The sequence below is a fragment of the Ruegeria sp. CDSC054 genome, from assembly GCF_059610645.1.
Genome location: NZ_JBXWOA010000008.1, coordinates 112,361 through 201,317, shown reverse-complemented (window position 1 = coordinate 201,317; position 88,957 = coordinate 112,361). Strand labels below are relative to the sequence as shown.

At 58.0% G+C, this 88,957-nt stretch carries 96 protein-coding genes (1 of these 96 only partly in view); 54 read left to right on the top strand and 42 right to left on the bottom strand.

Annotated elements, in window-relative coordinates; genetic code table 11:
* Positions 1–111: 111 nt before the first annotated feature.
* A complete protein-coding gene (locus AC2FGC_RS16370; RefSeq protein ID WP_496726486.1) occupies positions 112–1,395 on the bottom strand; it encodes a cytochrome-c peroxidase in 1,284 nt (427 codons plus the stop codon).
* A gap of 3 nt (positions 1,396–1,398) precedes the next feature.
* On the opposite strand from AC2FGC_RS16370, the gene AC2FGC_RS16365 reads away from it, so the two are divergent.
* Complete coding sequence (locus tag AC2FGC_RS16365) at positions 1,399–1,869, top strand: tetratricopeptide repeat protein (RefSeq protein ID WP_496726487.1); 471 nt, start codon at positions 1,399–1,401, stop codon at positions 1,867–1,869.
* A 34-nt stretch (positions 1,870–1,903) separates the two neighbouring features.
* Here AC2FGC_RS16365 and AC2FGC_RS16360 read toward each other — a convergent pair whose 3' ends face one another.
* The 6 genes from AC2FGC_RS16360 to AC2FGC_RS16335 are packed head-to-tail and all read right to left on the bottom strand — an operon-like array spanning position 1,904 to position 7,479.
* A complete protein-coding gene (locus tag AC2FGC_RS16360) occupies positions 1,904–2,965 on the bottom strand; it encodes a TRAP transporter substrate-binding protein (RefSeq protein WP_496782897.1) in 1,062 nt (353 codons plus the stop codon).
* Positions 2,966–2,989: 24 nt separating this feature from the next.
* Positions 2,990–4,279, bottom strand: a complete 1,290-nt coding sequence (locus tag AC2FGC_RS16355) for a TRAP transporter large permease (RefSeq protein WP_496726489.1) — start codon at positions 4,277–4,279, stop codon at positions 2,990–2,992.
* The gene (locus AC2FGC_RS16350; RefSeq protein WP_496726491.1) at positions 4,280–4,867 is read right to left on the bottom strand and encodes a TRAP transporter small permease; all 588 of its coding nucleotides are present in this window, start codon (positions 4,865–4,867) and stop codon (positions 4,280–4,282) included.
* A gap of 52 nt (positions 4,868–4,919) precedes the next feature.
* Complete coding sequence (locus tag AC2FGC_RS16345) at positions 4,920–5,435, bottom strand: flavin reductase family protein (RefSeq protein ID WP_058272664.1); 516 nt, start codon at positions 5,433–5,435, stop codon at positions 4,920–4,922.
* Positions 5,435–6,325: an aldo/keto reductase gene (locus tag AC2FGC_RS16340; RefSeq protein WP_496726492.1), complete on the bottom strand. Its 891-nt coding sequence runs from the start codon at positions 6,323–6,325 to the stop codon at positions 5,435–5,437. Before AC2FGC_RS16340 ends, AC2FGC_RS16345 begins: the two co-directional genes overlap by 1 nt.
* Positions 6,325–7,479 (bottom strand): LLM class flavin-dependent oxidoreductase, encoded by a 1,155-nt coding sequence (locus tag AC2FGC_RS16335; RefSeq protein ID WP_496726493.1) that lies wholly within the window; start codon positions 7,477–7,479, stop codon positions 6,325–6,327. The genes AC2FGC_RS16340 and AC2FGC_RS16335 overlap by 1 nt, the downstream gene beginning before the upstream one ends.
* A gap of 106 nt (positions 7,480–7,585) precedes the next feature.
* Here AC2FGC_RS16335 and AC2FGC_RS16330 point away from each other — a divergent pair, with 106 nt between their 5' ends.
* The 5 genes from AC2FGC_RS16330 to AC2FGC_RS16310 all read left to right on the top strand — a co-directional run bounded on the left by AC2FGC_RS16330 (position 7,586) and on the right by AC2FGC_RS16310 (position 13,230).
* Positions 7,586–8,296 carry a GntR family transcriptional regulator gene (locus AC2FGC_RS16330; RefSeq protein ID WP_496726494.1) on the top strand — a complete coding sequence of 237 codons (711 nt, stop codon included), beginning with the start codon at positions 7,586–7,588 and terminating at the stop codon, positions 8,294–8,296.
* A gap of 12 nt (positions 8,297–8,308) precedes the next feature.
* Positions 8,309–9,406 (top strand): Gfo/Idh/MocA family protein, encoded by a 1,098-nt coding sequence (locus AC2FGC_RS16325; protein WP_496782895.1) that lies wholly within the window; start codon positions 8,309–8,311, stop codon positions 9,404–9,406.
* A gap of 159 nt (positions 9,407–9,565) precedes the next feature.
* On the top strand, positions 9,566–10,720 hold the full coding sequence (locus tag AC2FGC_RS16320) for a phosphoserine transaminase (RefSeq protein ID WP_496726496.1): 1,155 nt from the start codon (positions 9,566–9,568) through the stop codon (positions 10,718–10,720).
* 58 nt (positions 10,721–10,778) lie between these two features.
* Complete coding sequence (serA, locus tag AC2FGC_RS16315) at positions 10,779–12,374, top strand: phosphoglycerate dehydrogenase (RefSeq protein WP_496726497.1); 1,596 nt, start codon at positions 10,779–10,781, stop codon at positions 12,372–12,374.
* Positions 12,375–12,492: 118 nt separating this feature from the next.
* Positions 12,493–13,230: a metallophosphoesterase family protein gene (locus tag AC2FGC_RS16310; protein ID WP_496726498.1), complete on the top strand. Its 738-nt coding sequence runs from the start codon at positions 12,493–12,495 to the stop codon at positions 13,228–13,230.
* On the opposite strand, the gene AC2FGC_RS16305 is transcribed toward AC2FGC_RS16310, so the two are convergent.
* The 3 genes from AC2FGC_RS16305 to AC2FGC_RS16295 all read right to left on the bottom strand — a co-directional run bounded on the left by AC2FGC_RS16305 (position 13,217) and on the right by AC2FGC_RS16295 (position 16,907).
* Complete coding sequence (locus AC2FGC_RS16305) at positions 13,217–14,734, bottom strand: malonate--CoA ligase (RefSeq protein WP_496726499.1); 1,518 nt, start codon at positions 14,732–14,734, stop codon at positions 13,217–13,219. The genes AC2FGC_RS16310 and AC2FGC_RS16305 overlap by 14 nt on opposite strands.
* A gap of 83 nt (positions 14,735–14,817) precedes the next feature.
* Positions 14,818–15,522 carry a histidine utilization transcriptional repressor HutC gene (hutC, locus tag AC2FGC_RS16300; RefSeq protein WP_496726500.1) on the bottom strand — a complete coding sequence of 235 codons (705 nt, stop codon included), beginning with the start codon at positions 15,520–15,522 and terminating at the stop codon, positions 14,818–14,820.
* Positions 15,523–15,551: 29 nt separating this feature from the next.
* On the bottom strand, positions 15,552–16,907 hold the full coding sequence (locus AC2FGC_RS16295; RefSeq protein ID WP_496782891.1) for a formimidoylglutamate deiminase: 1,356 nt from the start codon (positions 16,905–16,907) through the stop codon (positions 15,552–15,554).
* An 81-nt stretch (positions 16,908–16,988) separates the two neighbouring features.
* Here AC2FGC_RS16295 and hutI point away from each other — a divergent pair, with 81 nt between their 5' ends.
* The 8 genes from hutI (at position 16,989) to AC2FGC_RS16255 (ending at position 24,303) form a co-directional block, all read left to right on the top strand.
* Positions 16,989–18,194, top strand: coding sequence for an imidazolonepropionase (gene hutI, locus AC2FGC_RS16290; protein ID WP_496782889.1), 1,206 nt, complete (start codon positions 16,989–16,991; stop codon positions 18,192–18,194).
* Positions 18,194–19,729: a histidine ammonia-lyase gene (gene hutH / locus AC2FGC_RS16285; RefSeq protein WP_496726503.1), complete on the top strand. Its 1,536-nt coding sequence runs from the start codon at positions 18,194–18,196 to the stop codon at positions 19,727–19,729. The genes hutI and hutH overlap by 1 nt, the downstream gene beginning before the upstream one ends.
* Positions 19,729–20,547 carry an N-formylglutamate deformylase gene (gene hutG / locus AC2FGC_RS16280; protein ID WP_496782887.1) on the top strand — a complete coding sequence of 273 codons (819 nt, stop codon included), beginning with the start codon at positions 19,729–19,731 and terminating at the stop codon, positions 20,545–20,547. The genes hutH and hutG overlap by 1 nt, the downstream gene beginning before the upstream one ends.
* On the top strand, positions 20,544–22,226 hold the full coding sequence (gene hutU, locus AC2FGC_RS16275; RefSeq protein WP_496782885.1) for a urocanate hydratase: 1,683 nt from the start codon (positions 20,544–20,546) through the stop codon (positions 22,224–22,226). Before hutG ends, hutU begins: the two co-directional genes overlap by 4 nt.
* A 68-nt stretch (positions 22,227–22,294) precedes the next feature.
* On the top strand, positions 22,295–23,173 hold the full coding sequence (gene serB / locus AC2FGC_RS16270; protein ID WP_496726507.1) for a phosphoserine phosphatase SerB: 879 nt from the start codon (positions 22,295–22,297) through the stop codon (positions 23,171–23,173).
* Between the two features lie 40 nt (positions 23,174–23,213).
* Positions 23,214–23,543 (top strand): ArsR/SmtB family transcription factor, encoded by a 330-nt coding sequence (locus AC2FGC_RS16265; protein ID WP_282120371.1) that lies wholly within the window; start codon positions 23,214–23,216, stop codon positions 23,541–23,543.
* Positions 23,531–23,959, top strand: a complete 429-nt coding sequence (locus AC2FGC_RS16260; protein ID WP_496699487.1) for an SRPBCC family protein — start codon at positions 23,531–23,533, stop codon at positions 23,957–23,959. Before AC2FGC_RS16265 ends, AC2FGC_RS16260 begins: the two co-directional genes overlap by 13 nt.
* A gap of 23 nt (positions 23,960–23,982) precedes the next feature.
* Positions 23,983–24,303: a YciI family protein gene (locus AC2FGC_RS16255; RefSeq protein WP_496726508.1), complete on the top strand. Its 321-nt coding sequence runs from the start codon at positions 23,983–23,985 to the stop codon at positions 24,301–24,303.
* A 2-nt stretch (positions 24,304–24,305) separates the two neighbouring features.
* Here AC2FGC_RS16255 and AC2FGC_RS16250 read toward each other — a convergent pair whose 3' ends face one another.
* On the bottom strand, positions 24,306–25,304 hold the full coding sequence (locus AC2FGC_RS16250; RefSeq protein ID WP_496782882.1) for an asparaginase: 999 nt from the start codon (positions 25,302–25,304) through the stop codon (positions 24,306–24,308).
* 178 nt (positions 25,305–25,482) lie between these two features.
* Between AC2FGC_RS16250 and AC2FGC_RS16245 the strand changes: the two genes are divergently transcribed.
* The 5 genes from AC2FGC_RS16245 to AC2FGC_RS16225 all read left to right on the top strand — a co-directional run bounded on the left by AC2FGC_RS16245 (position 25,483) and on the right by AC2FGC_RS16225 (position 29,007).
* Positions 25,483–26,016: an invasion associated locus B family protein gene (locus tag AC2FGC_RS16245; RefSeq protein ID WP_496726510.1), complete on the top strand. Its 534-nt coding sequence runs from the start codon at positions 25,483–25,485 to the stop codon at positions 26,014–26,016.
* Positions 26,017–26,188: 172 nt separating this feature from the next.
* A complete protein-coding gene (locus AC2FGC_RS16240) occupies positions 26,189–26,356 on the top strand; it encodes a hypothetical protein (protein WP_199520039.1) in 168 nt (55 codons plus the stop codon).
* A 147-nt stretch (positions 26,357–26,503) separates the two neighbouring features.
* Positions 26,504–26,881, top strand: a complete 378-nt coding sequence (locus AC2FGC_RS16235; protein ID WP_496726511.1) for a lysozyme inhibitor LprI family protein — start codon at positions 26,504–26,506, stop codon at positions 26,879–26,881.
* Positions 26,882–26,960: 79 nt separating this feature from the next.
* A complete protein-coding gene (gene rlmN / locus AC2FGC_RS16230; protein ID WP_496782880.1) occupies positions 26,961–28,148 on the top strand; it encodes a dual-specificity RNA methyltransferase RlmN in 1,188 nt (395 codons plus the stop codon).
* A 232-nt stretch (positions 28,149–28,380) separates the two neighbouring features.
* Positions 28,381–29,007 carry a cytochrome P460 family protein gene (locus AC2FGC_RS16225; protein WP_496726513.1) on the top strand — a complete coding sequence of 209 codons (627 nt, stop codon included), beginning with the start codon at positions 28,381–28,383 and terminating at the stop codon, positions 29,005–29,007.
* A gap of 7 nt (positions 29,008–29,014) precedes the next feature.
* Here AC2FGC_RS16225 and AC2FGC_RS16220 read toward each other — a convergent pair whose 3' ends face one another.
* Both AC2FGC_RS16220 and AC2FGC_RS16215 read right to left on the bottom strand, forming a co-directional pair.
* Positions 29,015–29,359, bottom strand: a complete 345-nt coding sequence (locus AC2FGC_RS16220) for a hypothetical protein (RefSeq protein WP_496726514.1) — start codon at positions 29,357–29,359, stop codon at positions 29,015–29,017.
* Positions 29,356–30,273 carry a DnaJ C-terminal domain-containing protein gene (locus tag AC2FGC_RS16215; RefSeq protein ID WP_496726515.1) on the bottom strand — a complete coding sequence of 306 codons (918 nt, stop codon included), beginning with the start codon at positions 30,271–30,273 and terminating at the stop codon, positions 29,356–29,358. Before AC2FGC_RS16215 ends, AC2FGC_RS16220 begins: the two co-directional genes overlap by 4 nt.
* Positions 30,274–30,425: 152 nt before the next feature.
* Between AC2FGC_RS16215 and AC2FGC_RS16210 the strand changes: the two genes are divergently transcribed.
* Entirely contained in the window at positions 30,426–30,815 is a 390-nt protein-coding gene (locus AC2FGC_RS16210; protein ID WP_113791816.1) for a hypothetical protein, read from the top strand.
* Here AC2FGC_RS16210 and AC2FGC_RS16205 read toward each other — a convergent pair.
* Together AC2FGC_RS16205 and AC2FGC_RS16200 are read right to left on the bottom strand one after the other, a co-directional pair.
* Positions 30,810–31,910, bottom strand: coding sequence for a cystathionine gamma-lyase (locus tag AC2FGC_RS16205; protein ID WP_496726516.1), 1,101 nt, complete (start codon positions 31,908–31,910; stop codon positions 30,810–30,812). The two genes, AC2FGC_RS16210 and AC2FGC_RS16205, sit on opposite strands and share 6 nt — an antisense overlap.
* Positions 31,911–31,913: 3 nt before the next feature.
* The gene (locus tag AC2FGC_RS16200; RefSeq protein WP_496726517.1) at positions 31,914–32,756 is read right to left on the bottom strand and encodes an LOG family protein; all 843 of its coding nucleotides are present in this window, start codon (positions 32,754–32,756) and stop codon (positions 31,914–31,916) included.
* A 79-nt stretch (positions 32,757–32,835) separates the two neighbouring features.
* Here AC2FGC_RS16200 and AC2FGC_RS16195 point away from each other — a divergent pair, with 79 nt between their 5' ends.
* The 3 genes from AC2FGC_RS16195 to dapD all read left to right on the top strand — a co-directional run bounded on the left by AC2FGC_RS16195 (position 32,836) and on the right by dapD (position 35,334).
* Complete coding sequence (locus AC2FGC_RS16195; RefSeq protein WP_496782878.1) at positions 32,836–33,753, top strand: threonine/serine dehydratase; 918 nt, start codon at positions 32,836–32,838, stop codon at positions 33,751–33,753.
* Positions 33,754–33,797: 44 nt separating this feature from the next.
* A complete protein-coding gene (locus tag AC2FGC_RS16190) occupies positions 33,798–34,397 on the top strand; it encodes a GntR family transcriptional regulator (RefSeq protein WP_496726519.1) in 600 nt (199 codons plus the stop codon).
* A gap of 109 nt (positions 34,398–34,506) precedes the next feature.
* Positions 34,507–35,334, top strand: a complete 828-nt coding sequence (gene dapD, locus AC2FGC_RS16185) for a 2,3,4,5-tetrahydropyridine-2,6-dicarboxylate N-succinyltransferase (RefSeq protein ID WP_496726520.1) — start codon at positions 34,507–34,509, stop codon at positions 35,332–35,334.
* Positions 35,335–35,390: 56 nt separating this feature from the next.
* On the opposite strand, the gene AC2FGC_RS16180 is transcribed toward dapD, so the two are convergent.
* On the bottom strand, positions 35,391–35,726 hold the full coding sequence (locus AC2FGC_RS16180) for a cupin domain-containing protein (protein ID WP_496726521.1): 336 nt from the start codon (positions 35,724–35,726) through the stop codon (positions 35,391–35,393).
* A 114-nt stretch (positions 35,727–35,840) separates the two neighbouring features.
* Between AC2FGC_RS16180 and AC2FGC_RS16175 the strand changes: the two genes are divergently transcribed.
* Positions 35,841–36,185, top strand: coding sequence for a DUF8846 family protein (locus AC2FGC_RS16175; RefSeq protein ID WP_058272663.1), 345 nt, complete (start codon positions 35,841–35,843; stop codon positions 36,183–36,185).
* On the opposite strand, the gene AC2FGC_RS16170 is transcribed toward AC2FGC_RS16175, so the two are convergent.
* On the bottom strand, positions 36,182–37,240 hold the full coding sequence (locus tag AC2FGC_RS16170) for a transporter substrate-binding domain-containing protein (RefSeq protein ID WP_496726522.1): 1,059 nt from the start codon (positions 37,238–37,240) through the stop codon (positions 36,182–36,184). The genes AC2FGC_RS16175 and AC2FGC_RS16170 overlap by 4 nt on opposite strands.
* A gap of 209 nt (positions 37,241–37,449) precedes the next feature.
* On the opposite strand from AC2FGC_RS16170, the gene dapE reads away from it, so the two are divergent.
* Genes dapE through rnr form a run of 3 tightly spaced genes read left to right on the top strand, consistent with a single transcriptional unit; the run spans position 37,450 to position 41,476 of the window.
* Positions 37,450–38,589, top strand: coding sequence for a succinyl-diaminopimelate desuccinylase (gene dapE, locus AC2FGC_RS16165; RefSeq protein WP_496726523.1), 1,140 nt, complete (start codon positions 37,450–37,452; stop codon positions 38,587–38,589).
* Between the two features lie 3 nt (positions 38,590–38,592).
* Positions 38,593–39,168, top strand: a complete 576-nt coding sequence (locus AC2FGC_RS16160; RefSeq protein WP_496782875.1) for a TIGR04282 family arsenosugar biosynthesis glycosyltransferase — start codon at positions 38,593–38,595, stop codon at positions 39,166–39,168.
* A gap of 46 nt (positions 39,169–39,214) precedes the next feature.
* Positions 39,215–41,476: a ribonuclease R gene (gene rnr, locus AC2FGC_RS16155; protein ID WP_496726525.1), complete on the top strand. Its 2,262-nt coding sequence runs from the start codon at positions 39,215–39,217 to the stop codon at positions 41,474–41,476.
* Here the strand turns inward: rnr and AC2FGC_RS16150 are convergent.
* Positions 41,467–41,853 carry a DUF1801 domain-containing protein gene (locus tag AC2FGC_RS16150; protein ID WP_496726526.1) on the bottom strand — a complete coding sequence of 129 codons (387 nt, stop codon included), beginning with the start codon at positions 41,851–41,853 and terminating at the stop codon, positions 41,467–41,469. The genes rnr and AC2FGC_RS16150 overlap by 10 nt on opposite strands.
* Positions 41,840–42,547 (bottom strand): glutathione S-transferase family protein, encoded by a 708-nt coding sequence (locus tag AC2FGC_RS16145; RefSeq protein WP_496726527.1) that lies wholly within the window; start codon positions 42,545–42,547, stop codon positions 41,840–41,842. Before AC2FGC_RS16145 ends, AC2FGC_RS16150 begins: the two co-directional genes overlap by 14 nt.
* An 83-nt stretch (positions 42,548–42,630) precedes the next feature.
* Between AC2FGC_RS16145 and AC2FGC_RS16140 the strand changes: the two genes are divergently transcribed.
* The 3 genes from AC2FGC_RS16140 (at position 42,631) to AC2FGC_RS16130 (ending at position 44,706) form a co-directional block, all read left to right on the top strand.
* The gene (locus tag AC2FGC_RS16140) at positions 42,631–43,344 is read left to right on the top strand and encodes a helix-turn-helix transcriptional regulator (RefSeq protein ID WP_170563635.1); all 714 of its coding nucleotides are present in this window, start codon (positions 42,631–42,633) and stop codon (positions 43,342–43,344) included.
* Positions 43,345–43,415: 71 nt separating this feature from the next.
* Positions 43,416–43,562 (top strand): hypothetical protein, encoded by a 147-nt coding sequence (locus AC2FGC_RS16135; protein ID WP_496768705.1) that lies wholly within the window; start codon positions 43,416–43,418, stop codon positions 43,560–43,562.
* Complete coding sequence (locus tag AC2FGC_RS16130; RefSeq protein WP_496782905.1) at positions 43,522–44,706, top strand: lytic murein transglycosylase; 1,185 nt, start codon at positions 43,522–43,524, stop codon at positions 44,704–44,706. Before AC2FGC_RS16135 ends, AC2FGC_RS16130 begins: the two co-directional genes overlap by 41 nt.
* 389 nt (positions 44,707–45,095) lie before the next feature.
* On the opposite strand, the gene AC2FGC_RS16125 is transcribed toward AC2FGC_RS16130, so the two are convergent.
* Entirely contained in the window at positions 45,096–46,493 is a 1,398-nt protein-coding gene (locus AC2FGC_RS16125) for an aspartate aminotransferase family protein (RefSeq protein WP_496726529.1), read from the bottom strand.
* A 76-nt stretch (positions 46,494–46,569) separates the two neighbouring features.
* On the bottom strand, positions 46,570–47,253 hold the full coding sequence (locus AC2FGC_RS16120) for a GntR family transcriptional regulator (RefSeq protein WP_496726530.1): 684 nt from the start codon (positions 47,251–47,253) through the stop codon (positions 46,570–46,572).
* Positions 47,254–47,393: 140 nt separating this feature from the next.
* Between AC2FGC_RS16120 and AC2FGC_RS16115 the strand changes: the two genes are divergently transcribed.
* The 5 genes from AC2FGC_RS16115 to AC2FGC_RS16095 all read left to right on the top strand — a co-directional run bounded on the left by AC2FGC_RS16115 (position 47,394) and on the right by AC2FGC_RS16095 (position 52,689).
* Positions 47,394–48,479, top strand: coding sequence for a polyamine ABC transporter substrate-binding protein (locus AC2FGC_RS16115; RefSeq protein ID WP_496782873.1), 1,086 nt, complete (start codon positions 47,394–47,396; stop codon positions 48,477–48,479).
* A gap of 70 nt (positions 48,480–48,549) precedes the next feature.
* The gene (locus tag AC2FGC_RS16110; protein WP_109310740.1) at positions 48,550–49,677 is read left to right on the top strand and encodes an ABC transporter ATP-binding protein; all 1,128 of its coding nucleotides are present in this window, start codon (positions 48,550–48,552) and stop codon (positions 49,675–49,677) included.
* On the top strand, positions 49,677–50,567 hold the full coding sequence (locus tag AC2FGC_RS16105; protein ID WP_108861206.1) for an ABC transporter permease subunit: 891 nt from the start codon (positions 49,677–49,679) through the stop codon (positions 50,565–50,567). The genes AC2FGC_RS16110 and AC2FGC_RS16105 overlap by 1 nt, the downstream gene beginning before the upstream one ends.
* Positions 50,564–51,382: an ABC transporter permease gene (locus AC2FGC_RS16100; RefSeq protein ID WP_058272596.1), complete on the top strand. Its 819-nt coding sequence runs from the start codon at positions 50,564–50,566 to the stop codon at positions 51,380–51,382. The genes AC2FGC_RS16105 and AC2FGC_RS16100 overlap by 4 nt, the downstream gene beginning before the upstream one ends.
* Positions 51,379–52,689, top strand: coding sequence for an NAD(P)/FAD-dependent oxidoreductase (locus AC2FGC_RS16095; protein WP_496782871.1), 1,311 nt, complete (start codon positions 51,379–51,381; stop codon positions 52,687–52,689). The genes AC2FGC_RS16100 and AC2FGC_RS16095 overlap by 4 nt, the downstream gene beginning before the upstream one ends.
* Here AC2FGC_RS16095 and AC2FGC_RS16090 read toward each other — a convergent pair.
* The 3 genes from AC2FGC_RS16090 to AC2FGC_RS16080 are packed head-to-tail and all read right to left on the bottom strand — an operon-like array spanning position 52,686 to position 55,486.
* A complete protein-coding gene (locus tag AC2FGC_RS16090; RefSeq protein WP_496782869.1) occupies positions 52,686–53,552 on the bottom strand; it encodes a phosphotransferase family protein in 867 nt (288 codons plus the stop codon). The genes AC2FGC_RS16095 and AC2FGC_RS16090 overlap by 4 nt on opposite strands.
* A 54-nt stretch (positions 53,553–53,606) precedes the next feature.
* On the bottom strand, positions 53,607–54,278 hold the full coding sequence (locus tag AC2FGC_RS16085; RefSeq protein WP_496782867.1) for a flagellar hook capping FlgD N-terminal domain-containing protein: 672 nt from the start codon (positions 54,276–54,278) through the stop codon (positions 53,607–53,609).
* Complete coding sequence (locus AC2FGC_RS16080) at positions 54,275–55,486, bottom strand: flagellar hook-length control protein FliK (protein WP_496782865.1); 1,212 nt, start codon at positions 55,484–55,486, stop codon at positions 54,275–54,277. Before AC2FGC_RS16080 ends, AC2FGC_RS16085 begins: the two co-directional genes overlap by 4 nt.
* A 111-nt stretch (positions 55,487–55,597) precedes the next feature.
* Between AC2FGC_RS16080 and AC2FGC_RS16075 the strand changes: the two genes are divergently transcribed.
* The 6 genes from AC2FGC_RS16075 to AC2FGC_RS16050 all read left to right on the top strand — a co-directional run bounded on the left by AC2FGC_RS16075 (position 55,598) and on the right by AC2FGC_RS16050 (position 59,286).
* Positions 55,598–55,879, top strand: coding sequence for a rod-binding protein (locus tag AC2FGC_RS16075; RefSeq protein ID WP_496726536.1), 282 nt, complete (start codon positions 55,598–55,600; stop codon positions 55,877–55,879).
* Positions 55,863–56,222 carry a flagellar biosynthesis protein FlgN gene (locus AC2FGC_RS16070; protein WP_496739363.1) on the top strand — a complete coding sequence of 120 codons (360 nt, stop codon included), beginning with the start codon at positions 55,863–55,865 and terminating at the stop codon, positions 56,220–56,222. The genes AC2FGC_RS16075 and AC2FGC_RS16070 overlap by 17 nt, the downstream gene beginning before the upstream one ends.
* Before the next feature lie 211 nt (positions 56,223–56,433).
* A complete protein-coding gene (locus AC2FGC_RS16065) occupies positions 56,434–57,645 on the top strand; it encodes a flagellin N-terminal helical domain-containing protein (RefSeq protein ID WP_170417286.1) in 1,212 nt (403 codons plus the stop codon).
* Positions 57,646–57,722: 77 nt separating this feature from the next.
* Positions 57,723–58,097: a flagellar biosynthesis regulator FlaF gene (gene flaF, locus AC2FGC_RS16060; protein WP_496726538.1), complete on the top strand. Its 375-nt coding sequence runs from the start codon at positions 57,723–57,725 to the stop codon at positions 58,095–58,097.
* Complete coding sequence (gene flbT, locus AC2FGC_RS16055; RefSeq protein WP_109310643.1) at positions 58,097–58,495, top strand: flagellar biosynthesis repressor FlbT; 399 nt, start codon at positions 58,097–58,099, stop codon at positions 58,493–58,495. The genes flaF and flbT overlap by 1 nt, the downstream gene beginning before the upstream one ends.
* Positions 58,495–59,286: a DUF1217 domain-containing protein gene (locus tag AC2FGC_RS16050; RefSeq protein WP_496726539.1), complete on the top strand. Its 792-nt coding sequence runs from the start codon at positions 58,495–58,497 to the stop codon at positions 59,284–59,286. The genes flbT and AC2FGC_RS16050 overlap by 1 nt, the downstream gene beginning before the upstream one ends.
* An 86-nt stretch (positions 59,287–59,372) precedes the next feature.
* Here AC2FGC_RS16050 and AC2FGC_RS16045 read toward each other — a convergent pair whose 3' ends face one another.
* The 3 genes from AC2FGC_RS16045 to AC2FGC_RS16035 form a co-directional block, all read right to left on the bottom strand.
* Complete coding sequence (locus AC2FGC_RS16045; protein ID WP_496726540.1) at positions 59,373–60,944, bottom strand: DUF427 domain-containing protein; 1,572 nt, start codon at positions 60,942–60,944, stop codon at positions 59,373–59,375.
* Positions 60,945–61,052: 108 nt separating this feature from the next.
* Positions 61,053–61,754 (bottom strand): winged helix-turn-helix domain-containing protein, encoded by a 702-nt coding sequence (locus tag AC2FGC_RS16040; RefSeq protein WP_058279725.1) that lies wholly within the window; start codon positions 61,752–61,754, stop codon positions 61,053–61,055.
* Entirely contained in the window at positions 61,726–62,010 is a 285-nt protein-coding gene (locus tag AC2FGC_RS16035) for a hypothetical protein (protein ID WP_496726541.1), read from the bottom strand. Before AC2FGC_RS16035 ends, AC2FGC_RS16040 begins: the two co-directional genes overlap by 29 nt.
* 177 nt (positions 62,011–62,187) lie before the next feature.
* On the opposite strand from AC2FGC_RS16035, the gene AC2FGC_RS16030 reads away from it, so the two are divergent.
* The 4 genes from AC2FGC_RS16030 to AC2FGC_RS16015 all read left to right on the top strand — a co-directional run bounded on the left by AC2FGC_RS16030 (position 62,188) and on the right by AC2FGC_RS16015 (position 66,128).
* The gene (locus AC2FGC_RS16030; RefSeq protein WP_496782862.1) at positions 62,188–62,661 is read left to right on the top strand and encodes a hypothetical protein; all 474 of its coding nucleotides are present in this window, start codon (positions 62,188–62,190) and stop codon (positions 62,659–62,661) included.
* Between the two features lie 111 nt (positions 62,662–62,772).
* Entirely contained in the window at positions 62,773–63,405 is a 633-nt protein-coding gene (rnhB, locus tag AC2FGC_RS16025) for a ribonuclease HII (protein ID WP_496782860.1), read from the top strand.
* 92 nt (positions 63,406–63,497) lie between these two features.
* A complete protein-coding gene (locus AC2FGC_RS16020) occupies positions 63,498–64,601 on the top strand; it encodes a site-specific DNA-methyltransferase (protein WP_496726544.1) in 1,104 nt (367 codons plus the stop codon).
* A gap of 144 nt (positions 64,602–64,745) precedes the next feature.
* Complete coding sequence (locus AC2FGC_RS16015; RefSeq protein ID WP_496726545.1) at positions 64,746–66,128, top strand: adenylate/guanylate cyclase domain-containing protein; 1,383 nt, start codon at positions 64,746–64,748, stop codon at positions 66,126–66,128.
* 84 nt (positions 66,129–66,212) lie between these two features.
* Here the strand turns inward: AC2FGC_RS16015 and AC2FGC_RS16010 are convergent, their stop codons facing one another.
* Positions 66,213–67,349 (bottom strand): alkane 1-monooxygenase, encoded by a 1,137-nt coding sequence (locus tag AC2FGC_RS16010; RefSeq protein WP_496726547.1) that lies wholly within the window; start codon positions 67,347–67,349, stop codon positions 66,213–66,215.
* A 59-nt stretch (positions 67,350–67,408) separates the two neighbouring features.
* The gene (gene mutY, locus AC2FGC_RS16005) at positions 67,409–68,464 is read right to left on the bottom strand and encodes an A/G-specific adenine glycosylase (protein ID WP_496726548.1); all 1,056 of its coding nucleotides are present in this window, start codon (positions 68,462–68,464) and stop codon (positions 67,409–67,411) included.
* 81 nt (positions 68,465–68,545) lie between these two features.
* Between mutY and AC2FGC_RS16000 the strand changes: the two genes are divergently transcribed.
* Positions 68,546–69,052 (top strand): DUF721 domain-containing protein, encoded by a 507-nt coding sequence (locus AC2FGC_RS16000; protein WP_496726549.1) that lies wholly within the window; start codon positions 68,546–68,548, stop codon positions 69,050–69,052.
* A gap of 14 nt (positions 69,053–69,066) precedes the next feature.
* Complete coding sequence (locus AC2FGC_RS15995; protein ID WP_108861100.1) at positions 69,067–69,729, top strand: DsbA family protein; 663 nt, start codon at positions 69,067–69,069, stop codon at positions 69,727–69,729.
* 38 nt (positions 69,730–69,767) lie between these two features.
* Here the strand turns inward: AC2FGC_RS15995 and lpxK are convergent, their stop codons facing one another.
* The 5 genes from lpxK to AC2FGC_RS15970 form a co-directional block, all read right to left on the bottom strand.
* Positions 69,768–70,766 carry a tetraacyldisaccharide 4'-kinase gene (gene lpxK, locus AC2FGC_RS15990; RefSeq protein ID WP_496726550.1) on the bottom strand — a complete coding sequence of 333 codons (999 nt, stop codon included), beginning with the start codon at positions 70,764–70,766 and terminating at the stop codon, positions 69,768–69,770.
* Positions 70,753–71,988, bottom strand: a complete 1,236-nt coding sequence (locus AC2FGC_RS15985) for a 3-deoxy-D-manno-octulosonic acid transferase (RefSeq protein WP_496782858.1) — start codon at positions 71,986–71,988, stop codon at positions 70,753–70,755. The genes lpxK and AC2FGC_RS15985 overlap by 14 nt, the downstream gene beginning before the upstream one ends.
* On the bottom strand, positions 71,985–72,785 hold the full coding sequence (locus tag AC2FGC_RS15980; RefSeq protein WP_496782856.1) for an inositol monophosphatase family protein: 801 nt from the start codon (positions 72,783–72,785) through the stop codon (positions 71,985–71,987). The genes AC2FGC_RS15985 and AC2FGC_RS15980 overlap by 4 nt, the downstream gene beginning before the upstream one ends.
* Positions 72,772–74,118 (bottom strand): TldD/PmbA family protein, encoded by a 1,347-nt coding sequence (locus AC2FGC_RS15975; RefSeq protein ID WP_496782854.1) that lies wholly within the window; start codon positions 74,116–74,118, stop codon positions 72,772–72,774. Before AC2FGC_RS15975 ends, AC2FGC_RS15980 begins: the two co-directional genes overlap by 14 nt.
* A 175-nt stretch (positions 74,119–74,293) precedes the next feature.
* Positions 74,294–75,817: a DUF2125 domain-containing protein gene (locus AC2FGC_RS15970; RefSeq protein ID WP_496782852.1), complete on the bottom strand. Its 1,524-nt coding sequence runs from the start codon at positions 75,815–75,817 to the stop codon at positions 74,294–74,296.
* A 132-nt stretch (positions 75,818–75,949) separates the two neighbouring features.
* On the opposite strand from AC2FGC_RS15970, the gene AC2FGC_RS15965 reads away from it, so the two are divergent.
* The 3 genes from AC2FGC_RS15965 to AC2FGC_RS15955 are packed head-to-tail and all read left to right on the top strand — an operon-like array spanning position 75,950 to position 78,038.
* Positions 75,950–76,699 (top strand): SDR family oxidoreductase, encoded by a 750-nt coding sequence (locus AC2FGC_RS15965; protein ID WP_496782903.1) that lies wholly within the window; start codon positions 75,950–75,952, stop codon positions 76,697–76,699.
* Positions 76,696–77,304 carry an enoyl-CoA hydratase/isomerase family protein gene (locus tag AC2FGC_RS15960; RefSeq protein ID WP_496726555.1) on the top strand — a complete coding sequence of 203 codons (609 nt, stop codon included), beginning with the start codon at positions 76,696–76,698 and terminating at the stop codon, positions 77,302–77,304. Before AC2FGC_RS15965 ends, AC2FGC_RS15960 begins: the two co-directional genes overlap by 4 nt.
* The gene (locus tag AC2FGC_RS15955) at positions 77,301–78,038 is read left to right on the top strand and encodes a VOC family protein (RefSeq protein ID WP_496726556.1); all 738 of its coding nucleotides are present in this window, start codon (positions 77,301–77,303) and stop codon (positions 78,036–78,038) included. The genes AC2FGC_RS15960 and AC2FGC_RS15955 overlap by 4 nt, the downstream gene beginning before the upstream one ends.
* Here AC2FGC_RS15955 and AC2FGC_RS15950 read toward each other — a convergent pair whose 3' ends face one another.
* Complete coding sequence (locus AC2FGC_RS15950; RefSeq protein ID WP_058272576.1) at positions 78,039–78,335, bottom strand: hypothetical protein; 297 nt, start codon at positions 78,333–78,335, stop codon at positions 78,039–78,041. It lies immediately after the preceding gene.
* 48 nt (positions 78,336–78,383) lie between these two features.
* Between AC2FGC_RS15950 and AC2FGC_RS15945 the strand changes: the two genes are divergently transcribed.
* Entirely contained in the window at positions 78,384–79,568 is a 1,185-nt protein-coding gene (locus AC2FGC_RS15945; RefSeq protein WP_496782850.1) for a TIGR03862 family flavoprotein, read from the top strand.
* Here AC2FGC_RS15945 and holA read toward each other — a convergent pair.
* The 4 genes from holA to AC2FGC_RS15925 all read right to left on the bottom strand — a co-directional run bounded on the left by holA (position 79,565) and on the right by AC2FGC_RS15925 (position 84,181).
* The gene (gene holA / locus AC2FGC_RS15940) at positions 79,565–80,593 is read right to left on the bottom strand and encodes a DNA polymerase III subunit delta (RefSeq protein ID WP_496726558.1); all 1,029 of its coding nucleotides are present in this window, start codon (positions 80,591–80,593) and stop codon (positions 79,565–79,567) included. The genes AC2FGC_RS15945 and holA overlap by 4 nt on opposite strands.
* Positions 80,590–81,081, bottom strand: coding sequence for an LPS assembly lipoprotein LptE (gene lptE / locus AC2FGC_RS15935; RefSeq protein WP_496726559.1), 492 nt, complete (start codon positions 81,079–81,081; stop codon positions 80,590–80,592). The genes holA and lptE overlap by 4 nt, the downstream gene beginning before the upstream one ends.
* Positions 81,068–83,620, bottom strand: a complete 2,553-nt coding sequence (gene leuS / locus AC2FGC_RS15930; protein ID WP_496726560.1) for a leucine--tRNA ligase — start codon at positions 83,618–83,620, stop codon at positions 81,068–81,070. The genes lptE and leuS overlap by 14 nt, the downstream gene beginning before the upstream one ends.
* 72 nt (positions 83,621–83,692) lie before the next feature.
* The gene (locus AC2FGC_RS15925; RefSeq protein ID WP_496782847.1) at positions 83,693–84,181 is read right to left on the bottom strand and encodes a DUF3576 domain-containing protein; all 489 of its coding nucleotides are present in this window, start codon (positions 84,179–84,181) and stop codon (positions 83,693–83,695) included.
* 283 nt (positions 84,182–84,464) lie between these two features.
* Here AC2FGC_RS15925 and AC2FGC_RS15920 point away from each other — a divergent pair, with 283 nt between their 5' ends.
* Complete coding sequence (locus AC2FGC_RS15920; protein WP_496782845.1) at positions 84,465–85,490, top strand: porin; 1,026 nt, start codon at positions 84,465–84,467, stop codon at positions 85,488–85,490.
* A gap of 101 nt (positions 85,491–85,591) precedes the next feature.
* Positions 85,592–86,251, top strand: a complete 660-nt coding sequence (locus tag AC2FGC_RS15915; RefSeq protein WP_496782843.1) for a YggS family pyridoxal phosphate-dependent enzyme — start codon at positions 85,592–85,594, stop codon at positions 86,249–86,251.
* Here the strand turns inward: AC2FGC_RS15915 and AC2FGC_RS15910 are convergent.
* Both AC2FGC_RS15910 and ribA read right to left on the bottom strand, forming a co-directional pair.
* Complete coding sequence (locus AC2FGC_RS15910; protein WP_496782840.1) at positions 86,235–86,735, bottom strand: L,D-transpeptidase family protein; 501 nt, start codon at positions 86,733–86,735, stop codon at positions 86,235–86,237. The two genes, AC2FGC_RS15915 and AC2FGC_RS15910, sit on opposite strands and share 17 nt — an antisense overlap.
* Positions 86,732–87,826, bottom strand: a complete 1,095-nt coding sequence (gene ribA / locus AC2FGC_RS15905; protein ID WP_058272568.1) for a GTP cyclohydrolase II — start codon at positions 87,824–87,826, stop codon at positions 86,732–86,734. Before ribA ends, AC2FGC_RS15910 begins: the two co-directional genes overlap by 4 nt.
* A gap of 161 nt (positions 87,827–87,987) precedes the next feature.
* On the opposite strand from ribA, the gene AC2FGC_RS15900 reads away from it, so the two are divergent.
* The gene (locus AC2FGC_RS15900) at positions 87,988–88,674 is read left to right on the top strand and encodes a response regulator transcription factor (RefSeq protein WP_058272567.1); all 687 of its coding nucleotides are present in this window, start codon (positions 87,988–87,990) and stop codon (positions 88,672–88,674) included.
* Positions 88,675–88,828: 154 nt separating this feature from the next.
* On the opposite strand, the gene AC2FGC_RS15895 is transcribed toward AC2FGC_RS15900, so the two are convergent.
* A protein-coding gene (locus tag AC2FGC_RS15895) for a hypothetical protein (RefSeq protein ID WP_496782838.1) crosses the window boundary here: on the bottom strand, positions 88,829–88,957 show its final stretch. Its footprint extends 432 nt past the window's final position; only the last 129 of its 561 coding nucleotides appear in the window; its start codon lies off the right edge, out of view; the stop codon is at positions 88,829–88,831.

The following is an 88,957-nucleotide window of genomic DNA, read 5'->3' as shown; positions in this document are numbered from 1 at the left end:
TCGACAACGCATATGGCGACAGAAACCTAATCTGCACATGCCCCCCAATGGACGCTTACGAAGAAGCCGCTGAGTAAATTTGGAGCCCCCGTTTCAAAGCGGGGGTTTATCCTAGGGTGTGAAGCCAACGGGCACGCCAAATGGCGGTGTGTCCACGCTGGTACCGGTAAGGGCATGCAGAAATTCGACGAGGCTGTTGATCTCATCTTCAGACAATTCCAGCGGGGTAATGTCGATTTTGCTGCGTACACGCTGCATTTCAAATCGGTCGTGCCGTACAAGGAAATCTGCCTTTTGTAGCCATGGTACGTTGGGCAGTGCTGCCGTCTCGGGTGTCCAATTTGCGAAACTTGCTACAGGGTCCAAATGATGGCGGATCATGCTTTCGAGATCCGGGAAGGCTCCGTTGTGGCCGTAAGGTGCGGTCAGGGCCACGTTGCGCAGCATCGGAGTGCGGAAGCGATAGGCATCCTCTAGCCGGTCACTTTCGCCCATACGTCCAACGTCCCTGACATAAGGGTCCCACTGCCGGGTTCGGCCGGGACCAAAGGGCGGCAGGGCCAGAGCGTGAAACTCCTGATCGGACATCAGCGGGCCAGAATGGCAGGCCGAACAACGGGCTTTGCCGTAGAATAAATCCATCCCATTCACTTGTTCCGGCGACAGGGCATTGGTGTCCCCGGCTAAATATCGATCAAACGGGCTGTCAGTGCTGCGCCATTCAATGGCCATGAAGGCGGCCAACGCGTTGGCGATCTGTGTGATCGAGATGTCTTCGGTCGTTTCAACATCATCATACGCGGCCATGATGGCCGGGCCGTAACGAGGATCGGTACGGACGCGTTTGGCCAATATTGGCCAGCCTTTGTCGATCCGGTCATGTACGGCCCCAGTTACCTGGTTCTCGGCCACGTTACCCGCCATTTCGAACTGCGAAGTCAGCGGGAAAAGCGCCTGCGCGGCCAGCAGTGAATTCAGCCCCTCGGGCAACCATTCCTGTGCAGGCGAGTTGAAGCCATTGCCATAATCATCCGAAATACTCAGGCGGCCATCGTGGAACAGGGTGTGAATGTCCTTTGCCCCAAGATTCCAAAGGCCCGGAGAATTTCGGGGGATACGTTTTCGAATCTTGTCGGCTCCGGTGCCTGGAGTGCGGTCGGGTCCCAAGCCCTGACCGCCTTCGCCGATGCCCAGCGACAATCCATCGGATGTTCCGAAATCGGGGTGATGGCAATGGGCGCAGGCGATGTTCTGATTGCCGGACAGGATCGGGTCGTAAAACAGTTGATGACCGATGGCGGCCTGTTCCATATCAAAGAACAGGAAATCGTCATCTGTCAGCGGTCGTGGTAGCTCTTGCGCCATTGCCATCCCGGCCCAGAGGAAAGCAGCCATCCCATGCGCCAGTTTGTTTTTGCCTTTTGTCTTTTTACCACCCCGGCGCTGGCCGAGTTGGAACAGGCCCGTGACATGATGGAGGCGGGTGAGTTCGAAGCCGCGCGCGAGGAACTTTGGCCTGCCGCGCGTTCTGGCAACGCCGAGGCCGAGGAACTGATCGGAGTGATGTACGGCCTTGGTTTGGGTGTCGAGCAGGACTATGAAAGAGCGTTTGAGTGGTATCTGCGGGCCTCGATGAAGGGGCATCCCGGGGCGCAATCCGGCGTCGGCTGGTATTATGAACTGGGCCTTGGCATGCCCGCGCCTGATTTGGTGCGGGCTTACATGTGGTACACGCTCAGCGCCATTGGCGGCGATCCCGACGCGGCGATCAGCCTTGAGGAAGTGGTCAAGAAAATGTCGCCGGAGCAGATTGAAAGGGCGCATGTTCTGGTCAACGACTACAAAGGGTGGATGTACCCGTTTCGGTGAAAGGGCCGGGCCACAAGGCCCGACCCACAATTGATTAGTTCAGGTCCGCATCGCGCGACGCATTGATCTCGCCTTCCGCAATCGAAACGGCTTCGGTCAGCGCGGCAAAGATCTCATCACCACGAGCTACGTTGGACTGGAACCACTCGTAAACAGGCGTGGCCGAATCTTTGAACGCGGCTTTCTGATCGGGTGTCGGGACGTAGAGGTCACCGCCGCCCGCAACGAAATCTTCATAAGCCTGGATCGACTTGCGCTTGGGCGAGGCAAAAGTGGCCTGCTGCAGCGCATAGAAACCGTCGACGACCACGCGGCGCAGATCTTCGGGCATCTCCTGGAACTTGGCGTTATTCATCCACCACAGCGCACCCATATAGGCGTGGCCGTCCAGCGTAACATATTGCAGACCCGCATCCGGGAATTTCATGCCCATGATATCTGTGATGCCGTTCTTGGATCCTTCAACAACGCCGGTTTGGAAGCTTGTGAACAGCTCGGGCCACGGGATCGGGGTCGGCGAAGCGCCCAGTGCCTTGACCAGTTCCTGCGGTAGGTCGGCGACCACGGTGCGGATCTTCAGTCCTTCCATGTCGGCGGGCTCGGCAATGCGGCGTTGCGTGTTGGCAAAGTTGCGCCAGCCGCCAGTGTTGCCGATCGTCATCAGGCGGATGGCACCGCCGGAATCCTCCAACGCCATTTCGCGCATTGTGCGCGTGAAATCACCAGACAGAACACGCTCAGCGACACGGTCATCGGCCATCAGGTAGGGCAGGTCGAGGACCTGAACGTAGGGGAAGATCCCCGAGGCACCGCCCGAGGTGGAGATGTAGATGTCGATGGTGCCATCAGCAACGCCCTGCAGGCATTCCGCACCATTTGAACACAGCTGTGTTCCGATAAACAATTCGACCTCGATCGCGCCGTTCGAGGCCGCTTCGACGAAGTTCTTGAAGACGATCAGACCGTCATAATCTTCATCGTTTTCATTAGAGTTTGCAGTCGCGCGCAGCGTGTAGTCAGCTGCAGTTGCCGCGATGGCGGTTGCGGCAACCAGCGATGTCGCTAAGGCTGCTGTTTTGATAAATCTTCCGAGCATGCGTTTCCTCCCTGTGATACTCAGTCAGTTTGCAAATCCCGTTATGCGTGGGATCGTCATGGATAGTGCGGGGATATAGGTGATCAGAAAGATCACTATGATTTCGACGGCCAGGAATGGCAGGATTGCCTTGGCGATGGTTTCAACTTTTTCGCGTGACACGGCGGCGGCCACAAACAGGACCAACCCCATAGGCGGTGTCGCAAGGCCCACGGTCAGGTTGACGCTCATGATGATGGCAAAGTGGATCGGATCGACGCCAAGGCTGGTAAAGATCGGGGCCAGGATCGGGCCAAGGATGATGATCGCGGGGCCTGCGTCCAGGAACATGCCTACGATGAACAGCAACAGGTTGATCAGGAACAGAAGGATCAGTGGGTTTTCCGAAAGGCTGAGGATCAACTCGGCCAGTTGTTCAGGCGCGTGGCTGAGGCTGACCACGGTTTTGAAGGCCATCGCCGCGCCGACCAGCAACAAAACGACGGCCGAGGTCAGACCCGCATTGCTGAGAATTTCAGGCACCTCTTTCAAGGTCAGTGTGCGCAAGACAAAAAAGCCGATGATGAACGCATAGCCCACAGCAACCGCCGCGGCCTCGGTTGGAGTGAAGATACCACCCAGAATACCTCCCAGAATGATGACTGGCGTCAGCAGGGGGAAGAACGCTTTAAGGCTGGCCTGACGTCGCTCGCCCCAGGTGTATTTTCGGCTGGCGACCGGGAAGTCGTATTTGTCGGCCATGACCTTAATCATCAGCATCAGGCCAACACCCACCATGACGCCCGGCACGATCCCTGCAAGGAATAACGCTGCAACGCTTTCGCCCATGACATAGGCGTAGATGATCATGATGCCCGAGGGTGGAATGATCGGTCCGATCACCGAACTGGCCGCTGTGATCGCGGCGGCGAACTTGCGGGTATAGCCCTGTTTCTCCATCGCTGGGATCAGCATTGAACCCAGCGCCGACGTATCGGCCACGGCTGAGCCTGACAGCCCGGCAAACAGGATCGAGCTGAGTACGTTCACATGGGCCAGACCGCCTCGAAAGTGGCCCATCAGCGCCTGACTGAATTCAACCAGCCGCAGCGTGATGCCGCCCCGGTTCATCAGCTCTCCGGCCAGCATGAAGAAGGGGATCGCCATTAGCGGAAAGCTATCCATGCCGTTATAGACATTGCGATACAGCAGCGTGATGTCGGCCGTCTGACCGTTCAGCCAAAGCAGAATGCCGGGCGCGGCCAGCAATGCGAAAAAGACCGGCAGACCGATCAGCAGAAACACCAGAAATGTGGGTAGGAACCATATCAGCATCTATTCGGCCCCTACAGGTGCATCGGCAATATCCGGCAGCAGATGTCCGCCGCCCAACAGGGTTACGACGGCGCGCAGGATCAGCTCGATATTGACTGAGATCAGCAGGACGACCCCCACCAGAAGCGAGGCCATCATCCAGCTGCGCGGGATGCGATACCACTCGTCAAACCCAAAGGACGTTGGCAAATACAGTGCAGCGGTGGCGAACTTGCCGCCAAACCCGGTGACCTCGGACCAGCCGATTTTGACAGCCACCACCAAAACGGCCAGCGAAACCAGCAGCAGCAGGATGTTCAGGGTTTGCCCAATCCCACGCGGCAGCATCAGGGGCACCATGTCGATGGCGACAAACCCGCCGCGCCGAAATGCAGTGGGGGCCATCAGGCCAGTCATCCATAACATGCAGAACCGAGCGGCCTCATCCGGCCAGGGCAGCGCGTTGCCCAAAACGTATCTGAAGAACACCTGTATCAGGATTGCGATCACCATCAGTGCAATCGCAACGACACCAACCGCGCGGCCCAATCGCAGCACGGCTTCATTTACAAACGCGATCGGCGCAAGCACCGACGTCAATCCGCCCATGCGGATCCTCCCTTTTCAGCCGCGGGTTTTCACCGCGACAGTTATTCCGCGCTTACTGGTGCGCGAATTGGCCGAGCTTTCCGGCGTAGAAGGTCAATGCGTCTCCGTCCGCCATACTGGCACGCAGGACCTTTCCAATAACGATAACGTGGTCGCCAGCGTCGTGATAAGCGTGTTGCTCACATTCGAAACGGGCCAGACAATCCGGCAGCAGCGGGGTTCCATTTTCACAGCGCTCGTGGTCGATATCCTGAAGCGCAAACGCGTCTTTCGAACATCCAAAGCAAAGCTCGGCCTGTTCCGCTGAAAGGACGTGAACACTGAAATGCCGTGCTTCTTGGAAATAACGGAACCGGCGCGAGTTGCGATCGCCTGCCCACATGACAAGTGGTGGGTCCAGCGAAAGGGACGAGAAACTGTTGGCGGTGATGCAAACCGGCCCGTCTGTGCTGTCGCAGGTGACAACAGTGACACCGGTGGCAAAACGACCAAAAGCGTCGCGCAAGGTTCGGGTATCGTCCCTGTGGGGAACGAATGTGCGGGTCATGTCCTTTGAGATTGCATTCATCATGGTACCTCATGCCCCAGTGCCGCCTCATACAGGCGGTACCAGCTCTCGCGATCCAGATTGACTTTCAGCGCGTCAGAGATGCGCTTGATCCTGTCCAGATTGTTGGTGCCCAAGACCGGAAGAATGCCTGCAGGGTGGGCCAGAAGAAACGCCACCGCCACGGCAGCGCGATCCACGCCGAATTCCTCGGCGATTTCGTCCGCTACAACCCCGACCGGAGGGTTTCCAGCCATCAGCAACCCGCCACCCAAGGGTGACCATGCCATCACCGGCTGGCTATGCTGCTGATGAAACGCAAGATCCCCGTTGGTGAAGGGGCCGATTTCGCCCAGAGAAATCTCGATCTGGTTGGTCACCAGTTGGGTTTTCATCGCCGATTGCAGCAGGCTCCAGTCCCATGGGCGGAAATTCGACACGCCAACCGCGCCGACCTTGCCGCCGGCGACGACTTCGTCCAGCGCGGCACCTGTTTCGTGATGATCCATGAATGGATCGGGGCGGTGAATCAGCAGCAGGTCGATATGATCGATGGCCATTTCGGACAGCGATGTCTCAACCGATTTCAGTATATGCCCGCGCGACGTGTCATAGTATTTGCACTTGGCGTCCGCATACCGACCCATCGGTGCGACGATGTCACATTTGGTGACGATTTCCATTTGCTGACGCAGGCCCGGATTTGCGCGTAAGGCGTTGCCCAGAACGGCCTCGGCCGCGTAGCCGCCATAGATATCGGCCTGATCGAAGGTGGTGATGCCCTGATCCAGACAGGCCTGAATCTTGGCCTCGACATGACCCGTCGAAGTGTCGTCGTCGTCGCCCAGTCGCCACATGCCATAGACAAGGCGGCTCATATCCAGCGAGTCAGATAGTTTCACACGTTGCATCAGCGACGAACTCCGTTGCCCAGCGGCGTGGCCGGGGTATTTGCAGGGACCCTTCCGTAGGCTTCGGGAAGGGAACAGGTTTTCAGATTAGGCATAACACGGCTGCCAAAATGGCGAGCTTCGTCCATGTGCGGGTATCCCGAGAAGATGAAGGCGCGGATGCCCATCTTCTGATACTCTTCGATCTTGGACATGACCTGATCGGTCGATCCGACCAGAGCGGCGCCGCACCCGGACCGCGCGCGGCCAACGCCGGTCCAAAGGCCGGGTTCGACATAGCCGTATTCATCCGCAAGATCCCGGTTCTTGGCCTGATGCGCGACGCCCAGTGATGTCGAATCCAAAGCACGCTCACGGATGGCGCGACCATATTCGTCGTCGAGTTTTGAGACGATGTAGTCGGCGTATTCCTGCGCTTCGGCCTCGGTATCGCGGACGATCATGTGCACGCGCAGGCCGTAATCGAGTGTGCGGTTGTAGTTCTCGGCAACCGCGTGGACGGCTTTCATCCGTTCGGCCAGTTGATCCTTGGTTTCGGGCCACATCAGGTAGACGTCGCAATGCTCGCCACACAGATCCAGAGCGGATGGGGAATAACCACCAAAATACAGCAGCGGGCCACCTGCCTGATATGGCTTCGCCGGGTCGGTCGTGAGCCCTGAGAAGTTATAGACCTCACCCGCATGGTTGATCTCATCCTGCGTCCACGCCTGTTTCAGGATTTCCACCACTTCGCGCGAGCGCTGGTAGCGATAGGCGCTGTCGGCTTTCTCTCCGGGGAAATCGGACGAGATGATGTTAACCGTCAAGCGCCCCTGCAGCATGTGGTCCAGCGTTGCGATGGTGCGGGCCAGCATGATGGGCTGCATCTCGCCGCAGCGCACAGCGGCCAACATGTTGATCTTGTCGGTGATCGGCGCGCAGCCGGCGACAAAGCTCAACGTGTCTTGCCCCACCTGATAGGACGACGGGCAGAGGATGTTTCGGAACCCTTGCGCCTCGGCCTCTTTCACGATGCCCGAGCAGTGGTCCCAGCTCGATCGTAGATCGCCATCAGGTATTCCAAGAAACTGGTAATCGTCGGAACACAACGCCGCAAACCACGAAACCTCGGCCGCATTCAGATCGGGTGAGGTGATGGGGACGATGGTCATCTGATTCGCTCTCCGCGTGGCTGTGACTTTCCTCTTGCGTAGCAATCACATTGATGTAGATCAATGGTGTATCAATTTTTCCTGCGACTGAGTGAAGCGCCCAAAGATGTCGTCAGCCAACCGAAACCCGAACGCCCTGCCGGTTTATGTTCAGATTGCCGAGCTTTTGATCCGCGACATCGCTGCCGGTCGCCTGATCGATGGCGAACGCTTGCCGCCCGAACGAGACCTTGCCGCGGAACTGAAGGTATCGGTAGGGACCCTGCGAAAATCGCTGGCTGAGCTTGAAAAAAAGGGGATGCTGGAGCGTATTCAGGGTTCGGGAAATTATGTACGCGAGACCGGAACGCAAAACAGCGTCTATGCGATGTTCCGACTAGAGCTGCCTGAAGGCGGTGGGTTGCCGCGGGCGGATATCCTGTCAGTTGACCATCTGAAAAAGCCCGCAGATTTGCCGCGATTTGGTTCGTCGGACATGGGCTCGCGGGTGCGCCGAATGCGCTACCTGAATGATACAATTATCGCGGTTGAAGAAATCTGGCTGGATGAGTCTGCTGGTTTGATTGATCGACAGCTGCTGTCCGACTCGCTTTATCGGTACTACCAGCACCAGTTGGGGTTCTGGATCACGCGTGCTGAAGACAGGGTTTCCCTCGGGATGTTGCCGGATTGGACGCCCCCTGATTTCACCAGGCCAGCCGGAGAAACGGTTGGCTACATCGAACGGTTCAGCTGGTCGGAAAAACCCGAACCGGTTGAGTTTTCAAAAACATGGTTCGACCCGGATCGAGCCACCTATGTCCAACGACTGAAGTAAAAGGAACTGCGCATGACCCGGACCATTCACTACGGGCTGATCGGATGCGGTATGATGGGGCAGGAACACCTGCACAATATTGCCCTGCTGGACGACACGCGCGTTTCAGCGATTTTTGAGCCTGACGCCGAGATGGCGAAGGCAGCGCAGGCGATTGCGCCTGATGCGGTGATGGTGTCTTCAGTCGAAGAATTGCTTGCGGTCGACGATCTGGACTGCGCCGTCATCGTTAGCCCCAACCACCTGCATGTGGATCAAATCGAAGAGATTGCCCGGACGCGCCCGTTGCCGTTGTTGGTAGAGAAACCTCTTTTCACAGATCCGGTGGATGCGTCGCGGCTTGAGGCGCTGCAGCGTGATTATCCGCACCCGATCTGGGTTGCGATGGAATACCGCTATATGCCGCCCATTGCCGCGCTGATTGCCGAGGCTGAGGTCACGGGCGGCGTAAAGATGCTGTCAATTCGCGAGCATCGGTTTCCGTTTCTGGAAAAGGTCGGGAATTGGAACCGGTTCAACCGGAATACAGGCGGAACATTTGTCGAGAAGTGCTGCCATTTCTTCGACCTGATGCGTCTGATCCTGCAATCCGACCCGGTTCGCGTAACAGCCAGCGGCGGGCAGGCGGTCAACCATCTGGATGAGGACTATGAGGGCGAGACGCCCGATATCCTCGACCATGGTTATGTCATCGTGGATTTCGCCTCGGGCGCGCGCGCGATGCTGGAACTTTGCATGTTCGCGGAAGGGTCCCGATATCAGGAGGAAATCTCGGCAGTTGGGCCGGATGCCAAGATTGAAGCCCTTGTGCCGGGGCCGGGACGGTTCTGGCCGGAACATCTGGGCGCACCGCCGGTGCCGCAGATCATTGTCAGCCCACGTGCCCCAAAAGGTCCGGTCACCAAAGAGATCCCCGTCGATCCGCGCCTATTGGCCGCCGGGGACCACAATGGTTCAACTTTCTACCAACATCAGGGGTTCTTAGCTGTTCTACGAGGCGAAAAGGCACAACCTGACGTCACCCTGAACGATGGCCTTTGGGCCGTGCGCATCGGTTTGGCGGCGCAACAGGCATTGGAAACCGGAGAGACTGTGCGCCTCTCGTCTTGATGCCGATAGGAAACCCGCGTTCCAGATACGCACATAATCGGGTGTCGTTTTTGGCACCCGATGCGTCTTTTCCGCTTGCTGGGCGTCGTTCGAGGCAATAGCTCTGTCTGTGGGACACCCCTCCCCAACGAGGGGCGTGTATCTGTAAGGGTAATACACATGAGCACTGAACAACCGGCGACGCGGCCGGCCAATCCGCGTTTTTCCTCGGGCCCCTGCGCCAAACCCCCCACATTTGATCTGACCAAATTGGCCGATGCTGCGCTGGGCCGGTCGCACCGTGCCGCCGTCGGCAAGGACAAGCTGAAGGCGGCCATCGAAGGCACGCGCGAAGTGCTGGGCATTCCGGCAGACTACAAGATCGGTATCGTTCCCGCGTCGGACACTGGTGCGGTTGAGATGGCTCTGTGGTCGTTGCTGGGCGAACGCAAGGTTGAGATGCTGGCCTGGGAAAGCTTTGGCTCTGGCTGGGTGACCGACGTAGTCAAGCAGTTGAAAATTGACGCCGAGGTGAAGACGGCGGATTACGGTCAGCTCGTTGATTTGGCCTCGGTTGATTTTGCCAATGACGTTGTCTTTACATGGAACGGCACCACCTCGGGCGTCCGGGTTCCCAATGGCGACTGGATCGCGGATGATCGTCAGGGCCTGACGATCTGTGACGCAACCTCGGCTGCGTTTGCGATGGACCTACCGTGGGATAAGCTGGATGTGACTACGTTCAGCTGGCAAAAAGTGTTGGGTGGTGAAGCGGCGCACGGGATGTTGATCCTGAGCCCCCGCGCGGTGGAGCGGCTGGAGAGCTACACTCCCGCATGGCCCTTGCCCAAGATTTTCCGCTTGACCAAGGGCGGCAAGCTGATCGACGGTATCTTTACCGGTGCAACGATCAACACGCCCTCGATGCTGGCGGTCGAAGATTACTTGTTCGCATTGGACTGGGCACGTTCGGTTGGTGGTTTGCAGGGCTTGATCGCCCGTGCGAATGCCAATGCCGATGCGGTTCACGCGTTCTGCGACCAAAACGACTGGATCGCCAATCTGGCAGAAGATGCGGCGACACAGTCGAATACTTCGGTCTGCCTGAAGTTCACCGACGCACGCATTCAGGACGGTGCGACATTCGCCAAAGCTGTGGCTAAGCGGCTTGAGGCTGAGAATATCGCATTGGATATCGGTGCCTACCGAGACGCACCCGCAGGCCTGCGCATCTGGTGCGGTGGCACGGTTGAAACCTCGGATATCGAGGCGATGTTGCCTTGGCTGACATGGGCCTTTGAGGCTGAGATCGCGGCGCAGACAGAAGCCGCCTGACCCTTTTTACCGGGCCGTTTCAGGCCCGGATTTTTCATGAAATTCAAGGACCTCAAACATGGCCCCCAAAGTACTCGTATCCGACAAACTCAGCGAAACCGCCGTGCAGATCTTCCGCGACCGCGGCATCGACGTGGATTTCATGCCCGACCTGGGCAAGGACAAGGACAAGCTGGCCGAGCTGATTGGCCAGTATGACGGTCTGGCTATCCGCTCGGCCACAAAGGTCACGCCGACGCTGCTGGAAAAAGCCGACAATCTGAAGGTCATCGGCCGCGCCGGTATCGGCACCGATAATGTCGATAAGGATGCGGCGTCGAAAAAGGGTGTGATCGTCATGAACACGCCGTTTGGCAACATGATCACCACCGCCGAACACGCAATTGCGATGATGTTCGCCGTTGCGCGCCAGATCCCCGAGGCCAGCACTTCGACGCATGCAGGCAAATGGGAAAAGTCCAAATTCATGGGCATCGAGCTGACCAACAAGACCCTCGGCGTAATTGGCGCGGGCAACATTGGCGGCATCGTCTGTGAACGCGCGCTGGGCCTGAAGATGAAAGTCGTCGCCTACGATCCCTATCTGGGCGAAGAGAAAGCCGCCAAGATGGGCGTCGAAAAGGTCGAGCTGGACGAATTGCTGGCCCGCGCCGATTTCATCACCCTGCACGTACCGCTGACAGACCAGACCCGTAATATCCTGAGCCGCGAAAACCTGGCCAAGACCAAGCCTGGCGTGCGCATCGTCAACTGCGCCCGTGGTGGTCTGGTCGACGAAGAGGCACTGGCCGAGATGCTGCAATCCGGGCATGTCGCAGGGGCCGCGTTTGATGTTTTCAAAGAAGAACCGGCAAAGGACAACCCGCTGTTCAACTTGCCGAACGTCGTCTGCACGCCACACCTTGGCGCTGCAACGACCGAGGCACAGGAAAATGTTGCCCTGCAGGTGGCTGAACAGATCTCGAACTATCTGCTGACTGGTGCGGTGGAAAACGCGCTGAACATGCCCAGCGTCACTGCAGAAGAAGCCAAGATCATGGGTCCATGGATTAAGCTGGCCGGTCACCTGGGCAGTTTCATTGGTCAGATGACCGATGAACCAGTTAAGGCAATCAACATCCTGTATGATGGCGTCGCGGCTGAGATGAACCTGGCTGCCCTGAACTGCGCCGTGGTTGCCGGGATCATGAAAAAGTTCAACCCGGAAGTGAACATGGTGTCGGCCCCGGTTGTAGCGAAAGAGCGCGGGATTCAGCTGTCGACCACCAATCAGGACAAGACCGGTGTCTTTGACGGCTACATCAAGGTGACTGTGGTAACCGACAAGCGCGAACGCTCAATCGGGGGTACGGTTTTCAGCGATGGCAAGCCGCGCTTTATCCAGATCAAAGGCATCAATATCGATGCCGAGGTCGGTGCCCACATGCTCTATACTACCAACGAAGACGTTCCGGGTATCATCGGTGCGCTGGGTCAGACCATGGGCGAGAACAACGTAAACATCGCTAACTTTACTCTGGGCCGTGCCGAGGCGGGCGGAGAAGCGATTGCGCTCCTTTATGTGGACGAGCCGGTTCCCGCCGAAGCGCGCGCGAAACTGGCGGAAACTGGGTTGTTCACTCAGATCAAGCCGCTGGAATTTGACGTGGCCTGAGTTTTGGCCCGAAGATTGTGACCATAGCGATGCCCGTGCAAAATTTGTGCGGGCATTGTCTTTTTTCTGCAACCGAGTTGTTGCACAAAGTGTCTGACATATTCCAAGAGGCAACGTTTTGAGCATCCCAATTTACGCGGTCGGCGATATCCATGGGCAACTGGGCATGCTGCAAAACGCGCTATCCCTTATCGAGGCGGATGGCGGGCCGGATGCGCGGGTTGTCTTTCTGGGGGACTACGTGGATCGTGGCCCGAACAGCCGCGAGGTGCTGGATCTGCTGATCGAAGGCCAACGCGCCGGGCGAAACTGGGTTATGGTCAAAGGCAACCACGACCGAATGATGGTCCGTTTCGTGCAGGATTGCGAGATTGCAGACAAGCAGTTGCCGATTACTTTGAACTGGCTGAATCCCCGGCTTGGTGGTCAGGAGACGCTGGCATCTTACGGTGTCGAGGTCACGGACAATGACCGGATCTTTCAGGTTCACGAACGGGCCTGCGCCGCTCTGCAGCCGGCACATCTAGACTTTATCAATGCTCTGCCGACCTATCACCAAGAGGGTGAGCTTTTGTTCGTTCACGCTGGCATCCGGCCCGGTGTCCCTTTGGCGCAGCAATCCGAGGATGATCTGGTTTGGATACGCCAGGAGTTCCTGCACGATGCACGTGCGTACCCCTGGCTGATTGTGCATGGGCATACTCCGGTGGACCGGGCCGAGCATTACGGAAATCGCGTCAATCTGGACGCAGGGGCAGGCTATAGTCGACCACTAGCCACAGCTGTGTTCGAAGGGCGTCAGTGCTGGTTGCTGACTGATGCCGGTCGAGTCCCGTTAGAGCCTAATCCGCGGTAAACATATCTTTGTAAAGCTCGCGCAAGGCGTTCTTTTGCACTTTCCCCATGGTGTTTCGGGGCAGCTCATTCAGCACGATCAGTTGGCTGGGGTGTTTGAACCGCGCCAGTTGGTTCTGAACGCTGGCCATAATGGCATCAAGATCAAGCGCTCGGCCCGGTTCTGCAACCAGAATACCCAGAACGGTTTCGCCGAAGTCAGGGTGTGGTACGCCAATCACGGCGCTTTCAAAAACACCGGGCTGGTCGTCCAGCACCAGCTCGACCTCCTTGGGGTAGATGTTGAACCCGCCAGAAATGATCAGGTCCTTGCCGCGACCCACGATGTGTACGTAACCATCCGCATCCACGCGCCCGAGATCACCGGTGATAAAGAACCCGTCTTCGCGCAATTCCGCGGCGGTTTTTTCGGGCATTTGCCAATAGCCTTTGAAGACGTTGGGTCCGCGCACTTCGATCATGCCAATTTCACCCAGTGGCAACGCCTCGCCGGATTCAGGGTCGGTTACCTTTAGCTCGACACTCGGCAACGGGAACCCGACAGTTCCTGCGCGACGTTCACCGTCATACGGGTTCGAGGTGTTCATATTGGTTTCTGTCATCCCATAGCGTTCCAGGATGCGGTGTCCGGTCCGGTCTTCGAAACGTTCATGCGTTTCGGCCAGCAGCGGGGCCGAACCCGAGATGAACAGCCTCATGTGCTGCGCCAGATCACCGGTGAACCGATCATCCGCCAGCAATCGGGTATAAAAGGTCGGCACGCCCATCATCGAGGTCGCATTGGGCATCAGGCGTAGAACGTCATCCAGATCAAACTTCGGCAAAAAGATCATCGATCCGCCCGAGGCCAGAATAACGTTCGTCGCTACAAACAGCCCGTGGGTATGAAAGATCGGCAAGGCGTGCAGCAGCACATCATCCTGCGTAAACCGCCATTCGTCCACCAGGGTCTCGGCGTTGGACAGCAGGTTGGCTTGCGTCATCATCGCACCTTTGGAGCGCCCGGTCGTGCCAGACGTATATAGGAACGCGGCAAGATCATTCTCTGTCCGCTTAACCGGTCCGAAAGCAGGAAGCATGCCCAAAGCCCGCCGCATCAGACTGCCCGAGCCGTCAGCGTTGAGCGTCTCTAACCTTGCGTTTTGCGCCTCGGCGATGGGCGTCAGTTCCGCTTGTTTGGCGGCATCGCAAACCACCAGCGCAGCCCCACTGTTTTCGATGAAATAGCTAAGCTCGCCGGATGTGTAGGCCGTGTTCAACGGCAAAAAGATCAATCCGGTTTGCGCGCAAGCCGCATAGAGCGCCAACGCTTCTGGCGACTTTTCCACCTGAACAGCAACTCGGTCTCCGGGCTCAAGCTCGTACCCGTTCAACGTGTTTGCTATGCGCGACGCCATGTCCAGAAAAGCTGCATGGGTAATGGTTTGGCCGTCAGGCAGGTGAAGAAACGGCGTATCCTTGCCCGCATGGATACCAAACAACCGATCATAGAGCGGGTTACCCATCCCATACTTCCTTCTCGCAGGACCAGATTGCCCCGAATCTGGCGTGGATTAGAGGCACGGTAAAGCGGAAATCTTGGTCAGGTTTAGAACTGAGTGGTCATCCGGTACCCTGCGGCGAAGTACATCTTTGCAAAGGTGACAGGCTGGCCCTCAAGCCATGTGATCCGTTCGCCCGTAAACACCGGCTCACCGATGGGCAGGTCCAGGAACGCGGCCACCGATTCATCGGCGCGACTGGCCAGAAAACTCAGCTCGACATTGGTGAAGGGAACGGTCTGTATTAGCCATTCATTCGGGCCTATTGAGGCGAAGTCCGCATTTACCACCTGTGGAACCGAGTCTATGACGATCCATCTGTCTTCGTACTGAAAAGGTGTGTTGCCGTTAAAGTGCATGCAGCGCACGTGCATCACGTGTTGGTCCGGTTTTAGCGCCAGTCTTGCGGACAGCCAATCGGGCGCTTGCCCGGCAACTGACGAGACTAGCGCGTAACGATAGATTCCGCCCAACGCCTCAACCTCGTCCCGCACCTTGGGGATCGTGAAACGGGCCTGCCTTTGCGGCGCGCTTAAAACCCGTGTACCGGCTTTGCGACGACGCTCCAGAAATCCTTCGTCCGCCAGCTCTCGCATTGCGCGGTTCACGGTCGTTCTGGTGCACGAGAATTCGACGGCCAGGTCCTGCTCGTTGGGCAGCAGCGAATCCGGCTGCCACTCACCCGACCGAATGCGCGCCAGCACGGTTTCCTTGATGTCCCTGTAGCTGGTGGTTTCGTTAGATTGGGTCATGGTGCCTCTGGTTACCTGAGTAGGTGCGTTTAGACGTCTGCCAAAAGATCGGCAATCGCCGACCGGTACGTGGGAATTATCCGATCCCGTTCGATGTGGCGGCCTTGCTGCACCATGTGGCGCCCTGCTGACCAAAGATCCGTCACCAACCCGTCCGGCGCTGCAAAGCACAGCCCGTCAAGCACCTGTTCGTCAGTCAGTGCGCAGATCGTGGGGTGAGATCGGTCGATCGCAACAAGGTCGGCCAGCTTGCCGACTGCGATTTCCCCGGCATTTCGTCCCAATGCCTGCGCGCCCCCTTGTGCGGCCCCTGTATACAACGCCTGACCGACTGAGCCTTCATTTTTGACCAAAACCGTTCGCGCATGGTCCCGCAGGCGTTGGGAATATTCCAAAGCCCGCAGTTCCTCAGGCAAAGAAATCCTCACGTTAGAGTCTGATCCCACGCCAAAGCGACCACCTTCTTCGACATAAACTGCACCGTTGAAAATACCGTCGCCCAAATTCGCCTCGGTAATCGGGCACAACCCGGCTACGGCGCCCGAGCGCGCAACGGCGCGTGTTTCGGCATCTGTCATATGAGTCGCGTGGATAAGGCACCACCGGTCATCGACGTCGGCATGGTCCAGCAGCCACTCGACCGGCCGCTGTCCCAGCGCGGCCTCTACATCGGCCACTTCCTTTAGCTGTTCGGCGATGTGGATGTGGACGGGACCATCAGAAGTGGCATTCAGAAGCTCGCGCAAATCGTCAGGCGATGTTGCCCGCAGTGAATGCGGGGCGATACCGATCACAGAATCCGCATGCGGTAGGGCCATGCGGCATTCGTCGACCAAATTCAGAAACTGATCCACAGAATTGCCAAAGCGCAGCTGACCGCCAGCCAAGGGTTGTTGTTCGACACCGCCGTAGGTGTAGAGAACCGGAAGGTGCGTCAGCCCGATTCCAGTTTGGGCGGCTGCGGCAAATATGCGCTGGCTCAGTTCCGACACGTGGTCGTAGCGCCCGCCGCCCGGCTGATGATGGACATAGTGAAACTCACCGACCGAGGCATATCCGGCCTCTTGCATCTCCATATAGACCAAAGCGGCAATGGCCTTTACGTGGTCCGGCGTCAATCTGTCCAGAAACCGGTACATCAGGGTGCGCCAGGTCCAAAAGCTCTCGCGGCCGGCGGCGCGCACTTCTGTCATACCGGCCATCGCGCGCTGAAAGGCGTGGCTGTGCAGGTTTCCCAAGGCTGGCAGCAAGACATCAACCTGTGTGTCTCCGGATCGCGCGGTCGCTTGTGATTCCAAGCTTTGGATCTGACCGTGCGCGATTTCTACCCGCAAGTTACTGACCCAATCAGAGCCTAATAAAGCCGTTTTCGCATGGATGGTCATCGCATTTCCATTTTGTGTAGACTTTAAACTTTTATACGTATACGAAAAATCTAACGACAAAGGGAGCCCAAAAGAATCGATATGGCCAAAAAATCTGTCCTTTTGAGCACGCGGGTGGCGACCATGGACGATGGCGCCGAACGTTATGGGATGGTTCAGGACGCAGCACTTGCTGTTGATGGTGAGAATGTTGCCTGGATCGGACCACGGAATGCGCTGCCTGCCGACTATTCTGACTGGCCGACCGTGGACTATGGCGACCGGCTGATAACGCCGGCGCCAATCGACGCCCACACCCATGTCGTCTTTGGTGGCAACCGGGCGGTCGAGTTCGAAATGCGCCTGAATGGTGCCTCATATGAACAGATCGCGCGCGCAGGTGGTGGAATTCTGTCGACGGTCACAGCGACCCGTTCGGCCAGCGAAGAGGCCCTGTTAGAGGATGCCCTGACGCGAGTGGACGCCCTGTTGGCCGAGGGCGTGTCGTGCATCGAGGTCAAATCGGGCTATGGCCTGGACACCGACACAGAGCTCAAGATGCTGCACGCCGCGCGCCGGATCGGCGAAGTGCGCCCGGTGCGAGTGAAAACAAGTTTTCTAGGAGCTCATGCGGTACCGCCTGAGTTTCCGGGTCGCGCCGATGCCTACATTCGCGATGTGTGCATCCCGACTCTGCGTTTGGCGCATGAAGAGGGTCTGGTGGATGCCGTTGATGGCTTTTGCGAGGGGATCGCCTTTGATCCGTCTCAGATCGCTAAGGTCTTTGATGTGGCGAAAGAATTGAACCTTCCGGTCAAGTTGCATGCAGAGCAGCTTTCGAACCTCGGAGGGGCAGCCCTGGCGGCTTCGTACGGGGCGTTGTCGGCAGATCATATCGAATATCTGGACGAGGCTGGCGTGGCCGCCATGGCACAAGCCGGAACCGTGGGCGTGCTGCTGCCGGGGGCGTTCTATACGCTGCACGAAACGCAGGCGCCGCCGGTTGAACTGCTGCGCCAGTATCGGGTGCCGATTGCGCTGGCGACGGATTGCAACCCCGGCTCGTCCCCTCTGACGTCGGTTCTGCTGACCATGAATATGGCGTGCACCCTGTTCCGCCTGACGCCGGAAGAGGCATTGGCTGGCGTGACCCGCAATGCGGCGCAAGCCTTGGGCCTGACCGACACTGGCACAATAACTGAAGGCAAGCGCGCAGACCTGACGGTATGGGACATCACGCACCCAGCCGAGCTGTCCTATCGGATCGGCTTCAACCCGCTGCACACCCGCATTTTCGGAGGTTTGTAATGAAGACGCTGTCGCTTGTGCCCGGTCAGGTTACGCTGTCAGATCTGTCTGAAGTGTATTGGTCGCAGCCTGCAGTATCGCTGGATGACGGATGCAAACCCAAGGTGGAGGCTGCAGCCAATCGCATTCTCGAAGCTGCGGCCGGGGAAGACCCGGTTTATGGCGTTAACACCGGGTTCGGAAAGCTGGCCAGCCACAAGATCGCGGCCAAGGACACTTCGACCCTTCAGCGCAACCTGATCCTTAGCCATTGCTGCGGCGTTGGTTCGGCCGTGCCACGCTGTGTAACCCGGCTGATGATGACGCTAAAGCTGTTGTCCTTCGGACGTGGAGCATCGGGCGTGCGTTGGGAACTGATCGAGCTGTTGCAGCAGATGCTGGCCAAGGGCGTGACCCCGGTTATTCCCGCGCAGGGGTCGGTCGGGGCTTCGGGCGATCTTGCGCCCCTGGCGCATATGACAGCCGTAGTCATCGGCGAAGGTGAAGCCGAGGTTGACGGTACCATCCTGCCGGGGGGAAAAGCGCTAAAATCAGCTGGATTAGAGCCTATTCAACTCGGTCCAAAGGAAGGGCTTGCCTTTATCAACGGCACGCAATTCTCGACTGCATTCGCGCTGGCCGGTCTGTTCGATGCCTGGCGTGCAGCGCAAAACGCGCTGGTCATCTCGGCCCTGTCGACGGATGCGATCATGGGGTCGACCGCGCCCTTGCAGCCCGAAATCCATACCCTGCGTGGGCACCGCGGCCAGACCGAAGCCGCCAGCGCCATGCGTGCCACACTGGCCGGGTCCGAGATCCGCGAAAGCCACCGGGATGGCGACACGCGCGTTCAGGACCCTTATTGCATCCGCTGTCAGCCGCAGGTCACCGGCGCGGCCATGGACGTCATGCGCCAAGCGGCCACCACGCTTGAGATCGAGGCGAACGCGGCCACCGACAACCCGCTGGTTCTGACTGAGGCGGGTGCCATCGTTTCAGGTGGAAACTTTCATGCCGAACCGGTCGGCTTTGCCGCAGACATGATCGCGCTGGCTGTGTCCGAAGTTGGCGCGATTGCGCAGCGGCGCATTGCCTTGATGGTCGACCCGACGCTCAGCTTTGATCTGCCGCCGTTCCTGACACCTGATCCCGGGTTGAACTCGGGCCTGATGATTGCCGAAGTCACGACCGCCGCCTTGATGAGCGAGAACAAACACCTTGCCAATCCTTGCGTGACCGACAGCACACCGACCTCGGCCAACCAGGAGGATCACGTGTCGATGGCTGCACATGGCGCGCGGCGTCTGACACGGATGGTCGAGAACCTGAATTACATTCTGGCAGTTGAGTTGCTTTGTGCTGCTCAGGGCGTGGAGTTCCGCGCACCGCTGGCAACCAGCGAACCGTTGCAACGGGTAATGGATAGGGTACGGGCAGAGATCCCAACACTGAACGAAGACCGCTATTTGGCACCCGATCTGGAAACATCCAAGTGCTTGGTGGCTGAGGGTGACATCCTTGGGGCAGTGGGTGCCCAGATGCCGGGGCTGTTCTGATGCAGGTGTTCAGCGTGCAGCGCGGGGACGGTCCCATTGTGCTGGGCCAGCCTCATGGCGGAACTTATGTGCCAGACGAAACAGCGGTCCGTCTGAATGACAACGGGCGCGGTATGGCGGATACGGACTGGCACATAAATAGGCTCTATAAGGGGATATTGGATGATGTCACGGTCGTGCAGTCGCATGTTCATCGCTACGTCATCGACGCCAATCGTGATCCGTTCGGGGCCTCGCTATATCCGGGCCAGAATACCACCACCCTTGTGCCTCTGACCGATTTCGACGGGCAGCAGATCTGGAATGACGGGCAATCACCATCCGAGGATGAAGTCGAAGATCGACGGCGCAAATACCACGCACCTTATCACGCTGCCCTTCTGGATGAACTGAGCCGCGTTCGGGACCGGCACGGCATGGCGATCCTGTTTGATTGCCACTCGATCCGGTCGCTGATCCCGTTTCTGTTCGAAGGCGAATTGCCGGTGTTCAACACTGGAACCAATGATGGGCTGACGTGCGACACGGCCATTGAGCAAGCCGTGCACGACGTGGCGAGCAAGGCCGAAGGTTTCACTTCGGTCCTGAATGGCCGGTTTCGCGGGGGATGGACCACCCGCCACTATGGTCGCCCTTCTGATGGCATACACGCCATCCAGATGGAGATCGCGCAGCGGGCTTACATGGACGAGACACCCCCGTGGACATGGCGCGAGGACCGCGCTGCGAAACTGCGCCCCCATTTGACAACTATGCTGACCCGCATCAACGATCTTGCCCTCTCGGGCGAATTGACCAGACAAGGAGCCCAGAAATGAGCGATCCGCGCAAAAACACCCGCGATATCTATCCACCGACCGGCCCCGAGTTGAACGCCAAAAGCTGGGTGACCGAGGCCCCGCTGCGGATGCTGATGAACAACCTGCACCCGGATGTGGCCGAGAACCCGCATGAGTTGGTGGTCTATGGTGGTATCGGTCGCGCGGCCCGCACGTGGGAGGATTTCGACACTATTGTTGCCGGTCTGAAGGATTTGGAGGAAGACGAAACGCTGATCGTCCAGTCCGGCAAGCCGGTCGCGATCATCCGCACGCACAAGGATTCGCCGCGGGTGCTGATCGCCAATTCCAACCTCGTTCCACATTGGGCGACCTGGGATCACTTCAACGAGCTCGATAAGAAGGGCCTGATGATGTACGGCCAGATGACCGCTGGCTCGTGGATTTACATCGGCACGCAGGGTATCGTTCAGGGCACCTATGAGACCTTTGCCGAAGCGGGGCGTCAGCATTACAACGGTGACCTGACAGGCAAGTGGATTCTGACCGGAGGTCTGGGTGGAATGGGCGGCGCGCAACCGCTGGCGGCCGTGTTCGCAGGCGCTTCATGTCTGGCTGTTGAGTGTAACCCGGACAGCATCGATTTCCGCCTACGGACCAAATACCTCGACGAAAAGGCCGAAACGCTGGACGAAGCGCTGGAGATGATTGACCGCTGGACCAGGGCTGGCGAAGCGAAGTCGGTTGGTCTGCTGGGCAATGCGGCAGAGGTTTTCCCCGAGATCTATGCTCGGATGCAGGCGGGCGGGATGCGTCCTGATATCGTCACCGACCAAACCAGCGCGCATGATCCGATTAACGGTTATCTGCCATTGGGCTGGACTATGGGAGAGTGGCGCGAAAAGCGTGAAACAGACCCTAAATCGGTGGAAAAAGCCGCTCGCGCTTCGATGAAGCAGCATGTCGCGGCGATGGTGGATTTCTGGAACGCGGACGTTCCGACGCTGGATTACGGCAATAACATCCGGCAGGTCGCTCAGGATGAGGGGCTTGAGAACGCCTTTGCCTTCCCCGGCTTTGTACCCGCTTATATCCGCCCGCTGTTTTGCAAAGGCATCGGCCCGTTCCGCTGGTGTGCTCTGTCGGGCGACCCCGAGGACATCTACAAAACCGATGCCAAGATGAAGGAACTGTTCCCCGAGAATGAGCACCTGCATCGCTGGATCGACATGGCGCAAGAGCGGATCGCGTTTCAGGGTCTACCTGCGCGTATCTGCTGGATTGGATTGGGTGACCGACACCGGGCTGGGCTGGCGTTCAATGAGATGGTCGCCAATGGCGAGCTAAAGGCGCCGGTGGTGATCGGACGCGACCATTTGGACTCGGGGTCTGTGGCCAGCCCCAACCGCGAGACTGAGGCGATGCTGGATGGCTCGGATGCGGTCAGCGACTGGCCGTTGCTGAATGCGCTGATCAATACGGCGAGCGGGGCGACATGGGTGTCTCTGCATCACGGTGGTGGCGTCGGGATGGGCTTTAGCCAACATGCGGGTGTTGTGATCTGTGCCGATGGCACCGAAGATGCCGCGCGGCGGTTGGAAAGGGTTCTCTGGAACGACCCGGCCTCGGGCGTCTGGCGCCATGCGGATGCAGGGTACGACATTGCCAAGGATTGCGCGCGGGCCCATGGGCTGCGCCTGCCGGGTATTTTGGGCTAGTTCGAAACAGACTCTGGCGAAAATGCTGCACCTGCGATATGCGCAGGTGAGCTTGCCGGAGATCGAATATGTACGTTGCCACCCTGTTGACCGACCCCGATGTGTCTAATCTGGAATTGTCGCTGGTCGAGTCCTTGCGGAACGCATGGGGCGGTGGTGAGATCGTTTGGCTCAGCCCGGATGAAGCAGCAGAGTTCCATCTTAGCGAAATGCCGGGCAACCGGTGGGATGCCTGGGCGGACCTGCAGCAAATGGGCGTGGATCTGGTTGTCCAACCGACCGAAGGCCGCCGTAAGAAGATGCTGTTGGCCGATATGGACAGCACCATGATCCAACAGGAATGCATCGACGAACTGGCGGATGAGGCCGGCGTCGGCGACCGCGTTAAGGATATCACCGCACGCGCCATGAATGGCGAGTTGGACTTTGAGGGCGCGCTGACCGAACGGGTTGGTCTGTTGAAAGGTCTGGATGAGGCGGTGATCGGTAAAGTACTGGATGAACGCATCACTCTGATGCCGGGCGGCAAGGAACTGGTCGCGACGATGCGCCAGAACGGAAGCTATGCCGCCTTGGTCTCGGGCGGTTTCACGGCGTTTACCGCAAAAGTGGCCGAGGTGCTGGGCTTTGACGAGAACCGTGCCAACACCCTGCTGGCCCAAAACGGAAAACTGACCGGGGATGTACTGCGGCCCATTTTGGGGCGTCAAGCCAAGGTGGATGCCTTGGAACAGATCACCGCGCGACTGGGTTTGCGTGAAGAAGACGTTATTGCCGTAGGCGACGGGGCCAACGATCTGGGGATGCTGCACCGCGCGGGAACAGGGGTGGCCCTGCATGCCAAGCCCACGGTTGCCGAGCAATGCGAGGTTCGGATCAACCATGGCGATCTGACAGCATTGCTGTACGTTCAGGGCTATAGCCGCTCGGAATTTGTGTCCGATTAAAGGTCTTCCCTTTATTTAACTTACGTGTTAAATAAAGGCTATGAACACTCTGATAAATGCTTTTTCTGCTTTGTCCGATTCCACTCGGTTCTCGATCGTTGAGCAACTGATGCAGGACGGAGAGCTGCCTGCCGGTGACCTGATCCAAGGGCGCGGTATGTCGGGCGCAGCGATTTCGCGCCATCTGAAAGTGCTGCGCGAGGCCGGATTGGTGCAACAGCGCGTCCACGGCACCCAGCGGATGTATTCTATCCAGCCCGACGGGCTGCGGGCGATTGCGGAATGGACCATCTCAAAACGTCAGTTCTGGGAAAACAGCCTCGATCGTCTGGGCGACCTCATTGAAAGGGAAAACTCATGGCCGACCTGAAACTGGAACGTGAGTTCCCGACCACCCCCGAAAACCTGTTTGCCTGGATAAGTGACGGGGCGAAGCTGTTGCAGTGGTGGGGGCCCGAAGGGGTGCATGTGCCCGAGCATGACCTGAATTTCTCACGCACGGGGCCTTGGTATTCAATAATGAAGAATGCAGAAGGCCAGACATTCAAGGTGTCCGGTCATGTCACCCATGTTGATCCGCCCAATTCGGTTGGGTTTACTTGGGCCTGGCATGACGATCAGGATCAGCGCGGGGCGGAAAGCCACGTGACGTTTTCGGTCGTCGCAACGGAAAACGGCGCGCGGTTGGTTCTGGACCACCGCGAACTGGCAGATGCCGAGGCCGCAGCAAACCACAACATGGGCTGGACATCGTCGCTGGCCAAGCTTGAGGCGCAGTTTGGATAAGTTTTCATTAGGGAGGAAATAAAATGCCACAATTTTTGTTTGTGTATCACGGCGGAACCACACCAACCGACCCCGCCGAAGTCGAAGCAACCATGGCCGCGTGGGGCGCATGGTTCCAAGGCATGGGCGAGGCGCTGGACATTCCCGGTAACCCGGTTGGTCAATCCTATACGGTCAGCAACGGAAGCGTCGTCGACAATGGCGGCGCAAACCCGGCATCCGGTTTTACGGTCGTAAAGGCCGACAGCATTGATGCCGCGACCGAAATGGCCAAGGGCTGTCCCATGGTGGTCAACGGTTCAGGCTCGGTCGAGGTGGCCGAGGTGCATGAAATCGAAATGTAACCTTAGCCGGGGAACCCCGGCGCAGGTCTGATCTCGCCACATTCCAGCCAGCGACGGCTGTATTGCGTGGCATTCATGAATTTGCGGGTGGCCGGGTGATCGGCCTCCAGCACACCAAGGCTTACCAGAATCGCGGCGATTGCGCATTCGCTGGCGCGGGTGGTGCCATCAGTGATTTTCAGCGCAACACCCATTCTCTTTTCTGGAATGATGGCGATGAACACCGCCTCGGCTCCGGTTTTAATTGCGGCACGGCCGTCCATGGCGCGCATTAACTCGGTGCAGGCGCGGCTTTCGCCCGCCACCAGCTCCGGGTGCTTGATCATCGCAGCCGTCAGTTGCTGTGCCGCGTCGCTGGCGCGGTCCGACCGATCTGCGGCCGAGGCAAACCACGCCATGGATCGCGCCAGTCCCACCAGTGATGTCGCAAAGTTCGGGGCCGAACATCCATCGATTCCATAGGCAGGACTGGTTTCTCCAGTGGTATCTTCCAGCGCGGACAGGCAGGCTTGCTGTACGGGGTGGTCGATCTCAAGGTATTCCGGTCCCGCGCCCATGTGCTGTGCGACCGTCAGAAACCCGCAATGTTTGCCCGAGCAATTGTTGTGGATCTGGCAGGGCGTGTCATTGGCAAGTATCAGCCCGTCGCGCGCGGCCATGTCCTGCGGTTCTTGCGGACCGCAGCGCAGATCGTGTTCGGTCAAGCCCAAGTGATCCAGCCAGGCAGTAACCCTGTCGGTATGGATATGTGCGCCGCTATGCGAGGCACAGGCGAGGGCCAGATGCTCGGAGTTCAGGCCATATTTGGCGGCTGCACCCGATGTGATCAGCGGCAACCCCTGGATCATTTTCGCAGAAGACCGAGGGTAAATCACCGCGTCCGGATCGCCCCAGCTGCGTACGATTTGACCGCTGTCGTCGCAGATCACTGCGTGGCCCAGATGCAGGCTTTCCAACAAGGGGCCTCGCCATAGTTCTGTCATTGGTACCGGCTGCGTCATCTGGCCCCTCCATTATATGCGCAAAAATCTGCCAATCGCCCTTTCGCCTGTGGCGAAACCTGCGTTAGTGTGTGTATGTCGACAATCATCGGAATACGCAACTTACAGACGAACCGACAGAGTTCGTATGCGGTCTCGATGGGTATGAGGTATTAGGTCGAGCTAGGAGGCTGGACAGATGGGATCAAAACTCGTCCGCACAATTGCGGGTCTGTGCGTGGCAGGGATGGCCACAACCGCAATCGCTCAGCAGGCGACCAGCACCAATCGGGTTGCTGCGAAGACCGACTGGAGCGTTTTTGTGGAGAAAGATCCCACAGAATGCTGGAGCGTATCCGCGCCCAAAGAGACTGTGAACACCAAAGGTGGACGCGTGGTTTCGGTGCGCCGCAGCGACATCCTGTTGTTCGTATTCTACCGCCCGAATGCCGAAGTCAAAGGTCAGGTGACCTTTACTGGCGGCTATCCTTTCGCGGCAGGATCGACGGTCACCCTTGAGATTGACGGCACCGAGTTCGCTTTGATCACCGAAGGTGAATGGGCCTGGCCGGCAACCGAAGGCGAAGATCTGAAGGTCGTCGCAGCGATGAAGCGCGGCACCGAGGCTGTTCTGACCGCCCGGTCCGAGCGCGGCACCCAGACCAAAGACACCTTCTCGCTGTTGGGTTTCAGTGCTGCGATCGAAGACGCCGAAAAGCGCTGCACCCAATAAGCAAGGACAACAGGTTCGCGCAGTCCCGTCATTTGGCGGGGCTTTTTCGTGGGCGATCATACGTGTCATCTGATCATTACGTTACGTCCACCCCCCCCCAATTGATCCGCATCAAGGCAAGCGATCCATTTTTCTGAACCAATCAGTTCAAATATATGGAAGGAGCTTATCCATGCTGAACAAACCCCTTGCTGTCGTGTTGGTGGTTGCCGCCGTGTTTTTGAGTGCATGTGAAAAAAACAACGAAACATATCCGGTATCTGGCGAGCAATGCGGCCCGAAAGACCCCGTGCAAACTTTGGACGCGGATGATTGCGACATCCTACCTGCAGGGATCTGACATGTTCACCTGATCTGATTCCTCGCAATCGTAATGCAGATAGTTCGGCCGCATCGGTTTGGCCTTTGCGGCCGACTTGCAATTGGGACCACAGCGCAACGCGTGCTACGGTGGCCACATTCAAGGGTTCATATGTGGAAACGGATAATGCGTTACGTCTTGATTGCAGTGTTTTTCTCGTCGGCCGCGTGGGCGGATCCCAGCCTGGAATGTTACGACGCAGGTTCGCAGGTCGAAATCGGAGCCTGCGTTGGGGAAATGGAGAAACGCGTGAATATGGCTGTTGAGACAAGCTATGGCTTCGCCATGCAGTCCGCAGTTGAGCTGGACGAGGTCACAGACCGTGTGGTCGCACAACCGGCGCTTGAGGCTGCGCAAGAGGCATGGAGAGGATATCGCGATGCGCAATGTGAAGCTGTGGGTGCTTCATACGGCGGCGGCTCTGGTACCGGCATCGCCATCGCGTCTTGTCGCGTCGATCTTGGCCGGGCGCGTGCGGACGAATTGCTGCGTATGGCAAATTAAACGATACGAATTCTTTTGATCTTTGCGCGCGATCCTATATAGAGGCGCATCCCAAGCCCGAATTCGTTGAGATAGCAACATGTCGCCCAAAGCGCCGATCACTCAAGATGTCATGACCATCCCCCGCAAACTGCCCGAGGGGAAGATCAACCTTGTCGGGTTGACCCGTGATCAGTTGCGTGACGCTCTGATCGCACATGGTACGCCGGAAAAGCAGGCCAAGATGCGGACCGGGCAGATCTGGCAGTGGATCTATCAATGGGGCGTGCGCGATTTTGCCGAGATGACCAACCTCGCCAAAGCGTATCGTGCGCAACTGGCTGAGAATTTCGTTGTTGAAATCCCGGAGGTCGTGACCCGGCAGGTGTCCGAGGACGGCACGCGCAAGTATCTTTGCCGCATCGCGGGTGGCCATGAAGTTGAGGTTGTCTACATCCCCGAAGAGGATCGCGGGACGCTGTGTATCTCGTCTCAGGTTGGCTGCACGCTGACCTGTTCCTTCTGCCATACGGGCACGCAGAAACTGGTGCGCAACCTGACGGCTGCAGAAATCGTTGGTCAGGTGATGATGGCCCGCGACGATCTGGACGAATGGCCAACCCCTGGTGCGCCCAAGGACGAAACGCGCCTGTTGTCGAACATCGTTCTGATGGGCATGGGTGAGCCGCTGTATAACTTTGAAAACGTGCGCGACGCGATGAAGATCGCCATGGATCCCGAAGGGATTTCCCTGTCGCGCCGTCGGATCACCCTGTCGACGTCGGGCGTGGTGCCGGAAATTGCGCGCACAGCTGACGAGATCGGCTGTTTGCTGGCGATCTCGTTCCACGCGACAACGGATGAAACTCGCGATGTTCTGGTGCCCATCAACAAGCGCTGGAAGATCCAAGAGCTGCTGCAGGCATTGGCAAACTATCCCAAAGTGTCGAATTCCGAGCGGATCACCTTTGAATACGTGATGCTGGATGGCGTGAACGACAGTGACGAAGATGCGCATCGCTTGATCGACCACATCAAAAGTCACAACATTCCCGCCAAGATCAACCTGATCCCGTTCAACGAATGGCCCGGGGCGCCTTATAAGCGCAGCTCGAATAACCGCATTCGGGCGTTTGCGAACATTATTTATCAGGCAGGCTATGCCTCTCCCATTCGCAAAACACGTGGCGAGGACATCATGGCGGCATGTGGTCAGTTGAAATCGGCCACAGAGCGCGCGCGCAAGTCGCGGAAGCAGATCGAAGCCGAAGCGGGATTGCAAAGCTAACACATCCAGCTTTCGTGCAAACTACGCCAAGAAATTAATGTTCTGGCCGCTGTTATTTGTATGCACAATTTGATATGTTTTATGGGCTGAAACCGGCTGCCTAGGCCTCACGCTTGCGCACAAAGCAGTGAGAGTCGCATTCCGGTCGTGGCGCGTTTGTTCATGGCCGCTATCATTTTAGACGAAATTTGCGGCGTTCAGGCGAACCTTTTGAACCAGGTGGGCCAAATAAATGTTTGTACGATTTTCAAGACTGTTTCCGACATCTCTTGCGGCTTTGTTTGTGGTGGGGCTTGCTGCGCATCAGGTTGGCGCTCAATCCAGTGGTGAGGATGCTCACCTTGCCATTGAAAATCCTGCCGAGCTGTCCAAAGAAGAAGCCTTGGGCATCTACAAGTCCCTGCAGCGCCGGATGGAGCGTGGCTATGCAGCCGCGCAGTTGGATTTGCTGATGAACTATCAGGCATGGCCACTGTTCAACGACGCGCCTTACATCTCGGCAACCCATGGGCAGCGCTATGTGAACAGCTATGCCAACCGCATGGCGCACAACTATGGCACTTTGGCCGAGGGTGAAAAGCTGCCGATGGGGTCAGTGCTGGCCAAGGACAGTGTCACGGTCACCGACGAGGGCAACGTCCATCCCGGTGCCCTGTTCGTGATGGAAAAACTGGCACAAGGTACCAGCCCGGAAACAGCGGACTGGCGTTACATCATGGTGATGCCGGATGGGTCCCTGTTTGGTGACACGATGGGCGCGCGTTCGGACGCTGTCGTCTATTGCCATGATTGTCACGAAGCGGTGGCTGATCGGGATTACACGTTCTTTGTTCCCGAAGAGTATGTTGTCGGCAACTAAGCGCGGGTCACTTGCGACCGAACCGCGCCGAACCGATCACCTCGATCAATGTCTGACGCACCGGCTCCGGTTGCGTTTCTACCGCATTCAGAACCTCGCGTAACTCGGCCCGAAGGCCGTGCATCTGGTCGATCAGTGAGATCATCATCGACAGCGCATCAGGCTCCATCTCGTATTGGTCGTGCAGCTCGCATGCCAGCTCCAGCCGCGCAACGTCAAGGGTGTGATACACCAGTCCCTGCTCGGTTTGCTCGGGAATGACGATCTCGGCAGCCAGGTATTCGGTCAGGCGGGTCGAGGTCAGGCGGGTGACGGTTGCGATCAGCTGCTCCTCGGTCAGGGTGCGGGTCATGACGGCATTCCTTTCCGCGGATCATAGCTGTGGGTTTCGCGCCATGTCTTCATGAATTGCTTCAGATCATCATCAATTTGGTCCGGCATGTACACGGTCAGTTCGATCAACTGATCCCCGCGATCAGACGAGCCGCGCTTCTTAACTCCCTTGCCACGCAAGCGCAGGGTTTTACCGCTGCTGGTTCCAGCCGGGACACTGACATTGACGCCACCGTCAATCGTGGGGGCAGGAACCTTGCCACCCAGAATGGCCTCATCGATCGTGATCGGTAGTGTGATATGAATATCGTCGCCCTTGCGATCAAAGACCGGATGCTTTGCCACTGACACAGTGACCAAAGCATCGCCGGGCGGGCCTTCGCCAAAACCCGGATCGCCTTTGCCGCGCAGGCGGATGGTTTGTCCATCGGTGATGCCCGCAGGAATCTTCACCTCGATCCGGTCACCATCTGGCAGCGTCAGCTTTTGGCTGGCGCCGAACACCGCGTCCAGAAAACTGATCTGCAGATTGTAAGCGCGATTGTGCCCCGGTGCGTGAAATTCGTGCGTGCGCTGCTGGTATCCTCCGCGGCCACGCATGAATTCGGCAAAGATGTCTGACATGTCATCCGGGTCTGCTGCGCGCCCACGGTAAGGGTTCCCGGCGGCCTCGGCATATTCGCGATAATACTGCTGCTGGGGACGTTCCTGACCCGAGGCATCAATCTCACCACTATCGTACCGCGCGCGCGTGTCCGGGTCTTTCAATAGGTCATAGGCCGATGCCGCGCCTTTGAACTTGGCCTCTGCCTCGGCATCCCCGGGCTTGAGATCCGGGTGGCATTCTTTTGCAATGCGCCGATATGCCTTTTTGATCTCGGCGGCGCTGGCGTCTTTGGCGACGCCAAGGATGGTATAGGGATCGTCGCTCATCTCACCTCTCGCGGGTCGGTCTGAACAGGATGAATGTGTTTTATCATGCGATTTCAATGACCCAAAAGGAAGTGGCTTTTGAAACCGCTCGCAAATTCCTTCGGGTCTGTTAACATCTGCATGTTTCTAACTGATCACTCACGGAGAACCCCATGACGCGCAGAATAAAATCCGCACTGGCCCTGTTGGCCGGGAATGCCATCGGGTTGTTGCTTGCAACGCTGTTGTTGTCGGGGTTTGCGATCAAGCCGATTTCATTCATCGTCGTGGTGATCGTGTTCACACTGGTGCAGGTGGTGGCCGAGCCGCTGATCCTGAAACTGGGTGAGAAAAAAGCCCCCTCGATCAAAGGTGGGATTGCCTTGATCGTGACGTTCGTCGGCCTGTTGGTGACCGATCTGATTACGGCCGGGTTGACCGTTGGCGGCGTTGCCAACCTGTTGGCGGCGACTCTGCTGGTTTGGCTAGGCGCACTGATCGCCAGCATTGTGCTGCCGATCTATGTGTTCACCGAACTGCGCGAGCCTAAGAAGAAATCATAACGCGTTCAGGCAGGTTTCCATCGCCTGCCACAGTTCATCCGTTGGTTCGCAACCTATTGAAAGACGAATAAAGGCTGGATCGACATCATCGCCCCAGCGTGCGCGTCGTTCGGCAGAACTGTGAACACCGCCGAACGATGTGGCCGGTCGCAGCATCGGGCAGGTGTTGATGAAAGTTTCGGCCTTTTCCTCGGTCTCTAACGTGATCGACAACAAGAACCCGAACCGGGACGTCTGCGCTTTGGCCAGAGCATAGGACGGGTCATCCGACAGGCCGGGATAGCGGATCTGTTTCACGGCCTCATGTTCTGCCAACCGTTCCGCGAGCACTTGCGCCGATGCACACATCCGGTCGAAACGAACGTCCAGCGTTTCCAACCCGCGATGCAGCAGCCATGCCTCATGCGGGCCGGGGATCGCGCCGGAAACGCGCCGCCATTCTTCGACCCGTTCCATGATCTGCGCGTTGCGGCTGGCGACATGACCCATTAGCAGGTCCGAATGTCCGCCCATTGCCTTGGTATCCGAAGCGACCACCACGTCGATGCCCAAATCCAACGGGCGTTGACCCAATGGGGTCATCGTTGTGTTGTCGGCAATCGTGAGACCGCCCGCCGCGCGAACGGCGCTAGCGATCGCGGGCAGGTCCATCATATCCAGCCCTGGGTTCGAGGGGCTTTCCAAAAAGACCACGTCGAAGCCGTCAAACCCGCCCTCAGCGAACGCCGTCGTCGGACGTTCAGTAACTAAGATGCCAAGATTGGCCAAAAACCGGTCGGCCAGCAGTCGTGTGACATAATACCCGTCCGAGGGGATCAGGATATGAGACCCGGCTTTCACCGTCGCTAACAAAGCGGCAGAAATCGCCCCCATGCCTGACGGAAAGGTCAGACAGGGCGCGTCTTCCAGATGCGCCAACACATGTTCCAGATGCACCCATGTCGGGTTGTCGACCCGTCCATAGGTCGGGTGTCCGTCAGGTGCGCCGGGCAGATGGTACATACTGCTTTGTGTCAGTGGCAGGGCCACCGGATCGCCCTTGCTCAATGCGTTCCCGCGCAGGTGCAACATCTCACCGGTCTTTGGCGGCTTCATGTCTCAGCGCCCCGGAATTTCATCGCGGGGTGGGGCCGGTTCCCAGTTTTCAATAATCTCGACCGCCTCTTGCGCGGTATCCACGAAGCGGAACAGGTCGAGATCCTCGTCCGAGATCGTGCCCGCATCAGCCAGCGCCTCCCAGTTGATGACTTTTTCCCAGAAATCGCGGCCGAACAATAGGAACGGCACACGCTCCATCCGGCCGGTTTGGATCAGCGTCAGGGATTCGAACAACTCGTCCAGCGTGCCAAAGCCGCCGGGGAAGATGGTGATGGCGCGGGCGCGCATCAGGAAATGCATCTTGCGAATGGCGAAATAGTGGAAGTTAAAGCTGAGATCGGGCGTTACATACAGGTTCGGCGCCTGCTCGTGCGGCAGAACAATGTTCAGGCCAATCGAACAACCGCCGGCATCCTGGGCACCGCGATTTCCGGCCTCCATCACGCCGGGGCCACCACCGGTGACGATCACGTTTTCCCGGCAACCGGTTTCGTTGGACTTTTCGGTCATCAGGCGGGCAAACTCACGCGCTTCGTCATAGTATTTTGACAATCCTGCCAATGTATCCGTCCGCGCGGTGTGTTTTTGCGCGGGTTCCGGAATGCGCGCGCCACCGAACATGACGATGGTCGAGGTGATCTCGCGCTTGGTCATGATCATCTCGGGCTTCAGCAATTCCAGCTGCAGGCGCACGGGGCGCAGCTCATCCCGGCACAGGAAATCATCGTCCGCAAAGGCAAGGCGATAGGCGGGTGAACGCGTCTGCGGCGTGTCCGGCACCTCGCTCGCGGTCGAGCGGTCAGTCTGGGCGTCGCGGAAAGGGCTGAGGCGGTCTTCTCTCATGGGTGATGGTTCCCTGCTTGCGTGTTCATAAAACAGCTATAGTGTTCGCAGGCAGAGTGCCAGTCACGGAAGAACAAGAATGAATTGGAAGAGTGAAATTTCAGCCGCAGCCAACCGGATCGATGGCTATGCGCAGGTGACACCGGTGATTGAAATCCGCGTGCCCGGATTGGATTATCCGGTCGAAATGAAGCTGGAGCATATGCAGCACACGGGCAGCTTCAAGGCGCGTGGGGCGTTCAATACGCTGCTCAGTTTGGACGTGCCCGAGGCTGGCGTTGTGGCAGCATCTGGCGGCAATCACGGTGCGGCGGCGGCGTATGCGGCACAAACGCTGGGGTATCCGGCCAAGATTTTCGTGCCAGACCTTGCCGGACCATCCAAGATCGCCCTGATTGAACAGACGGGCGCAGATCTGACAGTTGTACAGGGTGAATACGCTAACGCGCTGAGCGAGGCCCAAGCGCATGAGGCAGCAACCGGGGCGATGCAAATCCACGCCTATGATGCACCGGCAACCGTAGCAGGGCAGGGCACGTGTTTTGCCGAATGGGAGGCACAGGGACTGCAGGCTGACACCATTCTGGTGGCCGTGGGCGGCGGTGGCTTGATTGGCGGGGCTTTGGGTTGGTTTGATGGCGCTCGCAAGGTCGTAGCAGTCGAACCGGAAACCTCCTGCGCGCTGAACGCGGCGCTGCAGGCGGGTGAACCGGTGGATGTCTCGGTCTCGGGGATTGCAGCCAATGCGCTGGGCGCGCGGCGGATCGGAGGGATTTGTTTCGATCTTGCACAGGGAATGACGTCTGTTCTCGTCTCTGATGAGGCGATTGCCGATGCGCAAAAGGCGCTATGGCGGAACCATCGCGTATTGGTCGAACCGGCCGGTGCGACCGCGTTGGCGGCTTTGACCTCAGGTGTATATAAGCCAGAACCGGACGAACGCGTGGCGGCTCTGGTGTGCGGGGGAAATATCGCCCCGGACCCGCTGATGGGGTGAATTATCGGCTTGTGGAAGGTGGTTAAGGATTTTATCGATAATCTATGACCACTACGATCGCTGACACAATCTACCAAAATCTTAGACAGAAGATTATCACCGGCGAACTGCTTGCCGGTGAAAAGCTGCGTCAGGATCACATCGCGCGGGCCTTTGAGACCAGCCATGTACCGGTGCGCGAGGCATTGCTGCGACTCGAAGCGCACGGGTTGGCCCAAAGTGAGCCGCGCCGCGGTATGCGTGTTTCGGCGCTGGACCCGGCAGAAGTGCGCGAAGTGGTTGAAATGCGCGTCGTGTTGGAATCTCTCGCCTTGCAGCATTCGGTACAGAATATGACGCCTGGTGCGCTGAAAGAGGCGGATGACGCTCGGATCGCCTGTGATGCCGCGCAAACGATGCCCGAGTGGGAAGCGTGCAACCGTACCTTTCATCGCTCGATCCTGACGCCATGCGGGTTGCCACGCCTGCTGCATGCGATTGATGACCTGCATATCGCCGGCGCGCGCCATCTGTTTGCCCATTGGCGCCCCAAGTGGGTACACCGCGCGGATGGTGACCACGCAGCCATCGTTCAGGCGCTCAAGCGCAAGGACGCGGCCACGGCGACGGCCATTCTGACGCGCCATATCCGCCGCGCCAGCTGAACACAGGTCAAGCTAGCCGCAAATCGTACCTTCTGCGTCGCATTGCACCGCGAGATGCAGTTGCGTATAGGCCAAACAAACGTGAACAGATTCTGCAGGGAGCCATCCGATGTCCAACGCGCAACTGGAAACCGCTATCGAAGCCGCCTGGGAGGCGCGAGACACCATCACGCCCGCCACCACCGGCGAACAACGTGAAGCTATCGAAGACACACTGAACGCGCTGGACAGCGGCACGTTGCGGGTTGCTGAAAAGCTGGAGAGCGGCGATTGGCATGTGAACCAGTGGGCCAAGAAGGCGGTTCTGCTTGGCTTCCGCATCAAGGATATGGAAATCCAGACCGGTGGTCCGCAGGACGGCGGCTGGTGGGACAAGGTGGACAGCAAGTTCGCCGGTTGGGGTGAAAACCAGTGGCGTGCCGCTGGTTTCCGCGCGGTGCCGAACTGTGTCGTCCGTAAATCCGCCTATGTCGCACCCGGCGTGGTTCTGATGCCGTCCTTCGTGAACCTGGGCGCCTATGTCGACGAAGGCACCATGGTCGACACTTGGGCCACCGTTGGTTCCTGCGCGCAGATTGGTAAAAACGTACACCTGTCAGGCGGTGTTGGCATCGGCGGAGTTTTGGAGCCAATGCAAGCTGGCCCGACCATCATCGAAGACAATTGCTTTATCGGCGCACGCTCGGAAGTGGTCGAAGGCTGCATCGTGCGCAAAGGCTCGGTTTTGGGAATGGGCGTCTTTATCGGCAAGTCCACAAAGATCGTGGATCGCGAAACCGGCGAAGTCACTTATGGCGAAGTGCCGCCCTATTCGGTTGTTGTCGCGGGCTCGATGCCATCCAAGAACAACGTCAACCTGTATTGCGCCGTGATCGTAAAGCGCGTGGACGAGAAGACTCGTTCGAAAACCGGGATCAACGAACTGCTGCGCGACTAAATTAAGCGCGGATTTGAAACGGGGCTGTGGCGTATCTCGCCGCAGCCCTTTTCTGTTTATCCTTTGACTGGATAGCGGTCAGGCTCCTCAAATACGTCGATCACCCGCGAGCCCGCCTTGATTTTTCCGCCATGTTCCACGCCCGACGGAATCGAATAGCTGTCGCCGGGTCGATAGGTCTTAGTCTCTCCGCCGATTGTCAGTTCAACCTCGCCCTCGACCACCGTGCCCCATTGCGCCTTGTGTGAATGCGGTGGCAGTTCGAAATCTTTGAGGAACGTGAAGAACGCAACCAAACCCGCATCTGATCGGACGACGGCGGTCTGAACCACATCCTCGGGGAATGGCACGTCGAGGCTAGGGAAGTCTGTGATGAAATCTGGGTAGGCCATGAAAAATCCTTTGCAGTTTGAAATGGGTTTTCGCGGGTACTATGGACGCGCTTAGGGCTTCCCGCAATTCCCGGCTGCTTGACCGCGGACAGACGCGCAGCTATGGCCCCCTGCATGGAAAAGCAAAAGAAACCGTCCCGTCAGCAAGTTTATACATTGCTCGTTCAGATCGGCCGCAAAGAAGGCGACGGCCTGCCCGAAGGCGCGACCGGAGCGGCGCTGATGTGTTTTGCCAGCGGTGTGGATGAGGCCGAGGCCGTGCGTGAAACCGTTGCGATTCTGAAGCAGGCGGACACTGCGCCACTGGACGTTACAGGATACGGCACCCTGGCCGAGCGTGAAGCGCAAGGTCACGATATTGATCCTGACGAACGCGCCCTGATGCAGAGGGCGCTGGACGAAAACGCCGTTATCGTGGCGCAAATGACGCCGTTTTTCGGGGATGAAGAACCGGCTTAGTTCCGGACCCCGAACCATTTGCGGTAAATTTCGTCATAGGTGCCGTCTTCGCGCAGCGCCAACAAGGCCTGGTTCACGTCCTCGACCAATGGCGAGCCGGTCGGGAACGCGATCCCGTAGTTCTCTCGCAGGAAAATACCGCCAGTCATCGTCGCGATCCGGCGTCCTTCATGCGCGGTGAAATAGGACAGGATCGGCGCGTCAAAGACGACGGCGTCCAATTCCTTATCCCGGAATGCGGTGAGCACATCATCCAGGTTTTCATAACCGGAAAATTCAATCTCGCGCCGGTTCAGGAAGTTTGCGGCAGTCGAGTTCGAGATTGTGCCCACCTGCTTGCCGTAAAGATCGTTGACCGAGTTCACGTTGCCGCTGATGGCATCCACGGTCATGACCGACGTGATGCGCGCTGTGAAGACCGATACGATGAACAGTGAGGACACCACCAGTACCACGCCCAGCAACCGTCCGAACGGTGTGCGCGGCATGCGTTCCTCGAACCCGCCATTGACCACAAGATTCAGCGCCCACCAAAAGGACGGGAACCATGCCTCATTCAGCTTACGGTCGAAATACGGCTGGGCCCGACGCTCAAACCCCCACATCAGCATCCCGCCGCCAAGCAGGATTGCAAAGGCCAGACCGATAGCAATGAACAGCTCAACAGACAGTAAGGCATGCAGCAGCGATGGTCTGCGGGCTGCATCCGACGGCACCATGATCTGCAAGCCGGCCTCGAATATGGGCTGGCTGAAATCCATCTGCGTTTCACGTGCAGCCGTAATCGAGATATTGGCTACAGCCAGGTCCGCGGTTCCATCCTGCACGGCACCAAGCATATCGCTGAAGGCCTCGACCCTGGTGACTGAGTAGTCCCAATTCAGTGCCTCGGACAGGGCTTGCAACAAGTCCATTGAAAAACCGGTTTGGGCCCCGTCCTCGACATAGGAAAACGGGGGGCGGGTCACGGTCGTGACCGAAAGCGTCTGCGCCTGGCTTTGCTGTGCAAGAACGGCGAAAGTCAGGCAGATCCAAACGAGAAGCGCACGTATCATCGTCAATTCACCTGTTTCGCGGCCCTCTAACGCAGATTTGAAAGGCACGGCAAGGTGGCCGCAAGGTAAACCGCCATGTTTTATTGGGGTGTCATTTCAAGACTCGCGGAAAAAAGCGCCCGGAATCCGGTGGCGAGGGGTTGGCAATTGGTCCAATTCGTTGAATCTGTGCACGATCCCGCGATTGAACCAACCAAAAGGGCCCAGAAATGACAGATCCGGTGAAGTTGACGGCGGACCTGATCCGTTGCCCATCAGTCACACCTGAGGAAGGTGGCGCGCTTGTGTTGTTGGAGAAGCTTCTGTCCGACGCAGGGTTCGACTGCACCCGCGCGGACCGGGGCGATGTCAGTAATTTGTACGCGCGCTGGGGGCCGAAAGACCATCCGCGCAGCTTTGGGTTCAACGGGCATACTGACGTTGTCCCGGTGGGGGACGAAGCGGCCTGGACGATGCCCCCCTTTGGCGCAGAAATCCGCGAAGGTGTGATGTATGGGCGCGGGGCCACAGACATGAAATCCGGCGTGGCGGCCTTTTCGGCGGCCGCTGTGGATTTCGTGCGCGACACCCCCCCGGACGGGGCGATTATTCTTGCGATCACGGGCGATGAAGAGGCGGACGCGGTGGACGGAACTACGGCACTGCTTGATTACATGTCCGAGGCTGGAGAACACATGTCTGCCTGTTTGGTGGGCGAGCCGACCTGCCCAAACACAATGGGCGAGATGATGAAGATCGGGCGGCGTGGTTCGATGACCGCCTGGTTTACAGTGACCGGCGTGCAGGGGCATTCGGCCTATCCGCACCGGGCCAAGAACCCTTTGCCCGCCATGGCGCGTTTGATGCATCAGCTGGCCAGCCACGAACTGGATCAGGGATCGGACCATTTCGATGCCTCAACCCTGGCTGTTGTGAACATTGATACGGGCAACGCAGCTACCAATGTGATCCCGGCGCAATGTACCGGAGCGGTGAACATCCGCTTTAACGATCTGCACTCGGGCGCCAGCCTCAGTGAGTGGTTGCAGGTCGAGGCCAACGCCGTGGCTGAAACCTACGATGTCGAAGTCGACGTCAGGATCAAGATCTCAGGTGAGAGCTTTCTGACCCCGCCCGGCCCCCTGTCTAATCTGGTTGCGAAAGCGGTCGAGACCGAAACCGGTGTGCGCCCCGAGATGTCGACAACAGGTGGCACATCTGATGCGCGGTTTGTCAAAGACCATTGCCCAGTGGTTGAGTTTGGCCTTGTCGGCCGAACAATGCACCAGGTCGATGAATGCGTCGAGGTGGCGCAGATCGAGCAGCTCAAGGCGATATATACGCGCATCCTTCGAGATTATTTCGCCTGAACCATGCAGCGCACATTGGTCATCATGGTGAAAGAACCCCGCCCGGGTCGGGTCAAGACGCGGTTGGGGCGCGACATCGGCATGGTTGGTGCCGCGTGGTGGTTCCGCCATCAGACACGCGCGCTGATCCGGCGATTGCGGGACCCACGCTGGCAGATAGTGCTGGCCGTCGCTCCGGATCGAGAAGGCCTGACCAGCCGCATCTGGCCCGTTGATCTGCCCCGCGCGGCGCAAGGGCGCGGTGATCTGGGCGACCGCATGGGGCGCATGCTGCGCGGCATGCCGCGGGGACCGGTCTGTCTGATTGGCGCGGACATTCCCGGGATCACATCGCAGCATGTCGCACGGGCCTTCAAGGAATTGGGGCGGTCGCAATTCGTTTTTGGCCCTGCGCCGGACGGGGGCTATTGGCTGGTAGGGGCCCAACGATACGGGGCGTTGCCGAACAACTTGTTTCGTAATGTGCGCTGGTCTACTGAAACCGCACTGGCCGACACTCTGGCCTCAGTTCCGGGGTGCCGCGTAGGATTGCTGGACCATCTGCGCGACGTTGATACGGTGGCCGACCTGAGACCCTGAGCTTTTTGATCATGACGCCGTCGCATACCCGTGATAGGCCGGAAGTATGACTCGGATACCCACCAAGCAGGAGGTCCTCGATTGGATCTCGGCGAACCCCACCCTGACCTCGAAACGCGATATCGCCAAAGCCTTTGGTATCAAGGGCGCGGACCGGATCGATCTGAAACGCATTCTGAAAGAGCTAGAGGCCGAGGGGCATCTGGAAAAGCGTAAGCGCAGCTATCGCGACCCGGACCGCCTGCCACCGGTCAGCGTACTGCAGGTGAAGGCTCCGAATGCGGATGGCGACCTGTTCGCGCGACCTTTGGAATGGCATGGCGAAGGCGTCGAGCCCATTGTTCTGATCATCACCCGCGCCAGTGATCCTGCATTGGGAGAGGGCGACCGAATTCTGGCCCGCCTGACGGTGGTGCATGAGGAAGACCACAATTACGAGGCACGACTGATCCGCCGTATCGGAACCAACCCGCGCAAGATCGTCGGCATCTTTCGCAAAGGGGCCGAAGGCGGTCGGATCGTGCCAATCGACAAAGCCGGGCAGACCGAATGGCTGGTTGCGGACGGTGCCGTACTGGGTGCGAAGGACGGCGAGCTTGTCGAAGCCGAACAGGCCGGGCCAAAGAACCGCATGGGTTTGCCGCGTGCGCGTATCGTGGAACGGCTGGGCGATCCGTCTGCACCCAAGGCCGTTTCGCTGATCGCCATCCACCAGCATGGCATTCCGGATGATTTCCCCGACAAGGTGATTGACGAAGCTGACAAGTCCAAACCCGTGGGGCTGAAAGGCCGCGAAGATCTGCGGGACATGCCGCTGCTGACCATCGATCCGTCAGATGCGCGGGATCATGACGATGCCTGTTACGCCCATGCCGACGATGACCCCAAGAACCCTGGCGGGCATGTGATCTGGGTCGCCATCGCCGACGTTGCCGCCTATGTGCAGCCCGGTACCGCGCTGGATCGTGAGGCGCGCAAGCGCGGCAACTCCAGCTACTTCCCGGATCGGGTGGTGCCAATGCTGCCGGATCGCCTCTCTGGAGACCTGTGTTCGCTGCACGAAGGCGTTCCGCGCGCCTGTATCGCTGTGCGGATGCAGATCGATGCGGATGGAAACAAGATTGGTCATCGCTTTGTACGTGGTCTGATGCGTTCGGCCGCCTCGCTGCACTATGCCGAAGTACAAGACGCTATCGACGGCAATACAAATGACCGCACTGGGCTTTTGTTGGAACCTGTTTTGAAGCCGCTCTACTCCGCCTATGCCGCGCTCAAGAAAGCGCGGGCGGAACGGCAACCATTGGAGCTGGATTTGCCCGAACGCAAGATCGTTCTCGGCGACGCGGGCGAGGTTCAAAGTGTGGCCTTCCGTGACCGGCTAGATGCGCACAAGCTGATCGAGGAGTTTATGATCCTCGCCAATGTCGCCGCCGCCGAGACATTGATCGCCAAGCGCCGCCCGTTGCTGTTCCGCGTGCACGAGGAACCGGCGCAAGAAAAGCTGGAAAGCCTGAGGGAGACTGCTCAGGCTGCTGGGTTGAATTTGGCTAAGGGGCAGGTTCTGCAGACCCGACACCTGAATGCGCTGTTGAACGCGGCCGCCGGGACCGAGGATGCAGAGCTGATTAACCTGACCACCCTTAGGTCGATGGCGCAGGCCTATTACAACCCCGAGAATTTTGGCCATTTTGGGTTGGCATTGCGCAACTACGCGCATTTCACCTCTCCAATCCGCCGCTATGCCGATTTGATCGTGCACCGTGCGCTGATCACGGCGCATGGCTGGGGTGACGACGGGTTGACCGAGGATGAAATCGCGCGCCTTGATGAAACGGCCACGCATATCTCGGACACCGAACGCCGCTCAATGATGGCCGAACGGGATACGACGGATCGCTACCTTGCCGCATATCTGAGTGAGCGCGTGGGCAATGAATTCTCAGGCCGTATCAGTGGCATTGCCCGGTTTGGCGCCTTTGTGAAGATGGATGAAACCGGTGCGGATGGGCTGGTCCCCGTCCGATCACTGGGGCGCGAGTTTTTCCATTTCGACCGCGAAGCGGGAACACTGATGGGATCAGACACCGGCTTGATCATCGCCATCGGCCAGCGTGTCACCGTGCGCCTGACCGAAGCCACGCCGGTCACCGGAGGGCTAGAGCTGGAGCTGCTGTCTATCGATGATCAGGCCCTACCGCGGGGGCGGGGCGGGCCCACCAAGCGGGGTACACGGCGCAAGGCGGTCAGCACCAAGCGCAAGAAGGACAAGATCAAGCGCAAGGTCGAGCGCAAACGCCGTCAAAGGTGATACGTTAGCGCCCGAGCAATCAGCCAGCCGTGGCGGGTTTCGTCGATCTGATCCGGGTCATCAAACAAGATGGCCCGATTGCCATCGATCCGATCTTCGCCCGGAAAGGCGGTGCTTAAATCGCCCATCAGCCGGCTCTGACAATGCACGAACAACGCAAAGGACGCCGATTTGTGACCGCCCAAGCGGATGGTTGATCCCTTGGGGGCAAGATAGGCGGGTTGCCCCCAACGCAGCGCTTCATTCAATGGCTGCGCTTTGGGCAATGTCCCGGCTGTTGAAAACACCAGTTCACGCAAAGCAATCGCGCCCGAACGGGTATTTTCGGGGAGTGCTTCAAAGGCGGCCTGAACGGCGGGATCATTAAATGGTGTCATGCAGCGGTATCGCCTGTTCCATTCGGTCGATGTAATCGTTGAGCAGCCTATCTTGTTTGATCCGCCGGGTCAGCGGTGTTTCCACTGGTGTCGCGCGCATTGCGGCGAGCATTGGTCCAACGCTCAAATCTGCCGAGGTCGGTTTGTCGCCCAGAAGGTAGGGTGATTGCCACAGATAGGCGGATATCGCTTCAAGGTCCCGCTCTAGCCGATCCCGTCTCTCGACAGGTGAGAAACGGGCAACACCCTGGAATCCCAACCCCTGGACAACCTTTTTCCGGATGGAGTTCGAAACAGGTGTGCGGATCAAAGCGGGAATGACCGAAAAGAAGGTGTCGCGCAGAATTGGCCAGACCTCGTCATTGGCCCATCTGTCCATCACGACCTGAAAATAGATATGTTCCTCGGCCATGCGGATCAGCGCCCGCGCCTGCGCCTTTTGTACGTCGCTGAGCCCATGGTCGAAGTCCGCGCCCTGCGCCTCAAGCCAATCGCGAATAAGGTCGCTGTCCGGGACAAGACGCTCTGGCGTACGCAGAACAGGAAGCTTTTGATGGGGCATTTTTCGGGGGTCCAGCATATCGGACCGCTGCCAGCGTTGGCCCGCGTGTTCCAGCATATATGCGGCCTTGACGCAGAAGGGGCTGGCGCTGAACAGGCCGAAGGCAGAAGGGTAGATCAAAAGGGTCAGCATCGGGGGCTCCATTATCAGGGATGCCCGAGGGATACCTTTGCCTGATGACAGTTTCTGTCATCAGGTTTAGATTAACCTGCATTATGTCCCGAACCGCCCGTCTGTTCCAATTGATGCAAGCCTTGCGCTCTGGCCCTTCGCCAAGAACGTCCCAACAACTGGCGCAGGATCTGGGCGTGTCGCCGCGCACCGTTCATCGCGATATTGAGTCGTTACGCGGGCTTGGGGCGGTGATCGACGGTGAGGCCGGTTTTGGCTTTACCCTGATCGAAGACGCAACACTGCCGCCGCTTGGATTCACAGATGATGAGCTTGAAGCGCTGGTGTTGGGGTTGCGAGAGGTGCAGGCCATTGGCGACCCCGGTTTAGCGGATGCGGCAGGCAATGCGTTACGAAAACTTCAGGGACGCCTACCCCAGCGTCAGTCGCACCGGCTGACCCATGCCGTGTTGACAGCGACGCGGTTTGATCGCCCGGCCAAGCCCACCATCACGGTCGGGGACTTGCGACAAGCCACGTGGGATGAGCGCACGATCGAGTTTGCTTATACCGATGCCAAGGGCGATGACACCCGTCGTAAGGTGAACCCGCTGAGTATCGTCTATATGGATCGCTCCAACGTTCTGATTTCCTGGTGCCATCTGAGGCAGGATTTCCGGGTCTTCCGGCTAGACCGGATCCGCGAAATGTCCGTGACAGATGAAAGCTTTAGGCCGAACCGTATCCCCTTGCTGCGAGAAGCCCTTGCCCAGATCCGCGCACAGCACAAAGCAAAAGATCGCGAAGGGTCAAGCTGAACGCTTTGGAAAATTCCAATTCTGCGGTATTCTGAGGTTGAGCAGAAACCAGGAAAATTCGGAATGCGTAAATGCATAGGTGGCGTTATGACCGCCGCATTATGGGCATCCATTGTGCAGGCGGAATCTATCAATACTCTGGGCGGATCACAGGCCATACAGCTGGCGTCAGCTGGCGTGGCGATATCCATCCGGCCAGTTTTACGACCCTCAGCTAAGGAGTACCGGGTGTCGACGGAAGGAAACGCGCGGTTCCAGGCGTGGCTTGGAGCATTTCGTGAACGGGCGTCCGAGCGGGGGATATCAGCCTCAACACTGGACAGGTCGCTGGCAGGTTTGACCTACGATAAGGACGTGATCAGGCGCGACCGCAACCAAGCAGAGTTTTCGAAACCCATTTGGGAATACCTGGATTCCGCCGTTTCGGACACGCGGATCAGAAACGGCCAGACCGGGCTGGAACGTCACGGTGAAACGTTGGCCCGTATCGAAGCCAAATACGGCGTTGAAAAAGAGGTGGTAACGGCGATTTGGGGGCTTGAGACCTCGTTCGGGACCTATCGGGGCAGTGATCACACGATCCGATCACTGGCGACATTGGCGTTTGACGCACGACGCGCGCAGTTTTTCGAAACCCAGTTGATCGCCGCATTGCAGATCATTCAGGCGGGCGACGTCAGCCCGCGCAATATGGTGGGTAGCTGGGCTGGGGCGATGGGGCATACGCAGTTCATGCCAACCTCATTTCTGGACCACGCAGTTGATTTCGACGGGGATGGGCGGCGCGATATCTGGTCGGACGATCCAACCGATGCGCTGGCCTCGGCCGCCGCCTATCTGGCGCGGCATGGGTGGACCAAGGGGCAGCCGTGGGGCGTTGAGGTGACCCTGCCCAAAGGGTTCGACTATTCCACTGCAAGGCGGGATCACACATTGATGCCCTCACAATGGGCCGCACGTGGCGTGGTGGCGGCGAGTGGCGCCCACATTTCGGATCACGGACAAGCGGCAATTCTGTTACCCGCCGGAGGGCGGGGCGTCGCGCTGATGATCTTCGACAATTTCAAGGTGATTGAGGAATACAACGGTGCCGACGCCTATGTGATCGGGATAGGACACCTGTCTGACCGTCTTGCCGGACGGGGGGCGTTCCAAACCGAATGGCCGCGTGGTGACCGGGTGTTGAGTTTCACCGAGAAAAAGGAATTGCAATCCCGCCTGACCGAGGCTGGCTTTGATACCCAAGGCGTCGACGGGCGCACAGGGCCAAACACAGTCAAAGCTGTTCGGGCGTATCAATTGGCACAGGGGTTGCTGCCAGACGGATACGCCAGTCTGAACCTCTTGGAAGCGTTGCGGTGACAATGTAGGGGCGTTGATCTATTGCCTGGGTATGCACTGCGGATACTCTCTCAGGTATTGGCTGTGCAACCTCCCGACTACCGGCACTCACTACGATAGACGGGAGGTGGACCCAGCAGAAGAGCGGGTCGCGACGCCGGTAGAGGTAATACAATTAACCGAGTCGCATTCGCATACTTGAATCTGAATTACATCAAATCAAGATAATTATCGCGCGATAAATTTTTGGTTGTCGCGCGATACAAAATTACTTCTTTTTGCCGCTCGATTTGATCGAATCTAGTTGTGTTCAGGAATTGAGCTGTATCGATTGACGGGCAATTGCGACTCAGAAAGTGGGAAGGGGCGCATCCAGTGCGCCCCTTAAACCTGAATAGTAGCAATCTGGGCTATGACGCCGCCTTCATCAGACCCTGCGCGATGATCTCGGCCTGCGCCTCGTCCAGTGACTTGTGAATCCGCACGAACATCTCGTCGATTTCCGCAGGGGTCAGGACCAGCGGGGGTGAGATAATCATCCGGTCACCCACATGGCGCATGATCAGGTTGTTGGCAAAACAGCGGTCGCGGCAGATGTAGCCGACCGTACCGGGCTCGGACGCGAATTTGGCGCGGCTGGCCTTGTCCGGCGTCAACGCGATCGAGGCCATCATGCCGACGATCTTGGCCTCACCGACGAGTGGATGATCGGCCAGGGCCTCCCATTTCTCTTTCAGATAGGGGGCGGCCACGTCGCGGACGTGGTCGACGATGCCTTCTTCTTCGAGGATGCGCAGATTCTCTAGCGCGACAGCCGCCGCAACCGGGTGGCCGGAATAGGTATAGCCGTGATTGAACTCGGTGCCGCCGATCACCTCGGCAATCTCGTCATTCACAATGGATCCGCCGATGGGCGCGTAACCCGAACTGAGACCCTTGGCGATTGTCATGATATGCGGTTTGATACCAACTGTTTCGGACCCGAACCAGTTGCCTGTGCGTCCAAAGCCGCAGATCACCTCATCGGCGATCAAAAGGATATCGTATTTGTCGCAAATGCGCTGGATCTCGGGCCAGTAGGTATCGGGGGCAACGATCACCCCTCCCGCACCCTGCACGGGTTCGGCAATAAAGGCCGCGACGCGGTCTTCGCCCAGTTCCAGAATGGCTTCTTCCAGCTCACGCGCGCGGGCCAGGCCAAATTCTTCCGGCGCCATGTCGCCGCCTTCTGCCCACCAGTTCGGCTGGTTGATGTGGTGGATGTTCGGGATCGGGATGCCGCCCTGCGCATGCATGCCCGCCATACCGCCCAGCGAGGCCGAACCGACGGAGGACCCGTGATAGGCATTGTGGCGGCTGATGATGATGTTCTTGTCCGGCTGGCCCTTTTCGGCCCAGTAGGTGCGCACCAGACGAATGTTGGTGTCATTTGCCTCGGACCCGCCCGCCGCGAAGAACACATGGTTCAGATCCCCCGGCGCCAGTTCCGCGATCTTGGCAGCCAAAGCGATGGCCGGAATATGGGTCGTTTTGAAGAACGTGTTGTAATAGGGCAGTTCACGCATCTGACGGGCCGCAACCTCAGCCAGTTCATCGCGACCGTAACCGATATTGACGCACCAAAGACCCGCCATGGCGTCCAGAATCTCTTCGCCTTCGCTATCGGTCAGGTACACGCCTTTGGCACGAGTGATGACACGCGCACCTTCCTCGCTCAATGATCCGTTGGCCGAAAACGGGTGCATATGATGCGCCGCATCCAGCGCCTGCAATTCGGCGGTTGGCATGTGATTGGTGATGGTCGACATCAGAGAATCTCCTGCAAAAGGCGGTTACCCGTCACAATATGATCAAATTTTTTGCTGTCAATCGAATCGAGCTGAATCAGGCGCGGATCAAAGCGTCCGACATCAATTCCATACCCTGCTCAATGTCCTGAGCAGTTGCTTTCGCCACCTTTTCCGCATCGTTCGCTCGCAAACTTGCGATGATGTCCTTGTGTCGATCCGGCAGGCTATGTGTTCCGAATCGTCCGCAAACAACGCGTAGTGAGGGGCCGAACCGCAGCCAAAGCCTCTCGGCTAGATCGTTGAGAATTGGAGCATCCGCATGCGCATATAACGTTTCATGAAACTGGTGGTTCAAGCGCAGGTAACCACTGACGTCGCCGTCTGTGATGGTCTGATCCAATCGCTGATCAAGCTTCTCGAGCTGATCGATATCAGCAGGCTTTAAATTTGCGGTTGCCCGTTTGGAAAGCTCTGATTCTATTGATATTCTGGCAAAAATCATCTGCTCGACATCGGTGCCCGACAATAACGGCACGCTGACCCGTCGATTGCCCTGAAACACCAGCGCGCCGTCCGAAATCAGCCGCCGGATCGCCTCGCGGACGGGGGTCATTCCAACCCCGAGCGATTCGGTCAAACCCTGTATCGTGACGGGTTGTCCCGGGACCAGATCACCGTACATGATCTGAGATTTCAGGGTTTGGTACACCTGTTCATGAGCCGGTCTTTTTCCCTCATCCACCTTCGAGCTGGATGCTTTATTTTTGATCAAATCCAAGTGGTTTACCCTGTTTCGCGTGGTGTCGACTTGCCAGACGCCTGACCTCGTGAAACCATACGATGGATCGGGGGAAAACGCAAAACTTGATCAAATCAAAAAAAACGGGAGAATACCCGTACACTTGCAGGGAGAGAAATATGTCAATCAAAACGCTGACGATGACAGCGATTGTCGCGCTGGGGACTTCGGCGGCTTTTGCCGAAGAGGTGCGCGTCTACAACTGGTCCGACTATATCGACGAGGATCTGCTGAAAAAATTCGAAGAAGAGACAGGGCTGACCCTGATCTACGACGTGTTTGACAGCAACGAGGTTCTGGAAACCAAGATGCTGGCCGGTGGATCAGGCTATGACGTGGTTGTGCCGTCGGGCACGTTTCTACAGCGTCAGATTCAGGCTGGCGCTTTTCAGGAACTGGACGAAGCAAAGCTTTCGAATTCAGGAAACCTATGGGACGTGATTCAGGAACGTACCGCAGGCTATGACCCGAACAACGCCTATTCGATCAACTACATGTGGGGGACGACCGGCCTCGGCGTTAACGTTGGTAGGGTTAAGGAAGTGCTGGGCGATGACGTTGCTCTGAACAGCATGGACTTGGTTCTGAAACCAGAGAATATGGAAAAGCTGGCCTCGTGCGGCGTCCATTTCCTGGACGCTCCGGCCGAGATTATTCCGATGGTGCTGCAGTATATCGGTGAAGATCCGGACAGCCATGACACCGATGTGATCGGTAAAGCCGAAGAAGTCCTGGCTGGCGTTCGCCCGCATATCCAGAAATTCCACAGCTCGGAATACATCAACGCGCTGGCAAATGGCGATATCTGCGTAGCTGTCGGTTGGTCAGGTGACATCCTGCAAGCGCGGGATCGCGCGGCCGAGGCCGAAAATGGCGTGGAAATTGAATACCACCCATTCGCTGAAGGTTCGCTGATGTGGTTCGACCAGATGGCCATCCCGGCGGATGCTCCGAACCCGGAAGGCGCACACCAGTTCTTGAACTTCATTCTGGACGCCAACAACATGGCTGCCGCATCGAACTATGTGTATTATGCCAATGGCAACAAGGCTTCTCAGGAGTTCCTTGAGGAAGACGTGATTGGTGATCAGGCAATCTATCCGAGTGATGCCACGATGGAGAATCTCTACATCACGACGCCTTATCCCGTCAAAACGCAGCGGAGCGTGACCCGCCTGTGGACCAAAATCAAATCGGGCACCTGAACCGAAGTATCTGAGCAAGGCGGCCCGACCGCCTTGCCCTTTCAATCAGACCGTCGAAACGGGGGCCGCCTTGAACACAAACGTCTTTGCGCCGTGGGAAGATCCACAGGCGAAACCATTGATCCAATTCCAGAATGTGACCAAACGTTTTGGCGGATTCACGGCCATCGACAACCTGTCACTGGACATATTCGAACAGGAATTCTTTGCTTTGCTCGGTCCATCTGGCTGCGGCAAGACGACCATGATGAGGATGCTGGCAGGGTTTGAAAAGCCTACCGAAGGGCACATCATGCTGGGCGGGCAGGACATCGACCCGATCCCGCCAAACAAGCGGGCTGTGAACATGATGTTCCAGTCCTACGCGCTGTTTCCGCACCTCAGCATCTGGGAGAACATCGCCTTCGGTCTGCGCCGGGACAATATGCCCAAGCGGGATCTTGAAGACCGCGTGGAAGAGATGTTGCGCCTGACCCGGCTTGAGCAATTCGCCCGCCGTAAACCGCACCAGATTTCTGGTGGCCAACGGCAGAGGGTCGCGCTGGCACGGTCACTGGCAAAAGCGCCAAAACTGCTGTTGCTGGACGAACCCTTGGGTGCGCTGGACAAAAAACTCCGGCAGGACACTCAGTTCGAGCTGATGGACATTCAGGAAAAGACCGGCACCACCTTTGTGATCGTAACCCATGATCAGGAAGAGGCGATGACTGTTGCCAGCCGCGTCGCCGTGATGGATCAGGGCAAGCTGATGCAGGTATCGACGCCGGACAGGATCTATGAAAACCCCAACTCAGTCTATGTCGCTGACTTTATTGGAGATGTGAATATCATCGAAGGCCGGGCGACCGCGAACGGCGATGAAGCCTACCAAATCGACTGGGCTGAGGGGCAATCGCCGCTGACCGCAACCTCGTCGACAGAATTCTCGAACGGGCAAAGCTGCCATCTGGCGATCCGCCCCGAAAAGGTGACGATCTCGGCCGACCGCCCGGCGGATGCCATCAACGCGGTTCAGGGCAAGGTGCTTGACATTGCCTATCTGGGCAACCTGTCCACATACTACGTCGAGCTGCCGAATGGCACCATCATCAAGGCGCAATCGGCCAACACGCGCCGAATCTCGCGCCGTTCGTTTACTTGGGAAGACCCGGTCTGGCTGTCATGGACGGCAACGGCTGCGGTTTTGTTGGCAAACTGATGCGCCGCGCCCTTCTGATCGCTGTTCCTTATGTCTGGCTGCTGGCCCTGTTTCTGATACCGTTTTTTATCGTTCTGAAGATTTCGCTGTCGGATGTCGAACTGGCGATCCCGCCATATACGCCGACACTGGATCTGTCGCAGGGTTGGTCTGGGATAACCGACTTTTTCAGCCAGTTGGATTTCGAAAACTTCGTCTGGCTGACCGAAGATGACCTTTACTGGAAAGCCTACCTGTCCAGCGTCAAGATCGCTCTGATCTCGACGGTTCTGACGTTGCTGGTGGGTTATCCGATTGCCTATGGAATGGCCCGTGCGCCAGCCGAATGGCGCCCGACGCTGATGATGCTGGTGATCCTGCCGTTCTGGACTTCGTTCCTGATCCGCGTTTACGCGTGGATGGGAATTCTCAGCAATGAAGGCTATCTGAACCAGATTTTGTTGTGGCTGGGTATCATTTCGACCCCGCTGACCATTTTGAACACCAACACTGCCGTCTACATCGGTATCGTCTACACCTATTTGCCCTTCATGATCCTGCCGATTTATTCGTCGTTGGAGCGCATGGATGAATCCCTGATCGAAGCAGCCGAAGATCTGGGCTGTTCCCGTCTGAAGGCGTTCTGGCTGGTGACTATACCGCTGTCGCGCCCCGGCATCATTGCCGGCTGTTTTCTGGTGATGATCCCGGTGATCGGTGAATTCGTGATCCCGTCGCTGTTGGGCGGGTCCAGCACGCTAATGATCGGCAAGGTGCTGTGGGAAGAGTTCTTCTCAAACCGCGATTGGCCGGTGGCCAGTGCCGTTGCCGTTGTGTTGTTGCTGATCCTCGTGATCCCGATTGTGCTGTTCCAGCGCAACCAGCAGAAACAGACGGAGGCCGAGCAATGAACAGGCTGAGTTGGTTCAACGCGGTGTCTCTGACACTGGGCTTTGCGTTCCTCTACATCCCTATGGTCATCCTGATCATCTTCAGCTTCAACGAAAGCAAGCTGGTCACAGTATGGGCAGGGTTCTCGACCAAATGGTACGGTGAGCTTGCCCAGAATGAGGCATTTCTGAACGCGGCCTGGGTGACAATACGGGTTGCGGTGTTCTCATCCACATTGGCCACGGTTCTTGGCACCGCTGCCGCATATGTTCTGGTCCGTGGCGGGCGGTTTTTTGGCAGGACACTGTTTTCCGGAATGATTTACGCACCTCTGGTAATGCCCGAAGTGATCACCGGCCTGTCGTTGCTGCTGCTGTTTATCGGTATTGGACTGGATCGGGGCATTCTGACCATCGTTCTGGCCCACACAACCTTTTCGATGTGCTTTGTGTCGGTCGTCGTGTCCTCGCGCCTTGTGACATTTGACAAGTCGCTGGAAGAGGCCGCTTTGGATCTGGGATGTTCGCCAGCGCAGGCGTTCCGTCTTGTGACACTGCCGATCATTGCGCCCGCGGTGATTTCAGGCTGGCTGCTGGCTTTTACCCTATCGCTGGACGATCTGGTTATCGCGTCCTTTACCTCGGGCCCGTCGGCGACAACGCTGCCGATCAAGATATTCTCGGCCGTGCGTCTGGGCGTCAGCCCCGAGATCAACGCGCTGTCTACCATCATGATTGCAGTCGTCACGGTTGGCGTCATCACCGCCTCGCTGGTGACGAAACGCGCAATGGTTCGGCAAAAGCAGGATGAACTTGCCGCTGCGCGCACCGAATGAAACGTCTTTTTCCGAACTACACCTATGGGCCTGGACCCCGTCAGAACTGCTGGTGGGATCAGACAATTTCGGCACCTGATTGGCCGACCCATAAAGGTGATCTGAACGTTGACGTCGCAATCGTCGGCGGCGGCTTCACGGGGCTTTCGGCAGCCCTGCATCTGGCCGAGGCAGGTGTGAAAGTTGCGGTTCTTGAGGCCGCAACCCCGGGGTGGGGTGCCTCGGGCCGGAATGGAGGATTTTGCTGTCTCGGAGGGTCTAAGCTGAGCCATGCGGCTTTGGTCCGTGGGTTTGGTGCTGAGGCTGCGCAGTCGTACGAACAAGCGGAAGAAGACGCTGTTCAGCTTGTCGCAGATTTGTTGGAACAGCATCAGATCGACGCCGATACCCATTCGAAAGGGGAAACCCAACTGGCCCATTCGGCACGGGCGATGGAAAAGCTACGTCGTAACGCAGAAGCATCAGGTGTCTTGTACGATTCTGATGACCTGCAACACCTGGGTCTGGGCGGTTCCTTTCATGGTGCCTATACAAATCCGGTTGGTTTCGCTCTTAACCCTCGAAAGTACCTGTTTGGCTTGGCAGGTGCGGCCCAGGCGCGGGGCGTACAGCTTTTCCAGAAATCGCCAGTTGAAACCATCAGGAAAGCTCAGGCCGGGTTCGATATTGAATCCGGATCAGGTCAAATCCGCGCCACGAATGTTCTGATTTGTACGAACGGATACTCCAGCGAGGATATGCCGCCCTGGTTGTCGGGACGATACATGCCCGCGCAATCCACGGTTCTGGTGACCCGGCCATTGTCAGACGCTGAGTTGCAAGCGCAGGGGTGGACTTCGGAGCAGATGTGTTATGACACCCGAAACCTGCTGCACTATTTCCGCCTGATGCCTGATCGGAGGTTCCTGTTCGGCATGCGCGGAGGGTTACAGTCGTCCCCTCGGGCCGAGGCCGCCATTCGCCGGACAATGCGTCGGGACTTTCAGGCCATGTTTCCAGAATGGAAAGATGTGGATGTGACCCATATGTGGTCCGGAATGGTGTGCCTGTCGCGCAAGCTGACGCCTTATGTCGGGCCGGTTCCCGATCAACCCGGAATGTTTGCCGCCTTTGCCTATCACGGGAACGGCGTTGCCATGGGGACGTATTGCGGGCGCGCCCTTGCCCGCGTGGTTTTGGATAAACAGACCGAGTTGCCCGCGCCGATTGCACAGCCGCCGGGACGGTTTCCTCTTGGGTTCTGGCGGCGCGCCTTGATGCCGCCCGCCTATGCTGCGATGGCAATCGCGGATCGGTTATCGCTCTAAAGCGCGGCGACTTCCAGTTCGAGCGTTTGGGCATAATCCGCAGCCCCGTTTTCGATGCGCCACAAACAGTAGGCAGCCATGCGCCACGCATACCACGGGCGCAAATCCCGGTATCGCGCGATAGTTTCATCGTGACCATATGCAGCCAGAAACCGCTCTTCCTCGGCGCCGCTTAGGGGTGCGCCCCGGTAAAGCCGTTGCATGGCCGGGGAAAGGAACATTGCAATGTCCTCGCTCGGATCGCCCCAAGCCGGGCACTGCCAGTCGATCAGGGTTATGCCAGTCGGCGCGACAAGGATGTTTCCGGCCACGGTATCGCCATGGATCAGGCATGTGTGTGCGGTCGCGGGCACATGGCCTTTGGGGCGCAACTGCGCGAGCCGTGCGCGTGTATCAGAGGTGCAGACGCTGAGAATACGTTCGGCATGTTCAGCCAGATCCCTGCTGCCATTGCAGCCATCCGGCGCTTGGACCGAAACATCAAGCCTATGCAATTCACGCAGCAAACCGGCGACACTCTCAGGCCCTTCTTGCCACGGTGATCCGGGGGCGTGATCGTAGAACACCCAATGGCCTGTATCATGTGTTCCGGTCGCACGCAGGCGGGGAACAAATCCGGTGGGCTCAAGGGCGCGCAGGCATTGCGCTTCGAGTTCGGGATCGTTGCGAAACAGTGGATTGCGCGGTGTAGCGCGATACAGCTTCAGAACCTTGTCACCGCTGCCACCCAGTACTTTCCAGACCTGATTTGTTCGCCCGCCATACAACGTTTGAAACTCTGCGCCGGGCTGAACAAGGCCACGGGCGCGCAGATCGTCGATCAGATCAGAAGGGGGGTGGGTTGGGGCAGGCAGGAGTTTCACCAATGCAGTTAGCGAGTCGAATCTGCCAAGGTTTGAACTGTCCTGCCCGGCAGATCAAGTTCCGGCTCTGACCCCGGTTACCATCGTGGCAGCGACAACCTGCCCGCTTTCGAGGGTCAGCATAACCTGATTGTCCGTAACCTGAGCTTCGACAACTTCGCCATAGGTCTCTGCCAGCTGTGTCGATAACAGCTCGTCGCCATCATAACTTTCCAGTGTGGCCGAGTAACTCCCCGCCGCCAGAGGCTGCCCATCGCTTCCCTGACCAGTCCAAACTGTTTTATCGTCGGTCGTGGAAACAGCCACACGATCGACAACGGCACCGTCACTGTCGCGGATGACTATGACTGCCTTGTCAGCCTCGGGTGCAGGTGTAGCAAACAGCGTCACAGGCTCGCTCTCATATTGGAAAGCCGCGGGCGCTCGAACGTCCATCCCGATCCATTTGCCGAGTTTGGTTAGATTTGCACCACCCAGCGCCTGTCCAAGTGTCGCCAACAAATCATTTGTCTGAACTTGTTGTTCGACCATCGAGAATTGCGCCAGTTGCGATGCATATTCTGAGGCATCCAATGGTTTCAAAGGATCCTGATTCTGGGCCTGTACGGTCAGCATTGTAAGGAATGTCTCAAAGTCTGACGCCAGACCTGTTTGCTTTGGCGCGTCTTTGTATTGCGCTGTGGCTGACGGTTGGGCGTTGGGTTGGGTCGGGGTAATCAATTTCACAACCTCATGTCGATGCGGCCAACGGGGCCGGTTTTGGGAATGGGTGACGCGTTTGAAGAGGAATCGGTGAGTTGCGCGGTCTCAGCACGCGATCCTTTCTGCTGGCCGGCCTGGTTCTGCTCGGCGTCTTCGGATGTCCCAAGGTCAATTGACAGATCGCCCAAGCCAAAATTTTTGAACTCTTCTTCCAGCACCGCCAAATGACGCCGTATCATCTCGAGGGTTTCCGGGCGCTCGGCGGAAATTGTCAGATGCAATCCGTCATCGCGACCGTTCAACATGATGGACACTCGCCCCAGTTCTTCGGGGTTCAGCGCGATCTCAACTGAACCGGATTTCGGCTGAGTATTGATGACGGCCGCCATTTGCCCGGCGACGGCGCGCGCTGTCTCGGACCGGGCAGTCTGTGCCATGACTTGCGTAGAAGATACCGAATCCCGACCCGCCGAAACGGGCGAATCTGCTCTGAGGGCGTGAACGTCTTCCACCTCGTGAAATGCTGTCGCTTCAGTCTGAGCTCGGGTTTTTTCCGGCGCGAACATCTGCAATTGAGCGATGCTTGGTGCGCGATCCGGGTTGGTCGTTTGTTGAGGTGCAAGATTGCTTTGCGGCGGACGTTGCGTTTCACGCTGGTGCCGCTCTGGATGAACGGTCAGGTCTGCGGTCTCTTTTGGGGATATACCCACAGGTTGAAACACAGAAGTCGCGAGGTTCGCCTGCCCCCGTGTTGCCATTGGTTGTGACGCGGGCCTCAAAGCCGCGTTGTGCCGAAAATCCGGGGCGACTTTGTGCGAACCATTGATGCCTGCATCCGGTCTATCGACAGTGTTGGCCTGGCCGGTTTGCTCGGTTTCAGGCACTTTCGGACTGCGCGCGTCGGGTAACGCAGCTGACACGGGTGTTTCGGTGGGATCGCGTTTTGTGTTCACTTCAAGGCGCGTGTCCAGAAGGGGTGTCCGCTCACTCTGGTTGCGATCAGCGGACACTTCTGCATCTTCAAGCAAGACAGCCTCGTCCGTTTCAACGTCCACGTCCAGTTCAGGTTCAGCGCCTTTGAGAGCGGCTGCTTTTTCTTTGTTCTCACCTTTGTGTTGATTGAGCACGGCCTCAAACGTAGCGCCACTTTCATCCCCCTGCTCGGGATTGATTCCGTGGGGTTTGGCGGTTGCGGTTGGCGAGGATGACATCACTGAAAGAGGGTTGGGCATTATGCTCCGACTCCGGTTGTGTGACCGGAAACCTGCCTGCAGGAAGTTACGTTTATTTTAACTGCTTTCGCTTTTGATCGAAAAAGTTCGATGCAATTTTTGGAGAAAGCAATGAAGGTTTCCCCGCCTCTCTCCCCATCTCAACCCCCCGCCTATTCCCAGAAATTGCGGGAGGCGGCGATAGAACTAGAGGCTTCGTTTCTGAGTGAGATGTTGAAATCGGCCGGGCTGGGCAAAGCGCGCCAATCCTTTGGCGGCGGTGCGGGCGAAGATCAGTTTGCCTCATTTCTTGTTCAGCATCAGGCCCGTGCGCTGGCCAGATCCGGTGGCGTTGGCCTGTCCGAAACCCTGTTCCAATCCATGATGGAGAAAACCGATGCCAAAGACGTCTGAAACCGACCTAGTAAAATCACTCGAAGACGTTCTTGAGCTTGAGCGAAACGCGCTGGTGCAGGGCGATCTGGATTGTCTGCATCATACGGCTCCGGAAAAGGAAAAGCTGATTGGGGCACTCAATGATCTTGATGTCCCTGATAGTGATGAGCTGATCCGCCTGCAAAGAAAGGTCGAGCGGAATCAGGCGTTACTAAACAGCGCCGCCGAAGGGATTCGCGCGGTGGCCAACCGCATGGCCGAGTTACGGCGCGTGCGGCAGGAATTCAGCACCTATGGTGCGGACGGGCAGCGCAGCGAATTCGCCGTCCGCCATCAAGCCAAGCTGGAAAAACGGGCATAGATACGGGTTTAATTCAAATCCGAGGTTTCTGAATTCCGCGCTTTAGCACTCCGTTAGGGGATCGACGTCAAAGGTGTTCGGGCACCTGGACAAATCAGGTGGCGCGAACAGCCCGACGGCGGATCGCACCGATCAGAAAGACGTCAAAGCCCGCACCAGTGGCGGGATGAGCATGGGCGAAAAGGGCCCGAACGGAAAAGGAAGAAAGCTAATGTCCAGCATTCTGACAAACAATGGCGCCATGGTTGCGCTGCAAACTCTCAAGTCGGTCAACAAGGATCTTGGGGCAACGCGGAACGCGATCTCCACCGGTAAGGACGTTGCGACTGCGAAAGACAACTCGGCCGTCTGGGCGATTTCCAAGGTCATGGAATCGGATGTCAAAGGCTTCAACGCGATCAAAGACAGCCTGGCACTGGGTGAGTCCACCGTAGCGGTTGCGCGTAACGCGTCCGAAACGGTCACCGATCTGCTGTCTCAGATGAAAAGCAAGATCGTTGCAGCACAGGAAGACAACGTAGATCGCGACAAGATCAACGACGATGTCACCGCGTTAAAGGGCCAGATAAACTCGGTTGTTAACGCCGCGCAATTCAACGGCCTCAACCTGGTTAACGGCTCGGCGGGTTCCGCTTCGATCCTGGCGTCTCTTGACCGGGACAACTCTGGCAACGTGACCGCGTCGTCTATCACTGTTGCGGGTCAGGACCTTTCTACCGGCGGGTACACGGCGGCTCAGGTGTTTGACGGTTCGACCGGGTCTTCCACCGGCAACGACCGCGTTGGTGCGACGATTGACAACGGCACAACTTCGGCAACTGCGCTGGTAACGGATGAATCCAGTGGTGCGTTTGCTGCAGGTGACAAGGTTGTGTTGGCGATCGACGATCAGGTCGTATCCTACACGGTTTCTGCAACGGATGCTGCGGCCTCTACGACCGGTGATATCGTTGCAGTGGGTTTGAAGGCGAAAATTGATGAACTTGGTATCACGGGTCTGACTGTTGATTATGACTCGGGCACCGCGGGCACCTTGTCCGTTGCCAATGCCACCGGCACGGACATTTCGTTCTCGGCTCAGTATGTGAACGCGGGTTCAGGCGGTCTTGGCGCATTGACGGGCATTGATGTTTCAACCGGTGCAGGTGCTACGGCCGCGTTGGCCACAATCGAGACGCTGATTGACACATCGATCGATGCATCGGCGGCTTTTGGTTCTTCGCAAGGTCGGATCGAAACGCAGAAGGAGTTCATTTCGAACCTGGCGGATTCGTTCAAATCCGGAATCGGGTCATTGGTCGATGCGGATATGGAAGAAACCTCGGCACGTCTGCAGGCGCTTCAGGTTCAGCAACAGCTGGCAACCCAGTCGCTGTCGATCGCAAATCAGGCACCGCAGTCGATTCTGTCACTGTTCCGCTAAGTTAAGGAACATGGTCGGGGCGCGGCAACGCGCCCCGATACTGACCGCCAAGTGGCAGATTACCGGAAGGATATTAAGTGACCCCGCAAGCCCTCGCACAACGAGCATATGCACAGACCGCCGCGCCAACGCGCACCCCGCGCGATACGGAATACGAAGCGATTTCGAAAATCACGCGCAGGCTCAAGGCCGCCGCGGCCCGCCAAAAATCAGATTTCGGCGCGTTTGTGCAGGCTTTGCACGAAAACCGGCGACTGTGGACCGTTCTGGCCAGTGGCGTCACGGACTCTGACAATGCGCTGCCAAATGATCTGCGTGCGCGGATATTCTATCTGGCTGAATTCACCGAACAACACAGCAGCCAGGTATTGGGGAACAAAGCCTCGGTTGAGCCATTGTTGGAGATCAACATGGCGGTTCTGCGCGGTCTTCGCCAAATGGGGGCTACCTGATGGCAGGGTTGGTTTTGAAATTGGCGCCGAAAGAACGGGTTTTGATCAATGGTGTGGTCGTGGAAAATGGTGATCGCCGCAGTCGGTTTTCGATCATGACGCCTGAGGCGAACGTACTGCGCCTGCGGGATGCGATCCACCCGGACCAGGTGAACACTCCGGTTCGACGTGTCTGCTATGCTGCTCAGCTGGTGCTGTCTGGAGATATGGAACCCGATCAGGCACGCCAACAATTGTTGCGGCGCGTCGAAGAGCTGAGCCAGGTCTTCACCGACGCCGACAGTCGCCGGGTTCTGTCCGAGGCAACGCAAGCGCTTCTGGATCAGCAGTTTTACAAATGCCTTAAAGCCTTGCGCGCGCTGCTGCCCCGCGAAGAGCGCCTGATGGCCTACCAGTAATGACGTTCCAGCCGGTCATACCTTCAAGCGGCATTGTCGGCTGGCGATTCCTGCAGCGGACATATGACGCGCAGATCGACAGTTTTTCTTCGTCCCCTGTCAACAAAAGGGACAGTGAGTACTTTTTGGAGAAGATCAAAAAGGTCCAGACAGCAGAGGAATTGGTGTCCGATCGCCGGCTGTTGCAAGTTGCACTTGGCGCCTTTGGGTTGGAATCCGACTTGGACAATCGCTATTTCATCCAGAAGATCCTGTCCGACGGGACCAAGGCGCAGGATGCGTTGTCCAATCGTCTGTCCGACAAAAGGTACCGGCAGTTTTCCGAGGCGTTTGGGTTTGGGCCGGGCGAGGTGCGAAAAACCGGGCTGATCACCAACATGGAAGAGATTGCACGTGACAGTGTCGTGTCGCGATTTGAAATTGCTGTGGGTGAATCAGATGAAACGATGCGGATCGCTTTGTATGCGCAGCATGCTCTGGGGGAGCTGGCTCAAAAGGAAGGCAGCAAAGATACCAAGTGGTTTGATTTGATGAGCTTGCCTCCGCTGCGGCGGATGATGGAAAATGCTCTGGGGTTACCGTCCAGCTTTGGCCAGTTGAATATTGACAAGCAACTGGAAGTGTTCAAAGACAGGTTGTCAGGGCTGACCGGGTCCGATGATCTGGCCCAATTCGAGGATAAGGCCGCAATAGAGCGGCTGACAGATCAATTCCTTGCCCGTAGTAAAATCGCCCAGCTTGAAAGCGCGATTTCCCCGGCGCAGACTGCGCTAATCCTGCTTGGTGTCTAAGGCAAAAAAGTGCTTCGGACGCGCGACGACCACCAGAAGCATTGTCGGGTGGCCCTGATTGATTTGAACTGCGCGCTTTTTGTATCTTAAGCGTTCAGAACGGCATCTGCGGACGTTCTGAGAGCATAAGACTCGACCGGTTGCGAAACGTTATGCAGCTTGACGTCGCCAAGAGGCAGCGCATTGGCGCAGGCGGGCACAATATCGGCAGACACCACAATCCTGTGGTTTTTGGTTTTTCCATATTCACCCAGACGCGCAGCGATATTCGCGGCTTGTCCGATCACGGTAAAGTCCAGCCGTTCACGTGAACCGACATTGCCGTAGGTCACGCGCCCGTAGGCAACCCCGATTGAGCAATCACAATGGTTGTCGGAACCTGACTGGCGCAACTCTCCCAACTTTTCTACGATGTTGATGGCGCTTCGCTGCGCGTTCTCGCGGGCGTTTTTTGAATCCTCACCCGCTGGAAACACGGCAAGGACCGCGTCACCGATGAACTTCAGGACTTCGCCGCCGTTTTCATGCACAATGCCAGAAACGGTTTCAAAAAAGTCGTTTAGTAGATTTATGTAGTCGGCGCGCCCCAGTTTCTCTTCCAAGCTGGTCGAATTGCGCAGATCACAGAACATAATGGCGGCATCAATTTCATCCCCGTCACCGCGCCGGATCTCACCCCCTAAGACGCGCGCGCCCGAGCGTTTGCCAACATAGGTTTCAAGCAGGACCTGAGCGTTCTCGCGCTGCATGAAAACCTCATAAAACCGGGCGATGACCAGCGAGCATTCGAACACCAGCCCAAGGTTTTCCGTCGTGAAACCGTCCGGGTGATCGCAGGTCAGGGTCAGAACGTTGGTACGTCCATCCGAGAACGGCAACGGCATGGCGACATAGTCGGTCGCCCCTTTTTCACGCAGGTCCTCCATTATTGGAAAGCTATTGTGGGGATTTTCCGCGTTCAGCCGCTGTCGCACGCCGCCCAGCCCGTTCGACACATGACGTAATGGGCTGTTGATATAAGCCGGGTGGTCGTGGATTTCGTAGGTCGGAACATTGGTCGAAATCTCGGCCTCACCCTTTTCCCAGATGTAGTGCTTGCCCGCTATCAGCGGATGCAGGGACCATGTCAGGATGCTCAGGCGCTGGATGGCGATCCCATGCTCCAGCATTTTCTCGGCCAGCGCTTTGGTGAATGCCTCAGGCGTGTCATTCGCAGACGCCCCACGCATCAGCCAATCGATCAAAGGACCACTGATATTGCCGTCTTCGGGTTCCCGGAGCTGGTTATCGCCCAAATCTATCCGGGTATACGCGTTGGGCAAAAATCCGATATGCCCTTGAATGGCGGCGCTTTCTGGCAGGGCCTCCTCATAGGCCCAAACGGAATTGGCCAGTCGTTCACCATCAAGGATGACGTCGTGATAGGTCGCAGTGCCCTTGAAGGGGCAAAAGGTTTGCAGTTCGGTCTCGTCGCTGAGATCCACCAGCACGTCCTCGCGCGGGATGTAGATCGTCGGCGGCAGCCGCGTTTCATACATGACCTTGGCGTTGCTGCTTTCGGCTAAAAGGTCCTGGTCCCGGTAAATCGCAATTTTACCGCTTAACCGTTCGACCGAGATCCCATAGCCCTTTGGTCTTGCTGTGGCGTGGACGTTCATCATCATCCTCCCTGGCCCGGGGTCACTATAGGATGGGCCTTGTGAAGGGAATTTCCAAGGGGCGGTCTCGGCATTTTTATTGTTCGATAGCTGCGAAACCCCGTCGGATCAGACCATCTGGATCACGTCCTTTTCGATGGACAGCATATAGCCTTTCTTGGCGATGTTCTTGACCAGCAACTCGCTGACCATCTGATTGCCCAGGGCATCACGCAGTCTTTTGATCCGCGTGGCGCCGGCAGCTTCGTCACAGTCGGCGGCGCTTTTGCCCGAAATCACTGCTTCGATCTGAACGCCGGACAGGACCTCGTCATCCAGTCGGGATTCGGCAAGGACCGACAGGGTCTCCATCGCAGCTGGGGTCAGTTTGAAGTCCATATTATTCAGATATACGGTGTTTTCCTCGCGACTGATCAGCAGCGACGTGACCTGAATACCCGTGCGCTCGATCTGCGCCATCCGGCGGTTCAGCATCACCAGCATCACCAAAAAGACCAGCGCCGTCACAAGCATGGCGCTGGCAAAGACCAGCAATACGAAAATCACCATCCGATAGCTGGACAGGGTATCGGCAAAGGCGGTGCCGGACTGGGCCAGAATCTCAAGCAGCCGGATTTCCGTCTGCGACGTCAGGTCGCTTTCGACAAACAACCGCTCCACTCGCGCGTTGAAGGCGTTGGCGTCTGGCAGGGTCCAGAACAGGAAGACGGCGGCGGTTATCAGGATCAGGACGATTGCCGCTATACCTGCGCCGACCAATCGTGTGCCTGACCGCCTGGCCTCAGTAACGGAGATAGAATTGTCCGGCATTGGCCTTCCTTTTATCCAATCCTTCCGGCCCAAAGACAGACATGACGTTCAACAAGGTCCAGCCCGACGCGCTAAGGCGTTGCGCGACTTCTTGTTGGGCCTGGCCTTTGTCACAGGCCGAAACCTGCATCACGCCATAATGCAGCCGCAGGGGGTTGTCCTGCTTGGCCTTGTAGTCCGCATAGCACTCTGCCGACGCGGCGGTACCTAGCGATATCAGGGCCGCAACGGCCAGAGAAGAGAGGATCGGTTTCATAGGCTGCATCCTGCGCATGGGTTTGCACGATATTCAATAACCTAAGGGGTTTGAGGGGCGTGATATCGGATAACAATCACCCGTTATTGCTTGTCTGAAGGGGGCGGACCCAGTGTTGGGGCATCACGTTTGCGGTCCGTGTCGGATCGCCCCGAAACACCAGGAAGGACACGCATCATGCACCGGAAGTTCATCGCTCTTATCGTTGCCACTGCCATTGCCATCACCGGCGTCTCAGCCTCGCAGGCGCGGGCTGCGGATGCCAAGGACATCCTTGGCGGGCTTGCCGCTATTGCGATCATCGGGGCAGGGGTCCACTACTATAACCAAGAAAAACGCAAGAACCGGACCAGAACAACGCGTCAACAGACCTACACACCCCAACCTTATGTAGCGCAGCCTAGCTACCCGGTACGCCCCCTGCCGCAGCATGTGGCGCGGTATGATCTGCCGCAGCAATGTCTGCGCACATTCAATACGTATTCGAACAATCATCCGCTTCTGGCGCCGAAGTGCCTCAAGAAGCACTACAAACATGCCAATAGCCTGCCGCGAGAGTGCAAGGTCGGATTCTGGAACGGCAATAAGGTGAAGCGGGCATATGAACCCGCATGCCTGCGCCAGAAGGGATACCGCGTCGTTTACAAGTAATCACTTTCGAGCAGGAGCGGCGCCACAGAAGCGCCGCGCAGGAGAGGGTGGCGCAAGCCGCCCTCTCTTTTTTGTCTTGCGGTGGGGCGCGAAACGCGGTTTTCGGTTGGTATGACAACGCCAGATTATTCGATTGAACAGGCGGCAGTGGCGCAAGGATATCTGCGCATTGCCGGTGTGGATGAGGTGGGCCGGGGACCATTGGCCGGGCCTGTGGTTGCCGCGGCAGTGATCCTGAACCCCGAAGATATTCCCGAGGGGCTGAACGATTCCAAGAAACTGACGGCGAAACGACGGGCTGTTTTGGATATCGCGGTTCGCGACCGCGCGGAATTCGCCATTGCCGATGCTTCGGTTGCCGAGATTGACGAACACAACATCTTGCGTGCCTCGCATCTGGCGATGGAACGAGCGGTTGCGGCCCTTGATCCTCCGCCGGACTATCTGCTGATTGACGGAAACATGATCCCGCTGGGTTTGACGATCCCGGCGCAGGCGGTGGTCAAAGGGGATGCGCATTCCGTGTCGATTGCGGCGGCTTCTATCATTGCCAAAAACTGGCGCGATCAACTGATGGTGGATTTGGCGCAACAGCATCCCGGCTATGGGTGGGAGAAGAATGCAGGCTATCCGTCAAAACAACACAGGGAAGCGCTGCAAAATATTGGTGTGACCCCACATCATAGGCGTTCATTCAAGCCGGTACACAATATCTTGTATCAAGAGCAAATCGTAAGCCGCTGATTCAAAAAAGAAATTGACGGCGAATCGACTTTGACTCATCCTTGTCTCAACCAAATGAGCGCAAAAGTGCCGTGGATACTTGAGGCAGTAAAATGACAACAACCACCAAAAAGGGCGTGAAAACGCTCCCTTTAAACACGATTCTATCTGGCGACTGCATCGATGTGATGAACAGTCTGCCTGCGGAGTCGGTTGACCTGATTTTCGCGGATCCGCCGTATAATCTTCAACTCAAAGGCCAGCTGCATCGCCCCGATAACAGCCAGGTTGATGCGGTTGACGATCACTGGGATCAGTTTTCAAGCTTTGGTGTTTATGACCAGTTCACCCGCGAATGGCTGAAAGCGGCGCATCGTCTGCTCAAGCCCAATGGCGCGATTTGGGTGATTGGGTCCTACCACAACATCTTCCGCGTAGGCACTGCACTGCAAGACGCCGGATACTGGATTCTGAACGATGTTGTCTGGCGCAAATCGAACCCGATGCCGAATTTCCGTGGCAAGCGGTTTACCAATGCGCATGAGACGATGATTTGGGCCTCCAAGCGTGAGGGTGCTAAGTACACGTTCAATTATGAAGCGCTGAAGGCGCTGAACGAGGGCGTACAGATGCGCAGCGACTGGGTTCTGCCGATCTGCACCGGGCACGAGCGTCTTAAGGATGAAAACGGCGACAAAGCACACCCGACGCAAAAGCCGGAATCGCTGCTGCACCGTGTCCTGATCGGGTCGACCAACCCGGGCGATGTTATTCTGGATCCGTTCTTTGGGACGGGTACCACTGGTGCCGTCGCCAAGATGCTGGGTCGCGAATTCATCGGGATTGAGCGCGAGGAAAGCTATCGCAAGGTTGCCGAGAAGCGTATCTCGAAAGTCCGCAAATTCGACCGGGAAGCGCTGGAAGTCAGCGCAAGCAAACGCGCCGAGCCCCGTGTGCCCTTCGGCCAGCTGGTCGAACGCGGCATGCTGCGCCCGGGTGAAGAACTTTATTCCATGAATCAACGCCACAAGGCCAAGGTTCGGGCTGACGGGACGCTGGTGGGCGACAACGTCAAAGGCTCGATCCACCAGGTCGGGGCGCATCTGGAAAACGCGCCCTCATGCAATGGCTGGACCTATTGGTGCTTCAAACGCGATGGCAAAACGGTGCCGATCGACGTTTTGCGTCAGCAGATCCGGTCCGAGATGCACAACTGATTTCAAGAATACCGCCGGTGCCTGTGGCCTGACACAAGGCACTACGCCTTGCCCCGCCGATCTCGGCGGGGTCTTTTGTTTTATTCTTCATTCAGTTCCGATATGAGATTCCTTGTCCTGCTGCTCACGGAAGGAACCTTGGCAATGTCGGATACCACAGCCAGCGAAACCCGATTTGGGCGGTTTTTTGTGACACAGCCAGACAAATATGATCTGGACAACAAGTACACCGAGGCTGCGCTGGAACGGCACAAGCGCGAAGGGTTGGAACTGGCTGTCCGCGCCCGCTGGGTAGCGATGGGCCTGACTGGCATTTTGTTGATCTACCTGAACCCCCATTGGGACGTTCTGTGGTATCACTTCATCCTGTTATTGATTTGCGCCAATGGTTGGTTGATCCGGCGGGCTGGCAGCGTGGGCCAGTCACGGGTCGAGCTTTTGCTGATCTTCGTCGACTTGCTGATCATGACTTTGGGGATGATCGTGCCGAACCCGTTCAGCGATGATGTTCGACCGCTGGCAATGCAATACCGGTTCGACAACTTCCAGTATTTCTTCATCATTCTGGCCGCGGGAACTCTGGCCTATTCGTGGCGCACGGTCGTGGCAATCGGCACGTGGACGGCGACGATGTGGACGGTAGGCTGGATCATCGCCTGGTGGGTCGCTACGCCAATTCCGGGCATCAGTGAGCGCATGTTCGAGGCATTGGCCGGGTATCCGGATGTTGCGGAGTTGCTGGACCCCAACAGTTTCATGGTCCCTCAGCGTATTCAGCAGGTGATCGTATTCCTGATGGTCGCGGTTACGCTTGGTATCTCGATGCGGCGGCTCAATCGATTGTTGATGACAAATGCCGGGCTTGAGAGGGAGCGTGCAAACCTGTCGCGATATTTCTCTCCGAACGTCGTGGACGAACTCAGCCAGAATGATGAGCCGCTCAAGCAGGTTCGCAAAGAAGACATCGCCGTTTTGTTCATCGACATCGTGGGGTTTACCAAATTCGCTGCCGGGCGCGACCCCTATGAAGTCATTGAAGTTTTGCGCGGGTTTCACGCCCGAATGGAAACCGAAGTGTTTCGCCATCATGGCACGTTGGACAAATATCTGGGGGACGGATTGATGGCGACCTTCGGCACACCGGTACCGACCCCATTGGATGCCAGCAACGCGGTCGCCTGTGCCCGTGATATGGTGGGCGTGATCGATCGTTGGAACATTGAACGGCGGCGCGCGGGCGAGCCCGAGATTCACGTGGGGATCGGTGTTCACTACGGCTCGGTGGTATTGGGAGATATCGGAGCGAACCGACTGGAATTTGCGGTTATCGGGGATGCGGTGAATGTCTCCGCCAAGCTCGAAGCGATGACGCGCGACCTTGGTGTCCGCGTGGTGCTGAGTGACGCGGTCCGGGCGCAGGTGATGCAGGAGGGCAATAACGCCGCCGACCTGACAGCAGGTTTCGTGAAGCATGAAAACCAGCCAGTCCGCGGGGTGCAGGGCACTATGGATCTCTGGGCGCAGTAGAACGGGCAGCTCCCGCCGATCGGACACGCATCAGAGATGCGCGTCATTCTGTTGGGCCGGGCAGCGCGCGGGCGCGCGCTGCGGTCACGAACGCGGCAACGGGTTGAGAGATCTGTTGTACGGTTTCCAATCGGTGACTTCGGGATAATATTGACGCCGCCAGGCCCGAACGCGGGGGTTCATGATGCGCCGCCAAAGCGGTGGGACCATCGCAGTGATGGTCATAACCGGATAGCCAAAGGGAAGTTGCGGGGCCGCATCTTCCGAATGATGCTGCAGCAGCGGAAAGCGCCGGTTGGGTTTGTAGTGATGGTCCGAGTGACGCTGCAGGTTGATCAGCAGCCAGTTCGACGCTTTTTGCGAGGCGTTCCACGAATGGCGCGGCTGGACATGCTCATACTTGCCATCGCCAAGATGTTTGCGGGTCAGGCCGTAGTGTTCGACGTAGTTCACCAGTTCCAGCTGCCATATGGCGACGCCTGCTTGTAGAAGGAACAGGGCAACGCCTGACCATCCCCCGACCACGAAAGCCAACGCCAGCATACCCGCCTGAAGCGCCCAATAGCGCCAGAACGGGTTCGCGAGGTCGGTCCATTGACGTTGCTTGCGCGCGAGCTTGTCCCGTTCTGCGTGGAAGGCGGACGCAAGGCACTGCCACAGAACGCGTGGATAGAAGCGGTGAAACCCTTCATTATAACGCGCAGTGACCGGATCGCGTGGTGTTCCGACATAGCGGTGGTGGACCAGCAGGTGTTCTGACCGGAAATGAGAATACAGCACCATGGCCAGTAGAATATCACCCAGCCAACGTTCTGACCGCCCTTTCTGGTGCATCAGTTCATGGCTGTAGTTGATCCCGATGGTGCCCGAGATCACACCCATCCCGAAGAACAATCCAATCTTGCTAAAAACAGACAGGTGATCGGTATGAGTGGCGTACCAGAGCAACCCAAACAGCGTAAGAAACTGAACCGGGGCCCATGCCTTGGTCAGCAGAATGTACCATTTGAGACCGCCGTCCGGCGTGGCCGGATCGGCATTTTCAAGGTTCAGCCCCGTTAACCGATCCAGAACTGCAAACGCCCACCAAGTCGAAAGAGGCACAAGCAAGACCCACCAGCCTCCGGCAACGGCGGTAAGCCAGATGACGGGGATCAGCAGGAAGGACACCCAGAAGGGCAATGCCGCTTGCCAGCGTGACAGACTGTCTGATGCGATCATCGCTTCGCTCCGAGAAACTGTGGGCAGACTAGCCCCACCCGGCAATGCCACACAATGGGTTACGTAGAGCGCCAGAGGTCATACGCTTTGCGCATAACAGTAGGTAGGTCACTGGGGCGGAAAGCGTGTTTGTCCATGACAATCAGATCGTCATGCGACCAGCCGACCGGCAGCGTGGTCGTCCAGATCCGCAGGATCAGGTGGAAGTGGGTAAAGGTGTGGCGTACCTCACCCGGCAGCACCTGCCATTCGCACGGAAAGGGCGGTGCCTCGGCCGGGCCGTCTGACCATTCTGACCCCGGCCAGCCCAGCATACCACCCAGCAGCCCCTTGTCGGGACGACGTTCCATCAGAAAGGCTCCGTTATCGCCTTGGGCTATATAGACATGGCCGTATCGCGTGGGTTTGGGCTTTTTTGGTGTCTTGCGTGGCAAATCGGATTGCGTTCCAGCGGCGCGAGCGGCGCAGGCGGCTTGCACCGGGCAGATACCGCAGGCCGGAGATTTTGGTGTACAGATTGTTGCCCCCAAGTCCATGACTGCCTGCGCATAGTCACCCGGTCGGGTGATAGGCGTAAGCGCAGCCGCATGCTTTTTCAGTTGCGGTTTTGAACCGGGCAAAGGGTCGTGGATGTCATAGAGGCGGGCCATAACCCGTTCCACGTTGCCGTCTAACACGGTTTCGGGTCGGTCGAAGGCGATGGCGGAAATTGCAGCGGCGGTGTAGGGACCGATCCCCGGCAAATTGAGGAGCGCGTCGTAGGTATCGGGGAACGTTCCACCATGCTGTTCGACCACGACCCGGGCGCATTTCAACAAATTGCGGGCGCGAGCATAGTAGCCAAGCCCGGCCCATTCCCCCATGACCTGATCGTCGGGCGCCGCCGCCAGCGCTTCGACAGTTGGCCAGCGGGTAGTGAATCGCACGAAATAGTCGCGCACAGCCGCAACAGTGGTCTGCTGCAGCATGACCTCGGACAACCATATGCGGTAGGGGTCGGGCATCACGCCCGCAGCCCGATCGGCTGGGGCTACGCGCCAAGGCATCTCGCGGGCATGGCGGTCGTACCAATCCAGTAGCGCACTGCTCACGTCAAATTCACCAGAGTCACGCAAGTTTTATCTATCTCCTTGTCGGGTTTCGCTGGCGCCTGTTGTTCTGCCCTTTACAATAGCGGCGCAGGAGTTGGAAACCAGATGCAGCGCAGACGTTCTTCGACCCGCGGGTTCAAACGCACCGCGACATTGCTGAACGACCAGATCAGGCACGCCGGTGAGAGCCGGGGCTTTGCCGTATCACGCCTGCTGACCCATTGGTCCGAGATCGTTGGACAGGATATGGCCGCTATCGCGCGACCGGTAAAAGTGGGTTACGGGAAGGGTGGCATTGGTGCCACGCTAACGGTTCTGACCACCGGACCGCAGGCCCCGATGCTGGAGATGCAGAAGGAACAATTGCGCGGCAAGGTGAACGCGGTCTATGGCTATAATGCCATCAGCCGGGTGCGCATCACCCAGACCGCTCCGACAGGATTTGCCGAGGGGCAGGCCAGTTTCGACCACAAGCCGAAACAAGCTAAACCCAAGATCGAACCAGAAATAGCAGCCGAGGCAGACCGCGCTGCGCAAGAAGTTCACGATGGTGATCTGCGCGCAGCTCTTGAACGTCTGGGCCGTAACGTTTTATCCAAGCAAAAACGCTGAGAAAGGGCTGAGAAATGAGCCGTATTGCAACCGGAATTTGTGCGGCCGTCGCCGTGGCCGCTGGCGGTTATTGGCTGTCGCTGTCAAATTCCAACCCCGCCTATCCGCTGATCAGCAGCGCCGAGGCGCAAGAGGCCGATCTGGACACCTCGACCATCGTCGAGATGACTCTGGGCGCCGAAGACGCACCAGTCGAGATCATCGAATATGCGTCCTATACCTGCCCGCATTGTGCGAATTTCCACTCGGGAGCGTACAAGCAGCTCAAGAAGGATTTCATCGACACAGGTAAGGTGAAGTTCATCTATCGCGAGGTCTACTTTGACCGCTATGGCCTGTGGGCGTCGATGGTTGCACGCTGCGGCGGGCCCGAAAAGTTCTTTGGCATTTCCGACCTGATCTATGAAGGTCAGTCCGAGTGGACCAAAGCCGGTGGTCCCGCTGAAATCGTGGACGAGCTGCGCAAAATCGGGCGTCTGGCTGGTATCGACAATGATCAGCTTGAAGCCTGCCTGCAGGACGGCACCCGGGCGCAGACGCTGGTCGCATGGTATCAGGAAAACGCCGAGCGCGACGGTATTCAGGCGACCCCGTCCTTCATCGTGAATGGCAAGCCGGTCGAGAATCAGTCCTATGACGGCTTCAAAAAGCTGATCGAAGACGAACTGGGCAGCTAATTGCTTTTACGACCGGCTCAATCCGGGCCGGTCGTCCTTCAGGGCGACGGGGCGATCTGCAAAAGCATCTGCCTGATCTTGTCCGCCTCATCGACCTTCAGACGAACCGGAAGCGTGATGACCTTGCTGCGAAACGCTGCGGGTAGGCGAACGGCGTCTTTTTCCGTGGTGACCATTTGCGCGCGCAACAAGCGGGCTTCGTTTTCAAGACGGGTCATCAGAGCGGGTGTCAGCGGCTGGTGGTCATCCAGCGCTTCGGCCCGCAGCAAGGTCGCGCCTTGCTGGCGCAAAGTGGCAAAGAACTTCTCGGGGTGTCCGATGCCTGCAAAGGCAAGAACAGGCGTATCGCTCCAATCCATGCCGGTTTGCAGCGGCTCAACCGCGCCGGTCGCATGTGGGACGGACAGTTTTTTCCCCCAGCGTTCGGCAAACTCGATTTGGGCATCAGCTTCGCCAAGGGACAGCACCAGATCAGCGCGCCGTAATCCGACTTCCACCGGTTCCCTCAGCGGGCCAGCCGGTAAGCACAGTCCATTTCCAAATCCTCGCGATGCGTCCACCACAATGACCGAGAAATCCTTCGCCACCGAGGGGTTTTGAAACCCGTCGTCAAGCACGATGACTGTGGCACCCGCCGCGGCGGCTGCTTTTGCGCCAGCGGCGCGGTCTTTGGCGACCCAGACATCGGCAAAAGCCGCCAGCAACAGGGGCTCATCCCCGACCTGCGCCGCGGTATGCTTGCCGGGGTCCACCCGCACCGGCCCTTCGAGCGAGCCGCCGTGGCCGCGCGTGACCACATGTGTCTCATGCCAGGCATCGCGCAATTGCTCGATCATCCAGATCACAGTCGGGGTCTTGCCGGTGCCACCCGCGTTCAGGTTGCCAATGCAAATGACAGGAACACCCGGGTTAATACCAGTTTCCGAGGCGACCCGACGCGCCGTAGCGCCAGCATAGAGCCGCCCAAGCGGTGCCAGTAGCCGTGCGCGCAGGTCCAGCCGATCTGGCGCGGTATTCCAGAAATCAGGTGCTCGCATCGTCTGCACTCCGCTGGTCCAGGTAGTCCTGAATCATGTCGATCAAGTGATCCGCCTGCGGCGCACCCTCGGTAACGATCTGCCACCCGGCCAGCGCCATATTGGCGGCCTGATCCGGTGCCAACAATTCCACCACTGCATCGCCCAGTTCGGTGGCGGACCTGACCGTGCGCGCGGCCCCGGCCCGGTCAAGCTGATCGTAAAGCTGTTGTTGGCTGTGCACAAACGGGCCGTGGATCACAGCTGATCCCAGCGCCGTGGCGATCAGCGGATCCGCGCCCCCGGCGCCGCGTTCCAGAGAGCTGCCCATGAAGGTAACGGGCGATACCCGCTGCCAAAGACCCAGATCCTCAGGCACGGCGGAGAGGATCACCTGAGTCATATCCTCGATCGTCCCGCTTTCATCCCAGTTGGTACAGCGCAGATCCATCGCTTCAAGCCGCCGGTGCAGCGGCCCGGCTTCTGTAATGTCGGCCACTTGCAACACCAATGCCAAACGCGGCAGCATGCGCATTGCCTGTCTATGGGCACTGAGGACCGAGATGAATTCTTTGTCCTGGACCCACGCCGCTAACCAGACCGGTCGGCCAGACAGCGCATGGTTCACTTCGATCAGCTCGTCCTCGGGCCATGAGCGCGGGTTTGGGCTGACATGTAGGGGCGGTGCCTCTTGCACCTTGTTCGAAGCGATGCCCAATCGCCGAATTTGGCGGACGATTTCCGGTGTCGTACACAGGATCGTCTGAAAACAGTCAATCGTGTATCTTGTGATATCGGGCAGCCAACGGCCGCCGCGCGCGATTTTCACGTCCGCCTGTGCTTCGATCTGCATCATGGGAATCCCACGTTCCTCGGCGCGTGTGATCAGGTTGGGCATCAGGCCGCCCCCGACCCAAATTCCGATATCCGGCTGCCAATGGTCTAGAAACACGCGCGCCGCCCCGGTTTGTTCGGTGGGCAGGTTGACCAGAGGGTATCCGCTGCTGGCCCATCTTGATAGATCTGCATCGGGTGGCGCGGTCAGAACCACCGACAGATTGGGGCGCGTCTGCTGCAACCGCTGGCAAAAATCAACAATAGCGCGGTGACGTTCCCACGCATTTATGTGCAACCACAGAACCTCGCCCTCGGGGCGCGCAATATCGCCGTTGCTGGCGGTATTCTGCATACCCCAGGACAGCACGCGATAGGCGGCAAGGCTTAACGAGCGTGGCTTGCTCATGGTGCGATTCCAGGGCTTTCCGGTTCGAGTTGTTCCGACAGTAGCCTATAAACACCTGAACCCGCAGCGATCACACCGTTCAGACGCGGAATTGCGTTGTTGAACCGCAGCGGCAGCCCCGCGCGGTCCGAACACCGGCCGAGGGCTTCGCGTATTATCAGATCACCTGCGGCGATGTCCCATTCCCAGCTGGGCCTGAGGGTCATCATCCCGTCAAATCGACCTTGTGCAACAAGGGCCATGCGATAGGCCAGAGATGGCCGGTAGTTCCGTTTGAACTCGGGTACCTGCCCCTGACGCCAGTGTTGCGGCTGCATGTTGGGTTTCGCGGCCAAAACCTCGGCGCTTTCCAACACACCGAGTTCGCTGACCCGGATCTTTTCGGCATTGAGCGTAGCGCCCTGACCTTTTGCTGCGGCGTATAGCAGGTTTCGCAGCGGCAGGTAGATCACAGCGGCCGTCACTTCGCCCTGTTCGGCGATGGCCAATGAATGGGCCCAGGTCCGCGAGCCTTCGGCAAAGCTGCGGGTGCCGTCGATGGGATCAATGATGAAAACACGGTCTTTCGACAGCCTGTCAGCTGAATCCTCGGTCTCTTCGCTCAACCAGCCATACCCCGGACGCGCTGCGGGCAGCATTTGCTCAAGCATCGCGTTCACGGCAAGATCAGCCTCGGTCACCGGGCCGGCCCCGTCGGGTTTATCCCAGCGTTGCGCCGTTGTCCCCGAAAACCGAGTGGCGATCTTTCCGGCCTCTAATGCGGCGTCAATCAGCAGTTGCAGGTCAGGTGCCGGCAAGTGTCATTCCTTCGATCAGGATCGATGGCACCACGCGGGACAAGTACGTACGTGCGTCATTTGCCGGAATAATCCGTTTCAGCATGTCACGCAGATTGCCAGCGATCGTGCATTCGTTGACGGGATGGGTGATTTCCCCGTTTTCGACCCAAAAGCCTGATGCCCCACGTGAGTAGTCGCCGGTATTGGGGTTGATCGTCGATCCGATCATAGAGGTCACCAACAGGCCGGTTCCCATGTCACGCAGCAGATCGTCCCGGCTGTGCGTGCCCTGGGTCAGGCTCAGGTTCCAGTTGCTGGGCGACGGGGGGCCAGACACGCCACGCGCCGCATTCCCGGTCGAGGCCATGCCCAATTTCCGTGCGCTGGCCAAATCCAGGGTCCAACCGGTCAGTACTCCGTTTTCAACAACGGCCCTTCGCTGTGTTGGCAAACCTTCGGCGTCAAACGGGCGAGAGCCCGAGATACGCGGGCGGTGCGGGTCTTCGATAAGTGACAGGTGCTCAGGCAACACCTGCTCTCCCAGACTGTCCTTCAGCCATGATGCACCACGGGCAATGGCGGCGCCGTTGCTGGCGGCCAACAGATGACCGATCAGCGAAGACGAGATCCGCTCGTCAAACAGAACAGGGAACGTGCCTGTCGCAGGCTTTTGTGCCCCAATCAGAGCAACGGCGCGTTCGCCTGCTGTGCGGCCAATTTCATCGGGGCTGCGAAGGTCGTTTTGAAACGTTCGGCTGTCGCCGTCGTAATCACGCTCCATTCCCGTGCCTTCGCCAGAGATGGCCACGCAAGAGGTCGAGCGGCTGCTGCGAGAATACCCACCGGAAAAGCCATTTGTGGCGGCCAGATGCACGCGGTGGGTGCCATAGGCGGCCGCAGCGTCCGATACCTGGGACACGCCTTCTATGGCCAAAGCGGCAGCTTCGGCAGCCAGCGCATCCTGCAAAAGCGCCTCTGCTGATGGCTCGGGCGTCGGGTCGAATTGTTCCAGAGCCGCGATATCCCAGTCTTTTGCAAGCTGTTCGGGCGCGGCCAACCCCGTAAAAGGATCTTCCGGAGCTTCGCTTGCCATGGCCACTGCACGTTGCGCCATCGCCGTCAGCGTTTCGGGGCGACTGTCCGAACTAGAGACGATCGCCTGCCGCTTGCCCAGAAACACACGCAGTCCCAGGTCGGTGCCTTCGGACCGTTCCGCGTGCTCAAGCGCGCCACTGCGGACTTCAACCGATACCGATGAGCCATCCAGAACGATGGCATCCGCCGCTTCAGCTCCGGCTTTGCGGGCCGCGTCCAGCAGGTTATGGCTGATTTCTTCGGGTGTGCGGGTCATGAGGCCTCCGGTCTGTGTGCATTCGACCTAGCCTTGGACCGCCGGTCTCGCAAGGCCTGCGGCTATTTTTGGTTGAGCAATCTATTGAAAGGGAATTCGGCACGATGCGTCCGATGCCAGGGTTCGCACCGCGGGCGAAGGTTTGGGAAGGCAGCGATGCCGCCTTCCCGAAGTGCTACTTGATACGTTGGCCATTCGCCAGAATCTGACCATCCGCAGTGAATTCGATTTCCGAATTCAGCGTGTCGGGCTCGTCACCCGGTACGGCCATCAGACCCATCATCATCCGCGCGCCCATTGCATCGCTGTCTGACACCAGACCCATCTCGATCAGCTTGTCGATCAGGGCGTTGGCACCATTCAGTTTCAGCTTGGCAACACCGGTCGGCGCGGGCATTCCGTCGAACTCTGAGACGTTGGAGTTGTCGAAGGTGAAATCGCCTTCACCGGTCAGCTTGGCCCCGACCAGAGACACCAGCAGTTCGTTGATCTTCAGCGAGTGCAACTCGCCCGGTGCGGCGTCAGATGCATCCAGGTTTTCGACTGCGGTAGGATCAAAGATGTTCAACAGAACCTTGGCGGTCCCGGTCGTGTCTAGCGCAATAGTCGCCGGGTCGCGCGGCAGGGCGCCTGCTGGGTCGAACATGCTCCACAGGATATCCGACATGGTGAAGTCGGTCAGGTTCATGGCGAATCCAAACGGTTGGATTTCCTCGGATTTCTGCACCGGGATTTCAAACTTGAACCCGGCATTCTCCATCGCGATTTCAATCGGGAAGGGCAGGTCGGCGGTCGTCACTGCGACTTTCGCGCTGTTTTGCTCGATGTCATAGGCAAGACGCTCGGCGTCGATGCTGGCGCCAAATTTGCCACCTTGGGATTCGCTTCCGACCGAGAATGCCTCGCCTTCGCTGGTGCCTGCAATCGCGTTCTGGCCGGATCCGTAGGTGAACAGCCCCGAGAACGAGAAGCCTGCCTTATAGAAGGCCTGCGGGTCCGAGATATCGAATTCGGATGGGATAACGTTTGTGCCTTCAAACGCCAGCTGGCTCATCGAGCCGTCTACCTTGGCCGTGTCGCCGCTGTCCGGGTCCTGGAACGCCATATCATAGGTCATCCCACCCGCGGTGAATTTCTGATCAATTTCACGGTTTTCGCCGATTTTCATGACCGAGCTGCCAGCCAGATCTGTCATGTTCAGGCTGAGCGCCAACGCATCAGCGGGCATCTTTTCGCCGTCCACATTCAGACCATCCAGCTTGATGCCTATCGTGTCGGCCGAATAGTCGTAGGTCATTTCGTCGGGCGAGCCTGAAACGAGCAAGTTCATTCCGGTTTCAGAATAGTTGATATCGACCGAGAATTCCTCGCCATCTCCCTGGCCGGACACGGTCATCACATAGGTGTCAGGGAAGTCGATGCTGACCGTGCCGTCGCCGTTTTCCGTCAGGCTCATTTCCGGCACGACCATCTGGAAGGTCGCGTCCTCTTCCGGCAGGTCCATAGAAACGGCCATGTCGGCAATCGTCGTTACATTGCCTGCAACGGATTCGTCGCCCGAAACGGTGTAACCCATCTGACCCAGATAGGTTTTCCAGTCATTCCAGACATCCTGCGAGGTCAGGTCGGCAAGTGCGCCTTGTGTGATAACGGCATAAGCCAAAACAGCACCGCAACTGCGGCGAAGGAAAACGGACATTACAGTACCCTTCTAGATAATTTTGCCGGCATCGTCGTGTTTGTGGCGTCGGGCGTCAAGGGGCAAGGACTGGACCCTTTACCCTTTCGCGCGGTAAGCATTCACACAATTTCAAACCGATAGAGGTAGAGGATCCAAATGCAGGGGAAAACCGTACTGATAACTGGGGCCAGCCGGGGCATCGGAGCAGAGGCAGGGCGCGTTTTTGCCGCAGCAGGTGCGAACGTGGCGCTGCTCGCGCGTAGCCGCGATCAGATCGCCGCATTGGCAACTGCGCTGGGCGAAAACGCAATCGCACTGGAATGTGACGTCAGTGATTTTGCGCAGGTCGAACAGGCCGTGGCAGATTGCGTCGACCGCTTTGGCGGTTTGGATGTTCTTATCGGGAACGCCGGCGTCATTGATCCGATCTTTCATCTTTCGAACGCGGATGTTGCGGCCTGGGACAAGGCGATCGACATAAACCTCAAGGGTGTGTTCTACGGAATGCGCGCTGCCCTGCCCATCATGCGCGCGGCCGGTGGAGGCACCGTGCTGACCGTATCATCAGGCGCGGCCTCGAACCCGGTTGAGGCATGGAGCCACTATTGTGCCTCCAAGGCCGGTGCAAAAATGCTGACGGAATGCCTCCATCTTGAGGAATCGTTGCACGGTATCCGCGCCATGGGTCTGTCGCCGGGGACCGTGGCGACGGATATGCAACGGGTCATCAAGACAAGCGGTATCAACGCCGTCAGCCAGTTGGACTGGAGCGATCATATCCCTGCCGACTGGCCAGCGAAGGCGCTGCTGTGGATGTGCACGTCCGATGCGGATGAATTTTTGGGGACCGAAATCTCCTTGCGGCGCGAAGATATTCGACAAAGGGTTGGGCTGACGTGATCGAACTGAACAAAGAAGACGGGTTGTGGATCGTCACTCTGAACAATCCCGGCAAAGCCAACGCGCTGACCGGGGCGATGCTGACTGAGCTGGCCGAAATTGCCGAAGCCGCCACCGAGGCACGCGCGTTGATCCTGACCGGAGCGGGCAGCGTGTTCAGCGCCGGGGCCGATCTGGACGAGGCGCGCGCCGGGCTTGCAACTTCGGACGTATGGGAGCGTTTGTCGGGTGCGATCGCTGCCCTGCCATGCCTGACGGTCGCCGCGTTGAATGGAACCCTGGCTGGGGGAGCGAACGGTATGGTGCTGGCCTGCGATATTCGAGTTGCGGTCCCGTCCGCCAAGTTTTTCTATCCTGTGATGAAGCTGGGCTTTCTGCCGCAACCGTCCGATCCTGTGCGCATGTCGGCGCTGATAGGGCCGTCACGCACCAAGTTGGTCCTGATGGCCGGGCAAAAGATCACCGCGGATGAGGCCTATGCCTTTGGCCTGGTGGATCGGGTGGTGGCACCGGATGACCTTATGCAAACTGCGCGCGAGCTGGTCGCTGACAGCGTCGCCGCCGATCCAAGGATCGCGGCAGGAATCGCCGGGCTGTGCGCATGAGGCTCTCTGGTTTGCGACTGCGCGTCGCTGATCCCGAAAAGTTGAGTGATTTCTATTCGAACGTCCTTGGTATGTCAGTTCGGGACCAGGGTGTGTGCCTGCGCATGGGTTATCCCGGGCAAGACGCCGATTTGTTGCTGATGCCCGGCGGCGGGGGCTACACCCATGACACAGGACAACGCTATTGGAAGATCGGCATCACCGTTCCGGATGTCGATCTGGCGGCCGCCTTCCTGCGCGAAAAGGGAATTGAGGTTTCGGACCCGAAACAGTTTCTGAACATCGGGTACATGTGTCACCTCAAAGACCCCGAAGGGTTCGCGATCGAGCTGCTTCAGCATGATTTCGAAGGCAACCGGCCGCTAAACGCAGCAGATCCGAGCGATCCGTTTGCGCAGGCTTGTATCGGCCAGATCACCCTGCGAACCGGAAATATAGCAGCAGAGGATGCATTTTGCCGCGCCAACGGTATGCGTTTGCTTTCGGTGCAAGACATTGATCAATACGGATTTGATCTGCATTTTTACGCGTTTACGGACGATGTTCCGCCACACGCTGACTTGTGGGCAGTGGAAAATCGCGAATGGCTGTGGAAACGCCCCTACACAACGTTGGAGTTCCAACACGTCAAAGGCGTCAGGTTTGCCAATGTGCCCGATTATCGCGGGTTGGAGTTTCGGGGGCTTGCCGCGCCGACGCGGGACGCCTTTGGCGACCCGGTTAATCCCGGCTGATCAACGCCCGCGCCGCTTGCCCGGAACTTTCGAGCGAAAGCCGGGCGGGCGTTTGCGAACCCAATTCAGGAATTTCTCCAGCCTCGGATGGGCGCGCAGAGCCTCGACGCTGTTGAATTCACGGGCCAATTCCGCCTCGGTCAGGGTCGCATGCACCTCTTTATGGCAGATCTGGTGCAGCAGGACGGTGGGTCCGCCCTTGCCCCCTTTGAGTTTTGGGATCAGATGGTGCAGGCTTCCGCCCCCGTCCGGGATCGGGCGGTTGCAGAGCGGGCAGATCGGATCGCTGTTCGTCATGACGAGGGTAGGGTTGCGTCAGGTGGCGCGAAAGGCAAGAGGGCAGGGATGGCACAGGCACTGGTGATCGGCGGCGGACCCGCAGGCCTGATGGCGGCCGAGGAACTGGCCAAAGCCGGGCATTCCGTTGTGGTGGCCGAGGCCAAGCCATCGGTGGCGCGAAAATTCCTGATGGCCGGGAAGTCCGGGTTGAACCTGACCAAGGACGAACAGTTTGAGATTTTGCTGAGGTCCTATGGTGAGGCCGCGACCTGGTTGCGACCAATGATTGCCGAATTCGATGCGTCGGACGTGCAAACATGGGCGCAAGGGTTGGGGCAAGAGCTGTTCACAGGCTCGACCGGGCGGGTGTTTCCGACATCGATGAAGGCCTCTCCGCTGTTGCGGGCGTGGCTGGCACGGCTGGCAGAGGCTGGCGTTCAGGTCAGAACACGCTGGCGGTGGGTTGGTTGGGACGGTGCCCAAGCCGTATTCGACACGGCTGATGGCAGGCAGAAGCTATTCCCCGATGTGACCGTTCTTGCGCTGGGCGGGGCAAGCTGGTCGCGGTTGGGATCAGACGGAGCATGGGCATCGGTGCTGACGGGTAAAGGCGTGCCCCTCACACCTTTCGCACCCGCAAACTCAGCCATTTCCGTGGAATGGAGCCCCCATATGCAGCCGCATTTTGGCGCGGCTTTGAAATCGGTGCGATGGAGGGCCGGAGAGTTGGAAAGTCGCGGCGAGGCTGCGGTTTCGGCGAAAGGGTTGGAAGGGGGTGGATTGTACTCACTGACCCCGGCCTTGCGTGACAGAGCACCGCTTTTTGTCGATTTGGTTCCGGATTTGGATGCCGATACGTTGCGTAGTCGTTTTGTGTCAAAAAAATCGAAAACGACCTTTTCGCAGTGGCTGAAGAAATCTCTGCACCTGTCTCCGCAAAAGGTCGCCCTGTTTCATGAAATGTCCAAGCGCGATGGCCAGATTCCATCGCTAGACGTAAGCGTGATCAAGCATCTGCAGATCAGACACTCGGGCCTGCGCCCGATGGACGAGGCCATCTCCACAGCAGGAGGTGTGCCACGTGCGGCGCTTAATGAGGAGCTCATGCTGACTGCATGTCCCGGAGTGTTTTGCGCGGGCGAGATGCTGGATTGGGAGGCCCCGACCGGGGGGTACCTTCTGACAGCCTGCCTGGCGACCGGCCGTTGGGCTGGGCGTTCGGCGGCACATTGGTTGGATCAAAGCGGTTAGCGGGTTCGCGCCAGCATCGCCAGACGGATCATGGCACGTTCGACCAATGCCATGGCCGGTGCCGTTTGCCCGGCCGAGCGCAGCGACAGGTCCGTATCTGTCAGAACTGTCAACGCAGTTTGCAACTTTGGCGCACCCCACCCTTGGGCCTGACGCAGAATGCGGTCGCGCCGTTTCCCATAAACCGGGGGGCGCAGTTTTCCGATGCCCTGTGCTGCTCCGCCCGGATCGGATGCGCATGCATACAAAGTGCGGAAGTGCCTTGTCGCGCCGATGCACAGGCTGACCGCATTGGTTCCCTGTGATTGCAAACGTCGGATCAGCGGGCCGATTTCACCCGCGCGACCATCGGCAACCACGTTCAGCACATCGTCCAGTGCGGCCTCGGTCGAGCGGGGCGCGCAGGCTTCAACGTCTTCAATGGTCAGCTCGGAACTGTCACCGCGCTTGTAAAGCGACAGTTTCTCAATCGTTTGGGCAAAGTCACCGGGGCTAATACCGGTTGCCAACTCAGCAATCGCGGCCATCGAATCGCGTGGGATGTTCTGCAAACCGGCCGCCGCCAGAACGCGTTCAACTTCGGCCCGCGACGGCGGGTCGTCATAGATGCCCACCGCATAAGCCGAGCGATGCGCTTCGAACGCCTTGCGGATTTTGGAACTGGCCTTGAGCTGCCCGGCGGTGACGATGATTTGGGCATCGCCAGCTACCCAATCTTCCAGCGCGGCAAGGATTGCGGGGGCGGCCGTGTCGGTTGTGTCTTCGACGAATACAGCGCGCGGCCCGGGAAAAAACCCGACTGCCTTGATCGCATCCAGCAACAAGGCCGGATCGCCACGCAGATCACTTCCGGGCAGGCGGGTCAACCGCATCTCTTCTTCGGCGTTTGCCCCCAGCAGGGCCGCCAGAACTTGTTGCCGCTTTAGCGCTACGCGCATCGCATCCGCGCCGTAGATCAACAATCCGGTTTTGTCCGCGTCGGGTCTCGAGAAATACCCCTCGGCCTCGCGCGGGCTCAGCTTCATGCGGACAGGCCCGGCGTGGCGTAGAGCCGACTGATGATCTGATCGGACAGAATTACCATCAGGCGCTGCGTTGCATCCCGCTCATCAGCCAGTGTCGACACAGTAGACCCGGCGGCCGAATATCCCACGAAATCCGTCACCGAACCCGAGGCGAGAACTTGCCCTGTCGCATTCGATCTAAGCGAATAGTTGGCAGTCCCGTTGATGATAAGACGGTTGGTTTCGTTTGTTGAGGTAATCGATGCCGCCACCGTCTGGGTCACGACGGACACATCCAGGCTGTATTCACTGCCGGATGTCGCACTACGGCCAAGTTTCTGCTCCAAATCTTCGACAAGTAGAAAGCTGGTGACTGTGTTTGGAGCAGACACTTCTACGCGACCAAAAAGGGCCGAACCCGATCCGCCCGGGGCGTACACAGGTTCGAAACCGCAGGCGGCAAGGGCCAGCGGCATCAGCAAAAAGGTTCTGCGGTTAAACGACGACATTCACAATCCGGCCCGGTACAACGATTACTTTCTTGGGTGTGGCGCCATCCAGCGCCTTTTGCACAGCTTCGGTGCTCAGCGCGACTTTTTCAACCTCGTCCTTGGGCATATCTTTGGCCACGCTGATTTCCGCGCGGCGCTTGCCGTTGATCTGGATCGGCAGGGTGACGGTGTCGTCCACCAGCATAGCTGCATCCGCAACCGGCCATGATGCCGTGGCAACCAGCCCTTCGCCACCCAGCAGCTGCCAAAGCTCCTCGGACAGGTGCGGGGTCATCGGCGACATCAGCTGTGCCAGCGTTTTGGCGGCCTCGCGTTTGGCTGCGGTGCCCGCCTTGGATTTGGCCAGGGTGTTGGTGAAAGCATAAAGCTTGGCGATGGAGGCGTTGAAGCCGAAAGATTCGACTCCGCCTGTGACGTCATAGATGGCTTTGTGCATCTCGCGCAGCAGGGTTTCATCCTCGGCATTGGCCGGAACATCCGATTCGGCGATTTCCGAGGCGATCCGATGCACACGGCTGAGGTGCTTGAACGCAGCCTCGGCCCCGGATGCGGTCCATTCCACATCCCGTTCAGGCGGCGAATCGGACAGGACGAACCAACGCGCAGTATCCGCGCCGAAGGCCGAGATTATGCTGACCGGGTCGACCACGTTTTTCTTGGATTTAGACATCTTGGCCGAAGGGATGATCTCAACCTCGGTGCCGTCGGCCAGTTTTCCGTCGGTCACATCTTCGGGCAGGTGATAAACCGGGCGACCGTTGGCATCACGGGTTTGATAAATCTCATGTGTCACCATGCCTTGCGTGAACAGCGCATTGAACGGCTCAATGGCTTTCTTCGGCAGGTGACCCGTGATGTTCATCGCCCGCGCGAAGAAGCGCGAATAGAGCAGGTGCAGAATCGCGTGCTCGATCCCGCCGATATACTGGTCGACATTCATCCAGTATTCGGCCTCGGCCAGATCGGTGGGCGTGTCAGCGCGTGGCGCGGTGAAACGGGCGAAATACCACGACGAATCGACGAACGTATCCATCGTGTCGGTTTCACGTTTGGCTGGCGCGCCGCAGGACGGGCAAGGGGTGTCACGCCAATTGGCATGGCGGTCCAGCGGGTTGCCGGGGATCGAGAAGTTGATGGGTTTGCCGTTGCCATCGTCATAGGGCAATTCGATCGGCAGATTCTCTTTCTTCTCGGGCACGGTGCCACATTTGTCGCAATGCACGACCGGAATCGGGCAACCCCAATAGCGTTGACGGCTGAGCCCCCAATCGCGCAGACGATATTTGGTGACGCCTTCACCCCAACCTGCTTTTTCCGCGAAATCGACGGTGGCGTTGATCGCCTCATCCCCCGTGGCCTCGGTCAGCCCTGCGAAATGGTCCACCCAAAGAACTTTTTCAGTTTTCGGCGGCACAAAGGCGATCTTGTCGACCGGTGTATCGTCATCCAGTGCAAAGAAGGTGTCGATGACCGGCAGGCCATACTTGCGGCAGAAATCAAGGTCGCGCTGGTCATGCGCAGGGCAGGCAAAGATCGCGCCGGTGCCGTAATCCATCAGGATGAAGTTCGCGATCCAGACCGGCAGCTCCCAATTCGGGTCCAGCGGGTGTTTGACGCGGATACCAGTGTCGTAGCCCAGCTTTTCAGCCGTCTCGATGGCTTCTTCCGTGGTGCCACCCTTGCGGCATTCGGCAACAAACTCAGCAACTTCGGGGTTTTCGGCCTCAAGCTGCTTGGCAATCGGGTGATCCGGCGAAATACCAACAAAAGACGCGCCCAACAGCGTATCGGGCCGAGTCGTATAGACAGTGATGGGCTCACCACCATCAGTGCGTTCGAAGCCGAACTGCAGGCCGCGCGACTTGCCGATCCAGTTTTCCTGCATCAGTCGCACTTTGGCAGGCCAGTTCTCTAGCGTATCAAGCGCATCCAGCAATTCTTCGGAATAGTCCGAGATTTTGAAGAACCACTGGGTCAGCTCGCGCCGTTCCACCAGAGCGCCCGAGCGCCAGCCGCGTCCATTTTCCACCTGCTCATTGGCCAGAACGGTCATGTCGACCGGGTCCCAGTTCACCACAGCGTTCTTTCGATAAACCAACCCGGCGTCGAGCATATCGAGGAACAGAGCCTGCTGCTGGCCATAATATTCGGGGTCACAGGTGGCGAATTCGCGGGACCAATCGATCGACAGGCCCAGCGGCATCATCTGCCCGCGCATGTCGGCGATGTTGCTGTATGTCCAGTCTTTCGGGTGGCCGCCAATAGCCATGGCGGCGTTTTCCGCAGGCATTCCAAAAGCATCCCAGCCCATCGGGTGCAGCACGTTGTGCCCCGTCGCCAGCTTGTGGCGCGCAATGACGTCGCCCATCGTATAGTTGCGCACATGCCCCATATGGATTCGCCCCGACGGGTAAGGGAACATCTCAAGCACGTAATATTTCGGCTTGTCTGCCGTGTGGTCGGCGGTGAAGATCCCGGCCTTGTCCCAGGCCTCTTGCCATTTTGCTTCGATTTCGGTGGCCGAGTAGCGCGACATTGTGCGGTCCTTCGTGAATGAAAACGCCGGGCGTGAACCCGGCGTGGTAATATTGTGATTTTCGGCGGGTGGCTAGAGTTTGTTGTCCGCAATGCGCAACTGGCGTGCGCGGTTTAGGATCGCATCCTCGACCGCCCGCGACGTCGCGGCGCTTACCGGAGCGCCCCCGCTGGTCTGCAGTGCCACCGAAAGCGACCGCGCCGCCAAGGCCGGGTCACTTATATGCACGGTCGCGCGATAAGAGCGTCCGCCACCAGGCGGCGTGCCGTAACCTGTTACGATCACGCCGGTAAATGGATCAACCTCCTGAATCGGGAGGAAATTCAGCACATCCAGCGAGGCAGCCCAAAGATACCGATTCACATTGACGATCTGTTCGGCATTCCCGCGGTTGAACACGTCCCAGATTGTTGTGCGTTCTGGATCGTTCAGCTCTCGTTCTTCTGTACGTGTGCTATCTGTATACAGCAATGCGGGATTCGGAGCCGCACTCTGATTCTGTCCGCAGGCCGACACGGCAGCAGTCATTATGATCAAACCGAAAATCGTCTGCAGGCGCATTGTCGACTGGTCCTGTTTCACTTGGTCTACTTTGTTACGTGTTACTCCTAGACAAGGTCCAGTTCAGCAACAACCCTATTCTTGTTACACATGTCAGTGTGGACGGCAGTTTAGTCCCCAAATATCGACTGTGGCATCCTTGCACCAATTTGGGGCCAATGCACCCTTCACATTTAAGGCAAGCTTGCGCTTTGGGGGTAATCCGAGCGAAACGGTTCCCGTGCTGAGACATGTGCTGAGGCATGTGTCGAGTAGAAAAACTTTTGAAACCGAGGGAAACAAGATGAAAAAAGTTCTCTTCGCATCGACCGCTCTGATCGCAACCGCAAGTGTTGCAGCGGCCGACGTTAAATTCAGCGGCTATGGCCGTTTTGGTATTGGCTACTACGAAGACCGTACCGGTGACGTAAACAACTTCACCACAGACGCAAACGGCGACATCATTGCCGATGGCACCGCGAACGTCGAAACCGACAGCACCATCCTGGTCTCGCGTTTCCGTCTGAACATCGACGGCACCGCAGAAACCGATGGCGGCGTTGAGTTCTCGGCTCGTGTTCGTCTGCAGGCTGACGAAAACGCCGACACCGGCGAAGCCAACTCGGCTGGCCTGAACGGCGCACGCTTCTCGGTCATCTACGGTGGTCTGCGTGTTGACGCCGGCAACGTTGCGGGTGCCTTCGACAACCTGGCAAACTACTACGGTAACGAGCCTGGCCTGGAAGCCTTCATCGGTCAGTACTCGGGCGTTGACTATAGCTTCCTGGGCTATTCGTCGACCGGTTCGGGTTCGAACGCTGTGTTCTTCCAGTACGCAGTTGGCGATTTCGCATTCGGCGCGTCATATGACCAGGCAACTATTGCTTTTGACGGTGTTGCGCAGGACGCAGACCGCTGGGACATCAGCGCAACCTACAACTTCAACAACATCACCGCTGCACTGGCCTATGGTCAGACCAAGGCGAACGTGAACAGCGCGAGCGAAAAGCAGTCGCTGACCGTTCTGACCCTGGGTGCAGAATTCGGTGACTTCTCGGGTACTCTGTTTGTAGCTGACGATGACGTTGTAAACGACGATCGCAACGGCACCGCATACGGTCTGTCGCTGGCCTACAACCTGGGCGCGGCAACCACTCTGACCGCTGCTTACGGTGACGGTTCGGCGGATGACGACCTGCAGCAGTATGGTATCGGCGTTAAGTACGACCTGGGCGGCGGTGCATCGCTGCGCGGTGGTCTCGGCCAAGAGAAGCGCGGCGACGGCGACAGCCGTGTACGTGCCGACTTCGGTGCTCAGTTCAACTTCTAAGTTGATCTGAACCACAAAGTTTAAGGGCAGGTCTTCGGACCTGCCCTTTTCTTTTGCGCGGACTTGGTGTTTTCCTGCCCCAAAGCAGAGAGAGGAAATCCATGTCGCTGCACGACATCACTGCCCGCATCGCCAAGGCCGAATCCGCCGCCGGACGACTTGCGGGATCGACAAAGCTGATCGCGGTTTCAAAGGTCCAGCCGAATGAACGTGTTGAGGCTGTACTAAGCCAGGGCCACCGCTGTTTTGGGGAAAACCGCGTGCAGGAAGCGGCCGAAAAATGGCCGGGCTTTAAAGAGAAATTCTCAGAGATTGACCTGCATCTGATCGGACCGCTGCAAACCAACAAGGCCCGGCAGGCAATGGAGCTGTTTAACGCGATTCATTCGGTGGATCGGCCCAAGCTTGCCAAAACGCTGGCACGGTTGGCGCAAGAGGTTGGCCACTGCCCGGATCTGTTCATTCAGGTCAATACCGGAGAAGAAGAGCAAAAAGCAGGGATCATGCCGGTTGATGCGGACGCCTTCATCGCCGAGTGCCGCGAACTGGATTTGCCGGTTCAGGGTCTGATGGCAATCCCGCCGGTTGAAGAGGAACCCTCGCTGCATTTTGCGTTGCTGGCCAAGATCGCCGAACGCAACGGTTTAGAAGGGCTCTCGATGGGGATGAGCGGTGACTTCGAGCAGGCGATCGCGTTGGGGGCCACCCATGTGCGCGTGGGGTCCGCCATCTTTGGCGAGAGGGTCAAACCTGCGGGATAATCAGACGCGTTCCGGGGGAAATTCTACGCGCGATCCAATGCAGATGGTCGCGGCGAAAAGCGACACAGCCTTCGGTCGGGTAGCCGGGGCGTCTCCACTGGTGAAGGAAAATGGCTGATCCCCGGCCTGACACAGAGTTCGGCCAGTTCCAGTCGGTGATCAGAACAAGATCGTACAGGGGGTCCGCGCGCCGCAGCTTTTCGTGGCTGGGGGCATAGGGCTCGCTGACCATCTGATTGTACTGGCTGTCCGCGCTGTCATCAGACCAAAGATCGCCGGGGCCTATTGGGATGGCCCATGAGGACGGAGCTGCAATTCTATCTGGTCGAAACAGCATACCGACTATGTGATGCACACCGATTGGCGTTGCCCCATCGCCTTCGTGCTTGTCATCCGTCAGGCCGCCTTTTCCGATCGAACAAGGAAAGAGGCGCCCGGCAAACCGGATGCCCCGTGGTGTAAGAACCAGATCGTCCGGGGTCACAGCAAATGGCCCGACTTTGCGGCCTTGGTTGCCAGGTATCCCCGATTATGGGCTGTTTCGCCCACTTTCAGCGGTACTCTTTCGGTCACCGCGATGCCTGTCTTTTCCATCATCGCGATTTTCGCCGGGTTGTTTGTCAGCAATCGAACCGACGAAAACCCAAGTTCTTTCAGAATGTCCGATCCCAGTCGGAAATCACGTTCATCATCTTCGAATCCCAATCGGTGATTGGCCTCGACCGTGTCAAATCCCTGATCCTGTAGGAAATAGGCCCGCATCTTGTTGGCAAGGCCGATACCGCGCCCCTCCTGATTGAGATACAGCAATACGCCCGCGCCTTCGGACCCCATCTGGGCAAGCGCTCCACGCAGTTGGGGCCCGCAATCGCATTTCAAGCTGCCCATCAAGTCGCCCGTAAAACAAGCCGAATGCAAACGGGCCAGAACAGGTTTGCTGCGGTCCGGACGCCCGATTTCTACGGCATAGTGTTCTTCGCCGCCATCTTCGGGGCGGAAAACATGCAGACGACCGGCCTCGGACACTTCCATTGGCAGGCGCGCGGCGGCAATCGCGTGCAGGGCGCTTCGATCTGCCAGATGCGGCGCAGCGCGGGTATGGTCGATGCAGGTCAGGCCATGTGCCACCGCAAAATCGCGACCGTCATCAATTGGAACCACCACGGCGGCCGGCAAGAGGCGTGCGGACTTCGTCAAAGCGATGGCAATACGGTGCAGGTTGGCACTACCCTGACGCTCGGACATCAGGGGGCCTTTCATCGGGGTATTCAGATCATCCGAGGGGTCGGCGACCGCCTGAACCCATGCGATGTCGGTGTCTGATGGGATGATCACCCGTGCGAGGTCGCCATCATAGGCGCGTGCCTTCAGCGTTTCTGCGCGTCTTACGGTGATCGCGACCACAGGCTGACCTTCGAAGTTCCGAAGGTCGGCCAGCCGTTGTGCGCTTAATGTCTCAGACGCTATCGCTATGACGCTGAACCCGCTGTCATCAGTCAATACGACGGGAACGCCCATACGCAGATCCGCGCGGGCCCGTGCCAGCAATTCCGAGATATCGGGGATAAGACTCATCTATGTTACCCTGTAACGTGTTGGTCTTCGTCTAACCCGAACAGAAGAAAAAGTGAAACAATTCCTCTGCGTCAGACACGAGGGCGTGAGACCATTGCAGTAAATCTTGTTGATTGCATCTTCCGCACGCAAATGGTGGAAAAGGCTTAGGAGGACCGGACATGGCTCAACTCAAGAAAATCCTGCTGGTGGATGACGATGAAGATCTGCGCGAGGCGCTCAGCGAGCAACTCGTGATGACCGAGGATTTCGACGTGTTCGAAGCGGCGGATGGGCAATCCGCCATGGAGCGGGCGCGCGAGGCGATTTATGATCTGGTCATTCTGGACGTCGGTCTGCCGGATACGGACGGTCGTGAGCTGTGCCGTCTGATGCGCAAACAAGGCGTCAAAAGCCCGATCCTGATGCTGACCGGCCATGACAGCGACGCAGATACCATTCTGGGTTTGGATGCCGGTGCCAATGATTACGTCTCTAAGCCGTTCAAATTTCCGGTCTTGCTGGCCCGCATCCGCGCGCAGTTGCGCCAGCATGAACAATCCGAAGACGCGGTCTTTGTGTTGGGGCCGTATACCTTTAAGCCGGCGATGAAGATGTTGATCACCGAAGAGGATCGCAAGATCCGCCTGACCGAGAAAGAAACCAACATTCTCAAGTTCCTGTACCGCTCGGCAGATGGCGTCGTCGCCCGCGACGTCCTGCTGCACGAGGTCTGGGGCTATAATGCCGGTGTCACCACACATACGCTGGAAACCCACATCTATCGCCTGCGCCAAAAGATCGAACCCGATCCATCGAACGCGCGCCTTTTGGTCACAGAATCGGGTGGATATCGCTTGGTCTCGTAACTCCGGGTGGATTGACGTGGATCAAAGTGATACTCTGGATGTGTAATTAGAGTACTCCCAACCCGCGCATGTCCGGGTTATGACATGCACCTCCCTGTTGGACTGCCGGGCCTTATGGCCCGGCTTTTTTTGTTGGGAGGATTTAGGCTGCGGCCTATGAAGTAACAATGCCACAGTTTCGGAACTCGGTGATTTTGGACCAAAAGTTCTTGTTTTTTGAACTCAAGGCAAGACCAAAGTGAGTGGTCGTTACAGTATCAACCGAGTATGTACCTGCCTCACC

What these genes read in the sequence shown, in the direction of transcription:
- AC2FGC_RS16370 (WP_496726486.1), bottom strand. Translation starts at nt 1,395, where the DNA reads ATGGCTGCTTTCCTCTGGGCCGGGATGGCAATGGCGCAAGAGCTACCA.
- AC2FGC_RS16365 (WP_496726487.1), top strand. Translation starts at nt 1,399, where the DNA reads ATGCGCCAGTTTGTTTTTGCCTTTTGTCTTTTTACCACCCCGGCGCTG.
- AC2FGC_RS16360 (WP_496782897.1), bottom strand. Translation starts at nt 2,965, where the DNA reads ATGCTCGGAAGATTTATCAAAACAGCAGCCTTAGCGACATCGCTGGTT.
- AC2FGC_RS16355 (WP_496726489.1), bottom strand. Translation starts at nt 4,279, where the DNA reads ATGCTGATATGGTTCCTACCCACATTTCTGGTGTTTCTGCTGATCGGT.
- AC2FGC_RS16350 (WP_496726491.1), bottom strand. Translation starts at nt 4,867, where the DNA reads ATGGGCGGATTGACGTCGGTGCTTGCGCCGATCGCGTTTGTAAATGAA.
- AC2FGC_RS16345 (WP_058272664.1), bottom strand. Translation starts at nt 5,435, where the DNA reads ATGAATGCAATCTCAAAGGACATGACCCGCACATTCGTTCCCCACAGG.
- AC2FGC_RS16340 (WP_496726492.1), bottom strand. Translation starts at nt 6,325, where the DNA reads ATGCAACGTGTGAAACTATCTGACTCGCTGGATATGAGCCGCCTTGTC.
- AC2FGC_RS16335 (WP_496726493.1), bottom strand. Translation starts at nt 7,479, where the DNA reads ATGACCATCGTCCCCATCACCTCACCCGATCTGAATGCGGCCGAGGTT.
- AC2FGC_RS16330 (WP_496726494.1), top strand. Translation starts at nt 7,586, where the DNA reads ATGTCGTCAGCCAACCGAAACCCGAACGCCCTGCCGGTTTATGTTCAG.
- AC2FGC_RS16325 (WP_496782895.1), top strand. Translation starts at nt 8,309, where the DNA reads ATGACCCGGACCATTCACTACGGGCTGATCGGATGCGGTATGATGGGG.
- AC2FGC_RS16320 (WP_496726496.1), top strand. Translation starts at nt 9,566, where the DNA reads ATGAGCACTGAACAACCGGCGACGCGGCCGGCCAATCCGCGTTTTTCC.
- serA (WP_496726497.1), top strand. Translation starts at nt 10,779, where the DNA reads ATGGCCCCCAAAGTACTCGTATCCGACAAACTCAGCGAAACCGCCGTG.
- AC2FGC_RS16305 (WP_496726499.1), bottom strand. Translation starts at nt 14,734, where the DNA reads ATGGGTAACCCGCTCTATGATCGGTTGTTTGGTATCCATGCGGGCAAG.
- hutC (WP_496726500.1), bottom strand. Translation starts at nt 15,522, where the DNA reads ATGACCCAATCTAACGAAACCACCAGCTACAGGGACATCAAGGAAACC.
- AC2FGC_RS16295 (WP_496782891.1), bottom strand. Translation starts at nt 16,907, where the DNA reads ATGACCATCCATGCGAAAACGGCTTTATTAGGCTCTGATTGGGTCAGT.
- hutI (WP_496782889.1), top strand. Translation starts at nt 16,989, where the DNA reads ATGGCCAAAAAATCTGTCCTTTTGAGCACGCGGGTGGCGACCATGGAC.
- hutH (WP_496726503.1), top strand. Translation starts at nt 18,194, where the DNA reads ATGAAGACGCTGTCGCTTGTGCCCGGTCAGGTTACGCTGTCAGATCTG.
- hutG (WP_496782887.1), top strand. Translation starts at nt 19,729, where the DNA reads ATGCAGGTGTTCAGCGTGCAGCGCGGGGACGGTCCCATTGTGCTGGGC.
- hutU (WP_496782885.1), top strand. Translation starts at nt 20,544, where the DNA reads ATGAGCGATCCGCGCAAAAACACCCGCGATATCTATCCACCGACCGGC.
- serB (WP_496726507.1), top strand. Translation starts at nt 22,295, where the DNA reads ATGTACGTTGCCACCCTGTTGACCGACCCCGATGTGTCTAATCTGGAA.
- AC2FGC_RS16265 (WP_282120371.1), top strand. Translation starts at nt 23,214, where the DNA reads ATGAACACTCTGATAAATGCTTTTTCTGCTTTGTCCGATTCCACTCGG.
- AC2FGC_RS16260 (WP_496699487.1), top strand. Translation starts at nt 23,531, where the DNA reads ATGGCCGACCTGAAACTGGAACGTGAGTTCCCGACCACCCCCGAAAAC.
- AC2FGC_RS16255 (WP_496726508.1), top strand. Translation starts at nt 23,983, where the DNA reads ATGCCACAATTTTTGTTTGTGTATCACGGCGGAACCACACCAACCGAC.
- AC2FGC_RS16250 (WP_496782882.1), bottom strand. Translation starts at nt 25,304, where the DNA reads ATGACGCAGCCGGTACCAATGACAGAACTATGGCGAGGCCCCTTGTTG.
- AC2FGC_RS16245 (WP_496726510.1), top strand. Translation starts at nt 25,483, where the DNA reads ATGGGATCAAAACTCGTCCGCACAATTGCGGGTCTGTGCGTGGCAGGG.
- AC2FGC_RS16240 (WP_199520039.1), top strand. Translation starts at nt 26,189, where the DNA reads ATGCTGAACAAACCCCTTGCTGTCGTGTTGGTGGTTGCCGCCGTGTTT.
- AC2FGC_RS16235 (WP_496726511.1), top strand. Translation starts at nt 26,504, where the DNA reads ATGCGTTACGTCTTGATTGCAGTGTTTTTCTCGTCGGCCGCGTGGGCG.
- rlmN (WP_496782880.1), top strand. Translation starts at nt 26,961, where the DNA reads ATGTCGCCCAAAGCGCCGATCACTCAAGATGTCATGACCATCCCCCGC.
- AC2FGC_RS16225 (WP_496726513.1), top strand. Translation starts at nt 28,381, where the DNA reads ATGTTTGTACGATTTTCAAGACTGTTTCCGACATCTCTTGCGGCTTTG.
- AC2FGC_RS16220 (WP_496726514.1), bottom strand. Translation starts at nt 29,359, where the DNA reads ATGACCCGCACCCTGACCGAGGAGCAGCTGATCGCAACCGTCACCCGC.
- AC2FGC_RS16215 (WP_496726515.1), bottom strand. Translation starts at nt 30,273, where the DNA reads ATGAGCGACGATCCCTATACCATCCTTGGCGTCGCCAAAGACGCCAGC.
- AC2FGC_RS16210 (WP_113791816.1), top strand. Translation starts at nt 30,426, where the DNA reads ATGACGCGCAGAATAAAATCCGCACTGGCCCTGTTGGCCGGGAATGCC.
- AC2FGC_RS16205 (WP_496726516.1), bottom strand. Translation starts at nt 31,910, where the DNA reads ATGAAGCCGCCAAAGACCGGTGAGATGTTGCACCTGCGCGGGAACGCA.
- AC2FGC_RS16200 (WP_496726517.1), bottom strand. Translation starts at nt 32,756, where the DNA reads ATGAGAGAAGACCGCCTCAGCCCTTTCCGCGACGCCCAGACTGACCGC.
- AC2FGC_RS16195 (WP_496782878.1), top strand. Translation starts at nt 32,836, where the DNA reads ATGAATTGGAAGAGTGAAATTTCAGCCGCAGCCAACCGGATCGATGGC.
- AC2FGC_RS16190 (WP_496726519.1), top strand. Translation starts at nt 33,798, where the DNA reads ATGACCACTACGATCGCTGACACAATCTACCAAAATCTTAGACAGAAG.
- dapD (WP_496726520.1), top strand. Translation starts at nt 34,507, where the DNA reads ATGTCCAACGCGCAACTGGAAACCGCTATCGAAGCCGCCTGGGAGGCG.
- AC2FGC_RS16180 (WP_496726521.1), bottom strand. Translation starts at nt 35,726, where the DNA reads ATGGCCTACCCAGATTTCATCACAGACTTCCCTAGCCTCGACGTGCCA.
- AC2FGC_RS16175 (WP_058272663.1), top strand. Translation starts at nt 35,841, where the DNA reads ATGGAAAAGCAAAAGAAACCGTCCCGTCAGCAAGTTTATACATTGCTC.
- AC2FGC_RS16170 (WP_496726522.1), bottom strand. Translation starts at nt 37,240, where the DNA reads ATGATACGTGCGCTTCTCGTTTGGATCTGCCTGACTTTCGCCGTTCTT.
- dapE (WP_496726523.1), top strand. Translation starts at nt 37,450, where the DNA reads ATGACAGATCCGGTGAAGTTGACGGCGGACCTGATCCGTTGCCCATCA.
- AC2FGC_RS16160 (WP_496782875.1), top strand. Translation starts at nt 38,593, where the DNA reads ATGCAGCGCACATTGGTCATCATGGTGAAAGAACCCCGCCCGGGTCGG.
- rnr (WP_496726525.1), top strand. Translation starts at nt 39,215, where the DNA reads ATGACTCGGATACCCACCAAGCAGGAGGTCCTCGATTGGATCTCGGCG.
- AC2FGC_RS16150 (WP_496726526.1), bottom strand. Translation starts at nt 41,853, where the DNA reads ATGACACCATTTAATGATCCCGCCGTTCAGGCCGCCTTTGAAGCACTC.
- AC2FGC_RS16145 (WP_496726527.1), bottom strand. Translation starts at nt 42,547, where the DNA reads ATGCTGACCCTTTTGATCTACCCTTCTGCCTTCGGCCTGTTCAGCGCC.
- AC2FGC_RS16140 (WP_170563635.1), top strand. Translation starts at nt 42,631, where the DNA reads ATGTCCCGAACCGCCCGTCTGTTCCAATTGATGCAAGCCTTGCGCTCT.
- AC2FGC_RS16135 (WP_496768705.1), top strand. Translation starts at nt 43,416, where the DNA reads ATGCATAGGTGGCGTTATGACCGCCGCATTATGGGCATCCATTGTGCA.
- AC2FGC_RS16125 (WP_496726529.1), bottom strand. Translation starts at nt 46,493, where the DNA reads ATGTCGACCATCACCAATCACATGCCAACCGCCGAATTGCAGGCGCTG.
- AC2FGC_RS16115 (WP_496782873.1), top strand. Translation starts at nt 47,394, where the DNA reads ATGTCAATCAAAACGCTGACGATGACAGCGATTGTCGCGCTGGGGACT.
- AC2FGC_RS16105 (WP_108861206.1), top strand. Translation starts at nt 49,677, where the DNA reads ATGCGCCGCGCCCTTCTGATCGCTGTTCCTTATGTCTGGCTGCTGGCC.
- AC2FGC_RS16100 (WP_058272596.1), top strand. Translation starts at nt 50,564, where the DNA reads ATGAACAGGCTGAGTTGGTTCAACGCGGTGTCTCTGACACTGGGCTTT.
- AC2FGC_RS16095 (WP_496782871.1), top strand. Translation starts at nt 51,379, where the DNA reads ATGAAACGTCTTTTTCCGAACTACACCTATGGGCCTGGACCCCGTCAG.
- AC2FGC_RS16080 (WP_496782865.1), bottom strand. Translation starts at nt 55,486, where the DNA reads ATGCCCAACCCTCTTTCAGTGATGTCATCCTCGCCAACCGCAACCGCC.
- AC2FGC_RS16075 (WP_496726536.1), top strand. Translation starts at nt 55,598, where the DNA reads ATGAAGGTTTCCCCGCCTCTCTCCCCATCTCAACCCCCCGCCTATTCC.
- AC2FGC_RS16070 (WP_496739363.1), top strand. Translation starts at nt 55,863, where the DNA reads ATGCCAAAGACGTCTGAAACCGACCTAGTAAAATCACTCGAAGACGTT.
- AC2FGC_RS16065 (WP_170417286.1), top strand. Translation starts at nt 56,434, where the DNA reads ATGTCCAGCATTCTGACAAACAATGGCGCCATGGTTGCGCTGCAAACT.
- flbT (WP_109310643.1), top strand. Translation starts at nt 58,097, where the DNA reads ATGGCAGGGTTGGTTTTGAAATTGGCGCCGAAAGAACGGGTTTTGATC.
- AC2FGC_RS16050 (WP_496726539.1), top strand. Translation starts at nt 58,495, where the DNA reads ATGACGTTCCAGCCGGTCATACCTTCAAGCGGCATTGTCGGCTGGCGA.
- AC2FGC_RS16045 (WP_496726540.1), bottom strand. Translation starts at nt 60,944, where the DNA reads ATGAACGTCCACGCCACAGCAAGACCAAAGGGCTATGGGATCTCGGTC.
- AC2FGC_RS16040 (WP_058279725.1), bottom strand. Translation starts at nt 61,754, where the DNA reads ATGCCGGACAATTCTATCTCCGTTACTGAGGCCAGGCGGTCAGGCACA.
- AC2FGC_RS16035 (WP_496726541.1), bottom strand. Translation starts at nt 62,010, where the DNA reads ATGAAACCGATCCTCTCTTCTCTGGCCGTTGCGGCCCTGATATCGCTA.
- AC2FGC_RS16030 (WP_496782862.1), top strand. Translation starts at nt 62,188, where the DNA reads ATGCACCGGAAGTTCATCGCTCTTATCGTTGCCACTGCCATTGCCATC.
- rnhB (WP_496782860.1), top strand. Translation starts at nt 62,773, where the DNA reads ATGACAACGCCAGATTATTCGATTGAACAGGCGGCAGTGGCGCAAGGA.
- AC2FGC_RS16020 (WP_496726544.1), top strand. Translation starts at nt 63,498, where the DNA reads ATGACAACAACCACCAAAAAGGGCGTGAAAACGCTCCCTTTAAACACG.
- AC2FGC_RS16015 (WP_496726545.1), top strand. Translation starts at nt 64,746, where the DNA reads ATGTCGGATACCACAGCCAGCGAAACCCGATTTGGGCGGTTTTTTGTG.
- AC2FGC_RS16010 (WP_496726547.1), bottom strand. Translation starts at nt 67,349, where the DNA reads ATGATCGCATCAGACAGTCTGTCACGCTGGCAAGCGGCATTGCCCTTC.
- AC2FGC_RS16000 (WP_496726549.1), top strand. Translation starts at nt 68,546, where the DNA reads ATGCAGCGCAGACGTTCTTCGACCCGCGGGTTCAAACGCACCGCGACA.
- AC2FGC_RS15995 (WP_108861100.1), top strand. Translation starts at nt 69,067, where the DNA reads ATGAGCCGTATTGCAACCGGAATTTGTGCGGCCGTCGCCGTGGCCGCT.
- lpxK (WP_496726550.1), bottom strand. Translation starts at nt 70,766, where the DNA reads ATGCGAGCACCTGATTTCTGGAATACCGCGCCAGATCGGCTGGACCTG.
- AC2FGC_RS15985 (WP_496782858.1), bottom strand. Translation starts at nt 71,988, where the DNA reads ATGAGCAAGCCACGCTCGTTAAGCCTTGCCGCCTATCGCGTGCTGTCC.
- AC2FGC_RS15975 (WP_496782854.1), bottom strand. Translation starts at nt 74,118, where the DNA reads ATGACCCGCACACCCGAAGAAATCAGCCATAACCTGCTGGACGCGGCC.
- AC2FGC_RS15970 (WP_496782852.1), bottom strand. Translation starts at nt 75,817, where the DNA reads ATGTCCGTTTTCCTTCGCCGCAGTTGCGGTGCTGTTTTGGCTTATGCC.
- AC2FGC_RS15955 (WP_496726556.1), top strand. Translation starts at nt 77,301, where the DNA reads ATGAGGCTCTCTGGTTTGCGACTGCGCGTCGCTGATCCCGAAAAGTTG.
- AC2FGC_RS15950 (WP_058272576.1), bottom strand. Translation starts at nt 78,335, where the DNA reads ATGACGAACAGCGATCCGATCTGCCCGCTCTGCAACCGCCCGATCCCG.
- AC2FGC_RS15945 (WP_496782850.1), top strand. Translation starts at nt 78,384, where the DNA reads ATGGCACAGGCACTGGTGATCGGCGGCGGACCCGCAGGCCTGATGGCG.
- holA (WP_496726558.1), bottom strand. Translation starts at nt 80,593, where the DNA reads ATGAAGCTGAGCCCGCGCGAGGCCGAGGGGTATTTCTCGAGACCCGAC.
- lptE (WP_496726559.1), bottom strand. Translation starts at nt 81,081, where the DNA reads ATGTCGTCGTTTAACCGCAGAACCTTTTTGCTGATGCCGCTGGCCCTT.
- leuS (WP_496726560.1), bottom strand. Translation starts at nt 83,620, where the DNA reads ATGTCGCGCTACTCGGCCACCGAAATCGAAGCAAAATGGCAAGAGGCC.
- AC2FGC_RS15925 (WP_496782847.1), bottom strand. Translation starts at nt 84,181, where the DNA reads ATGCGCCTGCAGACGATTTTCGGTTTGATCATAATGACTGCTGCCGTG.
- AC2FGC_RS15920 (WP_496782845.1), top strand. Translation starts at nt 84,465, where the DNA reads ATGAAAAAAGTTCTCTTCGCATCGACCGCTCTGATCGCAACCGCAAGT.
- AC2FGC_RS15915 (WP_496782843.1), top strand. Translation starts at nt 85,592, where the DNA reads ATGTCGCTGCACGACATCACTGCCCGCATCGCCAAGGCCGAATCCGCC.
- ribA (WP_058272568.1), bottom strand. Translation starts at nt 87,826, where the DNA reads ATGAGTCTTATCCCCGATATCTCGGAATTGCTGGCACGGGCCCGCGCG.
- AC2FGC_RS15900 (WP_058272567.1), top strand. Translation starts at nt 87,988, where the DNA reads ATGGCTCAACTCAAGAAAATCCTGCTGGTGGATGACGATGAAGATCTG.